General features: G+C 69.9%; 89 protein-coding genes and 7 pseudogenes (1 of these 96 running past the window's edge). 55 read left to right on the top strand and 41 right to left on the bottom strand.

Features of this window, described 5'->3' with window-relative positions; genetic code table 11:
* Nucleotides 1-20 carry the 5' portion of an ABC transporter substrate-binding protein gene (locus IEY79_RS27530; protein WP_189110311.1) on the bottom strand. The gene continues 1,327 nt to the left of window position 1, outside the view, so 20 of the gene's 1,347 nt are visible here — the first part of the coding sequence; it begins with the start codon at nt 18-20; the stop codon falls past the left edge of the window.
* 198 nt (nt 21-218) lie between these two features.
* On the opposite strand from IEY79_RS27530, the gene IEY79_RS27525 reads away from it, so the two are divergent.
* The gene (locus IEY79_RS27525) at nt 219-2,216 is read left to right on the top strand and encodes a carbohydrate-binding protein (RefSeq protein WP_189110310.1); all 1,998 of its coding nucleotides are present in this window, start codon (nt 219-221) and stop codon (nt 2,214-2,216) included.
* Nucleotides 2,217-2,539: 323 nt separating this feature from the next.
* Nucleotides 2,540-2,980: an acyl-CoA thioesterase gene (locus IEY79_RS27520; RefSeq protein ID WP_189110309.1), complete on the top strand. Its 441-nt coding sequence runs from the start codon at nt 2,540-2,542 to the stop codon at nt 2,978-2,980.
* 445 nt (nt 2,981-3,425) lie between these two features.
* Here the strand turns inward: IEY79_RS27520 and IEY79_RS27515 are convergent, their stop codons facing one another.
* Nucleotides 3,426-4,043, bottom strand: coding sequence for a TetR/AcrR family transcriptional regulator (locus IEY79_RS27515; protein WP_189110308.1), 618 nt, complete (start codon nt 4,041-4,043; stop codon nt 3,426-3,428).
* Nucleotides 4,044-4,137: 94 nt separating this feature from the next.
* Between IEY79_RS27515 and IEY79_RS27510 the strand changes: the two genes are divergently transcribed.
* Both IEY79_RS27510 and IEY79_RS27505 read left to right on the top strand, forming a co-directional pair.
* Nucleotides 4,138-4,893 (top strand): SDR family NAD(P)-dependent oxidoreductase, encoded by a 756-nt coding sequence (locus tag IEY79_RS27510; RefSeq protein WP_189110307.1) that lies wholly within the window; start codon nt 4,138-4,140, stop codon nt 4,891-4,893.
* 103 nt (nt 4,894-4,996) lie between these two features.
* Nucleotides 4,997-5,392, top strand: a complete 396-nt coding sequence (locus IEY79_RS27505) for a TraR/DksA family transcriptional regulator (RefSeq protein ID WP_229701175.1) — start codon at nt 4,997-4,999, stop codon at nt 5,390-5,392.
* Between the two features lie 76 nt (nt 5,393-5,468).
* Here the strand turns inward: IEY79_RS27505 and IEY79_RS27500 are convergent, their stop codons facing one another.
* Nucleotides 5,469-5,993: a CGNR zinc finger domain-containing protein gene (locus tag IEY79_RS27500; protein WP_189110306.1), complete on the bottom strand. Its 525-nt coding sequence runs from the start codon at nt 5,991-5,993 to the stop codon at nt 5,469-5,471.
* Nucleotides 5,994-6,019: 26 nt separating this feature from the next.
* On the opposite strand from IEY79_RS27500, the gene IEY79_RS27495 reads away from it, so the two are divergent.
* The gene (locus tag IEY79_RS27495) at nt 6,020-7,267 is read left to right on the top strand and encodes an MFS transporter (protein ID WP_189110305.1); all 1,248 of its coding nucleotides are present in this window, start codon (nt 6,020-6,022) and stop codon (nt 7,265-7,267) included.
* 139 nt (nt 7,268-7,406) lie between these two features.
* On the opposite strand, the gene IEY79_RS27490 is transcribed toward IEY79_RS27495, so the two are convergent.
* The 3 genes from IEY79_RS27490 to IEY79_RS27480 all read right to left on the bottom strand — a co-directional run bounded on the left by IEY79_RS27490 (nt 7,407) and on the right by IEY79_RS27480 (nt 9,948).
* Nucleotides 7,407-8,279 (bottom strand): LLM class flavin-dependent oxidoreductase, encoded by an 873-nt coding sequence (locus IEY79_RS27490; protein WP_189110304.1) that lies wholly within the window; start codon nt 8,277-8,279, stop codon nt 7,407-7,409.
* On the bottom strand, nt 8,279-8,974 hold the full coding sequence (locus tag IEY79_RS27485) for a hemerythrin domain-containing protein (RefSeq protein ID WP_189110303.1): 696 nt from the start codon (nt 8,972-8,974) through the stop codon (nt 8,279-8,281). Before IEY79_RS27485 ends, IEY79_RS27490 begins: the two co-directional genes overlap by 1 nt.
* 98 nt (nt 8,975-9,072) lie before the next feature.
* Complete coding sequence (locus IEY79_RS27480; RefSeq protein ID WP_189110302.1) at nt 9,073-9,948, bottom strand: AraC family transcriptional regulator; 876 nt, start codon at nt 9,946-9,948, stop codon at nt 9,073-9,075.
* A gap of 589 nt (nt 9,949-10,537) precedes the next feature.
* On the opposite strand from IEY79_RS27480, the gene IEY79_RS27475 reads away from it, so the two are divergent.
* Genes IEY79_RS27475 through arfA form a run of 4 tightly spaced genes read left to right on the top strand, consistent with a single transcriptional unit; the run spans nt 10,538 to nt 15,241 of the window.
* Complete coding sequence (locus IEY79_RS27475; RefSeq protein ID WP_189110301.1) at nt 10,538-11,875, top strand: extracellular solute-binding protein; 1,338 nt, start codon at nt 10,538-10,540, stop codon at nt 11,873-11,875.
* Nucleotides 11,872-12,828 (top strand): carbohydrate ABC transporter permease, encoded by a 957-nt coding sequence (locus tag IEY79_RS27470; RefSeq protein WP_189110300.1) that lies wholly within the window; start codon nt 11,872-11,874, stop codon nt 12,826-12,828. The genes IEY79_RS27475 and IEY79_RS27470 overlap by 4 nt, the downstream gene beginning before the upstream one ends.
* Before the next feature lie 50 nt (nt 12,829-12,878).
* Nucleotides 12,879-13,676 (top strand): carbohydrate ABC transporter permease, encoded by a 798-nt coding sequence (locus tag IEY79_RS27465; RefSeq protein WP_189110355.1) that lies wholly within the window; start codon nt 12,879-12,881, stop codon nt 13,674-13,676.
* Between the two features lie 53 nt (nt 13,677-13,729).
* The gene (gene arfA, locus IEY79_RS27460; protein ID WP_189110299.1) at nt 13,730-15,241 is read left to right on the top strand and encodes an arabinosylfuranosidase ArfA; all 1,512 of its coding nucleotides are present in this window, start codon (nt 13,730-13,732) and stop codon (nt 15,239-15,241) included.
* 221 nt (nt 15,242-15,462) lie between these two features.
* Here arfA and IEY79_RS27455 read toward each other — a convergent pair whose 3' ends face one another.
* Nucleotides 15,463-18,987, bottom strand: a complete 3,525-nt coding sequence (locus tag IEY79_RS27455) for a phosphodiester glycosidase family protein (protein ID WP_189110298.1) — start codon at nt 18,985-18,987, stop codon at nt 15,463-15,465.
* Nucleotides 18,988-19,489: 502 nt separating this feature from the next.
* On the opposite strand from IEY79_RS27455, the gene IEY79_RS27450 reads away from it, so the two are divergent.
* The 3 genes from IEY79_RS27450 (at nt 19,490) to IEY79_RS27440 (ending at nt 21,279) form a co-directional block, all read left to right on the top strand.
* Nucleotides 19,490-19,855, top strand: a complete 366-nt coding sequence (locus tag IEY79_RS27450) for a VOC family protein (RefSeq protein WP_229701183.1) — start codon at nt 19,490-19,492, stop codon at nt 19,853-19,855.
* 465 nt (nt 19,856-20,320) lie between these two features.
* Nucleotides 20,321-20,944, top strand: coding sequence for a DUF6000 family protein (locus IEY79_RS27445; protein ID WP_189110297.1), 624 nt, complete (start codon nt 20,321-20,323; stop codon nt 20,942-20,944).
* Between the two features lie 59 nt (nt 20,945-21,003).
* A complete protein-coding gene (locus IEY79_RS27440) occupies nt 21,004-21,279 on the top strand; it encodes a hypothetical protein (protein ID WP_189110296.1) in 276 nt (91 codons plus the stop codon).
* Nucleotides 21,280-21,743: 464 nt separating this feature from the next.
* Here the strand turns inward: IEY79_RS27440 and IEY79_RS27435 are convergent, their stop codons facing one another.
* From IEY79_RS27435 to IEY79_RS27425, 3 genes are all read right to left on the bottom strand, one after another.
* A complete protein-coding gene (locus IEY79_RS27435) occupies nt 21,744-22,247 on the bottom strand; it encodes a hypothetical protein (RefSeq protein ID WP_189110295.1) in 504 nt (167 codons plus the stop codon).
* A gap of 388 nt (nt 22,248-22,635) precedes the next feature.
* The gene (locus tag IEY79_RS27430) at nt 22,636-22,842 is read right to left on the bottom strand and encodes a hypothetical protein (protein ID WP_189110294.1); all 207 of its coding nucleotides are present in this window, start codon (nt 22,840-22,842) and stop codon (nt 22,636-22,638) included.
* A gap of 323 nt (nt 22,843-23,165) precedes the next feature.
* Complete coding sequence (locus IEY79_RS27425) at nt 23,166-23,423, bottom strand: DUF6221 family protein (protein ID WP_189110293.1); 258 nt, start codon at nt 23,421-23,423, stop codon at nt 23,166-23,168.
* A gap of 129 nt (nt 23,424-23,552) precedes the next feature.
* On the opposite strand from IEY79_RS27425, the gene IEY79_RS27420 reads away from it, so the two are divergent.
* Nucleotides 23,553-23,732 (top strand): hypothetical protein, encoded by a 180-nt coding sequence (locus IEY79_RS27420; RefSeq protein WP_189110292.1) that lies wholly within the window; start codon nt 23,553-23,555, stop codon nt 23,730-23,732.
* Nucleotides 23,733-23,830: 98 nt separating this feature from the next.
* On the opposite strand, the gene IEY79_RS27415 is transcribed toward IEY79_RS27420, so the two are convergent.
* The 4 genes from IEY79_RS27415 to IEY79_RS27400 all read right to left on the bottom strand — a co-directional run bounded on the left by IEY79_RS27415 (nt 23,831) and on the right by IEY79_RS27400 (nt 27,755).
* A complete protein-coding gene (locus IEY79_RS27415; RefSeq protein WP_189110353.1) occupies nt 23,831-24,826 on the bottom strand; it encodes an SMP-30/gluconolactonase/LRE family protein in 996 nt (331 codons plus the stop codon).
* 100 nt (nt 24,827-24,926) lie between these two features.
* Nucleotides 24,927-25,838, bottom strand: coding sequence for a helix-turn-helix domain-containing protein (locus IEY79_RS27410; protein ID WP_189110291.1), 912 nt, complete (start codon nt 25,836-25,838; stop codon nt 24,927-24,929).
* A gap of 69 nt (nt 25,839-25,907) precedes the next feature.
* Nucleotides 25,908-26,567, bottom strand: coding sequence for an SMI1/KNR4 family protein (locus IEY79_RS27405; protein WP_229701174.1), 660 nt, complete (start codon nt 26,565-26,567; stop codon nt 25,908-25,910).
* A gap of 417 nt (nt 26,568-26,984) precedes the next feature.
* On the bottom strand, nt 26,985-27,755 hold the full coding sequence (locus IEY79_RS27400; RefSeq protein ID WP_229701173.1) for an aminoglycoside phosphotransferase family protein: 771 nt from the start codon (nt 27,753-27,755) through the stop codon (nt 26,985-26,987).
* Nucleotides 27,756-27,894: 139 nt separating this feature from the next.
* On the opposite strand from IEY79_RS27400, the pseudogene IEY79_RS27395 reads away from it, so the two are divergent.
* Together IEY79_RS27395 and IEY79_RS27390 are read left to right on the top strand one after the other, a co-directional pair.
* Nucleotides 27,895-28,326 (top strand): annotated as a pseudogene (locus tag IEY79_RS27395) (transposase); the annotation flags it as partial.
* A 151-nt stretch (nt 28,327-28,477) separates the two neighbouring features.
* On the top strand, nt 28,478-28,921 hold the full coding sequence (locus IEY79_RS27390) for a hypothetical protein (RefSeq protein WP_189110289.1): 444 nt from the start codon (nt 28,478-28,480) through the stop codon (nt 28,919-28,921).
* 63 nt (nt 28,922-28,984) lie between these two features.
* Here the strand turns inward: IEY79_RS27390 and istB (IEY79_RS27385) are convergent.
* From istB (IEY79_RS27385) to IEY79_RS27365, 5 genes and pseudogenes are all read right to left on the bottom strand, one after another.
* Nucleotides 28,985-29,657 (bottom strand): annotated as a pseudogene (gene istB, locus IEY79_RS27385) (IS21-like element helper ATPase IstB); the annotation flags it as partial.
* A gap of 5 nt (nt 29,658-29,662) precedes the next feature.
* Nucleotides 29,663-30,022: a hypothetical protein gene (locus IEY79_RS27380; protein WP_444544905.1), complete on the bottom strand. Its 360-nt coding sequence runs from the start codon at nt 30,020-30,022 to the stop codon at nt 29,663-29,665.
* Between the two features lie 76 nt (nt 30,023-30,098).
* Nucleotides 30,099-30,881: pseudogene (locus IEY79_RS27375) on the bottom strand (class I SAM-dependent methyltransferase).
* 235 nt (nt 30,882-31,116) lie between these two features.
* The gene (locus IEY79_RS27370; RefSeq protein WP_189110288.1) at nt 31,117-32,067 is read right to left on the bottom strand and encodes a CHAT domain-containing protein; all 951 of its coding nucleotides are present in this window, start codon (nt 32,065-32,067) and stop codon (nt 31,117-31,119) included.
* A gap of 7 nt (nt 32,068-32,074) precedes the next feature.
* Nucleotides 32,075-33,367, bottom strand: coding sequence for a hypothetical protein (locus tag IEY79_RS27365; protein ID WP_189110287.1), 1,293 nt, complete (start codon nt 33,365-33,367; stop codon nt 32,075-32,077).
* 194 nt (nt 33,368-33,561) lie between these two features.
* On the opposite strand from IEY79_RS27365, the gene IEY79_RS27360 reads away from it, so the two are divergent.
* The 3 genes from IEY79_RS27360 to IEY79_RS27350 are packed head-to-tail and all read left to right on the top strand — an operon-like array spanning nt 33,562 to nt 36,815.
* The gene (locus IEY79_RS27360) at nt 33,562-34,209 is read left to right on the top strand and encodes a vWA domain-containing protein (protein WP_189110351.1); all 648 of its coding nucleotides are present in this window, start codon (nt 33,562-33,564) and stop codon (nt 34,207-34,209) included.
* An 11-nt stretch (nt 34,210-34,220) separates the two neighbouring features.
* Nucleotides 34,221-35,306, top strand: coding sequence for a protein phosphatase 2C domain-containing protein (locus IEY79_RS27355; RefSeq protein WP_189110286.1), 1,086 nt, complete (start codon nt 34,221-34,223; stop codon nt 35,304-35,306).
* A 9-nt stretch (nt 35,307-35,315) separates the two neighbouring features.
* Entirely contained in the window at nt 35,316-36,815 is a 1,500-nt protein-coding gene (locus IEY79_RS27350; RefSeq protein WP_189110285.1) for a hypothetical protein, read from the top strand.
* Between the two features lie 41 nt (nt 36,816-36,856).
* Here IEY79_RS27350 and IEY79_RS27345 read toward each other — a convergent pair whose 3' ends face one another.
* The 4 genes from IEY79_RS27345 to istB (IEY79_RS27330) all read right to left on the bottom strand — a co-directional run bounded on the left by IEY79_RS27345 (nt 36,857) and on the right by istB (IEY79_RS27330) (nt 41,231).
* Entirely contained in the window at nt 36,857-37,405 is a 549-nt protein-coding gene (locus IEY79_RS27345) for a hypothetical protein (protein WP_189110284.1), read from the bottom strand.
* Between the two features lie 180 nt (nt 37,406-37,585).
* Complete coding sequence (locus tag IEY79_RS27340; protein ID WP_229701171.1) at nt 37,586-38,713, bottom strand: macro domain-containing protein; 1,128 nt, start codon at nt 38,711-38,713, stop codon at nt 37,586-37,588.
* A gap of 266 nt (nt 38,714-38,979) precedes the next feature.
* A complete protein-coding gene (locus IEY79_RS27335; protein ID WP_229701170.1) occupies nt 38,980-39,804 on the bottom strand; it encodes a S1 RNA-binding domain-containing protein in 825 nt (274 codons plus the stop codon).
* Nucleotides 39,805-39,857: 53 nt separating this feature from the next.
* Nucleotides 39,858-41,231: an IS21-like element helper ATPase IstB gene (gene istB / locus IEY79_RS27330; RefSeq protein ID WP_229701169.1), complete on the bottom strand. Its 1,374-nt coding sequence runs from the start codon at nt 41,229-41,231 to the stop codon at nt 39,858-39,860.
* A 655-nt stretch (nt 41,232-41,886) separates the two neighbouring features.
* Between istB (IEY79_RS27330) and IEY79_RS27325 the strand changes: the two genes are divergently transcribed.
* The 13 genes and pseudogenes from IEY79_RS27325 to IEY79_RS38230 all read left to right on the top strand — a co-directional run.
* Complete coding sequence (locus IEY79_RS27325) at nt 41,887-43,164, top strand: serine hydrolase domain-containing protein (RefSeq protein WP_189110283.1); 1,278 nt, start codon at nt 41,887-41,889, stop codon at nt 43,162-43,164.
* A 263-nt stretch (nt 43,165-43,427) separates the two neighbouring features.
* The gene (locus tag IEY79_RS27320; RefSeq protein WP_229701168.1) at nt 43,428-44,777 is read left to right on the top strand and encodes a hypothetical protein; all 1,350 of its coding nucleotides are present in this window, start codon (nt 43,428-43,430) and stop codon (nt 44,775-44,777) included.
* A gap of 255 nt (nt 44,778-45,032) precedes the next feature.
* Nucleotides 45,033-45,440: a hypothetical protein gene (locus IEY79_RS27315; protein WP_189110282.1), complete on the top strand. Its 408-nt coding sequence runs from the start codon at nt 45,033-45,035 to the stop codon at nt 45,438-45,440.
* Between the two features lie 46 nt (nt 45,441-45,486).
* A complete protein-coding gene (locus tag IEY79_RS27310; protein ID WP_229701184.1) occupies nt 45,487-45,687 on the top strand; it encodes a hypothetical protein in 201 nt (66 codons plus the stop codon).
* Between the two features lie 447 nt (nt 45,688-46,134).
* Nucleotides 46,135-46,950: a polymorphic toxin-type HINT domain-containing protein gene (locus IEY79_RS27305; RefSeq protein WP_189110281.1), complete on the top strand. Its 816-nt coding sequence runs from the start codon at nt 46,135-46,137 to the stop codon at nt 46,948-46,950.
* Nucleotides 46,951-47,025: 75 nt separating this feature from the next.
* Complete coding sequence (locus IEY79_RS27300) at nt 47,026-47,433, top strand: hypothetical protein (protein WP_189110280.1); 408 nt, start codon at nt 47,026-47,028, stop codon at nt 47,431-47,433.
* 464 nt (nt 47,434-47,897) lie between these two features.
* Complete coding sequence (locus IEY79_RS27295) at nt 47,898-48,773, top strand: Dyp-type peroxidase (protein WP_189110279.1); 876 nt, start codon at nt 47,898-47,900, stop codon at nt 48,771-48,773.
* A gap of 22 nt (nt 48,774-48,795) precedes the next feature.
* Nucleotides 48,796-48,948: an RHS repeat-associated core domain-containing protein gene (locus tag IEY79_RS37545; protein WP_229701167.1), complete on the top strand. Its 153-nt coding sequence runs from the start codon at nt 48,796-48,798 to the stop codon at nt 48,946-48,948.
* A pseudogene (locus IEY79_RS38460) lies at nt 48,906-49,202 on the top strand (polymorphic toxin-type HINT domain-containing protein); the annotation flags it as partial. The gene IEY79_RS37545 and the pseudogene IEY79_RS38460, both read left to right, overlap by 43 nt.
* 180 nt (nt 49,203-49,382) lie before the next feature.
* On the top strand, nt 49,383-49,847 hold the full coding sequence (locus tag IEY79_RS27285; protein WP_189110278.1) for a hypothetical protein: 465 nt from the start codon (nt 49,383-49,385) through the stop codon (nt 49,845-49,847).
* Nucleotides 49,835-50,566, top strand: a complete 732-nt coding sequence (locus tag IEY79_RS27280; protein ID WP_189110277.1) for a DUF7873 family protein — start codon at nt 49,835-49,837, stop codon at nt 50,564-50,566. The genes IEY79_RS27285 and IEY79_RS27280 overlap by 13 nt, the downstream gene beginning before the upstream one ends.
* 542 nt (nt 50,567-51,108) lie before the next feature.
* Entirely contained in the window at nt 51,109-51,588 is a 480-nt protein-coding gene (locus IEY79_RS27275) for an SUKH-3 domain-containing protein (protein WP_189110276.1), read from the top strand.
* Nucleotides 51,589-51,597: 9 nt separating this feature from the next.
* Nucleotides 51,598-51,897: pseudogene (locus IEY79_RS38230) on the top strand (hypothetical protein); the annotation flags it as partial.
* Between the two features lie 72 nt (nt 51,898-51,969).
* Here IEY79_RS38230 and IEY79_RS27265 read toward each other — a convergent pair.
* Together IEY79_RS27265 and IEY79_RS27260 are read right to left on the bottom strand one after the other, a co-directional pair.
* Nucleotides 51,970-52,518, bottom strand: a complete 549-nt coding sequence (locus IEY79_RS27265) for a TetR/AcrR family transcriptional regulator (protein ID WP_189110275.1) — start codon at nt 52,516-52,518, stop codon at nt 51,970-51,972.
* Between the two features lie 25 nt (nt 52,519-52,543).
* Entirely contained in the window at nt 52,544-53,017 is a 474-nt protein-coding gene (locus tag IEY79_RS27260; protein WP_189110346.1) for a nuclear transport factor 2 family protein, read from the bottom strand.
* A gap of 851 nt (nt 53,018-53,868) precedes the next feature.
* Here IEY79_RS27260 and IEY79_RS27255 point away from each other — a divergent pair.
* From IEY79_RS27255 to IEY79_RS27245, 3 genes are all read left to right on the top strand, one after another.
* Nucleotides 53,869-54,018, top strand: coding sequence for a hypothetical protein (locus IEY79_RS27255; RefSeq protein ID WP_189110274.1), 150 nt, complete (start codon nt 53,869-53,871; stop codon nt 54,016-54,018).
* Nucleotides 54,019-54,113: 95 nt separating this feature from the next.
* Nucleotides 54,114-54,410, top strand: coding sequence for a hypothetical protein (locus IEY79_RS27250; RefSeq protein ID WP_229701166.1), 297 nt, complete (start codon nt 54,114-54,116; stop codon nt 54,408-54,410).
* Between the two features lie 128 nt (nt 54,411-54,538).
* Entirely contained in the window at nt 54,539-55,513 is a 975-nt protein-coding gene (locus tag IEY79_RS27245; RefSeq protein WP_189110273.1) for an AraC-like ligand-binding domain-containing protein, read from the top strand.
* A gap of 629 nt (nt 55,514-56,142) precedes the next feature.
* Here the strand turns inward: IEY79_RS27245 and IEY79_RS27240 are convergent.
* The 5 genes from IEY79_RS27240 to IEY79_RS27220 form a co-directional block, all read right to left on the bottom strand.
* Nucleotides 56,143-57,153 carry a DUF1963 domain-containing protein gene (locus IEY79_RS27240; protein WP_229701165.1) on the bottom strand — a complete coding sequence of 337 codons (1,011 nt, stop codon included), beginning with the start codon at nt 57,151-57,153 and terminating at the stop codon, nt 56,143-56,145.
* A 234-nt stretch (nt 57,154-57,387) separates the two neighbouring features.
* A complete protein-coding gene (locus IEY79_RS27235; RefSeq protein ID WP_189110272.1) occupies nt 57,388-57,807 on the bottom strand; it encodes a hypothetical protein in 420 nt (139 codons plus the stop codon).
* 155 nt (nt 57,808-57,962) lie between these two features.
* Nucleotides 57,963-58,439 (bottom strand): hypothetical protein, encoded by a 477-nt coding sequence (locus IEY79_RS27230; protein ID WP_189110271.1) that lies wholly within the window; start codon nt 58,437-58,439, stop codon nt 57,963-57,965.
* Between the two features lie 1,355 nt (nt 58,440-59,794).
* A complete protein-coding gene (locus IEY79_RS27225) occupies nt 59,795-61,063 on the bottom strand; it encodes a transcriptional regulator (protein ID WP_189110270.1) in 1,269 nt (422 codons plus the stop codon).
* A gap of 1,048 nt (nt 61,064-62,111) precedes the next feature.
* On the bottom strand, nt 62,112-62,654 hold the full coding sequence (locus IEY79_RS27220; RefSeq protein ID WP_189110269.1) for a hypothetical protein: 543 nt from the start codon (nt 62,652-62,654) through the stop codon (nt 62,112-62,114).
* A gap of 371 nt (nt 62,655-63,025) precedes the next feature.
* On the opposite strand from IEY79_RS27220, the gene IEY79_RS38065 reads away from it, so the two are divergent.
* A complete protein-coding gene (locus IEY79_RS38065) occupies nt 63,026-63,151 on the top strand; it encodes a hypothetical protein (protein WP_268240610.1) in 126 nt (41 codons plus the stop codon).
* Between the two features lie 487 nt (nt 63,152-63,638).
* On the opposite strand, the gene IEY79_RS27215 is transcribed toward IEY79_RS38065, so the two are convergent.
* From IEY79_RS27215 to IEY79_RS27205, 3 genes are all read right to left on the bottom strand, one after another.
* Nucleotides 63,639-64,769 (bottom strand): serine hydrolase domain-containing protein, encoded by a 1,131-nt coding sequence (locus IEY79_RS27215; RefSeq protein ID WP_229701164.1) that lies wholly within the window; start codon nt 64,767-64,769, stop codon nt 63,639-63,641.
* 66 nt (nt 64,770-64,835) lie between these two features.
* Nucleotides 64,836-65,927 carry an alpha/beta hydrolase gene (locus tag IEY79_RS27210; RefSeq protein ID WP_189110267.1) on the bottom strand — a complete coding sequence of 364 codons (1,092 nt, stop codon included), beginning with the start codon at nt 65,925-65,927 and terminating at the stop codon, nt 64,836-64,838.
* A gap of 636 nt (nt 65,928-66,563) precedes the next feature.
* Complete coding sequence (locus tag IEY79_RS27205) at nt 66,564-67,046, bottom strand: MarR family winged helix-turn-helix transcriptional regulator (RefSeq protein ID WP_189110266.1); 483 nt, start codon at nt 67,044-67,046, stop codon at nt 66,564-66,566.
* Nucleotides 67,047-67,189: 143 nt separating this feature from the next.
* On the opposite strand from IEY79_RS27205, the gene IEY79_RS27200 reads away from it, so the two are divergent.
* Nucleotides 67,190-68,296 (top strand): epoxide hydrolase family protein, encoded by a 1,107-nt coding sequence (locus IEY79_RS27200; RefSeq protein WP_189110265.1) that lies wholly within the window; start codon nt 67,190-67,192, stop codon nt 68,294-68,296.
* 180 nt (nt 68,297-68,476) lie between these two features.
* On the opposite strand, the gene IEY79_RS38060 is transcribed toward IEY79_RS27200, so the two are convergent.
* Both IEY79_RS38060 and IEY79_RS27190 read right to left on the bottom strand, forming a co-directional pair.
* On the bottom strand, nt 68,477-68,707 hold the full coding sequence (locus tag IEY79_RS38060; RefSeq protein WP_268240609.1) for a transposase: 231 nt from the start codon (nt 68,705-68,707) through the stop codon (nt 68,477-68,479).
* A 53-nt stretch (nt 68,708-68,760) separates the two neighbouring features.
* On the bottom strand, nt 68,761-69,288 hold the full coding sequence (locus IEY79_RS27190) for a sugar O-acetyltransferase (RefSeq protein WP_189110343.1): 528 nt from the start codon (nt 69,286-69,288) through the stop codon (nt 68,761-68,763).
* Nucleotides 69,289-69,401: 113 nt separating this feature from the next.
* Between IEY79_RS27190 and IEY79_RS27185 the strand changes: the two genes are divergently transcribed.
* Nucleotides 69,402-70,331, top strand: coding sequence for a LysR family transcriptional regulator (locus IEY79_RS27185; RefSeq protein ID WP_189110264.1), 930 nt, complete (start codon nt 69,402-69,404; stop codon nt 70,329-70,331).
* On the opposite strand, the gene IEY79_RS27180 is transcribed toward IEY79_RS27185, so the two are convergent.
* Complete coding sequence (locus IEY79_RS27180; protein WP_189110360.1) at nt 70,332-70,493, bottom strand: hypothetical protein; 162 nt, start codon at nt 70,491-70,493, stop codon at nt 70,332-70,334. It lies immediately after the preceding gene.
* A gap of 685 nt (nt 70,494-71,178) precedes the next feature.
* On the opposite strand from IEY79_RS27180, the gene IEY79_RS27175 reads away from it, so the two are divergent.
* Both IEY79_RS27175 and IEY79_RS27170 read left to right on the top strand, forming a co-directional pair.
* The gene (locus IEY79_RS27175; RefSeq protein WP_189110263.1) at nt 71,179-71,817 is read left to right on the top strand and encodes a YeeE/YedE family protein; all 639 of its coding nucleotides are present in this window, start codon (nt 71,179-71,181) and stop codon (nt 71,815-71,817) included.
* On the top strand, nt 71,817-72,233 hold the full coding sequence (locus tag IEY79_RS27170; protein ID WP_189110262.1) for a YeeE/YedE thiosulfate transporter family protein: 417 nt from the start codon (nt 71,817-71,819) through the stop codon (nt 72,231-72,233). The genes IEY79_RS27175 and IEY79_RS27170 overlap by 1 nt, the downstream gene beginning before the upstream one ends.
* A 433-nt stretch (nt 72,234-72,666) precedes the next feature.
* Here the strand turns inward: IEY79_RS27170 and IEY79_RS27165 are convergent, their stop codons facing one another.
* Nucleotides 72,667-72,831 (bottom strand): hypothetical protein, encoded by a 165-nt coding sequence (locus IEY79_RS27165; protein ID WP_189110261.1) that lies wholly within the window; start codon nt 72,829-72,831, stop codon nt 72,667-72,669.
* A gap of 801 nt (nt 72,832-73,632) precedes the next feature.
* On the opposite strand from IEY79_RS27165, the gene IEY79_RS27160 reads away from it, so the two are divergent.
* The 4 genes from IEY79_RS27160 (at nt 73,633) to IEY79_RS27145 (ending at nt 77,713) form a co-directional block, all read left to right on the top strand.
* A complete protein-coding gene (locus IEY79_RS27160) occupies nt 73,633-73,974 on the top strand; it encodes an ArsR/SmtB family transcription factor (RefSeq protein WP_189110260.1) in 342 nt (113 codons plus the stop codon).
* A 3-nt stretch (nt 73,975-73,977) separates the two neighbouring features.
* Entirely contained in the window at nt 73,978-74,484 is a 507-nt protein-coding gene (locus IEY79_RS27155) for an SRPBCC family protein (protein ID WP_189110259.1), read from the top strand.
* Complete coding sequence (locus IEY79_RS27150) at nt 74,484-75,104, top strand: dihydrofolate reductase family protein (protein WP_189110258.1); 621 nt, start codon at nt 74,484-74,486, stop codon at nt 75,102-75,104. The genes IEY79_RS27155 and IEY79_RS27150 overlap by 1 nt, the downstream gene beginning before the upstream one ends.
* 689 nt (nt 75,105-75,793) lie before the next feature.
* Nucleotides 75,794-77,713, top strand: a complete 1,920-nt coding sequence (locus tag IEY79_RS27145) for a hypothetical protein (RefSeq protein ID WP_189110257.1) — start codon at nt 75,794-75,796, stop codon at nt 77,711-77,713.
* 391 nt (nt 77,714-78,104) lie between these two features.
* Here IEY79_RS27145 and IEY79_RS27140 read toward each other — a convergent pair.
* Nucleotides 78,105-78,209 (bottom strand): annotated as a pseudogene (locus tag IEY79_RS27140) (IS5/IS1182 family transposase); the annotation flags it as partial.
* A gap of 40 nt (nt 78,210-78,249) precedes the next feature.
* Here IEY79_RS27140 and IEY79_RS27135 point away from each other — a divergent pair.
* The 4 genes from IEY79_RS27135 (at nt 78,250) to IEY79_RS27120 (ending at nt 92,909) form a co-directional block, all read left to right on the top strand.
* Nucleotides 78,250-78,414, top strand: a complete 165-nt coding sequence (locus IEY79_RS27135) for a hypothetical protein (protein WP_189110256.1) — start codon at nt 78,250-78,252, stop codon at nt 78,412-78,414.
* 133 nt (nt 78,415-78,547) lie between these two features.
* Nucleotides 78,548-90,175, top strand: coding sequence for a non-ribosomal peptide synthetase (locus tag IEY79_RS27130; RefSeq protein ID WP_189110255.1), 11,628 nt, complete (start codon nt 78,548-78,550; stop codon nt 90,173-90,175).
* A gap of 16 nt (nt 90,176-90,191) precedes the next feature.
* Nucleotides 90,192-90,419: an MbtH family protein gene (locus IEY79_RS27125; protein ID WP_189110254.1), complete on the top strand. Its 228-nt coding sequence runs from the start codon at nt 90,192-90,194 to the stop codon at nt 90,417-90,419.
* 171 nt (nt 90,420-90,590) lie between these two features.
* The gene (locus tag IEY79_RS27120; protein ID WP_229701162.1) at nt 90,591-92,909 is read left to right on the top strand and encodes a lantibiotic dehydratase; all 2,319 of its coding nucleotides are present in this window, start codon (nt 90,591-90,593) and stop codon (nt 92,907-92,909) included.
* Nucleotides 92,910-92,946: 37 nt separating this feature from the next.
* On the opposite strand, the gene IEY79_RS27115 is transcribed toward IEY79_RS27120, so the two are convergent.
* From IEY79_RS27115 to IEY79_RS27105, 3 genes are read right to left on the bottom strand one after another with little or no spacing between them, the layout of a single operon-like run.
* Entirely contained in the window at nt 92,947-98,568 is a 5,622-nt protein-coding gene (locus IEY79_RS27115) for a type I polyketide synthase (RefSeq protein ID WP_189110253.1), read from the bottom strand.
* Between the two features lie 37 nt (nt 98,569-98,605).
* Entirely contained in the window at nt 98,606-102,172 is a 3,567-nt protein-coding gene (locus IEY79_RS27110) for a non-ribosomal peptide synthetase (protein ID WP_189110252.1), read from the bottom strand.
* Nucleotides 102,165-104,555 (bottom strand): lantibiotic dehydratase, encoded by a 2,391-nt coding sequence (locus tag IEY79_RS27105; protein WP_229701161.1) that lies wholly within the window; start codon nt 104,553-104,555, stop codon nt 102,165-102,167. The genes IEY79_RS27110 and IEY79_RS27105 overlap by 8 nt, the downstream gene beginning before the upstream one ends.
* 262 nt (nt 104,556-104,817) lie before the next feature.
* On the opposite strand from IEY79_RS27105, the gene IEY79_RS27100 reads away from it, so the two are divergent.
* From IEY79_RS27100 to IEY79_RS27065, 8 genes and pseudogenes are all read left to right on the top strand, one after another.
* A complete protein-coding gene (locus tag IEY79_RS27100; RefSeq protein WP_189110251.1) occupies nt 104,818-105,918 on the top strand; it encodes a potassium transporter TrkA in 1,101 nt (366 codons plus the stop codon).
* A gap of 98 nt (nt 105,919-106,016) precedes the next feature.
* Complete coding sequence (locus IEY79_RS27095; RefSeq protein WP_189110250.1) at nt 106,017-107,969, top strand: non-ribosomal peptide synthetase; 1,953 nt, start codon at nt 106,017-106,019, stop codon at nt 107,967-107,969.
* On the top strand, nt 107,969-109,741 hold the full coding sequence (locus IEY79_RS27090; RefSeq protein WP_189110249.1) for a beta-ketoacyl synthase N-terminal-like domain-containing protein: 1,773 nt from the start codon (nt 107,969-107,971) through the stop codon (nt 109,739-109,741). The genes IEY79_RS27095 and IEY79_RS27090 overlap by 1 nt, the downstream gene beginning before the upstream one ends.
* The gene (locus tag IEY79_RS27085) at nt 109,738-111,096 is read left to right on the top strand and encodes a DUF6002 family protein (RefSeq protein WP_189110248.1); all 1,359 of its coding nucleotides are present in this window, start codon (nt 109,738-109,740) and stop codon (nt 111,094-111,096) included. The genes IEY79_RS27090 and IEY79_RS27085 overlap by 4 nt, the downstream gene beginning before the upstream one ends.
* A gap of 175 nt (nt 111,097-111,271) precedes the next feature.
* Nucleotides 111,272-111,544 carry a DUF1876 domain-containing protein gene (locus IEY79_RS27080; protein ID WP_189110247.1) on the top strand — a complete coding sequence of 91 codons (273 nt, stop codon included), beginning with the start codon at nt 111,272-111,274 and terminating at the stop codon, nt 111,542-111,544.
* Between the two features lie 262 nt (nt 111,545-111,806).
* Complete coding sequence (locus tag IEY79_RS27075) at nt 111,807-112,190, top strand: hypothetical protein (RefSeq protein WP_229701160.1); 384 nt, start codon at nt 111,807-111,809, stop codon at nt 112,188-112,190.
* 793 nt (nt 112,191-112,983) lie between these two features.
* Nucleotides 112,984-114,201, top strand: a complete 1,218-nt coding sequence (locus IEY79_RS27070) for a hypothetical protein (RefSeq protein WP_189110246.1) — start codon at nt 112,984-112,986, stop codon at nt 114,199-114,201.
* Between the two features lie 168 nt (nt 114,202-114,369).
* Nucleotides 114,370-115,207 (top strand): annotated as a pseudogene (locus IEY79_RS27065) (alpha/beta fold hydrolase).
* Nucleotides 115,208-115,343: the final 136 nt, after the last annotated feature.

Raw genomic sequence — 115,343 nt, 5'->3', positions numbered from 1 at the left:
CTCCGACGTTCCATGTCCATGGCTGACCCACTCCTGCTCACGCACCGTTGACGAACCGACAGGCCGGGACGCTAGCAAGGTGCTTGCTTGACTTGCAATGGTCCGATGAAAACTTTCTGTCGTCCCAAACAACTCATCGCGTCAGATTCATTGCAAGCATTCAGTCGCCATTGCTAGCGTGCCGCCCGCCACGTCAACGAAGCCCGGGAGTACCGCCGATGAGACCTGCCCGACTGTCGCTTCTGTCCGCGCTCGCCCTGCTGGCGTCCCTGACGCCGCTCACCCTGGGACAGGCCTCGGCCACTCCCGCCTCTCCCGACGCCGGCACGCGCCACCCACCGGCTGGGGTCCCGGCTCTGCTGGAGATCGCCGACCCCGGCCTCGAACAGGGCGGCCACGGCTGGAAGTTCAGCACCGGCACGGGCATCGCGACCAACAACCCGCACGGCGGCTCACGGCTCCTCTACCTCGACGCGGGGGCGGGCGGGAAGGCCTCCCAGACGGTGACCGCCAACGGCCGCGGGATGTACGACATATCGGCCTGGATCGCGACGGGCGGGCCCGGCGGCCGGTATGTCGCACGCGTCAACGGCACCGAGGTGGCCGCCAAGGCCCTGCCCAGCACCTCCTCGTACCGCCGCCAGACCCTCGGCCGGATCGCCCTCGACCGGGGTGACAGGCTGGAGATCGCCTTCGAGTCCGGCGACGGCTGGATCAACGCCGACGACCTGATGGTGTCCCCCTCGTCGCCCGCGGACCCGCACGTCAGCTCCTCCGACCCGAAGATCGTCGAAATGTTCGACTGGTCGAAGCGCAAGGCCAACAGCTGGGTCCAACTGCCGGGCACCGAGGGCCCGCTCAACGTGGACGAGAACAACCTGCACGGCACCGGCTCCGGCGTCTACGCCCCGTCCTACTGGGCGGGCTACGCCAACCGCAGCGGCTATTACTCCCGCGACATGGCCCACCAGTTGGCCGGCGCGAGCGTGCTGGGTCTCGGCGCCGAGAACAAGGCGATGCTCCGCGCGTACGCCGAGTCCGCCACCGCCGAGCACAAGTACTACCCGGTGTGGGCGCTCAACTTCGACGCCACGACATACCTGTCCATCGACTACAAGGCGCCCGACGACTTCGTACGTGAGGTGCCCGCCACCTTCGAACTCGTACAGAAGGCCGCCGAGGCCTACCGCTGGAGCGGCGACCGCGCGTACGTCAACGACCCCGTTCTGTGGAACTTCTACCGCCACGCCACGAACGAGTTCGTCGAGCTGCACGACGGTCTGAAGGACAACGGGCCGGTGAAGGTCGCCGAGGGCACGGGCAAGGGCATCTTCGAGGGCGCCGCCAGCTACAACGAGCAGAGCGACGAGCCGCTGGCCGAGGCGGGCGACGCGATCGGCTCCCAGTACCAGGCCTATCTGGCGATGGCGTCGCTCGCCCGTGGCAAGGGCGACCGCGCTCTGGCCGCGGCGTACGACAAGAAGGCGAAAACCCTCAAGGACTACTTCAACTCGACCTGGAGCGGGACGGGTTCGGGCAGAGACATGGTGCGGGGCTACACCACCGACGGAGCGCCGCTCACCGGCTGGGGCAAGGAGAACAGCTGGTTCATGCCGATGAAGAAGATCATCGAGCCGGGGGCCCGCAACGACGCGTATCTCGACTACATCGACGCGCAGGCGTCGGGCGCGGGCAAGCCCGCCAACATCGAGGCGATCTCGTATCTGGCCGACACCTTCTTCCAGAACAACCGTCAGGACACCGCCTGGAACTGGATGTCGTACGTCTACGACCAGAAGGACATCCAGCACGTCAACGCCAAGCAGGGCACCAACGGCGACTATCCCGAGATTTCCTTCACCCTCCTCGGCCAGACGGTGGAGGGGCTGATGGGTATCACGCCCGACGCGCCGGAACGCACCCTCACGACGGTGTCGAGGCTGCCCTCCGGCATGGACTGGCTGAAGATCGACGACCTGGCCGTCGGCGGCAATACCTTCGGTGCCCGGCACGACGGGGCGACGAAGTCCAGCCTCACCAACTCCTCCGGCCCTTCGGCCTATTCGTGGGAGGCGCGCTTCCCCGGCACGTACTCCACGGTCAAGGTGAACGGGCGCGAGCGGAAGGCGAGGACCAAGGTCGTGGACGGGGTGACGTACACCTACGCGACCGTGTCGGTGGGCCGCGGACGGACCGTGACGGTCGAGGTCCGCTGAGCCGCGGTCCGCGCCGCGGGCGGGCCGGTCGTCCGTTGTGATGGCACCGCTGGTTCCGGGCCTCGCGCCGCGAGGCCCGGATTGCGATCGTCGGGGCCACGCCCGAGCCGGTGCCGTCAGGCGCAGCCCGCGGCGTGCTCCCGGTGCCCGCCGGTCCGGACATCGAGTACCTGACGCTCGACATCACCGGCCCCCTCGCAAGTCGCCGATGCCGCCGACGGATCACGCTTCCAGATGGCTCAGATTTGAGGAACAAGCTATCCGCTGCATCTGAAGGTACCGGCGCTACTCGGTTGCCCGGTCGAGTGACTAGACTTTTTACTATGTCCAATATTTTCAGGAAATATTTCGAAGTCCGCTGGGACGATGTCGACCTCAACGGCCATCTGCGCAGCACGAGGTACTTGGAGTACGCGACCACCGCTCGCCTCGGGCTTCTGATGGACGCGGGGTGGGATGTTCATGCCTTGCAGAAGAAGGGCGTTGCCGCTGTTCTGCACGGTGAGGACGTCAGATATCTGCACGAGGTCTTCCTGGCTGAGCAGGTCGCCGTGTCATGTCAGGTCGTGGGACTGAGCACGGACGGTGCGCGGTGGCGGATGGGGCACTCGGTGTCCCGAGAAGGTGGCGAAGAAGTCGCCGTCGTGCGTTCGCTCGGCGCCCGGATCGACATTCGCACCCGGAAGGTCACCCCACCCCCGCCCGGGCCCCGGGCCGCTGTCGAGGCCGCCCGATCGGATGACTGCGAAGTCATCGGCGCCTGACCTGGATGCCCTAAATTCCGGCATCCACTGAATCGGACGCCTACCTCTCCGACGTCGAAGCTGATCAAGCCGTCGGCATAGGGCCGCGAAGAGCGCACACGACGGTTCCACGTGCCGGCTGTCCGGGCCAGAAGCATCTCCGTCGCCACCAGTCCGCTCAGGCCCGCGGCTCCTCCCTTGGGCGGTGCGTACTGCACGTCACCGTCCGCCGTGATGTCCAGTCGCACCTAGGAACTCAGCCGGGCCGTCGAGAGCTCGGACAGCCGATCCCGCTCAGGCTGACCGATCCACCCGTAGAGCGTCGTGTTGACCAGATCTTGAACCAGACGGAGACCTCCCGGCGCGGGAGCTACGCCTGGGCGCACGCATCGAACAGCGCATCACCGGGCCGGCGGCCCGGCCCTCCGGGCACCGTCCACCCGCACAGGTGCCGTCGCCAGGTCGGTCAACCGGTCGGTGTCGGGCGCGCGGGGGTGGCGAGAAGCGCGTCGATGCCCAGGTCGAGGGCAGCTTCGAGGTGTGTGAGTGAGCCCGTGGACATCAGGATCGAGACGCCGCCCTGAATGCCGGCGAGCAGGGCGGCCGCGGCACGGTCTGCGTCGAGGCCGGGGGAGATCTCGCCGCGGTCCTGCATGGCCCGGATGCCGACGGTGAGGTGGGTCTGCCAAGAGGCGAGCAGTTCCCTGGTGACGGCCTGCGCGCCGGGGGTGGCGCGGGTGAGCTGTGCCGTGAGCGTGCCGAGCGGGCACTGCTGCCCCTGTCGGCGGTAGCGGTCGACGACCGCGTCGCGCCAGTTGTACCAGGCCCGCCGGGAGGTGAGTTCGCCGAGGTGGGGCTGCTGGTCGGACAGGACGCGGCCGGCCTCGTGCCGGGCCACGGCGAGCAGGAGCTCTTCCTTGCCGCCGGGGAAGTAGTGGAAGAGCTGGCTCTTGCTGGTGGCCGTGCGGGCGCGTATGTCGTCCAGGGTCGTCTCCGTCACGCCGCGCGCACGGATCTCCTGCGCGGCTCCCTCGATCACGCGTTGCCGGGTGGCCGCGCCCTTGGCGGTCAGTCGCGGTGTCATGCCTCCATCCTGCCATTTTCTGGACTTGCGGGTCCATTTTTAGGGTGGCACGTTTGCCTTCCCCAGCCCGTTCAGCGCGGAAAGGCAGTGCATCATGACCCAACGACTCACCGGGCGGACGGCCCTGGTCACCGGTTCCACCACCGGCCTCGGCGCCGCCATCGCGGAGGCTCTGGCCGCCGAGGGCGCGTTTGTCGTCGTCAGCGGACGCGACGCGCGCCGGGGCGGTGACGTGGTGGCGCGCATCGAGAAGGACGGCGGTGCGGCGGCATTCGTCACGGCGGACCTGTCCGCGGGCGCCGAGGTGATCGGCCGCTTCGCCACCGACACGATCACCGCGGCCGGCGGACGGATCGACGTGCTCGTCAACAACGCGGCGCTCCTGCTCACGCCCACCCCGACCGCCGAGGTGACGCAGGAGACCGTCGACGAGGCGCTGGCCGTGAGCGTGCGATCGCTGTTCCTCCTCACCGGCCTTCTGGCACCGCCCATGGCCGAGCGCGGCCGAGGAGCTGTCGTCAACCTGGGTTCCATCAACGGCATGCGGGGCGCGGCACAGTCGGCGCTCTACAGCATGACCAAAGCGGCCGTGCACTCGCTCACCACATCGTGGGCCGCGGAATACGGTCCGCACGGTGTGCGCGTCAACACCGTCGCTCCGGGCCCCACCCTGACGGAGAAGGTGGCTGCGATGGAGGAGCACCTGGCCCCGATCATCGCGCGCATGCCCTCCCGCCGCGCCGGCACCCCGGCGGAGGTGGCCGCCGCCGTCGTATTCCTCGCGAGCGACGAGGCCTCCCAGATCCACGGCGCGACCCTCGCCATCGACGGCGGCTTCACCGCGGTGTAGGCACACGACGGTACGTACGGCAGGCACGGAGTCGTACCCTTCACCTGACCGCGCACCGGCTGCCCCCAGTCACGATGTGCAGCCCGGCGCCCGGAATGCGTGGGTGGCGTCCGGCGTTTTCATCTACGTGAGTCCTCCGGCCCCGGTTGATCCTGCCTCCGTCCGCGCACGGCTTTCGGCGCGGCGTACGGACACGGCTGCTCGGATCCAAGCGCTCGAACGTGATTTCGACGCGATCGTCGAGGCGAACGCGCTGGTGGCGGTGGACGACGAGCACGACCCGGACGGGTCGAGCACCGCCTTTGAGCGGGCCCATGTCGCCTCCCTGCTCGCCCAGGCGCAACAGCAGCTGCTCGGCGTGGACCAGGCGCTGGAGCGACTGGAGCGGGGTGACTACGGGCGGTGCGAGAGCTGCGGCGAGGCGATCCCCGACGAGCGGCTGGAGGTACGGCCCTCGGCTCGTACCTGTGTGCGCTGCGCCGAGGCCCGGCCCCGCTGAGCAGTCGCTGACGACACCATCTAATCGGCTGAGCCCGTTCTCCGTGCCGGACCTGTGCATGTTCATGGTCCATTGGTCACGTGGCCGCGGTTCGCGCCCGGTGTCTGCGGACGGCATCGCGGTTGGCGCAGCGCTGCGAGCAGTAGCGCTGACGTCCGGTGCGCGAGGTGTCGGCGAAGGCGGTGTCGCACCCGGTCACCTCGCAGCGCCGCAGTCGGTGCATGCCCCGGCCCGTGAGATGCAGTGCGGTGCCGACCGCGAACAGCGTGAACAGGACTGACCCGAGGGGCTGTTCGGCGTCCCGGTAGTGCAGATGCCAGCCGGTGCCGGAGTGGGAGGTCAGCCGTGGGTAGGCGGCGGCTTCGGCCAGCATCCGGTTCAGAAGGCCCGCGCGTTCCTGCTCGTCGGCGGCGTCGACGATCATCTCCCAGATGTCCAGAGCCGCCCGGGCACGGTTCAGGTCGTCCGCTGTGACCGGTCGCTCCAACGTGAGCCCGGCGGTGCGGCAGCTTTCTGCCAGCTCATCCGTGCTCCCGGGCCGGCGGTTGGCCAGGGCCGCGGCGAGGTTCACCGCGTCCTCGCCGTAAGGGTTGAGGTGCATAAGACCATTACAACAGGGTGGTCCGCATGACACACCGTGCCGCCCGACAGCAGGGATCCGCGTCCCGCGATCCGTGGCGCTATCGCTGGACCGTGCTGGCCGTCGCCACCTTCACCCAGGCCGCATCCGGGTTCTTCGTGGGCGGCCTCGGAGCGCTCGGCGTCCACCTTCAGCGCGCACTCGGCCTGAGCACCGCACAGTTGGGGCTGCTGGTCTCGGCCGCCCAGTTCGTACCGCTCGCCGGGCTGCTGGTGGCCGGCGAGCTGCTGGACCGCTACAGCGAGCGCTGGGTTGTCGGGGTCGGGGCGGGTGTGGTCGCGGTGGCTCTGTGCGCGGGGAGCCTGGCGCCGGGATACGCGACGCTGCTGGTCGCGTTGCTGCTGGTGGGCGTTGGCTACAGCACCGTCCAGCCGGGCGGGAGCAAGTCGGTGGCGTCCTGGTTCAGCACGTCACAACGGGGCTTCGCGATGGGTGTCCGGCAGGCCGGGCTGCCGCTGGGGGCGGCGCTCGCCTCCGCCGTACTCCCGTTCGTCGCCGAGGAGTTCGGGTGGCGGGCCACCCTGCTGACCGGCGGCTGCGTCGCACTGCTCGGAGCCGGACTCTTCATGGGCTGCTACCGCCGACCGCCCGCGGTGCCCGCCCCGGCGGACAAGGGACCGTCCGATCCGCTCGCCGCGCAGCTCCGAGCCCGGCTGCGTATGCTCCGCGAACCGGCCATGGTGAAGATCATGCTGTCGGGGACCAGCCTGATCTCGGTCCAGTACGGCGTGAGCATCCTGACGGTGCTCCACCTCCACCGGACGTCATCGGTCGGCGCCGGAGCGGCGGCCCTGATCCTGGTGGCGTCCCAGGGCGCGGGCGTCGCGGGCCGGATCTGCCTGGCCGCCTGGAGCGACCGGAGCAGGTACGGCCGGTATGTCGTCGTGCTGGTCTGCATGGCCGCCGTGATCGCCGCACTGTCGGTGCTGACGACCCCGGCGGGACGGTCACCGGCCGTCGCTTCCGCCGTCTTCATCTGGCTCGGCTTCTTCGGCTTCGGCTGGTACGGCCCCTGGGTCGCCTACGTCACCGAAACGGCCCCGCAGGGCAAGACCGGCTTCGCCCTCGGCCTGGCCATGTCCGTCAACCAGATCGCCATCGTCACGATGCCACCCGTACTCGGACTGCTCGTCGACCTCACCACCAGCTTCACACCGGCCTGGGCACTTCTGTGCCTGCTGACGACCGTCGCCCTGACGATCACGGCCCACACGGAACGCCGCCGCGTCCGCTGACCGCGCTTCGACGGCTGCTCCCAACCTCCCGCGGGTCCGGGTATGCCGAGGTGTCGGTTTAACCCGAGCGGGGAGCGCCGCTCGGAGCAGACGATCCGGAGTGCTCTGCGGACCATCTGCTCACCAGGGCGGGTCGTGGTCAGCCAGTCGAGACGAGTTCGCGGACGGCAGGCGCGACTTCGGCGGCGAAGCGGCGAAGGAAGTCGGGCGACTGAACCCGGTACAGGAAGAACGTGTCGATCTGTCCTGCCAGTACAAGCTCGGCCAGCTGCTGGGCCCATACAGCGGGCGCCCCCTGCAGGAAGCCGGGGCCGGTACCGAACTCGCCCTCGATGTTGTAGCCGCGACGGATGCTCTGGGGTGACTGGCCGGCGGCCTCCGCGGCGTCATCGATGATCTTGTTCGCGCCGGGCAACGCCTCGGGGGGAAGGAAGGGCGAACTGGGGATCCATCCGTCGCCGATGGCACCTACGAGCCGGAGCAGGCGAGGTTGGTAGGCGCCGAACCAGATACCGATGGGGTGCACTGGTACGGGGCCGGGCCGAGCGCCGCCGAGCCTGTAGTGCGTGCCCTGGAATTGGACATCCTCTTTGGATGTCCACAGGGCACGGATGATGTGGGTGGCCTCCTCCAGCGCCTCGATGGACTGCCCGGCGGTGCGCTGGGGGCCACCCTCCGCCACGATGGACTCCCACATCTGCTGCGCTCCGGTACCGAGCCCCAGCTCGAACCGGCCGCCGCTGAGGATGTCCAGGGTGGCGGCGGTACGGGCGATCATCGCGGGCGGCCGAAGCGGCAGATTGAACAGATTGGGCATTACCGTGATCCGCTGTGTCCTGGCCACCATGGCCGACAGCAGCGCGACCGTGTCCAGACGCTCGGGCCAGTACGGGTGGTCGGACAAAGTGACGACGTCGTAGCCGAGTTGGTCCATGAGCTCGGCCCAGCCGACGACATCCTGCGGGCGGTCGGCTGCCGGTTCCAGCAGCGCGCCGAACCTCACCCCTGCCATCACGCCACCGCCCCGCGAGCGCCGATCCGAGCCGGAGCGGCGGTGCCGTACACCCGTCGCGCGTGTGCCGCGTAGGACTCCGAAGCCAGGTCCCCGATCACGCCGCTGATCTCGGGCGGCATCTGGGCGATGATGTCCCGCACTGTTTCGGGATCGGCCTCGTACGCCATCATCCCGAAGATCAGCGGAATCTGCTCCGGCGCGACGTCCCCGGCGCTGTCGGCGATCATCTGGCCCCACTCGGCCGCCGTGATGTGGTTCTCGATCAGGGGAAGCGCGAGGTCCTCCTCGACGGCGAGGTGTTCGACGAGACGCTCGTTCAGGCGGGTCATGGCGGCGGCGACGGTCTCACCTTGCGCCGCATCGGCGGTGCTCCGCCACCGCGCCAGTCCGGCGCGGACCTCGTCCAGCAGCGTGTCGATGGCCCCGTGCTGCTCCTCCATCACCCTGACCACCGCGTCGGCTTCTGTCCCCACCCGCTCGGCCAGCCGTGGCCACAGGTGTTTGTCCTCGGCGACGTGGTGGTGGTGGAGGCTGTTGTCGACGACCTGGAAGTGGTCGGCCACGATCGCGGCGCGCTCGACATCGCCGCCTGGAACCTCACAAATCAGAGTCGGAGCGAGTCCGATCTCACGCCGGAACATGGTGTGCGCCATATACATGTCACGGACGTCTGCCATGGCTGTGTTGGTCATGGTTCGCTTTCCTGGGTCTTCCCTGCACGATTTCTTCAGTCGTAACTCTACGGGCCGCACCGCGGCGCGCAAAAGAAAAGTACGGAATGCGAATTCGATTATCCACGAAGCGTACGCAGCGGCTTTATTCCAAATTTCTCCTCGTGCGCGGCGGCGAATCTGCCCGGGTGCGCGAAGCCCCAACTACGGGCGATCGAGGCCACCGAGTCGACATATGGGTCGGCGCTGCGGAGTTCTTCGTGCGCCCGGCGCAGGCGGACATCGCGCAGGTACTCCATCGGCGACATGCCCAGGTGCTGCCGGAACGCCTTCTGCAGGGTGCGCGCGCTGACGCCGCAGCGCTCGGCGAGAACCGACATCGTCAGCGGCTTCCCCGCGTCCGCCTCGATGACGTCGATCGCGGTGCGGACCGCTGTCGGCCGCGCCGCCGCCACTGGCGCGGTGAGCGCCTCCGTGTGCGAGTGGGTCGCCGCAAGCAGGAAGCCGTTGACCAGGCTCTCCGCCAGCGGGCCCGCGACCAGCGGCTGAGCCAGCAGATCGTCCGGAGCGCTCGCGAGCTGTCGGTTGACCGAGAAGAGCAGGTCGGCCCAGCCGCGACCGTAGCCATCGGCGGTGTCCATGACCGGGCTGAAGCTGGCTCGGCTCGACACGCGGTCGCCGATGAGTCTGGCCAGAGCGGTCTCCAGCGCCGGCGCGTCGATGCGGATACACAACGCTCGGTAACCCGCCGGCCAGCGGCCGAAGAACGACCCGGCACCAGGCTGGTACACCGCCGATGAGGTGCGGCTCACCTGAGTGTGCGCACCGCGATGCCGCGATTCGAACCGTCCCAGAATCGGCAGTTGCACATAGAATCCGGTGCCGATGTCCTCACACTTGAGCCGCAGCTCGTCCTGGAACGTCACCTCGCCGATGTGGACAGGACCGAGATCAGCGGATCGGTACGTCGACACCGTTACCTCGTCCTGCGGCACGGAATCGATCGTCAAAGAGTCCACGAGCATCCGATTCCTCCGAAACCGGTTTCTTCTGACAGGTTGATTTTTAAGCCTACTGCAATACGGACTTGCGGCTTGCGGCAGCGGACCGGAGTATCCGGAAGAAGCCCCTGCGTCACCGCGCGGTGCCGTGTCATAGGCGTTCGGCGTGCCTCAGTGGCTCTTCCCTCCCTCGATCGAGGCAGCGCCGACTCCCTCTCCCGCCGGCTCGACGGCCGGGCCGACGCCCGACTCGCGGATCATGAGGAACCTCGGACGCGCTGAACCACACCACCGCGCTCGACCAGTCGGCCCGGAACACCGGCCGCATCCCAAGCGGGCCCTTGTGCCGCGAACAAGGCTCCTTCGTAAGGAAGTTGTGCCAAAGGAGGTGGTCCGGTGAAGCCGCGTCGGCCACCGTGGGCCGGTTGATCCCAACTCTGCGCGAAGCGTTGACGGCTACGGTGCTCAACCCTATGTTCCCGTTCGAAGTTACGAGCGCTATTCGAAATATCGAACGTCATGCGCAGGGATGACGCATGCCGCTCGATGTCCCGGAACCGTGAAGACACAGAAATGGGCCTCGATGCAACAGACCTCACCGGGCCGCAGAAGCGTCCTCACCGGACTCGGCGCCCTTGCCGCGGCAGGGAGCCTGGGTGTCGGAGCCTTTGGCTGTGCCGCTCCCACAGGTGCCGGAGCCGGGGGCACCCGGCTGCGGTACTGGCACCTCTTCGGCGGTGGCGACGGCGTCAACATGCAGGCGATGCTGGACGCCTACAGCACGTCCCACCCCGGGATCGAACTTGAGGCGTCCACTCTCCAGTGGGGCCCGCCGTACTACACCAAGCTTGGCATGGCGGGCGCCGGCGGGCGCGCGCCCGAGGTGGCCGTACTGCACTTGGCCCGGCTGCCCGGCTTCGCGCCCCGACGGCTGCTCGACCCGTTCGACCTCGGCATGCTCGCCGACCACGGCATCTCGGCCGAGGACTTCCCCGAGGATCTCTGGCGGCGTGGCACGGTCGACGGCAGGCAGTACGCCGTCCCGCTCGACACCCACCCAATGGTGCTCTACCACAACACCGAAATCTGCGAGAAGGCCGGACTCCTCGACAGCGACGGAAAGCTCAAACCCATCCAGGGGGTGAAGGAATTCACCGATGCCCTGCGTGCCGCCAAGAAGGTCACCGGGCAGCCGGGTCTGGTCACCGAGACACTCGGCAGCGACACCATCGGGCCCTGGCGGCTGTTCGCGACCTTCTACTCGCAGACCGGCGGGACGGTTCTGTCTCCCGATGCCGACCGGATCACCATCGACGACACCAAGGCGCTCGAAGTCCTCACCTACATGCGGGCGTTGACGGCCGACGGCCTGGCGGTGCGCCGAGTCAACTACAACGGCGGGATCGGTGTGTTCAGCGCCGGCAGGACCGGTTTCCTCATCAACGGCGAGTGGGAGGTCAGCACATTCAAGACCACCGGGCTCCCCTTCTCCATGAGCCGGATACCCAATCTCTTCGGCCGCGCCAGCGTCTTTGCCGATTCCCACACCTTTGTACTGCCGCACCAGAGCGGTCGTGGGGGAGCGAGCAACGCGGCAGCCCACGCCTTCGTCGCCTGGATGCTCAGACACAGCGTCGACTGGGCAAAGGGCGGACACGTACCCGCCTATCTGCCCGCCCTTGAGGAGCCCGATTATCTGGCGCTCCAGCCGCAGTCCGCGTACCGGTCCGTCATCGACGATGTCGCCCTCGACCCCGAAGCCTGGTTCTCCGGCTCCGCCTCCGCGCTGGAGCTCGAACTCGGGGCCGTCTTCTCCGGGGTGCTCACCGGGTCACGAACGCCCGAGAACGCACTCGCCGAGACCAGGAAACGGCTCCGGAGACTGATCGACACCCCGCCCCCCTTCGGAGCCGCCGTATGACCACGACCGCTCCCGCCGCCGACGCCGCGACGACGCCTGCGGCCGCCTGGCCCGCCCCGGTGAGAACCGTCCGGCGCCGCTGGACCGAGCACGGGCTGATCTTCATCCTGCCGTTCCTGATCGTCTACGCGTTCTTCCTGGTCTGGCCGCTGCTGTGGGGCGTCAAAATGAGCCTCGGCAACGACGACGTCGCCGGCACCCGCTCCGACTTCATCGGCTTCGACAACTATGCCGAGGCGCTGGGAGATCCCGCTGTCTGGTCCTCGCTGTGGAACACCGTCTGGTTCACCCTTCTCAGCACCGTGCCCCTGGTCGTCATCGGCCTGGTGCTCGCCCTCCTCGCCCACCATCTGCGGGTGGTCAGCTGGCTGTGGCGCCTCAGCTGGTTCGCGCCCTTCGTGCTCCCGTCCGGCGTCGTCTGCCTGATGTGGCTGTGGGTCATCTACCCCTCCGACTTCGGATTCGCCGACCAACTGCTCGCCGCTGTGGGCCTCGACCCCGGCATCGGCTGGCTCACCGACACCCGTTACGCGATGATCTCCATCGTCATCACCACCATCTGGTGGACCGTCGGCTTCAACTTCCTGCTTTACCTTGCCGCGCTCCAGTCCATTCCCCAGCACCTCTACGAGGCGGCCGAGATCGACGGCGCCGGAGCACGACACCGCCTGTGGCACATCACCCTGCCTCTGCTGCGCCGCACCACCGGTGTGGTGGTCGTGCTCCAACTGCTCGCCTCGCTGAAGATCTTCGACCAGATCTACATCATGACCGGCGGCGGCCCCGACGACTCCACACGCCCGATCCTCCAGTACGTCTACCAGGCCGGCTTCACCAACTACCGGATCGGCTACGCGTCAGCTGTCTCGTACATCTTCTTCGCCCTGATCGTGACCGTCTCGCTGATCCACCTGCGGCTCACCCGCCGCTCCCGTGAGGAGGCCGCGAAGTGAGTACCGTCTCGGAAAGCCGTCGCCCGCGCTGGACACCCGGCCGGATCACCATGCTTGTCTGCGCACTCGCGCTTGTCCTGCTGTGGGTGCTGCCACTCGCCTGGGCGCTGGCCACCTCGCTCAAGCCGGAGGCCGAGACGGCCCGGACGCCGCTCAGATGGATCGGCTCGGAGATCACCTTCGACGCGTACGAGAAGGTGTGGGAATCGGGCGACCTGGGCCGCTGGCTGTTCAATACGGCCTACATCTCGGTGATGACCACCGTGCTGACCGTGCTGCTGTGCGCCATGGCCGCTTACGGCTTCTCTCGTACCGAGTTCCGTGGCCGCAGGCTGCTGTACGGGCTCGTCCTCGCCGGGATCATGGTGCCGCCGCAGGTGCTGATGGCCCCCCTGTTCGCCGAGATGGTCTCGCTCGGTCTGGTCGACACCTACTGGGGCGTGATCCTGCCTCAGATCGCCGTGCCCGCCATGGTCTTCATTCTGGTCAAGTTCTTCGAGGGGGTGCCTCGCGAACTGGAGGAGGCGGCCTATGTGGACGGCGCGGGCCGCTGGCGGGTGTTCTGGCAGATCGTCATGCCGCTCTCCCGCCCTGTCCTCGCCGCAGTGGCGATCTTCACCTTCATCCAGACCTGGAACAACTTCCTCTGGCCGTTCCTCGTCACCACCGACCCCAACGGCATGACACTCCCCGTCGGACTCGTCAACGTGCAGTCCAGCTACGGCGTCCGCTACGCCCAGATGATGGCCTCGGTCATCCTCGGAGGACTGCCGCTGCTCGTCGTCTTCGCCCTGTTCCAGCGGCAGATCGTGCGCGGTGTCGCCCACACGGGCCTCGCCGGCCAGTGAGCCCGCTTGCCGAGTCTTCTCGCCGCCGGAGCCTCCTCTCCCGAAAGGTACGCATGACAGGCAACGACGCCCCCGCCCGCTTCACCCTCGACCCTGCCTTCGGCGTCGGGAAGGTGGATCCACGCCTGTTCGGATCGTTCGTCGAGCACCTCGGCCGCTGTGTCTACACCGGAATCTTCGAACCGGGACACCCCGCCGCCGATGAGGCCGGACTGCGGCAGGATGTCCTCGGCCTCGTCCGCGAACTGGGGGTCACCGCGATCCGCTACCCCGGCGGCAACTTCGTCTCCGGCTACAAGTGGGAGGACGGCGTCGGCCCGGTGGAGGACCGGCCACGCCGCCTCGATCTCGCCTGGCGGTCGACCGAGACCAACTGCTTCGGCCTCGGCGAGTTCATCGACTTCGTCACGAAGGCCGGCGGCGAACCCATGATGGCGCTCAATCTGGGGACGCGCGGAGTCGCGGAAGCCCTCGAACTGCAGGAGTACGCCAACCACCCCGGCGGCACCGCGCTGTCCGACCGCCGCGTCGCGCACGGTGCCAAGGACCCGTACGGCATCCGGCTGTGGTGCCTGGGCAACGAGCTGGACGGCCCCTGGCAGACCGGCCACAAGACGGCCGAGGAGTACGGGCGGCTGGCCGCCGAGACCGCACGCGCGATGCGGCAGATCGAACCCGGTGCCGAACTCGTCGCCTGCGGCAGCTCCGGCCGGTCCATGCCCACCTTTGCCGAGTGGGAGGCCACCGTCCTGACGCAGACGTACGACCTCGTCGACCACATCTCGCTGCACGCCTATTACCAGGAGCACGACGGCGACCGCGACTCGTTCCTCGCGTCCGCCGTCGACATGGAGTCGTTCATCGAGAGCGTCGTGGCCACCTGCGACCACATCGGCGCCCGGCTCAGGTCGAAGAAGCGGATCGGTCTCTCCTTCGACGAATGGAACGTCTGGTACCAGACCCGCCACCACGAGCAGCCGTCCCCCGACTGGGCCGAGGCGCCCAGGCTGCTGGAGGACAACTACACGGTCACCGACGCCGTCGTCTTCGGCTCGCTGCTCATCGCGCTGCTGCGGCACGCCGACCGGGTGAGAATCGCCTGCCTCGCCCAACTGGTCAATGTGATCGCCCCGATCATGACGGAGCCGGGTGGCCCGGCCTGGAAGCAGACCACGTTCTATCCCTTCGCGCAGGCCTCCCGGTACGGGCGCGGACGGGTGCTCCAGGTCAATGTCACCGGCCCGACGCACGAGACAGCCCGCTACGGCACGGTGCCCCTGCTCCACGCCACGGCGACGGTGGACGAAGAGACCGGCACGGTGACGGTCTTCGCCGTCAACCGGAGCCTGGAGAACACGCTGCCGCTTGAGGTCGGTCTGCGGGGGGTGGCGGCCGGCCGGGTCCTCGGACACAGCGTGCTGGCCGACGCGGACCCGGAGGCAACCAACACGCTGGCCGATCCCGAGCGGGTCGTACCACATGAAGGAAAGGGGACGACACTGTCCGACGGCACGCTCCACGCCATGCTGGAACCGATGTCGTGGAACGTCATCAGGCTTGCCTGACAGGCCCGTTGGCCGGCCCGGAAACGTTCGGAGCCGGAGCCGACACCATTCCCGCGTTCGGCAACGGCACCACCCTGCCCCCCGCCCCTCGGGCGCACCGCGAGCTGGATCACGACGGGGGCGAGCACGTACGTGCTCGCCCCCGTCCGGGCCGCTGTGCGCGGCGGACCGGACCGCTCAGGAACCGATCCGCGACCGCTGCGTGCCCATGGTGGTTACGGTCACCCGGACGAGGCCGGCAGGACCTCGATGGTCTTCGAGGTCGTGATCGGCGCGAGCGAGCTGTCGTCGGTGTAGGCACGCATCGAGTCGTTCGTCACCGACACGGTCACCGTGCCACGGCGCAGCGCGGTGAGCGTCCGGGTCTGCGGGTCGAGGATCGCGACCTTGCCCTTGTCGCGGGCCCGGTCGATGGCCTGCTTCCCGCTGCCGATCACCAGGTTGGACGAGCCGCTCCAGTGGACCGACATCGGGTATCGCAGCGGCACCACACGGCTGCCCGTCCCCACGCCCTGCGGCTGCACGATGCTGCCCGAGAGCTGCGCGGTCCTGCCGGCCTTCACCGAAGCCGGGGTGTTGAGCGTGATGGACTGCGCGAAGGCGCGCACATCGGCCTCGAGCCACTGCTGGTTCGCGCTTCGGTCGGCGTCGACGGACCAGTTGACCCACCCCGTGAAGCCACCGCGGTCCGGCGTGCCATACGGGTCCTTGCCCGACGACGGCAGCACCGTGTACGGGACGCCCTCAAGGCGGTGGACGTCGGCGATCTGGGCGTGGGATCCGGCCATCGCCGCGCCCTTGCCCGTGGAGCCGCGGAAGTCCGTGAGCATCTGCTCGACGAGCGCGGCCTCGTCGCGGTCGCCGAGCTGGCTGGACTTCGTCTCGGCGGGGTCGTCCACCGGGTGGTGGGCGAACACCATGACGTTGTGCACCGAGCGGTCGTTCTTCGCGTCGGCGAGTGCCTTCTGGAACATCGGGAGCTGGTCCCACGCCGTCCCGCGCAGCGACCCGACGGAGCTGGCGAGCAGGATGAACCGCGTGCCCTTGTGGTCGAACGTCCGGTACGGCCGGCCGAACTCCTCGGTGAAGTTCGTCAGGTCCTGCTGGACGTTGTTGAGGCCGTAGGACTCGTGGTTGCCCGGTACGTAATAGCAGGGGACCGAGCCGGACTTCGGGTTCGGCGTGCTGTTCGCCGCCGGCTCCTGGCCGACCGGTACGAGGTCGCACCCGGCGTCGGTGAGTACCTTGCGGGCGAGGGAGAGGTCCTGCGGCAGCCCGCGGTCGGTGATGTCACCGTTGAGGACGACCAAGTCCGGATTGGTCTTGCGGATCCGCTGGATGGCGGCCGTCGCGACCTCGGTCAACGCCGGGTTGTCGGCGGTGAACTGCACGTCCGACAGCGTGGCGAACTTCCACGTGTCGTGGCCCTGGGGCAGCGAGCCGTCGTCGGAGACGAGCGGGTCGGGCCGCGGGCCGGGCTGGTCGGGCTGGTCGGGCTGGTCGATCGACGTCGGGACGTCGGCCTCGACGCGGTCAAGGACGAACGTGCCCGCCTTCTGTTGCGCGGCGCTGGTGTTGATGCCCTGGAAGCCCGAGACCGCGATCGGGAACTTCGTGTTCGCGGGCAGCGTGAACGACGCGTTCTGCCAGTCGTCGCTCGCGATCAGACCGGTGCCGTACGAGCCGTTGCTCTTGCCGTCCGCGTCGACGTAGCTGATGTAGGTGAGACCGTTCGGCACGCTGATGCTCGACTTGAGCCGCACCCGCAGGCGAAGCGGTTGGCCGGGCACGGTGATGCGTCCGGCCGCCGACTTCGCCGCGATGCCCACGTTGCGCATCGCGTTGAAGTCGATCCGCAGACCGTCGGGGTCCGCCGAGAACGTCGTGGCCGCCGTGCTGTTGTTGACCCAGTGGGCGAGCACATCGTCGTCGAAGTCGTAGACCGTCTTCGTCTGCACGCCGACCGTGACCGGGAGCTGGACCGACTTGCCGCCGACCGAGACCTTGAGGACCGTGCCCGCGTCGGTGAGCGGGGTGATCTTCAGCTTGCCGTCCACGGACTTGATGTCGAGGACGCTGTGGTCGTAGTCGAGGACGAGGTCCTGCGGGTCGATCGGAGCCGTGTAGCCCTGGGCGTCGCGGCCGGTCACGGAGACGCTGACAGCGTTGTCGGGCGTCGCGTCGGCGATCGACAGGCGCTGGGACGACATCTCCACGCTGTTGACCGCGCCGAGGACGGAGACCTTCTCCTCCGCCTTGTCGTTACGCACATGCGCACGGACCGTGATCGTGCGATCCGCATGGGCCGGGGCCGTGAGCATGCCGCCCTTGACGGGTGCTCCGCTCGCGGTCCACCGCACGGACTTCGGGTCGACCGACACCGGCGTCTCGTGGTTGTCGACGCCCTCCGCGACAAGGCGGCGGTGCAGTCCCGGAAAGACCTTCACGCCACCGTCGGCCGACGCCGCACCCGGCGCGGGCCTGACGAGGAGCTGGTCCAGCTTGCCGTCCCCCTTCGAGACGAACACCCCCACGCCGTTCGGGTCGTTGCGCTCCTGACCGTCGGACGGGACGTTGCGGACGGTCGCGGCGTCCCCGCCGAGCGCGCGGGCGACCATCGTCGTGGAGCCGCCACCGTCGAGGTTGACCGCGGTCTCCACGCCCATCGCGACGAGGTCACGCGCCTCCTTGTCGATCCCGACGCCGCCCTTGCCGGTGCCGCCCGGGCCGTCCCAGGTGGCCAGAACGAGCGTCTTGCCGCCGTTCTTGAAACCGAGCGCGGTGCGCGGGGCGACCGAGGTGTCCAGACCGCTGACGACCTTGCCACCGGAGACGATGGTGCCGCCGTGGCCGAGCGCGAACTTCAACGTCCTGGCTGCGCTGTCGGCGAGATCGTAGTCGAGCTTCACCGGGTCGCCGGGCTCCAGCGCGCGCAGCGCGGTCGCCGAGGCGCCGCGCCCGACAAGCACGAAGCTGTCGTCCGCGATCGTCCCCGAGCCCGCGGGACCGTTCGGCGTGACCGACACGACCGAGCCGTTCTTGACCAGCACCTCGGCGATCTGGTCGGCGGCCACGCCCGTCAGGCCGCGGTTGCGGCTGTAGTCGCCCCACGCCGAGGTGAACGCGATCAGACCGTCCGCGGGGACCCCGGCGCCGTTCGCGGCGTTGAGGGACAGCACCTTGTGGTCCGCACCCGCGAAGTTGGCGTTCGCGTCGACAGAGAGGTCCACGAGCCGGGCGACGCCGTCCTTGGTGACGCCCACGTGCTGACGGCCGCTGATGTCGGCGGACTTGATCAGCTTTCCGCTCTGGACCTCGCCGCCGAGCGCCGCGTTGGAGTTGCCGATGTCGAAGAACTCGCCGTTGACGCCCGCGACGGCACCGGCCTTGTTGGCGGCCTCGCTCAGTGGCCCGCCGGACGCGACGGGGCCGGAGGTCAGCAGATCCGTGCCGACCGCGCGCTTGGACAGGTCGACGGTCAGGAACTGCGCGTCGTACCAGCCCTTCTGGTCAAGGGCCTTCACGTGCTGGAGGTCGATGCCCGGGCCGATCCTCTCGGACGTGTTGGTCAAGGGGATTCCGCCGGTGACGGGCGCACCGGTGTGCGGCGCACCGGTGACGGGCGCAACGGCGGTCCCAGCACCGGTCACGGGCACACCGGTGACCGGATCGATGTTGGCCGGAGCAACGACGACCGGCCCGACTGGGCCGCTGTCCGCGTACGCCACGGCAGGTGCGGAGGCCATTGCGGTCGCTGTGGCGAGCACGAGCAGCCATGGTCCCGTACGCCGATGGTTCAAGACCATCAATCTCATTGGTACCTCGGGGTCAAGAGAGGAAGCAGGGGAAACCCCCCTGTTGCGCTGATTTCGATCAGGACGCGCACTCGATCACAAAGGTCCACCAATACGTGCGAATGACGCCGTCGCGAGCCTTTGGTGAACACTGACTGCACGTTGCATCTTGCTGCGGGAGCTGTGGCGCACCGATGTGATCGCGGGGTTCGACCTCGTAAACTGTGCCGCTGCACGACGCTGTGCGGCGACGAGTAGCCGCTGGGGGGGTGGTTCGCCTGTCGTACGGGGTGTGCAGCCGGCCGCCGACGGGACGCGTGCCGGGCCCCAGCCGCGCCTCTCACGGCAACGACATCCAGGAGTACGCGTGCAGGACCAGCCGACTCTCAATACCGTGGCCTCAGGGTTTCATAGCAGGGGAGACGATGTGACTCAGGGAACGCTCGGATACGCCTTGGGCGGCCTGCATCACGTGCAGTTGGCGATCCCACCAGGGGCTGAGGAACTCTGCCGCGATTTTTGGGGACGCGTTCTCGGCATGAGAGAGCTCAAGAAGCCGCAGGAGCTTGCGGCTCGCGGTGGGTGCTGGTTCCGGGGTGGCGACCTGGAGGTCCACTTGGGAGTTGAAGAGGACTTTCGTCCGAGCAGGAAAGCGCATCCGGGGATCCTTGTGACCTCGCTCCACGCGCTCGCCGAGCGGTTGCAGGACAACGGACTGAGTGTCACCTGGGATGACAGCTTCCCTGGGCACGATCGGTTCTACACGTTCGACAAGCTTGGCAACCGGCTTGAGTTTCTTGAACCGGTCCGAGGTCGCTGACGTAAGTATCACCGACCGTCGCGCGTGGCGCGCCGGTCGATTGGCCGGGGCCTGCCTGAATCGGCGGGCATCGGTTCAACAGACCGACGGCGCGTCAGGCTGGACCAGCAGATGACGCCTCCCGCGGAGGCCGTAGCCCAGAGTGTTCATGCCCACTCGGTCTCGGTGATGTGATCTCCCGGCGTGCCGGCCGACCGCTTGACGGCGCGGTCGACAACGAGCCCGCCCACCTACCCCGAGGGCCGGATCACAACCGTCGGGCCGACCGCCGCGCTGATCGAGCCCAACTTCAACCAGGCATGCGCAGCTACCGCGCGACCTCCACGACGATGGCGTCATCCAGACGGCCGAACTCTCCGTCGGCCCGTGTGCCCGCGCCTACGGAATTGCCCGAATCCACGAAGACGCCTGCTTCTCTGAACCAAACAGCTGGCAGTTGGGTTTTCGCCGGGATAAAGATGCACCATGCGCTACGCCCACACCGACCCCGAGCTCATGGACCTGGTCCGAAGGTTCGTCACGCCCGGTCGGCGGTACCTGCGGCTGGGTGGAAGCTCGCTGCGGTTGAACGGGCCTGAGCGCGACCTGTTCGTGAGGGAACTGGTCCAGGCTGCCGGGGAGATCACTTCCGCTGAGCTCAGCATCCTTTTCGAAGGTGGTTGGCGAGAGCGTAAGACTGCCTCCTGGCTGGTTGCTGTAGCCGGGAGGACCGAGTTCCGGGGCCGCATCGGCGAACTACTGCTGGCCACCGGAGGCCCCTACGGCGGGGCCCACTGCATCACGCTTGCCACCTTCGGCACGAGCGCGGACGCCGATCTGCTCTGCGGATACCTTGATCGCTACTTGCCTCAACCCGACCTCGCCTACGACCAGACCTTTGCCCTCAGCACGCTGCTCCACCTTGATGCCGTCCTTGGGTCCGAGCGAGCGTCCCCATACCTTGCCGCCGGTGGCCTGTGGCAGCTGTGGACCGATGCCACGCCGAACATGGCGCGGGATCCGCACGAGTACCGGCAGGTCGTGGACCAGCTCTGTTCCTTCGCCGGCGAGTGCGCCGAACTCTTTGCCAGAACGGAGACCAGGCACTGAACTTCCTTGCCAGACCGCTGGACGCCGCCCGCTTCGAACCTCTCGGTAGAGTCCGGGCAATGACAGGAAACCGGGGCCGCTGGCCAAAGATCGACCAGGACGGTGGTATCGAGGACGCGACGCTCCTCATCCTGGAGTGGCTGGGGGAGCAGGGCGTGAATGCCATGATCAGGGTGGATGCCGAGAGGGTGGCTGACAACGCGCCGGCTTGGACGTTCGCCGCCAGTGGGGGTCCCTTGGACCATGCCATGCGTGCTGATGGGAGGACTGTGGGGCAATGCATGTCCACAGCTCTGTCCCAGCTGCGCAAGGCCGGGCTGTCGGTTCCGTTTTGATCTTCGTCTTCGCTCGCCTCCGGCGAGGACGTGTCCGAGGAGATGCCCCTTCTGTGGTGGATGGACTGGGGTACCTGGTGACCACCGTTCCGGGCGTGCCGCCCCCCCTCGCAGACGCCCCTGCGCTACCTCCCGTCCAAGGCGCGCAACGCGAGGTGGGTGCGTTCGCGGAGCAATGTTCTCGCGGGGCAACTGGTGGTTGGGTTTGGGCGGGCGGAGGTCGCCGTGCAGGAAACAGCGTGGAGGGCGGCGAGCGGACGGCGAAGTCGTCCTTGAACTCGTCGCCGCTGCCCTCTAACCGGTAGCGGGCAGCGCTTTCGGCGGATGAGTGAAACGGGTATTCGTCGCAGTCCTTGCCCGCCGCTGGGGCGCCGGGGGCTGACGCTCCGGCAGTGATGCTCCGGTAAATCAGAAGCGTGGGCCGTCCCCATTCGGGGGCGGCCCTGCGGTCCCTTCAACGCGGTTCAAGCGGCGGTGGTCCGCCAGATCTGCACCAGACAAAACTGGTCCTTCCCGCCCAGAGCGGCTTCATGGCCGGCAGGCGTAGGCAGGACGTCGGAACAATCCTGCAGAGGGGAAGCGAAAGGACCAGTTTCCGGGTTGAACACCCACTGCCACCGCATCCGGTGCGTGCCCGGCGACGGCAACACCAGCGGAATCTCGCTGAGCCCGCCGTCGACGGTCTGCAGACCAAGCTCGCCTTCGGGAAGGTCCACCTGGAGCTCCTCATGCCCCGCCCACTGACCGGGCGGCGGAGCCAGTGCGGTGGTCCACGACTCCAGACGTATCGCCGTCGTGGTCACCTGAGAGGGCACCTGTAGATACACCAGGCCCGGCCCCGGAAGCAGCCACTTCGATCTGTCCGCATCATCATCGAACGTCTCAGCCCCCATGGTCGTGTCGACCAGCCCGAACAGGCGATAACTCGGGGAGACCGTCGTCTCGCAAGCATCCAGCAACCTACTCAAGTGGCGCCTCTCTCACCGACACCGACACCGATATCGGGCGCCCATGGTGCCCTACTGATCATTTCGGGGGGCTTGGCCGTGAGGTCAGGCGGCTGCCGGTAGGCAGGCGCGCAGCAGTTCCTCGCATGGCACAACGAGCTGACACCGCGTCGCCTCCCCGGCTGCGACCTCTGACTTCCGTGGCGTTGTCCTCATCGTCATGACAGCCACTTGACAGTCTCGGTCCGCCCCGAATGGCCCGACGCACCATTGCCAGCCCGGACTTCAGCAGGCCGGAGTTCGGAGGCTCGGTACGCCGCTCGAAGTGACACGTTCGTGCCGCCCGGCGGTCCGGTGCTGTCGGGACGGGACGGATATGACTCCGACGCGTCACCAGAGAGCGGTGCGGTCAGCCGTCCTGGTCCGCCTTCATGAGGAGCCTGATCTGCTCGCGTGTCCATCCCGTGATACGGGCGACTTCCGCTTGGTCGCCGCGCTTGGGGTTTTGACGCATCGCGGCGACGGCTTCGGCGCGAAGGTCGGTCCGGGCAGCGTCCAGCGCGGCTTCGGCCTCGCGGTAGCGGTGGGCTGCGAGTTCGAGCTTGGCGGTGTCCATGTCCCCATCCTGTCAGCCTTTTGGCCAAGTCGCTAGGCCAAGCCCAACCTCAAAGGCGTATGGGTGCGGAACTCAGCGGAGACGGTCTTGGCGCAGCAGCGGTGGACCAACCCATCCTCGCCGCCCCCTGGCCCAGTGCGGGCACGACGAGGACCCGGCCGTCGACCCGGTCGGCTGCCCCGGCATGTGCGAACGTTGACCTCAGTCACGCGGTCTCTTACCGCTCTCGTCGCCGTCGTCGCCCACCCCGCCCCCTTCAGCGGCGCCACGGCCGTGAGCGAGGACCGGGTTCGGATCGGCTCGGTGCAGGGCGTGTTCGAAGGCTATGGGCGCCATTCCTGCTGGTAGGCGGGGTGCTTGGCGTATGACTGGCCAAGGACTCGCAGCGCGTATGCCAGACCGTCCGAGCGGGAGTCCGGGGCATCCAGGGCCGTGTAGTCGTTCGCCAGTTGCTCAATCAGGTCGAGCATGGGGAGATGGCTGTCGAGAAGAGCCTCGCCACCCATGGTGCCGGCCACGTAGGCGTAGGCGTGGTTGTCTTCCATGATGCGCGCGACGAGGAACTCCACAAGATCGTCCATGTGGCCATCCTCGCGGGGGAGGTGCTTCGGTGGTCAAGCAGCTGTCCAGATGTGGATGGCGGCGAGGTGGAGTGCGGCCTGTAGGCGGCCCCCCCCGACCCTGACCCGCACGGCAGTTGGTCGAAGCGCGTGACCTGGGACCGGGCGGCGGAGAAGGCCACCCGTATCGCCGTCAACTCGGTCGGCTTCCCATCCTCCGCACAGAACCTGACCACCGCCGGCACCTACATCGCGATGACCTCCCGACTCCTCGAACCCACCCCCCTCGCCCTCGGAGTCCTCGCCATCCGCGGACGCATCAAACGCTGAACCGCCCGCCCCGGCAAGGCACTCATCGTCACTTCTGCCTCCTCCGGTGACCCGTACTCCCGGAGGAGACGGTCAACTCGGCCGAGCCGTCGCCCACATCAGCAGTTGAGACGGGCGAGTACGAGGTTGGGGTCCACGGCAGTGGTGTAGGCGGCGCTCAGGACGTACACGGTGTTGCCGTGGAGCGCGACGGATGTGGGGTTCTGGAGCCCGTCGGCGGCGGTCAGGACCGTGGCGTGGCCGCCACCCGGCTGGACGAGCGCCACCTCGTTGGGACCGTTGAGGGTGGCCAGGACGCGGTCGCCACGGCCGGTGAAGGCGAAGTCGTCGATGCCGGTCAGGCCGGTGGCGCGGGTCTGTACGCGACCGGCGCGTCCGCCGGGGAGGACGGGGATGCGCAGGAGGGTGCCCTTGTCGAGGTTGGTGGCCCAGACCGCGCCGCCGTGGAGCTTGAGGCCGTTGGCGCCGAGGAATCCGCCCGAGGCCAGTTCGGGGGCGGTGGACCACGCGGTGGGGGTGCCGCCGCTGGTGGGAACGCTCCAGATGGTGCCGAGGACGGAGTCCGTCATGTAGAGGGTCCGGGTACGGGGGTCGAGGGCCAGACCGTTGGGGAGGCCGGTGGCGGGCAGCGCGGCGATGCGCTGCGGTTCGCCCCCGGGGCGCAGGCGCCACAGGCCCGTGAGGTCGTCGGTACCGGTGGCGTACAGGACGTACAGGGTGCCGTCGTGGGCCCGGACGATACCGGTGGTCAGGGCGAAGCCCAGGACCGGCGTGTGGACACCGCCGTCGGCCGGCGCGGGCAGTGTGGCCAGGATCCGGGTGGCGCCGCCGGGGGTGACCCGGGCGATCTGGCGGGCGGCGGCGAAGGTGACGTACGCGGTACCGCCGGGGGACAGGGCGATGTTCTCCGGCATCCGGCCCTGGGCGAGGTCGAAGTGTGCGGCGATCCGTGCGTTGTCCAGTGTGGCGGGGGAGTTGGCGGCGGAGGTGGTCGTCGCCGGGGCGGCGAGGGCCGACGTGGGAGCCGGAACGCTCGCCACGAAGGCGAGGGCGATCGAGGTGGTGACCGCGGCGGTGGAGAGGTTCTTCAGCATGATGCCTTCGCTGTTTTCGGGCATGCGGCAGCGGTACGCCGACGCATGAGGGGTGTTGGGCGGCTCCCGCCCCGGACGGGGCGGGGCTTGGGCGATCGGGTCAGCTGTCGCTGACGTGGGTGTTCGGTCGCGAGGGGGTGGCGGGAGCGGTGGCCTCGGCCGTGACCTCGGCGGCCGCCTGCGCGAGCAGGGCCAGGGCCGTAGCTGAGGGGGAGTCGGCCACGGTGGTGGCGACCACGATGTTCGGGCCGGGACCGAGGCCGAGGGTCTGCTGGGTGACAGTCAGTGTTCCCACGAGCGGGTGCCGCAGCTCGTAGTCGGCGACATCGCAGGGCTTGACGCGGTGGTCGGCCCACATCGAGGCGAAGTTCTCGCTCTTCGCGCTCAACTCACCCACCAGCGTGTGCAGCGCGGAGTCCTCCGGGTACCGGCCCGCGACCATCCGCAGATTCCCCACCACCGCCCGCGCCTTGCTCGGCCAGTCCGCGTAGAGCTCACGGGTATGGGCGTCGAGGAAGACGAGCCTGGCCATGTTGGGCCGCCGGTCCGGCAGGCCGGGGGCGCCGGGGTCCAGATGTCCGGCGAACAGCGCGTGGCCGAGCCGGTTCCACGCGAGGACGTCCGAGCGCCGGCCGACCACGATCGCGGGCACGTCGGCCAGTGCGTTCAGCAACTGACCGGTCGCCCCCGTCACTCGCTCCGGCGCGGGCCGCCGGCCCCTGCCGCGAGGCCCGGCCGGCCGGGCCAGGTCGTGCAGGTGCAGACGCTCGGACTCGTCAAGCCGCAGAGCCCGGGCGATCGCGTCCAGCACCTCCGGCGAGGCGTTCATCGAATGCCCCTGTTCCAGCCGGGCATAGTACGAGGCACTCACCCCGGCCAGCAGCGCCAGTTCCTCACGCCGCAACCCCGGCACCCGGCGGCGCTCCCCGTAGGTGGGCACCTCGGCGTCGTCGGGGCTCAGCTGGGAGCGCCGTGTCCGGAGGAACTCCCCGAGCCGCGTTTTTCCGTTCATGGCTCCGAGTATGTTCGGCCCCGGACAACCCAGCCTCTCCCTGCCGGGGAGAGGCACCGCCGGGAGCGGCTACCGGCCTCCTCCTTGGGACGGCGCCGCCATTGACGACCCTGGGGACCGCTCTGGTCGGTGAACCGGGCTCCAGTGCTCGGCGGCATCCGTCAGCCAGGACCCCTCGGGGCGATCCCAGATCAGGCAGCCCCATACGACGCCGGGTACATCGGAGCCCATCAGGTTCGCAGGCCCCACGGTCAGCGTGCGGTGAACGCTCTCCAGATAGACGGCCATCGACGGGTAATCAGGCGTGCCGGCAGGGTTGTCCTGGAAGGACCACGTCCCGACACCATGGGCGCCGATGTAGAAGCCCTGCAGTGGTGCGTCCTCGTCGTCCCCTGTGAGCCAGGGAACCACCTCGGCGCCCCAGAAGTCCTCCGTCCCAGGCGCGGGAAGGCGCGGCCCCAACGCCTTGGCCGGCGAGAGAAGCAGCCCGTCCGGGAAGAACTGCCCGGAGAAGATCTCGCCCTGCTCGTCCGCCTCGATGTCCTGGTGCTCCACACCACCGCACAGTCGCCACAGCGCGCCCAGCTCCACGGGCAGCCCGAACCCGAGGTGCTGCCTGAGCTGGGAGTCGGCGGTGGCGATCTCTTCTTCCGTCGCGGGCGGCAGGAGGGAGGCGTACGAAGTGGGGGCATGCTCGGCAAGCCAGTCGGTGACAGCTCGCCAAGCCACTGCGACGCGCTCGGCTTCCTCTTCCCCATGTGATCGAACAGGCACGCGGTGACCGTACACGAGGCCAACGATGCACGTCCTTGCTTCCCGAAGTTGCGAAGCGCGATCACAGTTGGGGCGCCGGCTGCGGGGAAGCGCCTGGTCACGGGCTTGCGTGCACAGTCTGGCCGAAGGGGAGGAGCGCAAGGAACAGGGGCTCCCCGGCCTTGCCTTGGAGGCTGCGACAGGTTCCGCGTAGCGGCCCGAAGGAGTGTGCCGACTACTGCTTGAGGCCTCTATGGGAGCGCGGCAGCGCCCAACTGAGCTGGCTCACCGGGCTCGTTCGGCATGAAGCCGGTGGACGCGGATGAGGCACAAGGCGGCGGCCGGATCCAACCTGCACCACGGGACGACGGGTAGGCGCCGAATACCTGGTACTTACTCGAACAGGTAACGGTTGGCCCGGCTCCAGGCGACTCGTTGAGCCAGGTCGTCGAGGTAGCCGTCGGCGACCCAGCGGGCCTGTGGTTGAAGTCCCCGCGCGGCGAGCCTGCGGACCTGCTCGATTCCGGTCTCCTGGACGTCGATGACCGCGCCGGCCAGGCCGTCGGTGGAGGTCAGGCCGTAGGCGCCGGCGAACAGCTCCAGGCGGTGGCGTCGGTCGGGTGGCTCGGGATACCGCAGCCAGCGGAGGCACTCGGCGTCATCCCGGAAGGGGGCGACGTACTCCAGCGCGTAGGCGATGTCGTGCAGCCGGTCCGCCGGCCGGGCATAGTCCCAGTCCAGGATGCCGACGGGGTCCTTCCGTTGCCAGACGATGTTCCACGGGCCGAAGTCACCGTGACAGACCACCTCGCCGTCGCGTGGCCCGCTCTTCTCGGTGCACCAGGTCAGCCCTTCACGCAAACGAAAGCCGGCGACCGCGTCGTGATATTGCCGCAGAAGGCGCGCGAAGGTGATCAGGCCGGTGTCGTCGACCACCTGGGCCCAGCCCTGCGGCCCTGACTCACCATCCAGATAGGTGAGGACCTCACGTCCTTGCTCATCGAGCCCCCGCACCCGTGGCGAGTAAGGGAAGCCGACACCCTCCAGATACCGAAGCAGCTCGTGGATCGCCGGAGTCCACGGGTGTACGGGCCGTCGGACCGTGTTGCCGACGCGCACCACCCTGCGATGAGGATCGTCCTGCAACACGCGCTCTTCAGCCACGTGCGCAGTATCCCTCAGGGGTTCAGGAACAGGTACGGGGATTGTTTTTTAGCGTCCGCTCGGGTGGGGGCAGTTGGACCCTGGCGGACTGCTGAAGTCCGGTGCGACAGCGGTGCGGCGTTGGTGTGATCATGTACTCCCCGGGATCCTGGTCGTGCTGGACTCCGGATACGACGCCCTGCGGATCGCTCACCTGCTGGCCGGCCTGCCGGTGCAGATCCTCGGTCGGCTCCGCTCCGACCGCGTGATGCGCCGCCCGACACCGCCACGGTCCTACGATCCCAAGGGCGTCCGACCGCCCAAGCACGGCGGCGAGTTCGTCTTCGGCGAGCGCGTCACCTGGGGGATCGAGCAGCCCGTCACGGTCACCGACACCCGCCTCTACGGGAAGGCGACCGCGCAAGCGTGGGATCGGCCGCACCCCAGGCTGACCCGGCGGGCCGCCTGGCTCGACCACGACGGGCCATGACCCCTCATCGAGGGCACCGTCATCCGCCTGGCCGTCGAGCACCTGCCCTCCGGAGGGATCGACAAGCCGGTCTGGCTGTGGTGGTCGGGCACCGGCGCCACCCGGCCCGGCGGGGGCCAGGACTACACGAACCTGCGGTTCGCTGTCCGCGTACTTGTCCATGTGCTCCAGCGCGTACGGAGCTGCGTGCACCACTGATTGGTGTCAGCAAAGCCGCTCTCATGGACCGTTCCACTCGCCGTAGTCTCGTGTCGTGGCCGACGAGCACGAGGCGACTGATGCCTTCAAGAACCGATGCACGAATGCGGCGCGGACGCTGGAGTCCTGCATCAGCTACTTCATCGAGCGCGTTTCGTTGGACGAGTCCAACGAGGACCGCAAGGACAACACACCGGACATATGGCTGTGCGAGGGGCCGCGGACGCCCGATGTGGTGGTCTCGCTGTCCAATCTCTACTCGGTTCGCCCGTGGGAACCCCGACTGGGTTTCTCCTTCATCGATGGGATCTCCCTCGTCCATCTACCGAAGCTGCCGTTGCCCTGGCCCACCGAGGCGGTCGGCCGACTCGATCGCTCCGAGAACCTGCCCGAACTGGTCTGGCTGAGGATCGCGGGTCCGATCGAAGTCGATGCTGTGGCCGCGACCGTGACCGTTTACCAGGCACAGAGCGATGATGCGGCCTCTGTGCTCCAGTGAGAGCCTGAAGCCGTTCGACGCTCAGGCAACAGCCAAAGTTTGTTGAGACGATTGGTCAAGCGCTCAGGCGACGTCGGTTTCCCGTTCGATGGCGGCGAGGCGGTTTTTGAGCCGGTAGCTGGGGCCGTTGATGGAGATCAGGTCGCAGTGGTGCAGGAGGCGGTCGAGGATGGCCGTGGCCAGGACCTCGTCACCGAACACCTGCCCCCATTCGCTGAAGGTTTTGTTCGAGGTCAGGATGATCGAGCCCTTTCGTAGCGCTTTGAGATCACCTGGAAGACCAGGTTGGCCTCAGCTCGTTCGAGGGGCTGGTAGTCCACTTCGTCGACCACGAGGAGAGCCGGTCGGAGGTAGCTGCCGAGCTTGCTGGTCAGGCGCCCGGCGGCCTCGGTGGTCCTCAGGTTGCGGACCATGTCGTCGACGCTGGTGAAGTAGATCGAGTATCCGGCCCGGCAGGCCGCGACCGCGAGAGCGACGGCGATGTGTGTCTTGCCCACTCCCTGCGGCCCGAGCAGAGCTGCGTTGGCCTTAGCCTCGATGAAGGAGAGAGTGGCGAGGTCCTTGACCTTGCGTGGGTCGAGCTCGGGCTGGAACGAGAAGTCGTAATCGTCCAGCGTTTTGTGGTGCCGAAGCTTCGAGATCCGCAGGCGGCGCGGATGCGGCGATCTTCACGGACCGCGAGCTCTTCGGAGAGAACCCGGTCGATGAAGTCGAGGTAGCCCATTTTGGCCTCGTCATCGCTCAAGACGTTTCCCTCGTGCTCGGCTTGGTGGTGAAGGGGCGGGTGCCGGTCAGCTCGTCATAGACCGACAGAGGCCGGCGGCCGACCTCGACCTGGGGGACCGCGGTCCGGTTCAGCAGGGCCGCCAGCGGCCCGGATTCGGGGCCTGTGTTCTGCCAGCGGGTCTGGGGCAGGCCCCCATCGCCGGCTGTGACGCGGCGGCCGGATCCCGTGGGCAGACCGTCCCAGTGCTTCTCATCCACGATGCGGGCTCCCCGGCCGACCGCCCGCAGATGGGTGGCCAGCAGGGTCTCGCCACTGTGACCGGGGACGGTGGCATGCAGCATGATCTGGGACTTCGTGGCCCTGACCTCGACCATCTGGCGAGGGCGGACCCTGCGGGCCGGCACCGAACGGCAGGTACCAGTTCCTCACCCCGGCGGAGGGAACCATCACCTACTCAGCGCCGGCACGGGCCATGAGCAGCGGCTGGAAGAAGCCTGTCTCCTGCGGCATTCGCCACCCGAGGCCGATGAAGCCGGCCTCGGCCGCGAGGCCGGACAGCCGGTCCCGGCCGAGTGCCCAGTAGGTGGTCCGGCGGACCTCGACGTGCCATTTTCCGTCTACCGGGCGGAGTTGGAAGTGCTCCAGGTCGTAATGCTCGCCGTCGTCATGCCAGTGCCAGAGCTGGAAGGTGACGGTCCGTTCCTCGCCGTCGGTGTCGTCGGCGACCCGGTGGACTTGCGGAGGTGTCGAAGCCGGGCGGTCACGCAGCAGGTCGTCGTAGGGACGTGTACTGACCAGCAGTTGGCCGCCGGGACACAGCACGCGGCGCATCTAGGTCAGGGCGGCGTGTGCGCATCCTGCTCGGTGAGCAGATGAGGCAGCGAGTTGTCGGCGCAGACGACGGTGTCGAACCGGCCATCGGGAAAGGAGAGACGTCGCATGTCGGCGGCGGCCGTACGCAGGCTCAGGCCCCGGCGGGCGGCCTCACGGGCAGCGCGGGCGGCGGCGCGGGGACTGATGTCGGTCCCGGTGACGCGGTGCCCGCGCAGCGCCAGGCCGATGGCCTGCGTGCCGATGCCGCAGGAACAGTCGAGCACTTTCCGCGTGACCCCGGTCGATCAGGGCGTCCAGGGCGTCCCCCTGCCGACGGATGCTCGCGTCCCAGTCCGAGTAGATCAGGTGGTAGTCGTCGGCGAGTTCGTCGTAGAAGCGCGCCACCGATGTCTCGGGCATGGCCAGAGATTACCGCGCCTGTCTCTCCCGGGGCGTCGGTCATCCCCGTGATCGGCGCGAACGACAGCCAGCCGCTCTTGGCACGTCCGGTACCAAGAGGGGAGCACGCAGACGACCGCCCGCGACACCTCCCATGCCCACGCTGAGCTCGAACGGTTGCTGCCGCTGACAGCTTCGGACCGCGAGCCGGCGCTCCCACACGAGGAGCCACCTTCTGCCACTGTTCCGATGCCGGTCAGTGCCCGTGGTGCGTGAACGCCGCCCAGATCTGCGGGGCGTCGAGAGGCAGTCCGGAGTCCGGCTTCACCAGGTGGGTGAGTGCGGGCGGCACGGTGCGGTGCGGGTCGAGCATCCACAGTTGGGCGGCTCGCAGGGCGTCGGCGGGTGATCCGACCGCTTCCGGGTTCGTGGGAAGTCCCCGGCCGATGAGGTAGTGGTGGAACATGTACATCACCAACGACGTCCGGACGTCGTCGGAGATCGCCCAGAGGGAGCCGACCACTGATGCCGCGCCGGCCGTGAGGAACGCGGTGGACAGGGTCAGCGCCTCGTCGTAATCAGCAAGGGCCAGGTCACTGGTGCAGTTCGCGAGGACCAACAGGCCACCCGGAGCGCGGGCGTCGCGGCCATGGGCGAACGACTGGATCTCCGCGAGGGTCAGCGTCTGGGGCGGGCGCGCCGCGGGGTGCAACTCGAGACTCGACCGCGCGGGCGTCGCCCGCGCGACGGCATGGCAGTTGATGTGGCAGACGGCCGCCCCGGCATCGCCCCGGCCCGGCAGGAACGATCTCACCTCGGCGGCTGAAGCCGCCCGGGGCGGCGGCCGGGTGCCGGGGCCGTCGGGCTCGGGCACATCGTCGACCGGACCGACGACAGTGGCCCTCGGATAGAGTGCCGCGATCTGTCGCGCCTCGGCGTGCATCGCCCGGGTACCTCCGGGATCGGCGATGACGACCTGCGTTCTGTCCCAGGGCAGTCGGGAGCGTGCCGCCACGTCCACGAGTTGGCGGGATGTGGAGCAGTGGGAGATCACCGCGTTCTCACAGGCGTACACGGGGCCGGCTGGACCGTCGGACAACCTCGCCGCGTGCCAGGGCACCATCCCCAGTACGCCGACCGGCGACAGCACCAGCCGCGGCAGCCGGTGGGGGCGACCGGACCGGAGGTGGTCGAGCAGCGGGGTCATGGCCACCTCACCGGCCCGACGCACTCTGTACCCGCTTTCTGCTGCGACGGTGCGACTCCCACATCACGGGCGGATCGTGCTCCGCGGGTATGACGACCGGCTCGGCCGTCGCCGCGGTGAACTCCCGGAGCGCCTCGCCGTAGGCGGCCGCCGGGCCGTCGTCCGGGACGGCCAGTCCCGGCAGTCTCAACCGCTCCACCGCGCCGGTCGCCGTCACGATGACGGCGTCGCCCGCGCCGTCGGTGCCCGGGATCAGATGGACGAGGGCGTCGGCGCGCAGGGTCCGCAGAGCCCGTCCGATCTCGGCTGGCACCGGGGCGGACAGGATGCGCCGTTCGGCCGGGCCGCCTTCCAACGCCTGCAGTACGCGCAGCCGTAGACCGTCGGGAACGGTCGCAGGGGCCCCGGACGGTGTTCCCGTCGTTCCCCCGGCGTGGTCCTCCTGCCGCCATTCACGGGCGAGTCGGGCGTGGCCGGCCTGCTCCAGGAGGTCGGGCACGGTGGCAGCCACGGTCGCGGCGTTCAGTACGAGTCCGCGTCCCAGCTCCAGTGCCTCCAGGGCCGCTTCCGTGCAGCCGTCCGCGAGGCACCAGTCGACCAGGCGCATCATGTCGTCACCGGCCGCACGGGCCGAGTCGAGGGCCGCTTCGGTGCCGGTCTGGAGCAGTACCGCCCGTCCGTGCGCGGCCAGGACCGATTTGGCAGCCTCGCGCGACTGCCGACGACGGTCCGTGTCCTGCGGACCGTAAGCCCGCAGAGCCTCGGCCAGCGCACGGGTGAGGAGCACGCTGAACGGGTCCCCCGGCAGGGAGTGCACCGCTGTGCGCGCGTCCTGGAGGAGTCCCACCGACCGGTCGAGGTCGGCCTTGTCGTGGCTCCGCCGGAAGCGGGTGAGCAGCAGACGTCCCAGGCCGTACCGGCAGCGGGCGCGGGCTCCGTGGAAGCTCCGGCCCGCCTCGTTCACGGCCGCGGTCAGCAGGTCGATTCCCTGGTCGAGGGAGGACCCGGCGGAGTTCCCGTGCCCGTCCAGTACGTCGGAGTGCGCGCAGAGCACGGCGGCGGCGCGGAGGAGCAGGGGCGCGTGGTGGGCGCTGCCGGGCGAACAGAGGGCGGCCGCCCGTACGACGTCTTCCACAGCCGCGCGCAGCGCGGTGACATCACCCTCTCGGGCCGCCCGGTCGGCGTGGTAGAGGCCCGACTCGCTGATCACCGCAGGCAGGAGCGGGTGGTCGGCGGGCAACGCGGACGCCGCTTCGGCGAGTTCCCCGACCGCCCGGCCGGCCTCCTCACCGAGCGACACCGGAACCACCCGCCCATCCCGCCGTTCGGCCAGTAGTCCGATCAGCCCGGAGGACGCGAGGAGTTCGGCGGAGTAACCGCCGCGATCCTGCCGGGTGACGGCAGTGACTATCCCTTCACCGCCCCGGTCGGCCGAGTCATCGAGGTCGTCTCACAGCCCGCCCGTCTGAATTCGCCCAATCCGAACGGCCTGCGATTTTTCCCGTCTGCCTTCTGATCGATGTGTCCGGCTCGATGTCCGGGCCCCCGATGGCCGCGATGAACACGGCCCTGCCCACCATGCAGAGAGCGATTCTGGACGACCCGCTGACCGGCGAGATCGCCCGCGTCGCGGTGGTGACGTTCTCCGACTCGGCCTCCTGCGTCCTGACGCTCAGTGATATGGCCCACGCACGGATGCCCGCTCTCTCCCCTCAGGGCGGAACCAACTTCGCCGAGGGATTCAGGGTCGCCCGCGAGGCTCTCGTCGACGGCATCGGCGGCCTGGGACGGGGTGTCCGCTACCACCGGCCGGTGGTCTTCTTCCTCAGCGACGGCCAGCACAACGCCGGCAAGGACTGGAAGGGCGACTTCGACCGGCTGCGCAGCCGGGAGGACAAGTACGGCGCGGAGGTGGTCAGTTTCGGCTTCGGCCAGGCCAACCGGGAGGCCATCGCTCAAGTCTCCACCCAGCACGCCTTCTTCGCCACGGACGTGGATCCGGCGGTGGCGGTCAAGGAGATTCTGAACACCGTGCTCCTGAGCATCAAGACCACCTCCGGTTCGTTCCAGGCAGGTGGCGCGGCGGGCCTGAGCGTGCCGCAATCCACCGGCCTGACACCGCTCCCTGTCCACGAGAACTGACGGGCACGATCATGGTCCGCAAGTGGTGGCCCCGGAGTACCCGGGCCGAGCCGGTGGCCCCCGCCACCACGGACCGGCCGGGCACGTCCCGGCCGGACGCCCCCCGGTCACCGGACGCCCCCCGGTCACCGGACGCGCGACTGCCCGCCCAGGCGGGCGCCGTGCCCGCGGCGCGCGCACCCCAACCGGAGGCGGCGCCCACGCCCGAACAGGGTCTCGGCTACGCGGAGTTGCCCACGGCCGCGCCCCGCGGGGGACAGCTGACCGGCCTGCCCGCGCCCAGACTCACCGACGTGCCCACCAGCCTGCCCGGCCTGCGCGCGGACGGCGGACTGCTGGGTGATTGCTGGATCGCCGCGGCCAGTACGACCGGTACCTCGCACCTGGTGCACGGCACATCGGGCCAGGACGTCTACCGCTACACCACCACCAAGGACGGTTCCGGGCTGATCCTCATCGTCTGCGACGGTCTCGGCTCCCGGCCGGCCACCGCACAGATCGGCGCGAGCCTGCTCGCCTCGTACCTCAGCGAGGCCGCCTCCCACATCACCGGACGTCAGATGGCCCTGGCTCCCCAGGATGTACTGCGCGACGTCCTCGCCACGGGGAGTGCCGCGGTGCAGCGCCATCGTGTCGCGGTTCTGGGGGCCCTGACCGACTCGGATCTCGCGTCCACGGTCGCACTGTGCTGGCTCCCGCTGCCCGGTGGCAGCGGTCCCGGGCACGCCGTACGGGTCGGGGACTGCAACGTCTTCACCCTTTCCGAGCGCACGTATGCCACCGCGTTCCCGGCGGACGAGGGGCCGGCCAACCTGGTCACGGGATACCTGCCGTACGACGACGTGCCCCGGGTGGCCCAGTACGCCCAGGTCGGGCCGGCCGGGGTGGACGCCGTGATCGTCACCACCGACGGGCTGGCCATCGATCTGTTCGACTCACCCTCGACACGGGAATGGCTGGCCTCGCGCTGGTCGGTGCCCTGCGGCGCTGCCCGCATGCTCGACTCGCTGCGCTACCGCCGTCGGGGCTCCCACGACGACCGCACCGCCCTGGTCGCCTGGCCCTCGGCCCCCGCGTACCCCACTGACGAGCCCTGAGGAACGGTCATGCGTCACGTCATAGGCGGCACAGGCCGTCGGTACTCCGTCGAAGACACCGAGTTGAACAGCGGCGGACAGGCCAAGCTCTACCGCTGCCGTGACGACAAGGGCCTGATACGTGTCTACAAGCAGTACCTGAGGCCACTGCACGACACCGGCGACATCGCCCAGCTGGTGCGCGTCCAGCGCATGGGCCACGGCATCGTGGCCCATGCGGAGGGCGCACGCTCGCTGGGCGGGACGGCGCCCTCCTCGGTGAACTGGCCCATCGACCTCATCCGTCCCGGACACGAAGTCGACGGCGTCGTCCTGCCTCTGATCCCGGCTGACTTCATGCGTGACGGCAAGCGCCCCCGGACGCTCGACTTCCTGTCGCTCGCCCGGGCGAACCCGCCGCGGGCAGCGGTGCGGGTGGGGGTGCTGGTCCGGGTCTGCGACATCTTCGCCTACCTCGAATCCGAGCGGCTGCTGCACGGCGATGTCTCCGCGAAGAACGTGGTCTGGCGGCCGTCACCGCCGCACGCGTACCTGATCGACAGCGACGGGATGCGCTCCTTCTCACCCGCGCCGACGAAGGGTGTCTGCACCCCCGGGTGGGAGGACCCTCGCCTCCAGGCCAAGGCCCTCGCCGCCCACGACCGGTACAGCGACCGTTACGCGCTGGCGTTGGCCCTGTACAAGTGCCTCTTCCTCAACCCCGGTGGTCCGTGTTTCGTCAACGGGTCCTGGTCCGGAGTCTCCGGCATTCCGCGCGCTCTCGACCCGCGGCTGCGGAGATTGTTCGCCCGCGCGCTCGACGAACCGCTCGCCACGGTCGAACGGCCCACAGCGGTGGAGTGGCGGCAGGTCCTGACGTCGGTCTTCCTGGACAGCGGCAACAACTACCGGCGCGCGCCACTGGACGTGCTGGAGGCTCACGCCAAGCAGTACCGGGACGCGCACGCCCGGCAGGGCAGGGCAGCGGGCACTGCCACCGCGGGCCGTGCGCCCGCGCTCGTGGCCGCCGCCCGGCCGGCACCCGCACCCACGTCGGCACCCGCACCGGCACCCCGGGTGCCGGCGCGGGCCCGCACAACGCGGAAGCCCGCCCGGCGGCTCCTCGGGGTACTGGCGTTCCTGGCACTGGCCGCCGCGGCACTCGCCGTCCAGCACGAACTCGACGGGCGGTCCCCGGCGCAGCAGCCGAGCGCCGGCACCCCGTGCCCGGCGGAGATCGCGGCGCGCATCCCCGACGGCAGCGGCGCGGTCATGCTCAACCACTACGTCACCGACCTCCACGACATCACCTTGTGCCGTGCGGCGGACAACACCGTGTACTACCACGGAGGACTGCTGGACCGTCCGGACGCGGGCACCATCACCATCCCGGCCACCGAGACGAGCACCGGCTACCGGGCGCCCACAGGTGACTATCTCTACGAGATCGACGGATCACGGGTCCTGGTCACGCTGCCGTCGGGGACGACGAAGTCCTACCGTCTGACAGACGTGACCGATCAGGGCTGAGGTATCGGGGCCGAGACGACCCCGCCCGCGCGCCGGGCCGCTCAGTCGGCCAGGTCCGCCCTCAACCCGGCGCGCAGCTCGCCGAGTTCACTCCAGAGCCCCGCGATGTGGAGTTTGACGTCGTCGACGGTCTCACCCGTGCGGGCCATGCCGTGGTTGATCCGCATCAGCACACCGTAGATGGCGTTCAGCGACCGGTTCGTCGAGCGCACGCTCTCCAGCAGCGGTTCGGGCAGGGTCAGCTGAAGTTGGGAATAGCAGTCACGGTAGGCAGCCCTGGTCTCCTCCAGGTCCGCCGACGCACCGACGCCGGTCTCGGCCCCGGCCCCCCGGCCCAGCGCGTGCGCATGGTCGGAGAGCGCCGTCAGATACTGACGTGCGGAGGTGTTGAGCGCCGCGTACTCGGACCGGCGGGCCCCGAGAAGCTCCTGGCGCTCCTGAAGGCACCGTTCCTCCAACTGCCGCCGTCCCGCCTCGCGCCGTTCCTCCCGGCGGGAGCGGTCGATCCGGCTCTGCGTGAGCAGAGCGGTCACGGTCGTCATCGCGGCTCCGACCACCGTCACCAGAAGTGCCGTCGCCGTCGCGTCCACACTGCCTCCCGCATCCGCACGGTTGTCTCCCCTGCCGGGCGCCGGGCGCCCGCGCGCGCGTGATGCGCACTCTCCTTCATTCAAGCCCGTCGGTCCGTCCGGCGCCGGACGGAAGCCGGCTGCTTTCCGGGCCGGTGCGGGGCAGTTCCGGGGCGGCGCGCAGTATCCGGACCGCCAGGCTCAGCCGGCTACGGCCGGGCGGTGATCCGTGAGTGCATCGAGCACGACGCGCGCCACGTCCGGCCGCCGGATCGCCATATGCACGTCCCAGAAGGGCTGTTCCGCCAGAGCGGAACCGATGGCGGTGAGCATCGCACCCAGACTCGCCACCGGTTCCAGCCCGGCGCGGCCCGCACCCAGCAGGGGCAGGCACAGCGAGCGCAAGGGCGGATCGAAACCGTTCCGCTCCGCCGCCGCCTCCTCGAAGATCTGCCGGACCGCCTTGGTGACGACGGCGGGTGTCGTGTCGTAGCCGCCGTCCGTCCTGGGCAGCGCCACGGCGGCGTGATAGATCCTGCGGACGCCCTGGGAGGTGAGCTCTCCGGCCGAGGTCGCGGCCACGGTGCCGGGGGCGACAGGCAGACCGGGACAGCCGAACCGCACCAGCCAGTCGTGCAGTTCACGGGCCAGTACGTCGTCCAGGATCCCGCCCGCCTCGCTCTGCCGGGCCGCGGCGCGGCGCAGTGCGCCGGACGTGGTCGACCGGTAGGTCCGGGACATCTCCAGGTAGGTGTTCTCGGACGATACGAGGATGTCGACGCCGGTAACGAATTCGATCGGGGTCGTGTGCAGCGTGATGTGCGCGGTCGTACCGGCCACAGCGACGGGCAGGGAGACCGGGCCGAGGGGCAGCGGCCGGGCGGAGGCGACCGACGCCGTATGTCCGGCGGATATCGCGTCGGGCGCGGGGGCGCGTGTCAGACACAGAGCCAGCACAGCTTCCGCCGTCTCCTCGATCACCACCTTCTCGTGATGCTTGCGGAACCGTTCGGTGCCCACCCGGAACGCGTCGGCCGCCCGGCGCCGTCGGTCCTGGGCCGCCCACTCCCTGGCCCCGTGCGCCAACCCGAAGGTGTACTGCGCGGCGATCTGCAGCGCGCCACCGCCCAGCGTCTCGACGGCGTCACGTAACAATGCCTCCACCGAGGCAGGCAGAATCTCACCGTCGTCGCCACCACTGTGTACGGCCGACGCCGCGTGCAGCGCCGGGAGTTCGAGCTTCCGCAGGCCCACGAGCCCATGGGCACGCACCATGCCCAACTCGGCGACGATTTCGGGCAGTGTGGCCGCGGTGGGAGAGAGAACCATGCGCTCAGCATGGTGCCGCCCGGCGCGCACCAGCAACCGGAATGGGCCGATGAATCCGAATGCGCCTGCTTTTTCGGAGAAGGGCCACGGAGAAGGGCCACGGAGGAGCGCCTGACGAGGTGTCGCACGGTGAACGCTATCGGCGCGACACGTTCAGAACGGTCGGAACGACACCCGCTCGGGCTCGGGCGCCCTCACCGCCGGCCCTCCAGACTATCGCCGAGAGCAACCCCAGACACCCGAACGTGAAGTGGCGGGACGCCAGTTCACCAGGTTCTGTTCGCACCGCCGGCTGGGCCCAGGCGCACCCGGTGACGCCGGAGGTCGACCTCGGCGACCTCCACTGGGATCAGCTCGCCTTCATCGACGAGCTGATCCGGGGTCTCGACCGGCTCGTCGGTCAGGTCTGAGAGGTGAAGGAATCCCACAACGTCGGAAGCGAGCCGCACGAACACACCGAAAGGCACGATCTTGGTGATCGGCCCGGTGAGGACCCGGCCGACCTGATCCGCGAAGCGAATGAGTGGATCCTCCCGCAGAGCCTTCAACGAAAGCGTGACCTGTCCGGTGCGCGTCTCGGCGACGATCACCTCGGCGGTGATCCGCCGGCCGGCTTCGACTGCCTCGGAAGGGTGATTGATCCACCCCCACGTCAGGTCCGGCACCCGGATGAAGCCGGTGCACAGGCCGTCCGGTTCGCCATCGACGTGAACGAAGACCCCGAAGTTGTGGACCCCGGAGACTGTCCCAGCGACGACCTGGCCTCGCTCAAACGCCAGTAGAAAGGACCGCAAGGCCGGTATCTCGCACGCCCTGGCGGAGAGGTGAAGCTGACCTTCGCGCCAACGCCCGATCTCCTCGGCATTGACCTCCTGGCCGACCTCGAACAGCTCCGACGGATGCTCCATCCGACGCATCGACGCCTCATGCCGAGGAATCCGACCGACCTCGGCATTCTCCCCTTCAGTATCTGTGGGCCGCACCAAGACGTCCGCTCCGTCGAACCCGATGACCTTCACCGTTCTCACAGCACCCGGCCGGAGTTGGTCGATCAAGAACTGCTTGCGAGGGTCAGGGGCCGGCTCGGACATGGAGGTGACCCTAGTCGGCGCCGACCGCACTGGCTCTCAACATCTAGCGGGCCCTAACGGACCGTCGGGGACGCGAAACCGAAGCTGCCGTGGTCGCGCATCCGGTAGTTGTCTCCCTCGATTCTGATGATCTCGGAATGGTGGACGAGGCGGTCGATTACGGCCGAGGCCACCGCGGTGTTGCCGAGGACAAGGTCCCACCCGCTGAGGGGCTTGTCGCTGGTGACGATCAGCGAGCCGCGTTCGTAGCGGTGCGCGACGAGACAGAAGAAGAGCTGGGCCTCTTCGGCCTGCAGGGGGAAGTAGCCCAGTGCGTCGACGATCAGCAGGGGGTATCGGTCCAGCCCTGCCAGTTCCTCGGTGAGGCGGCCTGCGGCCTTGGCCTCGGCGAGTCGGGCGGCCCATTCGGCAACGGTGGCGAACACCACCTGGTGGCCGGCCTGGCAGGCGCGCGTGCCGAAGGCGACGGCGAGGTGGGTCTTGCCGGTGCCGGGTGGACCGAGGAGGACCACGTTCTCCTTGGCGGTGATGAAGTCCAGCTTGCCGAGCATTGCCACGGCCTCCCGGTCAAGTGACCGGGGGTAGTTGTGGTCGAAGTCCTCCAGCGCCTTGGGGGCGGGGAAGCCTGCCGCCCGGATACGGGACTCGGCGCCCGAACCACCACACGACGCAGCCGAAGCCGAAGCCGACGTCACTGCCGGGGCGGAAGGCGCCGCCCGCCCTGCTGACGTGGCGTCGTCGTGCCACCCGGCGGACTGCTTCGGGATCAGGCGCAGGTTCCCTTCTCCGTGACTGTCCGCATGGCCACCGCACCCGTGACTGCTCTTCCGCGACTCCAGCATGGGTCCCGACATATACGCCAGAATCCCGGCGGACAGGATCAAGGCCATGTGGATCACGGTTCCCCACAGTAGCGCGTGCCGGGAGGTGTGGTGCACGTCGACGAACATCTGCAGCAGATGGACGGACGAAATGCCCACGATGGCGGTGGCCAGCTTGACCTTGAGCACGTTCGAGTTGACGTGCGAGAGCCATTCCGGCTGGTCCCGATGGCCCTGGAGGTTGATGCGCGAGACGAAGGTCTCGTAGCCGCCGACGATCGTCATGATCAGCAGATTGGCGATCATCACGACGTCGACCAGTTTGAGGACGGCGAGCATGACGTACGTCTCGTCGGCGTGACCGTTGATGACATGAACGATTAATTTCCACAGCTCGTTGAAGAACTTGTAGACATAGACTCCCTGCGCGGCGACCAGGCCGAAGTAGAGCGGGGCCTGGAGCCAGCGGGTGGCGAAGAGGGCGTATCCGAGCGCGGCGGGCGCGAAACTCGCGACCTCCTTCGGGTCGCGGAACGAGCCCCGCGCCGGAGCCAGGGACGAACAGCTGTGGTCGTTGGCGGGCGTGTCATGACTGGGCAACGGCATCTCCAAACCATCAGCTGGTTCGCGTAGTTGGCGGACGGCAACGGCTGGGCGAAAGGCCAGGTCCGGCGGTTGCAGCGTCGCCCCGTGGGGCGTCCGCGGTGACGTCGAACTGCTGCCGTAGCCGGCACCAGTGGTCGACATGCCCACGATGGTGACAGGGTCCCAACCAGCCCCACGAGGTCAACTTGCGGTCAGCGACGTGAGAAAACCCTTTCTCCCGGCCCCGACGCGACGTGCGGAGCGCAGGAAACCTGCACACGGGTGGACCGAGGAGCGTCCACCGTCTGCCCCGGTCCGGCGACGGAGCCCTGACTGTTTGCGGGCCATGTCCCATCGGGGATCGGGCCGGCGTGGCAGTGCATCAGCCGGCATTGAATGGATCGTCCTGCCGAGTCAGGGCGAACCGGTTGCCGCGCCGGCCGGTGAGGTCGTAGCCCCGGGCGCCGTTGCGGGAACACAGGAGTTCCCCAGGACGTCCCTCACCCGCTGTGGCTGGTAGGGGGCTAACCCCCTCCTGTGATGGGTGGCTGCCTCATGGTCCTTCCGGGGCGTCAGCGACAGAGTTCTCCTTGTCGGACAGCGACAGGGTGAGAAGCCGGACGGTTCTTCATCATCAGGCCCGTTGGGGCCGACCCTACGTTCGGGAGTTCACATCATGGGTGCACACACGTTGTCGACGCGCGGCGGTCTGCGAGCGGCACTGGCGTTGACGCTTGCCACGGCCATGACCGCGACAGTCGCGGCTACGGCCTCCGCCACCCCAACCGGCGCGGAGCGAGTTGGTCCGGGCGTCGACACGACGCCGCAGGCCAAGCAGCTGGCCGAGCTGTCCCAGCGGGCCGCGGACACCGGTTCCTTGGGTGTGATCGTGCGGGTCGACCAAGGCAAGGGTCCGACCGTGGAGATCGCCCGACAGTCCGCCTGGACCAGGGCCGACCACATACTCAAGGCCAATGACCAGTTCCGGGTGGCTTCCAACACCAAGACCATGACGGCCACCCTGATCCTGCAACTGGTCGCCGAGGGGAAGGTCGACCTCGCCGACCCGGTCGAGGACTGGCTGCCCGGCGTGGTCCCGGGTGGGCGGGCGATCACCATCAAGATGCTTCTCAACCACACCAGTGGCCTGGACGACTTCCTCCTCCACCCCGACTTCCTGCCCTCACTGCTCGGTCTGGACGAACGCCAGTGGACGCCCGAGCAACTGCTGGCTCTGACCACCGCCCAGACCGCCCCGGGTGAGCAGTGGTCCTACAGCAACGCCAACTACCAGGCACTCGCGCTGGTATTGGAGAAGGCCACCGGGCAACACCTCGGCGAACTCGTCGAACAGCGGATCACCCGGCCACTGGGCATGACGCACACGTACCTGGCCACCGACGCCGGCTGGCGACCCGGCCCCGGCCACGCGACCGGATACGAGCCCGACGCCGAGCACCTTGCCCCGATCCTGCCTCCCGGCACACCCGAGGGAATCGGGTTCGCCGGACCGGAGCGGAACGACCACGTCAACACCACCGACCTCGATGCGAGTTCCTGGACCGGCGCTGCCGGCGGCATGGTGTCCACCGCCCGGGACTGGGACCGCTTCCTGGGCGCCCTGATGTCGGGCAAACTGCTGCCTTCTGCCCAGATGAAGCAGATGCGTACCACCGTCGCGGAGGACCCGGCGGACCCGGAGGGCGACCGTTACGGACTGGGCCTGATGGAAGTACGCACCCCCTGCGGGACTGTGTGGGGCCACACCGGCGGCCTCCCCGGCTACTCCAGCGAGATCTACACCGACCGCACCGGCCGCCGCAGCGTTACCGTCCTCAACACCACCAACTTCGGCGTCCAACTGCCCGCAGCCGCGACCGCGAACAAGACCCTGGTCGACGCCGCAGCCTGCGCCATGCTCGGCAAGCCCCTCCCCACCGCGCCAACCCGCTGAGCAGCCCCTCCCACCCCTGCGACAGCCTCGCCACCACCGAGACCACGGATCCCGGGGGAACCGCAGGAGACTCTGGACAAGGAATGAACCGTCAGTCCCAAGAACTGGTTCCGACCGCGGATGGAGTGGGCCAGTTGGACGCCCGGGAACCGTTCCGCAGGATTCGGCGTGAGTCCTGACGTGCTGAGGACCGGTGGCGGGCGACTCAAGGGGGACCGGTGGGACCGGTGAGAGTTCGGATGCGGGCGATGGTGACTGTGGTGGTGTCGGTCTCTGTGGCCCTGGTCGGGTGTGGCCCGGAGAAACCGAAGGAGTACACGGGCGCGGAGCCATCGGAGGCGTCCGCGACCGCCGCCGCCCAGTTCGCGCCGCTGGTACGGCTCCACAAGAAGGAGTCGCTGCTGCCGATGGACGCGACGCGGTTCATCGAGCGGTCGGTGCTGCGCTTCGACCACGACGGCCTGTGCCGTGACGAGGAGCCGGTGGCCGATGCCGTCGACCCACGGCGGTTGGGTCTGCGCACCAGCGCCGAGCAGCGCTACCGGCACCAGGCTGTCGAGCCGGGCGAACCGTCGTCGCAGCCGCTGAGTTGCCCCGGGCACGCGGCCGACAAGGAGCGGGCCGCGACCGAAGTCGGCGCGGGCTTCTATCTCGACCCGCCCGAGGAGGTACGCAAGGGGGAGGGCCCCGGCGCTGCCGCCTACTGGGAGTATCACAAGCACAAGACCGACCCGGCGCGCTCGGCGTACGTGTACTGGTTCTTCTACGGCTACAACAAGCTGACCGTGGGCAACAGGCACGAAGGCGACTGGGAACGCGTCGCGGTCCAGCTGCGCGACGGCAAGCCGCAGGCCGTGACGTTCGCGAAACACGGCAGCGATCCGTGCCGCGTGAAGTGGGCGGATCTGAACCAGAGCGACGGGCATCCGACGGTGTACTCGGCGCTTGGTTCACACGGTTCCTACCCGACCGCCGGGTACCACCGGGTGTCCGTCACGTTCGACCGGACATCGGAGGGCGGCGCCGAGTGGCGCACGTGGGACAAGGTCCGCCCCGTCGAGGGTGAGCCCTGGTGGGGATACGGCGGGTGGTGGGGCGCGCAGGAACACGTGGACGGGTTCAACGGCCCGATGGGCCCGTACCCGAACCGTCAACTGCCCGGCATCTTCACTGACGAACCTTGCGGGGGCGCGGACAAGCCTCCGTCGGACCCGCCCGCCGGTGAGAAGCCTCCGGCGGACCCGCCTGGGGAGCAGCCCGCGCCCAGGACGAAGGAGGGGGCGATCCAGCGGTACGAGGAGTACCTCCATGCTGTGGGCCGCGAGGACATCGACACGGTCTGCGAAGTGGCCGGGCCCGCGGCGAAACAGGCCGAGGACCAGGGGTTCGGCCCGTGCACGGCGACCTTCCTGATCACGTTCCAGATGATCTCGCCCGCGCGGAAGAAGGCCCTGCGGACCGCGACGGTCGACCCGCAGCGCGTCGTCGAGCTGGCCCCCGACAGGTTCGAGATGCCGGCCGCGTCGATCAGGTCCTCCGAGACGTTCTCCGAGAGTGACCTGGGGGACAGCACCATGGGGTACATGAAGGACGAGTGGTACGTCGTCGACTGACGAGTTCTGTTCCGCGCCCGCAACTCGTGTAGCCCCATGAGCGTTCACGCCCTCCATCCGTTCCGAAACGTTGGAGGACTACGGCTGGACGAATCCCGTAGGCCCTGCGGCATGGACCTGTCGGCGTAGGCGATCCCGCTCTGGACGTGTGGCAAGACATCAAGACGCTTGCCCGCACTGACGCCCCGGTAGCGGAGAAGTTACTCGAACGGACTTCCGTGTACCGGGGCGTGCAAAGATTGGTGAATGGTGCGTGTGGGTGAGTTCTTCCTTGCCGGAGACGATGAGTCTGCGGTGCGGGTGGGCCCGCGTAAGAGTCACGATTTTGCTGCCGTGCCATGCGACGGCATCTATCCAGATGACGCGGTTCGGAGGTGGGAGAACCTGCTGACGGGCGCGGAGAGCCCGGTCCGGGACGTGGTGCCGATGGCCAACGACGGTTTCACCGTTTTCGCCGTTCCGGAGCCGCTGGTCACAGCTTTGGTCAGTGCACGCGCGGATCAACTCCGAGCCGCGGCCGCTGCGTGGGCTGAGTTCGACTCCGAGCCGGACGACAAGATCTCACTGGACGGCGCGGTGCACCTTCTTGAGGGGCTATCAGCCCTAGCCAGAAGTCGTGCGGCCAAAAGGCTGAGCCTGTACTGCTGGTACTTCGCGCCCTGACCTACTCGACCGGGCCATTGGCTGCAGTGATCGGCATGATGCGTGGGTGAGCATCACCATGAAGTTCTTGATGGCGCCGGACGACACGTCAGCAGGTCTGGCCCTCCGGACAGGGCCGGGACGGGCATTCGAGTCGCTCTTCTTCGGCCACTTCGATCCCGAAGAGGCCGTGGTCGAGTGGGAATACCGTCTGGCGGGCTGCGGCGCCAGGGAACTCGTCGAAGCCGGAGAGCCTCGCACGGTTTGAACGGGGTGCAGTCCGCCCGCTGACCTGGAGTGACGATCAGGGACAGTGGGCGGCAGCGGCCGTCCGCGCTCAGGTGGAGCTTGCTGGTGAACCCGCCCCGCGAGCGGCCCAAGCCCTCGCCTCCCTCACCACCTCGGCCAGGCGGGCTACGAGACTCTTCCTCCGCGTCTCGTCCTGGTGTTCCATCCCTTCGGCCCTTTTGAACCTGGGGCGGGAGGCGGGGTTGGTGCGGGCGTCGGCAGCATGCTGATGCGCGCGGACGATGGTGGAGGCGACCGAGATGTCCCAGTCAGTCTCACCTGCTGCATCGCCGCGGCCTGGACCTGCTGGAGCAGACGTTCCCTGGTGCCGTCGGCCGACCACAGGCGGTGGCGTTCGTAGACGGCCGGCCGCAAGGTCAGCTGGGGTCAGGTCGGCACCTCCGCGGCACTGGGCTGCCTGGGCGGCATGATCAAACTGCCGGGCTGCCGCAACAGCTTCACGGCGGACACCCCGGTCCTTCTGGCGGACGGCACCCGCAAACCGATCAAGGACATCCAGATCGGCGACCAGGTCCTCGCCACCGACCCGGAGACGGGCGAATCCGGACCCCGCCCGGTAACGGCGCTCACCAAGGGCACGGGCGACAAACAACTGGTCGACATAACCCTCGACACGGGTAGGACCAGCACGGTCACCGCCACCGACGGCCACCCCTTCTGGGTCCCCGCCCTCGGTCGCTGCATCGAAGCCGACAAACTCACCACCGGCCAATGGCTCCAGACCAGCACCGGCACCTGGACCCAAATCACCGCCGTCACTCACCACACCAAGTCAACGACCGTCTACAACCTCACCGTCAACGACCTCCACACATACCATGTGCTGGCGGGTGACACGCCGGTCCTGGTTCACAACTGTGGTGTATACGGAGAGCTCGACGAATATGGTCGGGCCACAGGGGTTTACGCGACACTTACCCGAGACAGTATCGGCGGCACTACCAACCCCAGCTTGAATCCGGTCGGATGGGTTGGCGGAATGGGCTACAACAGATCTCACCTCTGGGGCGCGCAGCTTGGTGGATCGAACAGTGACCGACGGAATTTTGTCACCATGCATCAGTATGCCAACCACCCGGTGATGCGTCGTATAGAGAACCAAGTTCGAACAGATCGTGCAGTATACTGTCACCCCCATTTATGCAGATCATGCAGGACTTGGTCCTGCGAACCCGTATCCACTTGGCGTGACCATTCGGGCCGATGGGTCAGGAGGACTTAACATCTTGCAGATAATTCTGAACAGGCCGAGATCATGAACGCTTTTGTCGAGCGATTGCGGACGAAGGAGGCTGTGATGTCAGACGAGTGGGGGTGGCTGAAGGATCAGCCGCCGTCCAGCCAAGTGCCTGAGCCTCTACGTGCCCCGACGGCCTCGCCTGCCCTCAACCTCGGCATACAGGTGATTGGCAGCAACATCGTTGGTAACGACGTGGTCGAACTCGCCGCTCAATACATGGCCGAGCATGCTCGGCTCGAACTATGGATTGGAGGTCACGAGCCGCCCTTGGGCTTTCGGCAACAGTTTGAGCGAGGTCGGGTCTCTTTTGAGGGAATGCTTGTGGCCTACGGGGCGTGGATCGCGTTCGAAACCGCCTACCAGGCCTCCGGGAGGAAGGTCGACCATGTGCACGACGAGCGGGAGAATCTGAAGATGGCCCTAAGCAGAGCCACTGATGCCCTCATGCGTGCCCGGATCGGATAACTGAGCGGGGCGGGGTTCTTTCCTGTCAGTTCATTCCTTGCGCTTCAACGATCGCATGGGACCTCACTCTGATTGGTCGTCCGATGGCCAAGTCAGAGGGCAGTCTGTCGGCAGGTGGGTAGGTCGTCGGCTTGGATGCGCTGAAGTCCGGCGGCAGATGCGGGTCGTACCTGCTTTGAAGTCGGGGGCTTCCTTTGAGGGCCGGGCAGTTCGCCGACATACGGGAAGCGGAGTGCTCGACGTTGGGTCGCGCACGATCGGGGGGACAGATCATGAGGACGGGATCGTCCGTCAGAACGAGCATTACCTGAGTGGGGAGGTGTTGTGAGGCGGAGGGCGTTGGCGGTTTCCGGGGCAGCGGTTGGGCTGGGGCTGGTAGGTACGGGTGTGGTTGTGATGCGCGGGGCAGGTGGAGGGTTGGAGACCGGAGGGCGCTTCGGTGCGGAAGCCGATACCGCTACGTCGTGGGGTTTGGGCTGGGAGCCTCGTTGTTCGAGGGCGCCGCAGTTCCCGGGCCTCGGCAGTTGAAGCTGATGCCCTCCTTCGCGGGCGACCTGCCCGATCCGATGCATTCACACGAGGACGTCCTCGTGCGGGTGACGGGTGAGGATGTCGTGGCGGTGCGAAACGCCGTGGCTGATGTCAAGGCCATTGCCCTGAAGGCCGGTTGGACGGTTCGTTGGGGGATTGACGGGTTCCGGTCGGAGAATCGCGTCGAGGGTGGCCGTGGGCTTGCCCGTAACCCCTTCCACTTCACGGAGGGGTTCGGGAATCCGGCGTCGGAGCGGGAGGTCGCCGACCGGGCCTTGGTGCGGGAGGGTCAGGGTGAGCCGGACTGGGCTGTTGGCGGGAGTTATCAGGTCGTGAGGGTTGTCCGGTTCGCGACGGAGCTGTGGGACAAGGATTCCGTGGGGGAGCAGGAGCGGATCATGGGCCGTCGGCGTGACGGGAAGTGGCTGGACGGGGCGCCCGTCGGTGAGGAGCCGAACTTCGCCGCCGACCCCAGGGGCCGGCAGACGCCACTCGACTCACACGTACGACTCGCCGCCCCCGACCGCCGCAACCCGCCCCTGCTCGTGCGCCGCAGTTACAGCTACGACCGGGGCAACGGCGATACCGGAATCATTTTCTTCTGCTTGCAGCGTGACTTGGCCAAAGGCTTCGAGGCGGTCCAGAAGCGCTTGGAGGGTGAGGCGTTGGCGAAGTACGTGCTGACCACCGGCGGTGGCTACTTTTCTTGTCCCCCCGCCCGGCGACGGCTGGATCGACGCCCTCAGCTAGAGGTCGTCCGCGAACGCGGATGGCACGGTGGTGCGTTACGACGACAGCAAGGGCTATAACGACCCCGCGTCGGGTCGTTTCATGTCCCAGGACCCGATCGGCTACGCGGGCGGCACCAACCTCTGCCAGTACGCGCTGAGTTCCCCGACGACGTACACGGACCACACGGGCAACTCCCCGATGCCGGCGGGCTGCGTGATCGGTGGCCTGAGCGAGGCGGGCCCCACCCGGTAAACGGCTCTGATCGTGGCGCGGGCGACAAACAACTGCTCGACAACACCCTCGCCACAGGTAAGGCCAGCACCCTCACGGGAACCGACGGCCACCCCTTCTGGGTGCCGGCCCTGGGCCGCTGGATCGAAGCCGACGAACTCACCACTGGTCAATGGATCCAGACCAGCACCGGCACCTGGACCGAGACCTCAACCGTTACCCACCACTCAAAGCGGACGACGGTCTACAACCTCACCGTCGGCGACATCCACACTTACTGTGCACTAGCGGGGGCGACAGAAACGAGACGCCCGCCGTCTCCAGAAGAGCATCGACCAGCGGATGGCCGACCAGCGGATACTCCAGTTGCCGGCCGAGGACGGCTTCAGAGCACGCGGTACGAGGCCTTCGAGAACGACCTCGCCCGGTACGCGGTCTCCGTACTGCGCGCATGGATGTACGCCGGGTACATCTTCTCCATGGCCGTCGGCTGCGGCTTCGGTCTCAACCCCCACGAACTCGACCTGGAACGTCTCACCTCGGGCAGTGACCTGCGGGAGGAGCTCGCCACCATGACCGTCGCACTGGCCATGCCCCGCTTCCGCCGGCGCGCCTTCCTCGAAGGCGGCTGGACCTTCCAAGGCGGCGCGGGCATCACCACGTACTTCATGGGCGCCTGCCTCTACGACTTCCCCAACGAGTTCCGCAGGCACCGCACCCGCGAGGCCAACGACCGCAAAGCCCAGCGGATGCCGACCTTCCACACTGAGGTCACGCCCGGCGTGGAGGACGAGGTGATCGGCAGAGACCGGCTGCGCCGCGCCGTCGCCCCGCCCTCTCGGCCGGAAGGGACGGGGCAGGCTTTTAATCGGATGTGCCTGCGGCGCAGGGTTGTTAGGTTCGTCGTGTGCCGAAGCTGAATCAGATCATCGCAGTGGAAAAGGGCGTCAAGTCCAAGGCCCTCCAGGAGCTCACCCAGGCTCACCAGGACGTGCAGAAGCCCGCCCTGCTGGCCGGCATCTCTCGGACCTACCAGCCCAAGGATGAGGAGGGCGAGCAGTTGCCACCCGAGTCCACGCGCGTGCAGATCAAGGCCGAGGACGCTCTGGGGGCGACCGCCGGGACGCTGACGCGGCTCTTCGACGTGACCGCGACGAAGGACTGGGCGAACCGGTCCGCAGTCGCGGACGTGGTCGTCGACGGTACGGTGCTGTTGCCTCAGGTGCCCGTTCCGTACCTGTTGTTCCTGGAGAAGCAACTCACCGACCTACATACCTTCGTGCGCAAGCTGCCGGTGCTCGACGCCTCCGAGTCGTGGAACCTGGACCCCTCGACGGACTCGTGGAAGACGGACCCGGTGCGGACGATCCGCACGAAGAAGGTTCCGCGCAACCACGTGAAGGCCGAGGCCACGGAGAAGCACCCGGCGCAGGTCGAGGTGTACTACGAGGACGTCCCGGTCGGTTACTGGACCACGGTGAAGTTCTCCGGCGCGCTGCCCGCCCGGCGGGTCAACGAGCTCCTCGACCGCGTCGAGAAGCTCCAGCAGTCCGTCAAGTTCGCCCGCGAGGAGGCGAACAACACCGAGGTCACCGACCAGCGGGTCGGCGATGCGGTATTCGGCTACCTCTTCCGGTAGCCCCCCACATACGCCCTCCGTCGCGAGCGGAGGGTGCGCGATGAGCGCAAGCTGAAACTGATGTTGAAGCTGATCAAGGGGTGTCAGTTGGGGGTTCGAATCCCTCTCCCCGCACCACGTGCGGGGGTGGCCCAAGTCTGGCAGAGGCGGCCCCGTGAAACTCAGATTCTCGCTCCAGTCTCAGTATTCGCCGCCGAACACCGGATCGACCGAGCGTGGGCGAACATCGTCGGATGGGGGTTCAAGTCCCCCCGGCGCCTCTCTCGTGGCGCTGTAGTTCAAAGGCAGAACACGTCGATCTCAACATGACCCGCGGTTCTTAAACGCCGTCGGTGTGCGCAAATGGGTGGCAAGTTGGAGCCCGGGAGCTGGACATGCTTCCGGGCTCCGTCACGTTCCGGCCCGTGGCCTGTGCCCGGGAAGGTTCACCGGGTTGAGTGGTCAGGCCGGGGTGGGTAGATCTTCAATTCGACTACCCCCGACATCCCGCCGTATAGCCGGGAAGTCCTGCCGAAGGAAGTATGCTCGATAAAGGAGGGTCTATGGCACTTGGTAGTAACGCCCTCTGGGGTTCTGAGCCTAAAGTCCGCGACTCTCTGGAAGCTGCAGGCTGGCGTTGTGGGCGTCGGGTCGAAATTTCTCACTGGGTTGACTTACTGGGAGTTCGAGGGTTCAAGCTGAATGCGATGGCCCTCCGGATTTGGGAGGAGTTCGGGGGGCTTGAGATACTGAGTTCACCAGTCCGTGATCCCCAGTCCTCGCTCCATATTGATCCGGTCGATGCCTGTATTGACGCCGGATCTGAATCGCAAAGGTTGGCGGATGCGTACGATGTCGACTTTTCTCCACTCGGGATGTGGTCGATTCAATATCGCACCTGGATCGCGGAATCGGGGAGAGTGCTGGCGGTTGGTCCTGGGATTATTTGGGAGCTGGGCAAGTCTTTTCCGGACGCTTTGCACTTCGTGGTGAACGGGGGACGGCCCGATCGTGTCGTGAGTGGCGGTCGCCGCACCGATTAGAGGCCGCCGGTGCGTGTGTACCGAAAGCGGGTGGATCACGATGGTTCGTCGCTCGTCAGAGCAATCACTACCTGGAGTGGGGATGTGCTGTGCGACGAAGGTCGTTGGTGGTTCCCCAATCGGCGGTCGGGCTGGGGCTCGCTGCCGAATCCGCCCCCGCTGGTGCGGCGTAGTTACAGTTACGACCGCGGCGAAGGGGACACAGGCATCATTTTCTCCTGCTTTCAGCGAGACCTTGCCGAAGGCTTTGGAGCGGTCCAGAAGCGCTTGGAGGGTGAGGCGCTGTCAAAGTACGTGCTGACCACTGACGGTGGCTACTTCGGCCGAGTTGGCCAACGAGGAAGACTCGTGGCCCGTCGGCGCCGAACTGCCAGTGCCGGGTCATCGAGCGGTGAGGACGTGCGCCCACGGCTCATCGATGTCGGCCAGACCCAGCACGGCGACCACGTTGTCGAGCATTCCGGCGCCGAACCAGAGCCGCACGGCCTGGTCGTCGCCCAGCAATTGCCGAACGGTGTCAACCTGCTTGGCATAGCACCGGCGCACGGCCTGCTCCACCAGCGGCTCGCCGACGGCACAGTTCGCGTGCATGAGGAAACGGAGAATGTTTCGGTCCGCGACGAGCGCGGCGTAGGCGCCGCGCGCCGCGTCCAGCGCCGCCTCGGGCGCCGGCCCGGCCCCACCCGACGCCGGCGAGTGAGCGACCAGCGTGTCGGTCATGACCACGGACACGTGGTCGACGACCGCGGCGAACAGTGCTTCCTTGTTCGGGTACAGGCGATAGAGATACGGCTGAGAGACGCCGACCCAGTCTGCGATCTCGTGCGTCGTCGTACCGTAGAAACCCTTTTGCGCAAAGCAGTCGACCGCCGCGGCCACGATGGCCCGACGGCGTTCGTCGCTCTTCGTGCTCGTACCGGCGGCAGGCATGGGCGTCAGTCAAACACGGCTCCCCTCAGCCTCCAAAAGTCACGCCGCGGTCGGAGTCGGACGGAGTGTCGCGGGGCGTGAGCGCCTCGATCGCCACCAGCGGGTTCCAGTAGTCCAGGTAGTGGGTGATGCGCGCGTCGTCATCGGTCCGGACGACGGAGATGCACGTCTGCTCGTATGGCTTGCCGGTCGGCAGCGCCGTGCCCTTCGAGCGGAATTCGGCGATCACCAGACTCGGATCGACCGTCTCGTGGAACACCAGGTCGACGAACTCCACGTCAAAGGTCTCGGGAAAGTTGCTCATGTGCGCGCGCAGTGCGTCTCGCCCCGTTACCCGCTGGGGCACGCCGACCGGCGCGTACGGGAACTCGAGCGCCGCGTCCGGGGCGAACAGCTTCACCCACTCCTCGGTGTCTCCGGCAGCGGTGAGGCGCAGGTGCTCCGCCACGGCGTGCTGGGCTGCGGCGCGGCGGGCGGCGTCGTCTTCCTTGACTGTCATCTTCACTCCTACGTTAGTGGTCGACCTATAACCTACCACCGTGAGCGGATGTGCGTGGTCGAGCAGGAGGTGACGCACGGATGCCGTTCGTCAGGTCCCCGCGCTCTCGTCGGCACGGGAGCCGGCATCGCGCTAGGTCTGACGGGCGAAGAGGCAGCCGCCTCGATGGCCGGCACGACCGTCAGGGTCTCCTGGAAGTAGGAGTACCGGCTCTTGATGTAGCCCGCGGCGTTGTCCGAGTCGTCGGCGTCGGCGATGTATTCATACTGATCCGCAGGCTTCCTGCCTCCGGTGGTGTAACTGCGCTCCCAGGCAGCCCTGGTGTTCTGGGCCGACGGGGGCGGGGGGGGCCGCGGGTCGGCTTCAGACCGAGGGCTTCGAGGCTGCCGTCCCTGGCAAAGATCTCCTGCACCTTGACCGGGTCGGCAATGATCTTACGATCAGTGATCGTGTAGGAATCGCCCGGCTGGAGCGAGGTGGGCTGCCCGGCGGTAGCCGTTTCGACGACGAAACTGGGTCCAGGGTGACCCGTTGAGGTTGTAGTGGTGCCGTCGAAGGCGTTCGTGCGGAAACTGGTAGGTCTTGCCGTCCTGGAGTTGGCCGGCGGGGACAGGGACGCCGGCGGGTTTGCTCGGGTTGGTGAAGGCGGACCGGAGCAGGCCTTCGCCGGAGAGGGCGCCGCGCTGCTGGTCGGTTCCGTCGGAGGGGCGGTAGTTGGAGGTGACGGACGGACACCCTTGGCTGATTGGCCGTGTTGTCCGCGGAGTTGACGCGCTTCCACGCCTTGGTGTCGTCGGTCGCGGCGCGCAGGCCCACGCGGCCTTCGCGGACGCCCAGGTTGTTGGGCGTTCGTGTTCGAGAACGAATATGCGGCAGTCGCCGACGTCATCGATCTGCTGCTGCAAGAGTGGGCGTTCGCTGCGGGAATTGATCTTCATGGCATCGTTCACTTTCAGCAGCAGCGTTTGTCCGCCGGTTTGGGAGGCGATGGGGTGATCTGAGCCTCCGCGGATGTGCACGGGAAAAGACGGCGCTCAGGACGTCCGGGGCATGATCGGGGGACGATCGCGAATCTGCGGAGCGAGGGGGCACTGCGATGGTGATCAGAGGGCTGCACCCGGAGAGGGCGGCCCGGCTTGAGGCGCTTGTGGATGAGTGCCGACCGCTGCTTATGAGTGCTGGTGGGATGGCTGTCGTGCAGAGGCTGCTGAGTGAGCGCCGAGTCGAGGTGCTCGACGCGGTGGTGATCACGCGCGAGCTACTGGGGGCCGGCCCCACGGCACTCGGGGAGGCGAAGACCATCGTCTTGACGAGTCCGGGCAGAGGCCGCGAGCTTCGAGTGCACGGGCAGTTCGTGGATGACCTGGAGCAAAGCGGCGGTCTCGACCGGTGATGAGCGGTGTCTGCGCCTTCTGCCTGAGTGTGCGTCATCCGCCTGCACATGTGTGTATCTGTGGCTGCTCTACCCGTGCTGCGCCCTCATCAGGGAGGCTGGAACTCTTGAGACGGCGAGGGGGCGGCATGCTGATTGAGACGGTATTCCGGAGTGATGACGTATCGGCGGCGGACCGGTTCGACTGCTGGCGTGAACTGATCAGTCAGACGCATGCTCCGCTGGAACTGCACAGTGACCACCGGGCGGATTTCCGGGCTTCTCAGCGCTTGCTGGACCTCGGTGCCGTGTCGGTGTGGCCGACGACGTTCCAGCCGGTGTGTTTTCGGCGGACACCCAAACTGATCCGGCGGTCCGATCCCGAGGGACTTCACCTCTCCCTGCCGTTGAACGGGGCACTGCGCGTTGCCCGGGGTGATGAGGAGGCCGTGTACGGTCCAGACAGTCTGTGCGTCGTCGACACCTCGCGCCCCGTCGACGTGCATGGAGGCGACGGCTCAAGCCTTCACACAGGAATTGGGCTGGAAGTCCCCAAAGCACTGCTGTCACTGCCCCGGACCCAGCTCGACAAGGCAGCCAGCCTGCGGTTGCCAACGCAGGAGGGCTTCGGCGCCCTGCTGGCGCAGTTGCTCACCCAGCTGGCGCGAGGCGCCGATTCTTACCAGCCCGCCGACGCGCCGCGGCTCGGGACAGTGGTTGTTGATCTGCTGTCCGCACTCTTCGCCCACACCCTGGAAGCCGACAACTTACTCCTCCCGGAGACTCGCCGGCGGACCCTCGTGTTACGCATCCGTGCCTTCGTCCAGCAGCACCTGCACGATCCGCACCTGAACCCGCCCATGATCGCTGCGGCGCACCACATCTCCGCCAGTTACTTGCACCGCCTCTTCGAGGGCGAAGAGGAGACGGTCGGGGCCTGGATCCGCCTCCAGCGCCTGCAACGCGCCCGCCGCGACCTCGCGGAGCCCAGCCTGCGCGCCGTCCCCATCCACGCCGTCGCCGCCAGCTGCGGCTTCACCGACGCCGCCGTCTTCTCCCGCGCCTTCCGCTCGGCTTACGGCGTGCCTCCGAGCAGCTTCCGCAGCCAGGTCCACTTCGAGTAGACGCAATGCGAAGCACTTGTCGACTCCCTGCCAACGACGTCTCCGGCCTCGGTTCGCCAGTCTGATGGCATCTCAGATTCGCACCGTCGGCCGAGGGGCGAGGTGGGCGGGCGCTGCCGCTTGTCGAAAAGCGTACGTGCCGCAAGACCCCCCGAACGGCGAACACATGTCACCCGGACCGGCCGGATTCCCGGCGGCCACCACCAGGGGAGATTCACCATGCTGAAGCCGCACATGCCACGCATGTCGGCTACCTCCTGGCGGAGGCCGTCCGAGAAGGCGGAGACGGAGTGCATCGCGATCACGTACGAGCCGAACCGGGCGAACGGCTGACGCCCCATCACCGACGACATGTTCACGATGCGCTGGCTCGCTGCCGGCTCATGACGGGAAGGACGTGCTGTGTCACGGGGATCGTCCCGAAGAGGCTCGCTGGTGGCACTTCGGGAAGTCAGATCGGTCGGTACCGTCAGCGCCTGCGAGCCGAGGGCGCGGACCTTGTCCTCCACCTGGGCGAGCCCGCCCTTCGGGGAAGCGAGCAACACCGCTGCCCGGAGAGCCCGGGTGGGCGGCTGCCGTCACGGGGCAGACTCGCTGTCATATCGCCGGTCCGGAAAGAGCTCGGTGTTCTACTCGCTGAACGTGGTTACGGGAAGCGCCTTGTCCACCCGAGCGGCGGCCAGGTCGTCGTGGCGGATGGTGAAACTCCCGTAGTAATACTCGTCGGCCACGGGAAAGCGGGCGAGCGACATCCATTCGCTCGTCAGCCGGTGCGTCTCCTTCTCCACATGGGAAGACCACTTCGCCATCGGGATGACGATCTCGCCAGCCTTCTCGAGCCCCGCGAGGGTCTGCTCCGCAATGCTCGTGATCACCTCATCTTCGGCGTACCCGCCGATGCGGGCGCTGGCGAGCCCTTCGCCAGGCCAGAGGTCGTAGGCGAGAGCACAGAGTTCGTTCAGATGCGGGACGTCACGCTCCAGGTCACGAACCAACTGCTGATGGAAAGGCGACAAGTCCTCCCAGTCTTCCTCCTCGTCTTCGTCCGTCCCGAACCAACGGGGGAGCTCGGCGAGGAGCGAGGCGCTGACGTCGTACTGCCTGCCGGTGAATCCGGAGTGGGGGGACTCCGCGACCGCGGTATCAGTGCCGTTCGGTACATACACGACTCGCGCGTACTTCCCGGTGTCGTCCAGGTGATCATCCTCGTGGTTCAGGAAGACGAGAAGCGTCCCGTCTGCGGGCACCTCGAAGCCGTCGACTCTCGGCAGCGCCCCGCAGTCGACGGAGAAGACGAACGGCAACGGGCTGTCGTCGGCGGAGGGCCAGCTCATGCCCACCGGCAGCCGGGGCACCCCACCGAACTGCCCGACCGAACCATCACCGGAAACCCCGCTCAACCCGATCGACAGACGGAGGTGCCGGCTGAACCTGCTGATCTCGTCGTCCGGGAAGCCCAGCTCAAGCGCGGCACGACGAAACTGCCCCTGATGATCCATGCCTGACATGATGACCTCCCTCCAACCTGGCCGCCCCGGCGGGGTGTTGGTGGGCAGACGACCTACCCCACAGCCAGCCACCGACGACCAGCACGAGCCCTCCCAAAGCCCGTCCAACCAGCCCTTGACCAGCGGTTCCAAGCTTGGCTTATGTGGTGTTCGCGGGTACTGCGGCGTTTATGGCGACGTTTCTTTCCAGCTGGTTCGGTACGCCGTACACGGCGTCGGTATGCGCGATGGTAGTGACGCTGGTCGCGATCGGTCGCTGTTGTCATCGTCGAGGACGGTGTGATCGCGGTGTCGGTCGCGGTCTGGTGCTCGGGTCGTTGGGACCGTTCGGCCCGCCCGTATTGCTGCGGGCGGGCCGGGAAGGGCTTACTCGTTCTCCTTGAAGACCCGGGAGACTTTGCAGGCGCCGCCGCCATGCCAGCACAGCACCATGTCGTGGGCGGTGTTGCTTCGGACGTCTTGGTTCCCGCCGTCGCAGCCGCTGTCACCGCCATCGTCCCAGCTATCTATCACGACGATCTGGCCAGTGAGGTGGTTAAGGGCCCGCAGGGTTCCGGTGACGCCATGGCCGTCAGCCCGAGTGTCGCATACGGTGAAGATGTCGCCGCTGTCGGTGAATGTCATGGTCCCACGGCTGTTCGGAAGCTGGATGCCGAGGTTGGCAGCCGAAGCTGGAGCCGACGCGAAACCGACCATCATGGCGGCGGCCGCACCGACCACGACTCCACGCTTGAGCATTGTTCTGGCCACCTGATCGGCACTCGTCAGACTCGTCGCTAAACGCATAACGGTCTCTCCTTCTTTCTAGAATTCGGAGGCGAAGCCCCAGCAATGCCGCAGGCCAGAGCATCTCGGTAGCCGAGATGCTCTCGCGGAATCAGAGTGCCCCGGCTCGGGGCAGAAGTCTTTGACGCAGAGTCGCGGAACACTTGACCCTGCGTTCAGAGCCGACCGGGGGCGGACTCGTCGACCAGGGCACCCGTCGAGGCCGCCTGTCGCCTCGTCATCCTCGAAGACCAACAGAACTCCGCAATTCGCCCTCCACGCCACGCAGCAAGGCCGACGCCCGCCGCCGCGCCGTAGCGGACCGGCCGCAGACCGAGCACCCGGAGCAGCAGGACGACGTGGTCGGTCCCGCCGACCGGCAGCTGCGTCATCCAGAGCATCGGCCCGCAGACGTGGCCCGTGGACGGCTCCGCGTCGCGGGCCCCGGGGGTGCGCCCGGACCTGATGGACGGCCGTCGTCTGCTGGCCACGTGCAAGCTGGAGTGCGCGCCCCGGGACGCCGACAACGTCGCCGCCACCAGGGCGGAGGGCATCGAGACGAGTGGAGCGACATCGAGGCCGCCGACCTCGCCGACCGGTTCCTCGCACTGGCCGGCGGGAACGAGGCGGACGAAGCCAAGTCGGGCCCGCACCGCACCCTTTTGGGCACGCGACTGGCGGAGATCATCCTCGCGCGCCTGGAGCGCGAAGCCGCGAGCCACCGCGGCGACCGCCACCCCGGCCCGCTGCGCGCCGCGCGCCTCCGCCCAGGCTGCTGCCCGGCGAGGCGATGAGTTGTCTGCCCGCCCGGCTCCGACCGCCCGCCCGCCCGCCCGGCTCCGCCCGCCCGCCTGACGGGGCCGGGCGGCCGACGTGTGCCGTGCGCACCGGCGGCCAACAGGTACTGGTTCTCAGGGCGTTGACCGGTCTCCCGCTCCCGTGGCCTCGGCGACGGACAAAGCCGTCGGCCCACCCTGATTTGTGCGCGGAGTGACAAGGAGTGTGCGTGCTACGACAAGGGCTCCCGGAGGCGAGTTAGGGAGGCTTCTCACGTGGAGGTTGGGCTCGGTCTTCGAGACCTGACCTAGATCCGCAGGAGAACAACCGGAGGAAACATGCGACGTTTCACCGCCGTCACGGTTGCCGGAGCCGCCGCTACGATCGTGATCGGCCTCGCGGCCGCTCCGGCGTCGGCACAGGCGCCCAGCAGTCATTCCCAGGGCCAGGTCGGGACCCTCGGTTTCAGTGAGTGCACGGATATCCTCAGCTCGGTCGGCTACACCGTGACCAAGGCCAGGGCGGGGTGGTGCGCCGTTGGGACGATTGGCACCCCGACCGCGTGGGCCTCTTGCAGCGCTGGACTCGCCACGACGTGGGTGATCCCGGCGATCGCTGGAGCGGCCTGTACAGGGGCTCTCGTTCCCTGAGAACGGCGGAGATGAGCCCTGTACGGCCCGGGTGTCGGCGGCCGGGGCGCCGGAGGCCATCGACGGGGGATCGGAGGCGGAGGGTGCCCGGTCGGTGGTGAAGGAGCGGACGGCTGCCGTCTCCGACACCCGTACCCGACGTTCGTAGGCCGCCGGTCTGTTGAGGCCGTACTCACGGGGTGCCGGTGTCTCCATGCGACTCTGCGGTCGAGGTCTTGCACGGGGTGCCAGATGGGGGCGGCCGGCCCGTGGTGGAGGAGGTCGGTGAGTGGTGTGGCCAGGGCCGGGACGTGGCTCGGGAAGAAGCCGACGGCGCGGTCGGTGGTGGGGGCGTGCAGGGCTCTGATGCGGTTGTTCATGCCGGTGGGGCCGGTGGCGTGACGGGACGAACAGGAGCCGGGGGAAGAGCGGGTAGCGTCGGCGCCACGTCTCCGGTTCCTCGGAGGTGAGGAGCCGACACCGTCCCGGTGCGGACTCCGGGCTGCACATCCGCCGGCCGGAGTGCAACGCTTCCCCAGGTAAACGCGTTCGGGAGGTTTGCTCACAGCCTTACGCGCAGCGGCATGAGGTGAGCACGTCGCTCACGCTGAAGCGTTGTTGGGCGGCGCGAGGAGCATCTCCTGGTGCTGCAGCGCCAGTCGTAGGAGTCCTGCAGCGGGTGACGACAGTTTCCATGCGCGGAGACCGGAGACATTGGCCTCGGTGAATGGCAGCCCTACGACCTTGCCGGGTGTCCGGTGCCCACTGATCACGTGGCCTTCGTCGCTCTCCTCCACGGCCCCGGCGAAGATTGTGTCGAAGGCATCGGCCTCGAAGACTGCCACGGTCAGTACGCATACGGCGAGGTGTAGGGGTTCGAGTGCCATGCCAAAGCACCAGATTCGCAGAGAACCGTCATTCAGCGCGTCGTCAAGCAGGCTGTAAGGAGGCTGGGTGTAGTCGACCTCGGTGCCGCTGTCGCCCTTCGCTTCCGGGGCGCCGAGCAGTTCCTCGTTGTATTCGCGCATGATCACACGCCACAGGGACAGGTCCCGCCGATGCGCGAGAGGTGACAGCGAGGCTGGCTGGATCATCCCGCCGGGCACCGGCCCGTACGTGTCTTCCACTGTGGCGACCTTGCCTGTGCCTCGCTTCAGCAGGAAGAAGGACGCATGTCCGTCAGGGGTACGACGCAGAGTCAGGGTGCCGACGGAGGGGAGCACCTTTCGCTTCTCCAGCCGCAATGGGTCGTCAGCGAGGAAGTTGCGCATGGGCAGTCGCCGCCAGTGCGGCAGCCGTCCTGGTTCCCGTTGAGTTGTCGCGGCTAGTTCGTGGGCGACAGCCTCGTTCTGATCGATGAGTTCGAAGTACTGGCTGGCGCCGAAGCCCAGGTGTGGCCCGTCGGGGTGCGACCAGTCGGCCTGGACCAGCCGGAAGCACTGGTTGTCCTCGTAGAGAGCCGGCCGGGCAAGATCGCCCATGGCCGAGGAGTATCGCTCGTACGAACGTGATCTGGTTTCTTTCGGCAGGTAGCGTCGTGCCGCTCGGAGCAGTGCGGGGTCGGTCGGTGGCAAGTTCTCCCGCCAGGTGAGTGTGACTTCCTGTAGCCGAACCGGCTGCGGCGGGCGCATCACTGGTTCCCACAGCAGAGTTGAGCTCCCGATCCGTTCCAGGGTGGGGCGCGCGCGGACGTGAATGTCGGCAGCTAGCTCGGAGAGTTCGCTGTAGCGTGCGCGCATGTCCTTCCGCTCATTGACGAACGACCGTCGTGACTCGCTCGCGCTTTCGGGATCGAGCGCCCTCCGTGCGTAGTGAAGGCCAACGCCGGCGAGTACCAACCCCGCCAACCCTTGCCACAGCTCAAGATCCATGCGCTTCCCCCAACCAACTCACGCTATCGGACGTGGCTTACCCCACCGTCCGGCCCCCGTACCGCTCACTCACAACTCAATAGGAGGCCGGGTTCCGGGACCGACACCGGTGGATTCGGCATCGAACTCACCCCCTGGAGCGCCACCGAGAGCTACCTCGCCCGCTGACGACACCCGGGCGCGCCCTCCACAGGGTCTCCGGCACCGGGGACAGGAGTACGCGAAGACGAAGGGCAGGGCGTCAGCCGGTGGCGGAGCCACGACCACCGGGACCTGAGTGCAAGCAGCAATGTCAGTGGTGGCTGCTACGGTCCGGCGACCTGATGTCGTTGGAATGCGGCGGTATGACCCCCGATCCTGAACCCATGGCTGATCCATCGTCTTTTCCCTCCCGCTCGGGGACCGGACAGCACCGACGGCGCAACCTGCCCCCGCTCCGCCGTGGTGGCACCGCTCAGCCGTCGTCTGGATGGCCGTCGGCTCGATTGCTGCTGTGGTCGTTGCGGTCGGCGCCATCCTCGAGATGACCTGAGCCCTCCGCGCGCGGGATACGCCGTCTACGTCATGGACGTCCGCGGCCTTCGGCCGCTCCGACCTGCCACCCGCGATGACCCAGGACCCCGCTGCCCATCCGCCCCAGGTGAGGTCCAACGAGGCGGTCGCCGACATCGACGCCGCCGTCGCGGTGACCAGGACTTCTGGTCCCGCCCGGAGGACAGCGAGCGGCTGGCGCTGCATCTGACCGGGGCGGGCGCCGTACGCGTACGGACCCTGCGCGGGGCGTCGCACTACCCGCACCTGGAACGGGAACGGTACGGGCGGGGCCAACTGCTCGCCGAGGTCAGGGACTTCCTCGGCCCGTGAGACACGGCCGCCTGGGCGACCTGGGGCGAGGCCGGGCGAAGGCCGGGTAGGTGTGCACACGGTCACTCAGGCGACTGCGACGGGCGGCTTCGAGTGTGGCAGCCGCGGAGGCGAAGCGACGGGGATCCAGGCCGGTTCGCTCACGGTGTCATCCGGTGATCTGGTTCGGTGACGGGTTCGGCGCTCAAGGCGCGAATGGGTCTGAGGCGTAGTCGAGCGGATCTGAGTCGGGGAAGACGATTTCCGCACGGACAGGCCAGTCGCTCTCGTGCGGCTTGGACCGTGCAAGGCGCGGGTTGAGTGGCTGGAAGTGGTGGACGCCGCTATTCCGGCGGGCGAGCGTCACGCCGTCCTCGCCGAGGAGTGCACCGATCGACAAAATCATTACAAATGATATAAGACTGGCGGACAGGACGGTGAGAGGTCTATTTCCCTCTTCACCGATCGTCACCGTAAGCACGATAAGCATGGCAACCACTGCTGGCGCGATAAGCGCGGTAGCGAGCAACCACCGCTGGCGTGCCTTCGCGCGGCTCTCACTTTGTAACCGGAACCCGACCATGTCACCGCAGCTGGCGCACCGCAGGTACCCGAGCCGGGCCCCCTCGGGTGGTCGGTCGACCCAAGCGGTTTGAATCCGGTAGTGGTGGTAGGTGGCTGAACTGGTGTGCTCACTATGGGTGATGTGGATCAGCCGCATGCCGACCCTGGGTCCGATCTGCTGCACTCGGTCCTCCGTCCGCGCTGACTTGGCCTGACTAAGCCGATGGTAGTGACTGAACTTGGCGCGAGTCGCGAAGATCGAGGACCGACAGATGCCGCGTCCACCGACAGCACCGCGATGTCCGCGATCGCCAGGAACAACAGCGTCTTCAGCCGGAGTGCAACGTTTTCCAAGGCCTTGGACCGACATTTGCGCGCGACTTCGTACGACGTCCGGAGACACTCAGCCGTCACTCACCGTGGCCACTGCACGAAAGCTGAGCCAGAAGCCCGAGATATGACGGCGCTTAGAACTCCAGCTGTAGATCGCGATCTTGGTGTGCTGAATCTCGTCCGAGCTCAGGTGCGGCTTCGGGCGATCGTAATGTCGATGGCGTGGGCGTTTGCGCCTGGGGAGTCCACCGCGACCTGGACTCGGTGCTCGCCGCGGTCTCCCACCCGGTGTACGAAGCGGGTCAGTTGCTCGACGTCGCCGATTGCGAGGCGGCCGTCCGGCAGTAGTAGTGAACCATCGAAGACCGTGTCGAACGTCGGGTCGGCTCCATCGGCGTCCTCAGGTTGCGGCTGGACGAAGAGACGCACCTTGATGAGTCCCCTCTGCGGCCGGACTCGCACCGCTACGTGGGTGTCGCAGCTGGCCGCCGGTGCGTCCGCCAGGGCAAGGGAGAGCGGCACCCGAGCTTCGCCATCAAGCCGGAGGTGGCCCCCCGCATGATCGCCCGGTTCTCGGACGCCGGCCACCAGGCCGCGTGGGTTGCTGGCGATGAGGTCTACGGCGGTAACCGGATGCCGCCTATGACACTGGAGCAGCGCGGCGTCGGGGGTCGGGCAAGCGGGAGAGTTGGAGGGCTCAATTCGCAGCCCGCCCACACGAACACATCGGCCCCGGCTTGTGATGGCCGGGACCGAGGTTCTCAACGGTGATTCATCGGTGGTCGTGATCTGTGGGCGGTGGCCGCCACCCTGTGCTGCCAGGGCGGACGCGGGGTCAGGAGCGCTCTGACACGTCCTCGCACAGTGCTGTGTCCAGGAGTTCGAGAAGCTGGCTGTCCGGCCTGTTGAGCTGGAACAGTACGTTGGTCACGACGGATGCGTGCCGGCCGTCCTTCGTGACCAGGGTCTGCGAGAAGTAGCCGGGTACCGCGCCGTTGTGGCCCCAGGCCACGGTGTCGCAGGACAGCTTGTACTTGCCGAGACCAAGGCCGACGCCACCGCCGGTGCCGGGCTCGGCTTCCCACACCTTCTCCATCTCGGCCAGGCTCGCGGCTGAGACGACCCTGCCCGCGGTCAGTGCCTGGTAGAAGGAGGTGAGGTCCTCGAGCGTCGAGATCATCGCCCCCATGCTGCTGTAAAGGGACGGGTCGTAGGTGAGGGCCGGGGTCCAGAGGTAGAAGGTTCCGACCCGTACGCCGTGGTAGCCGTTGGCTGCCGGAGTGGGCAGGGTGCGGTTGCCGGGGGCGGGGAAGACGGTTCGGCTCAGGCCGAGCGGTTCGATGACGCGGCTGGTGATGGCCTCGTGAACCGGTTTCCCTGTCATCCTCTCGATGAGCATGCCGAGGACAAGATAGTTGTTGTTGGAGTACGTGAAGCCGGCGCCGGGAGCGGAGACGGGAGCACGGCTCAGCCCCTTGCGCACCGACTCAGCCAGGTCGTATGTACCGTCCGGATTGGGTATGGGCGCCACGATGGCGGGATCCGGGTTGTATACCGCGAGGCCGCTGGTGTGTTGGAGTAGATGGCGCACGGTGATACGGGTGCCGTCGTAGCCGTTGCCTGTGACGACACCCGGCAGGTAGTCAGCGATGGGCGCGTCCAGCGAGACCGTGCCCTCGTCGACCAGTTGCAGCACCACCGCGGCGGTGAAGGTCTTGGTCTGGCTGCCGATGCGGAAGTGCTCATCTGACTTGATGGGCCGGTCGGTATTGATGGTGCCCGTGCCGGCGGACAGCGTCCAGGATTCGTCGCCGTCTCCGGCGTGGATCGCCGCACCCGGGCCTGCGGCCGCGTGGAATGCCGTAAGCGCCGCGAGCGTGGCGGGGTGGTCTTCCTCGGCTGTCCGAGCGTGCGCCGCCGGGCTCCACAGCGTCAGCATCGTCGCGCATGCGGCGCCGATGGCCACGGTGTGTTTCGTCCTGTTGCGTTGAACCGTCATGCTGTTTTCTCCTCGGTGATGGTCGCTGAGGTGTCAGTTGGTTGTTGCTGCTTCGAAGGCGGCTTCCAGGCGTGGGATGTAGTCGGCGAACGCAGGGGCCCAGCAGGCGTAGTTGTGGCCGCCGTCGCAACTGGGGGAGAGGGATGCCCCGTTGCCGTAGTTGACGAGGCGGCTGGGAATGCCGAGCTGGTCCAGACGAGCCTCGACGGTGTCGGCGGCCGTGGCGGTGTTGGTGTCGATCACGCCCTGGTCGCCGGTATAGAGCGTGACCTTCGTGTCGGCGAGCTTGGACAGGCTGGCCGAAGCCGCGGGATCGTAGGCGTTCCAGATGCGGTCGGCGCCCAGGATGGGATACGGGGAGCCGAAGATGGCGTCGCTGTCGACGTACGGGCCGTAGCCGGTGCACGTACCGGTGCCGGAGGAGCTGGAGGAGTTGCCCACCGCGCACCAGGCGCCCGTCAGGTTGAGCTCCGTTGCCAGGACGGCCGCGCGGATCTCCGCCATGCCGAAGTCGATCCCGCCGGACAGCGAGGCGGTGTGGCCGAACAGGTCGGGACGGGCTTGGGCGTAGTGCAGCGCGCCGGATCCGCCCATGGACAGACCGGCGACTGCCCGGTGAGCGCGGTCGGGAACGGTGCGCAGGTTGGCATCGATGAAGGGGACGACCTGCTTGAGGTGGAAGGTCTCCCAATTGGCGCTTCCCACCGCGGTGTTCTGCACCAGCCAGTTCGCGTACCAGCCCTTGAGGCCCCCGTCCGGGACGACGGTGATCATGTCGTCGGAGCGCAGGGCAGGGGCGGCGGCCGCGTCGTCCACGCTGCCGCCTCCCCCGTGCAAGAAGTACGTCACGGGCCAGCGCTTGTCCGGGTCAGCAGCGTATTCGCCGGGCAGGAAGATGCGGATCTTGTGCGGGCCAGACACCTGCGGTGTGGTCACGGTGATCGTGAAGTCGCTGGTGGAGCGCACCTCGGTCGCGTCGGGGACCTGTGTCAGGCCGAAACCGTCGGTGAAATCGGGGATCACGGGTGTGTCGGCCCGGGCGACCGGTCCGGTGAGACCGGCAAGCGCCAAGGCCGCGAGTATCGAGCCTGTGGAGCGAAGGCAGCGAGGCAGTGTGGATCCCATCCGGGCGTCTCCTTCGTGTGACGTGCCCGGCGAGGGCGCCGGCTCGGCAACGATGCTGTTTTCACGGCTGAGGGAACAGGCCAGGAGACCGGTCATATATGACCGGTCGTCACGCTGGGCTCTGGGCCCCTGTACTCGCGCGGTCCGAGACGGCCGAAGCGCGGATGCCCTCCCGGCGGGAGGGGCGATGCCGGTGCGGCCCAGGCGAGTAAGAGCGCGAGCAGTGGATCGTGCGCTCGCGCGTCGGCCTACCGGTGCTCGCTGAGGGGTGGCGTCGAGGTATGTGCCCTCGCGCGTGGGGCCGTCCGTCAGCTCAGGGTCCACCGGACCCGGTGCCGTGGGCCGGCTCCATGTTGATGCCGCCGACCCCGGCCAGGGGCTGGGCCCCCGCGCTACAGCCGTTGGGTCAGCGGTTGGGGGGCCGGACAAATGCCGGGCCGCTGACCGGTGCCGTACCCCGAACGTGAGCCCGCGCGCCTGGGCCGGAGCGATGCGGGCGGTGCGGGCGCACCGCCCCCACGCCGGTGGAGGGTGCGGATGCGGTGTACGGATGGGTGTACGCAGCTGCGTACGCATGGAAGCGCGCAGCGATGCGTACGTGCGCTGCCTCGATCCGGGTGAGAGGGCGCGGCTTGCTCACATGTTCTGGCCGTGGCGATCCACGAGGGCGGTGAGGAGTCGGGCCAACTGCTCGCGTTCCGGCGGGGTCAGTGGCGCGAGCACCTCGTTTTCCACCCCGGCAAGCAGTTTGTCCAGCTTCAGTAGATGCCGGTGCCCCTGCTTGGTGACAGCGATGACGTTCTGCCGGCGATCGGCGGGGTTGGGGGAGCGTTCCACCAGTCCGCGATCGGCCAGCTCGTTGATCACCGAAACCATGTCGCTGCGGTAGATCCCCGTACGGCGACTCAGCTCCGCCTGGCTCGCGGGTCCGAACTCGTCCAGCGTGGCGAGCACCGCGTAATGCCACTTGCGGGCGCCCGCGCGCACCAACTCCTCGTTCACCAGACGATCCGACTGGATCGCGGCCAGTGACAGAAGCCGGGTCCCCAGATTCCGCAGCCGCGCGGCCGTGGCCAGGCGGTCGGTCGAGCTCGCCATGTCGGGCGTGCTGTTGCTCATGCCGCGATCGTACGTTGCGTTAGTCCCACGAACAAACTATCGTCGCCGACAAGAGGAACGTTAGTGTGACAAACGATTTGGTGTGCCGAAACGTCGGCCGTCCGAACGCTTGGACGCCAAATGAAGCCCCTGGAGTTGAGATCATGATCAAGCCGTTCCGCATCGACATCCCCCAGGCCGACCTCGACGACCTGACCGATCGACTCTCCCGCACCCGCTGGCCCAACGAGGTCGCAGACGCCGGATGGGACTACGGCTTCCCGCTGGCGCGGCTCAAGGAGCTGGCCGAGTACTGGCGCACCGGCTACGACTGGCGGAAGCACGAGGCCAAGCTCAACGAGCTTGCGCACTTCACCACCGAGATCGACGGCCAGAACATCCACTTCGTCCATGTCCGGTCTTCGAAACCGGACGCACTCGCGCTGATCCTCACTCACGGCTGGCCCGGTTCGTTCCTGGAGTTCCTCGACGTGATCGAACCACTGTCGCGCGACTTCCACCTGGTGATCCCGTCCATCCCCGGTTACGGCTTCTCCGGACCGACACACGAGCGCGGCTGGGATATGGTCCGGGTCGCGCGGGCCTGGGCCGAGCTCATGCGCCGTCTCGGGTACGAGCGCTACGGAGCGCAGGGCGGCGACTTCGGCTCGGGCATCTCGACGGCGCTCGGCGCGGTGGCACCCGAGCAAGTCGTCGGGGTGCACGTCAACTACCTGCCGACCCGGCCGGCCCCGGACACCGACATCGAACTGTCCGAAACGGATGAAGCCCGGCTGGACAAGGTCAGGCAGCTGATGGCGAACCGTCCGCCGTACCAGGCTCTGCAGGCCCTCACCCCGCAGACCATCGGCTACGCGCTGACCGACTCGCCGGTCGGCCAGCTGGCCTGGATCGCCGAGCGCTTCGCACAGTGGACCGACCCCCGCTCGCCAATCAGTGACGAGCGCATGCTCACCGACATCTCGCTCTACTGGCTGACAGCCACCGCGGCTTCCTCGGCGCGGCTGCACCACGAGGCTCCGCGGCGGATCGAGCCGTGCCCGGTACCAGTTGGCGTGGCGGTGTTCGCGCACGACATCACGCAGTCGGTGCGACCGCTGGCCGAGCGACTGTACGACATCAGGCATTGGTCGGAGTTCGAGCGAGGCGGCCACTTCGCCGCCATGGAGGTGCCGGACCTGCTCGCGGAGGACGTCAGGGACTTCTTCCTCCCCTATGTCAAGGACGACCACCGGGTCGCCACCCGCTAGGAGACACTGCTGGCCGCGAACTCCCGGACACTCGGAGCTCACGGCCAACAGGCCGTTCGCCTCCGATGTCTGGCCCGGCGCGCTCGGCGAGCAGGCATCGCAACTCGCCGTTGCCCGGCGGTGGAACAGCACGCTCGCTACCGCTGGGGGCCGACCGAGGTCGCAGATCGGATCGAAAGGTCACCGAGGCACTGGACCCTGCCCGGGTGTCACGACGAGGGCCAGAGGGCGGCCCTGGCCGGACGCTGTCGGGAGGTTTCGCCACGGGATACCGGTGCGGTATCGGTAGGCGAACGCCTCCGCGATACGGCGGTGGTCGGCCCACGTTCGGCCTCGCCGGCCGGCTCCGCTCGGTGACAACGGGTGGATGAGGTCCCGCTGCTGGTCGGTCAGCCGTGCGTGACGGGGCATCGAGATCAGACCGAGGATGTGCCGCCTACCTCGGGCTGGTGGACCGGACTGGCTCAGTCGATCGTCTTGATCACCCGGGCGGGGACTCCCGCGACCAGGGTGCGGGCAGGAACATCACGACTGACCACCGCTCCGGCAGCGACCACCGCTCCGGCACCGATGGTCACTCCCTGCAAGATCACCGCAGACGTCCCGATCCAGACGTCGTCCTCGATGACGATCGGGGCGAAGGAGAGATACTCGCGACGCTCGGCGAGCGGCAGAGGGTGCCCCCCGCTGATCAGGCTGACCTTCGGGGCGATCATGACACCGTCGCCGATGCGGATCCCGCCCTTGTCCATGAAGGTGCATCCCTGGTTGACGAAGACGTTCTCTCCGAACGTCGTGTTCAGCCCGTACTCGGTGAAGAACGGCGGGTAGATCGTCACCGACTCCGGGAGCGGGCCACCGAACACAACAGAAAGTAGTTCTGCTCGGCCTTTGCTGTCGCTGAATGGCAGCACGTTCAGCCGGGACGTCGCGTCGGTCACCTCTACGATTCGCTCCGCGTGCCGCGCGAACTCGGGCGTCTGGACATACATGATCTGCTCTGTGTGGGTTGACATGCGACGATCCCACCACCTGAAGAGCGAGTGATCAAACAACCGCCCGACCCACCGGACACAACTGTTCGTTGTGGAAGTAGGTTGAAGACGTGGATGTTGAAGCTCTGCGGACGTTCGTGGCCGTCGCCGAGACCGGCCAGTTCCAGATAGCGGCGGACGAACTCGGGATCAGCCAGCAGGCGGTCTCCAAGCGGATCGCGACCCTTGAGAGGCACGTCAAGGTCACGCTCCTGGTACGAACCTCGCGAGGCTCCCGGCTGAACCTGGACGGGCAGCTCTTCCTGCCGCACGCCAAGAAGGTCCTCGCAGCCTTCGAGGAGGCCGAGCAGGCCGTACGGCCGGGGAGCCGGCCCCTGCGCGTCGACGTCCTCAACCGGCGCATCGCTCCGGCCCAGGCCGTCTACCAGTTCTACCGCTCCCACCCCGAGATGAGCCTGGACGCGGTCACACTGAACAACGAGAACGCCGCCCAGGCCGCCCAAGCGGTGCTCGAAGGAACCGTCGACGCGTCGTTCCGTGCCCTGCCGGTGGATCAGGTTCCAGCCGGGATCAGCGCCGAACGACTCCTGGACGCACCCCTGGAGCTCTTGGTCGGGCCCGGCCACCCCTTGGCGAACGCGCCTTGGGCCAGGCCTGCGGACCTGGCCGGCCACCGCATCTGGATCCCCGGGATCAGGCCAGGCACGGAGTGGGCGGAGTTCTACCAGGCGCTGTCCGAGGCCTTTGGTCTGAGCATCGACGCGCTCGGCCCCAACTTCGGTGACGAGGCACTGATGGACGCGCTGGCCGACTCGGCCTCGCTGGCCACCCTCGTCGGCAGTGGTGACCGGTACCTGTGGCCCCAGACCCACGACCTGAGGCGCATCCCGTTGCGCGAACCGACCCCGGTGTACACGCACGTGCTGTTGTCCCGGGCCGGGGACCAGCACCCCGTGCTGTCCGCGCTACGCGACCATCTGCGTACTTCGGGGCCGCGCACCCCGGACGACGTATGGGTGCCGGACTGGATAAACCGCTGATCAGGCGAGCTCGCCTGTGCAGTGTTCCGCCGCTGCCTCCAGTGCGGCGGTCAGCATCCGCCGAGCACTCTGGCGGACGATCTCGTCGACCAGGAAACCGGCCTCGGTGGTGCCGTCTTCGTTGACTGCGCTGACCACGAGCACGCCGTGACGCCTCGTCATAACGCGGTCTTACGCGGTGACTTGACGATCACTCACTCGGGAAGGTAGGCCTTTCGCCGTGTCCTCCGGAGGAGCTGATCCACAAAGCCGTGAGCATTGCTTCATCCCCCGCTAGGGTGAAGCGCACCCCCGATCGCAGCCGCGTGTCCGTGCTGCGTCCCCCCTCAGAATCCTTCCCCCCAACCGTCGAACCCGAGCCTCTTCCCCGATCGCGGGCGCCCATTGCCTGTGCCGTTGCACCAACGCTTGGCTTCACAAGCTTGGTGACGATGCAACAGGCACGAACAGCTGCATCCGACGACAACTGCCCCCCACGCGCGGGCGGTTCACGTCGGAAAGGAGAAAGCGTGAGTTGCTTACACGCGACCATATGCCCCCTTTTCCCCCACCTCAGGTCGAGTCTGCAGGGCTGGCGGGACTCCTATTGCGACAGCGAACACGAGTGGCGCAACTGTGCGCGCTACAAGGTGTCGCTCACCGCTGAACACGTGCCGATTGCCCTGCTGCCCAACGGAAAAACGGCACGCTACATCGACTTCACGGATTCCGCCGCGTCCCCCTCCAATCCGTCCATGTCGACCACCTCCGTTCGACAGTCGCCCGACCTCGCGGGCCGGCCCGGCTCACGGGAGCACGGCTCCGAAGGCGCCTGGAGCCGGTTCGTCAAGTGGATGAAAGGCTCCGCATGAATGCCTACTGGCCCTGGTGGGCGGGGGCCCTTGGGCTTGCCGCTCTGACCATCGGTTACACCCTCGCCACCGATCGGTCCTTCGGCGTCTCGGGCGCGTGGGACCGCGTGCTGCACTGGCGGCGCGAACGCGAACACGAGAAGGCGGAGGAGAAGTTCACCGACGAACGCGCTCTCACCGCGGCACTCGTCGAGGCCAGCGCTGACCATTTCGCCGCCCTCCCGGCCGAACCAGCCCCACGGCATCAGTCACCTGTGGCACCTGTGGAACCGTCGGCGGCTGCGGACCCGGTGGTCACGCGTCGGCGCCCGGCCCCGCTGGTCACTCAGGCCGCCCTGCTGATATCGATTTTCCTCGGTGGTCTGATCGCTTCCCTCGCCTCCGGACGGTTCGAACTCCGCCTCGACATGGGGCCGGGCTTCCGGGACCTGGTCACGGCCAGCCCGGTCGGCATGATCGCCCTGCTGTTCACGGGAGGCGTGCTGGTCGGCTTCGGCACCCGACTTGCCGGTGGTTGCAGTTCCGGCCACGGGCTCAACGGCTGTGGCCGGCGCGACCCCGTCAGCATTGTGGCGACGGCGACGTTCTTCGGCACCGCCGTCGCCGTGTCCTTCCTCCTGTGGAAGGTGATCTGATGCGTACCCGGGGCGGAATCCTGCTGGCCAACATCGTCACCGGGTTGGCGCTCGGCTTCACCGTCACCAGCATCGGCTTCGGTGACTACATCGAGCTGAGCCGCATGTTCACTTTCCAGGACCTGCGGATGCTCCTGTCGTTCGGCGGAGCAGTCGTGATCATCGTCTGCGTGTTCGCTCTGCTCAAGGTCCGTCGCACCCCAGGGCGCATACACGCCGGAGTGATCCCCGGCGCAGTACTGTTCGGAACGGGCTGGGCGATCTCCGGTGGCTGCCCGGCGATCCCGATCATCCAGGTGGCCAGCGGTTATCTGCCCGCACTGGTCACGATCGTCGGCATCGTTGTCGGCGTCCGGCTGTGCCGCTGGGTCAGGGGCCGTTACCTTCACATCGACAGCGGCTCGTGCGAACTGTGAGACCCGGCCGGGGCGTAGCCGCCCGGACATGACCGAACTGGGCAGTTCGGGCGGCACGCCAGCGCGTGGTCATCGTTGTCGACAGCAGGTCCACCCCTTCAACGTCCGATCAGAGCTGGACAACGAAAAACCTGGGTGCGGCAGGGCGTGATGCCCTGAGCATGGACAGTCACGCTGAACGGGGACCCGTCGGGCACCTTCTCCGTGTTTGCCCTGCGTAGCCCGTCATCGCGGTGGTGGGCAGGTCGGTTGTGCGGGTTGGTGTGCGGCGCGTCTACCGCATCGCTGGTGTCCTGGTCAGCGGTGCGCTGGCGAGCGGCGCGACGGTGCCGGCCGCAGCCCCCGGCCAGTTCCGTCCAGCTGACAGCCTGCTCCACCGGCGCGGGGGAGTCCCTGCGGAAGGCCGTGCCTGGTGCGGCCGCCCGGCCCGTGGTTACGAGGCCTGGTGGACCCGTTCGGCGCTGCCCTTCTTGATGGTCACCTCGACGTTCAGGTTGCCGTTCTTCGCGGCGGCGTCGAGGTCGTCCGGGGTGCACTTCTCGGCTTCCGGCGTTTCGGGATCTCCGCAGATGTCGCCGCCGATGATCTCGGTGTCCACGGCGACCCAGAAGGCACGTTCGCCGACCAGCAGCTTGCCGGGCGCCAGGAAGGTCAGTAGGCCGCTGAACGTGCCGTCGGCACCGGGGGCATCGGGATCGTCGACGGGACCGTTGTCGGTACCACTGCCGGCGGCGGCATTGGCGTCGTCACCCGAACCCGAACCGGAGCTGGCACTCGTGTCGGGGCTGGAGCTGCTGCTCCCGGAACCGTCGGCGGCGGTGTCGGAGTCGCATGTGGGGTGCCCTTTCGGCGGTGTTCCTTGTTGATCTCAGCTGATCAAACGCCATACACAGCAGGCTGGTTCGGCCGCCCCCACCTCGTGACACAGTCAAGATGAATCGCCGGTATCCCTTACGAGGCGGTGCGGCGGTGCGGTCGCCGCCCGGTACCGAGATCGGGCTGGCGTTGTCCATAGGGCTGCGGTCGCGGGAGTTCACAAATCTGACACCGCCTGTGCCTTCGCTGCCGGGCAACAACTCGGCCTACGCCTCCAACGGCTGCCGCGTCTGCGGCGAGAGGGCCGTGGTGCGGGTTCGTTGCATCCGCTACGTGCCGGCCTCCGGGCGTTACTGCCGAGGGCGGACGCTCCCGCGGGCAGAACCTGTCGCCGGGGGCTTTGTGCGGGAGCAGACCGGACACGGTTCGCCACGTTTCCGCCTGGCCGGGTCGGTCGCGCGGATCGCCGGGACCTGTCATCGCTCGGCTTCCGCGGCCTCGGACAGGGTCACGCCCGTCACTCGACAGGCCCGCTTGATTCCTCCTGCTTGACGCATGCCGATATCGGAATACGATAGGAGCCATGGCACGAGCAGCGACGACTTCGGACGTCTTCAACGCGATCGCCGAGCCGCAGCGCCGGGAGATCCTGGTACTGCTGCGGGCAGGTGAGCGGCCGGTGACCGAGTTGGCCCAGGAGCTGGGGATGACCCAGCCGGGGGCGTCGAAACACCTGCGGGTGCTCCGGGAGGTCGGGCTGGTGCGGGATCGCAGGGTGGGCAAGCAGCGCCTGTACGGCCTTGACGCCCGAGGGCTGAGGCCGGTCCACGAGTGGGCCGGCGGGTTCGAGCGGTTCTGGAGCGAGAGCTTCGACCGGCTGGACGCGTACGTGCAGGACCTGAAGCAGACAGGGAAAGCGGAGTAGCTGATGAGCACGACAGAACGAGGAACGCCGGGGCAGTCGGCGACAGCCGACCGTGAGATCGTCATCTCCCGGAACATCGACGCCCCGCGGGAGCTGGTGTTCGAGGCGTTCACCGAGGTGCGGCACCTGTCGCAGTGGTGGGGGCCGGAGGGGTTCACCACCACCACGCGGGCGTTCGAGTTCCGCGTCGGCGGGGAGTGGGACTTTGTGATGCACGGACCGGACGGGACGGACTACCAGGAGTGGATCACCTGGACCGAGCTCGCCCCGCCGGAGCGGATCGCGCTGCTCCACGGTGAGACCCGCGACGACCCGAACGCTTTCGAGTCGGTCCTGACGTTCGAGGCCGACGGTGCGGCGACCCGGATCGAGATGCGCACGGTGTTCCCCACCAAGGAGTCGCGCGACGAGGCGGTCGAGAAGTACCACGCGATCGAGGGCGGTCGGCAGACCCTTGGCAACCTGGATGCGTACGTCATCGGGATCGTCCGGAAGGGAGCGGAGGGCTGATGGCAGGGAAGGTGTTCTTCAGCGTGTCGATGTCACTGGACGGTTTCATCGCGCCGGGGTCCCCCGAGGAATTGATGGGGCGGCAGTGGATGGAACTGCAGCGGTGGATCTTCCCGTTGCGGTTCTTCCGGCAGAATCTGAAGCTCGGCGAGGGCGGCGAGGAGGGGCGCGACAACGACATCGTGCGGGAGACGTTCGAGCGCACCGGCGCGAGCGTGATGGGCAAGCGCATGTTCGACGCCGGCGAGCAGATGTGGCCGGAGGAGGCGCCGTTCCACACGCCTGTCTTTGTCGTGACGCACGAGAAGCGAGACCCCTGGGAGCGGCCGGGCGGGACCACGTTCCATTTCGTCAACGACGGCATCGGGACCGCGCTCGACCGGGCCCGTGAGGCCGCCGGCGACCGGGACGTCCGTATCGCGGGCGGCGGCGCGACGCTTTTGGAGTACGTGAACGCCGGCCTGATCGACGAGTTCTCGATCGCGCTGTCACCCGTGCTGTTCGGCGCCGGGATCCGCCTGTTCGAGGGCGTGGACGCCAGCCGCGTGGCCCTGGAGCAGGTCCGCGCGGAGCGCTCCCCGAGGGTGACGCATGTGACCTACGCCGTCCGGCAGCGGTGACCGCCCCGAACCCGGCGCTCTCCCGACGAGGGCAGCTCCCCGTGGACAATCCGGTCCAGCGCGGCCACCGACCGGTTCCGCGTGCCCACCGACACGGCATTCGGCCCCGCGGCCCACAACCGCAACGCTGTTCGTCCGATCTGCCTGCCTACAAGCGGGCGCGGTCGCGGATGGTCTCGGACCGGGGCGGAGGCTATGACCTGATCGCCGATCCGCGTACGACGAACCGAGCACACCTGGAGGGCGGCGCGCTGCTGAGCCGGGTCGGTGCAGGCGAGGGGCAGCCGTTCATCACAGTGATCACCCTGCGCCACTGCTGAGACGTAGGGGGGCAGCTCGTACAAGTGGGGAGCTGTTGGCGTGGAACGGGAGGGAGTTGTCGTTCGCGGCGCTGCCCGCGTACGACGCCGCGTTCGATGTCCGCGAGTCTGACGGAGACAGGTCGCTGATGGCCCGTCCATACATCGAGCGCAGAGCGGTCCCGGCGCGTGATGCAGGGCCTCGACGACGTTTTTGCAGCTCAGTGGCTCGGATATGGAATGTGGCGGCTGCGACAGGTGTGGTGCGGGCGTGCCCGCATGCGCAGGACTCGGCCGGAGTCTGCGAAAGCTGCCGATGCTCAGGTGAGGGCCGGTTGGGCCTGGGCTGAGGGCCTTGTTCCACCGCGGGTCGGCGGGGATCATGGCCGCGTGCAGCGTCAAGAGGAACTCTCTGAACTACTCGCACGCGCCGGCCTCACGGTCGTCGAGGACGTGCGCCCGGGTGGCCTGTTTCCGCCGGAGGCCGGCTGGCGGATCGCGCGGGGGATCGCGGCGCCGGACGGAGTGGTCTGTGACGCACTCGATGCCGCGTGGTGGCACCGTCTTTGCGATCTCGACGGTGAGTTCCTGGTGGCGGTCCTCGGACAGCGGATCGGCGGCAACGACTCCTGGTGGACCCGGGTCCGGCACACCGGGAGCGGCGTGCCGGAATTGACCGGCGGCTCGGGGTTCCTGGCGCTCTCCCTCGACGGGCAGGTGCTGCTGGCGGAGGTGCCCGTCGAGGGCGGGCCTCGGGTGACGGCCCTCGACCGACTGCCGGAGCAGCTGGAGGAGGCCGCCGCGGCCGCCGGGCACGAGACGGAGGTCGAGCGCGGCATGGTGTGGGCGGCGGTGCCCGGCCGACGTGCGTGGCCTCTGCACTGGGCGGAGGGGATCGGGGCAAACCCGGCCGCGCCGGACGAACTGCTGATCCGGCTGCTGGATGTGGAGGAGGGCTTCCTGCACGGATGCGACCGGCCCGCCGTCCTCGAAGCCGCCGTGGCACACCCCGATCCGCGGGTGCGGTCAAGGCCCGCCGACACCTTCCGGCCCAAGCTCACGTCCGATCAGTGGGTACGCCTGGTCCGCGCCGAGCCATCGCCGGACCGACGCGTCCTCTGGGCGGAGCACGCCCGCATCTGGGGCGCCGAACTTCCAGAGGACCTGTACGACGACCTCCTCGCCAGCCCGTCCCGCGCGCGAGCCGCCGAACTCCCGGGGCTCCCCGCACAGCACCTCCCTGGCCTCGCGGCCGACGCCGACCCCCGGGTGCGGGCGGCGGCCTGTGCCCGGTGGGAGGACCTCGCTGCGCCGCTGCGGGAGCGATTGTTGGCCGACACCGACAACGCGGTGCGAACGGTCGCGCTGCTCGCCCACCACACCGGCGTACCCATGCCTCGCGAGGTTTTCGCCGCCCTGCCCGACCCGCGGCCGGCGCTCGAACGGTGCCGCCTCGCGCCCGAGCTCGAGGCGGAGCTGGTCGGGGACGGGGACGCGGAAGTACGTCGGGCGCTGGCCGCCAACCCGGTCCTGGGCACACACGGCGTCGCCGTGCTGGCGCAGGACCCGCGGGACGACATCCGCTCCGCGGTGGCGCTGCGCCCCGACCTCACCGAGGAGCAACGTGCCGCGGTTCGCCACGACTTCGACCGGACGTCGATGTCGCACACTCTGCCCTGGGTCGAAGACCTGCACGGTGACGCCGACGCGATGCGTCATCTCGCCGCGTCGTCCCACCCGCTGGTCCGCCGCAGTGTGGCCAGAGCCCGGCACCTCCCGCTGGACGTCGTGGCGCGCCTGGCGCGGGACGATGACCGGGTGGTCCGCCTGTTCCTCGCCGAATCGTGCGAGGAGGCTCCGGCCGACATGCTGCTGGAGGTCTGGCGCTGGTGGGACGGCAGCCTCAGCCGGCCCGACCGGCCCCGCAGTCACCCCAACTTCCCCCGTACGGGCCTGCTGCGCTATATCGCCGACCCCAGTGGGAGGATGCGCCGCCTGGCCCTGGACGATCCGGAGTCGACACCGGTCGACGTCGCACGTCTGGCCCGGGATCCCGAAGCCGAGGTGCGCCGGCGCGCGGCTGAGGACCCCCGGCTGTCACCGGCCGACGCGGTGCGGCTGCTGAACGACCCGGAGGCCAACGTACGCGGCACCGCGATGCGCAATCCGCGGCTGCCGGCCCGCGTCCTGGCCGGACTGCTCCACGACCGCGACACGGCACGCACAGCGGTCACCAACCCGGCGATCCCGGTCCCTGTCCTGCACCGCATCCTCACCGTGGCCGCGGCAGCAGTGGCGGCCCCGCGCTGAACGCCGACACCTGCATGGAGTCTGTGCCGGTTCGACGCTGAACTCCGGCACACCTGGAGCGTGTCTCCTCGGTACCAGAGCGGTGGGGTGTCGTGCGAGGGTGATGGCATGGGGAACCCTGCCAGTCGCTTCCGCTCTGTCGGGGTCTGGCTCGCGCTGAAGCCATCTGCCTTTGCCGCGTGTCGTGAGGCGGACGCGCCGGCCGTGGAGCACGCCTTGGCGAAGAGGGCCACGCTCTGCGGCATCCGCAAGGAACAGGTGACGGTGTATCGGCACCTGTTTGTCGCCAGAGGGGCCAAGCAGTGTTCGGAGTGCAAGGCAAAGGCTAGGGCGGCTGACGCGGCTGCCTCGATGTGAGCCATGGCCGCCCGCTTGTGGGCGTATCCAGCTCAAGACGGAGTGCGGCTCGGTAGGCGATGGCCAGCTCGTCGGTTCGCACGGAGCCTCGCCACTGCTTGAGCCGGTTGATGCACCGTTCAACGGTGTGGCGCTGCTTGTTCAGCGGCCCCACCCGGGCGGCTGGAATCGGCCCTCACTTGAGCGTCGGCAGCTTTCTCACGCTCTGGCAAGACCCTGCCCACGCCAGCACGGTTGACAGGTCGAGCGGCGTCGAGCTCTTGCTGGCCATCGCAGAGCAGTTCGCCGAGCTCGTTCTCCAGTTGGTGAATCCCGGCAACAGCCATGATCTTGCCCGTTATTGAAACGCAGCAAGCGTCAACCCCGCTCGTACGTGGGGTTTTCCGTCGTTGTCAAGATCTTGTCGGAGCTCTTCGGGACGTGGAACCATGTGCCACCGCGGCGGGGAAGGCAAGCGGGGACCGGGGGGTGGCGGCCATGACGGGTTGGAGTACTCCTGCCTCCTTCGACCAGGAGCGCGTGTGGCTCGCGAGCCAGCTGGACCCTGAATCCCCGGCGTTCAATGTCCCCACCGTCGTGCCACTGTCCGGCCTCGCCCTCGGCGCCGGGGGCGTGGCGGCGGCCCTGCACACCGTCGTACGGCGCCACGAGGCCCTGCGCACATCCCTGGCGGAGGCGGAGGACGGCACGCTCCACCAGACCGTCCACGAGCGCGTCGACCTGACCGTGGACGAGGAGGACCTGCGGTCCCTGGACCGGACGGCGGCCGGCCGCCGGAGCGAGGAACTTCTCACCGAACTGGCCTCGGCCCCCTTCGACCTGACACGGGCCCCGCTGTTCCGCACCCGGCTGGTCCGCCTCTCAGAGGTGGAACGGTCGCTGCTGGTGGTCGTCCACCACAGCGCGTTCGACGCCGCGTCGGTGGCCCTGCTGGACCAGGAAGTCATCGAGCTGTGCCGGGCCGCCTCGGAAGGCCGGCCCGCCGAGCTCCCGCCGCTGCCGGTGCAGTACGCCGACTACGCCGCCTGGCAGCGCTCCCGTTACGACAACGGTGAGTTCGAGCCCGACCTCGCCTACTGGCGGGAGCGGCTGGCCGGGCTCCCGCCGGTGCACGCCCTGCGGCTGGACCGGCGGCGCCCCCCGGTCCAGAGCACCACCGGTGACACCGTGCGGTTCGCCGTGCCCGAGGAGGTCGGTGACGCGGTGACCGCGCTCGCGCGGGCCGGCGGCACCACGCCGTTCACCGTGCTGCTCGCGGCGTTCACGGCCCTGCTGGCGCGTACCTCGGGCAGCGCGGACGTGGTGGTGGGCGTTCCCGTGTCCGGACGCGTCCTGCCCGAAGTGGTGCCGCTGATCGGCATGTTCGTCAACACCGTGGTGCTGCGCACCGACGCGTCCGGGAACCCGACCTTCGGCGAGCTGCTGGCCCGTACCCGCGACGCGGTGGCCGACGCGCTGGAACACTCCCAGTTGCCGTTCCAGAAGCTGGTCGAGGAGCTGTCACCGCCACGAGACCCCGGTGTCTCCCCGCTCGCCCAGATCGGGTTCAACTACCTGCCCGACTCCGGGAACGAACTGGTCGACACCGGCACCGCCAAGGACGAGATCGCCCTGGAACTGGGCCCCAGGGACGGGCGGCTGAGCTTCCGCACCGACCTCTTCGACCGCCGCACGGCCCAGGCCCTGGCCGAGCGCTACGTCAAGATCCTGGCCACCGCATCGCCCGAGACCAGGCTGGCGGACCTGCCGCCGGCCGACGCGGCCGAACGTACGGCGTTGCTCGCCCTGGCGACCGGCCCGGTACGGCCCGTCGGCCCCATCGAGGGGCCCGCCGAACTGGTGACCCGGTGGGCCGCCAACGCGGGCGACCGCACCGCCGTGACCGACGGCGTCACGGACCTCGGCTACGCCGAACTCGACCGGCGGGCCGACCGCCTCGCCCGGCTCCTCGTCGCACGCGGCGCCGGTCCGGACACTGTCGTCGCGCTGGCGCTGCCCCGGTCGGCCGGGCTGATCGTGGCGGCGTTGGGCGTGGCCAGGGCGGGGGCCGCGTTCCTCTGGGTGGATCCCGGTCTGCCGCCGGTCCGGCAGACCCGGCTGGTGACCGGCGCGGAGGCGCTGCTCGCCGTCACGGGAGCGGGGTACGGCGAGGCACTGCCGCCCGGCCTGCCGGTGCTGGACCTCGAACTCGACCCGGACGCTCCGGACGACGGGGGCCGCGGCACGGTCCTGGGTCCGCCGCACCCCGACGACCCGGACGGCGCGCTCCCCGCCCCGCCGCACCCCGACCACCTCTCCTACGTGCTCCACACCTCGGGCTCCACCGGAACCCCCAAGCCGGTCGCCGTCACCCGGCGCGGCACACACACCACCGTCCGCGCCCAACTGGACCGCTTCGCCCTCGACACCGAGAGCCGGATGGCACAGCTCGCCCCCTGGAGCTTCGACGCCGCGATGTCCGAATGGCTCACCGCCATGGCGGCCGGCGCCACCCTCGTACTGCCGCCCCCGGGGGAGCCCCTGGTCGGCGAGGAACTGGCGCGCTGGATCGACACGGCCAGGCTGACACACGTACAGCTCACGCCCGCCGTCCTCGCCACCGTGCCGGAAGGCACCCTGACCGGGGTGCGCACCCTGGTCGTCGGCGGCGAGTCCTGCCCGCCGGAACTCGTGACCCGCTGGTCGCCCGGCCGGCTGATGATCAACGCGTACGGGCCCACCGAGGCCGGCGACACGGTGACGCTCGCCGACTGCCGGCCGGACGGCTCCGGCGCGCGGGTGCCGATCGGCACCCCGGTCGTGAACGCGGCGGTCCATGTGCTCGACGCCGCGCTGCGGCCGGTCCCGCCCGCTACGCCCGGCGAGTTGTACGCCGCCGGCCCCGGCGTCGCACGGGGCTACCTCGGCCGCCCGGCGGACACCGCGGAGCGTTTCGTGGCCTGCCCGTTCGGACCGCCGGGCGCCCGCATGTACCGCACCGGCGACCTGGCGCGCTGGACCGCCGACGGAGAGCTGGAATTCCTCGGCCGGGTCGACCGGCAGGTGCAGGTGCACGGCGTCCGGATCGAACCGGCCGAGGTCGAGGCCGCGCTGGCCGACTGCCCCGGCGTCGGCCAGGTCGCCGTGCTCGCGGTGGGCGAACCGCCGCGGCTGGTGGCCTACGCCGCACCGGGAGCGGGCCGTGAACTGCCGTCGCCGGCCGACATGATCGACTGGCTCGGCGGAGTGCTGCCCCGGACCCTCGTCCCCTCGGCCGTCGTCCCGCTGGCCGCGCTGCCGCTCAACCGGCACGGGAAGGTCGACCGGCAGGCACTGCCCGACCCGGGAGCGCCGCGCCGGGCCGCGCCCCGGAAACCGGGCACCGCACGCGAACGGATACTCTGCGCCGCCGTCGCCGAGACCCTGCGCCTGGACTCCGTGGGCCCGGACGACGACTTCTTCGGCATCGGCGGCGACAGCATCTCCTCGATCCAACTGGTGGCCCGCGCACGGGCCGCGGGGCTACGGCTCACCGCCCGGCAGATCTTCGAGCACCGGACGGCGGCGGCACTGGCGGTGGTCGCCTCCGCCCCGCGCACCGAGGACGAGGCGGAGGCGCCGGACGGCCCGCTGGAGATCTGGCCCATCGCCGCCTGGCTGCGCGAACGCGTGGCGCCCCTGGACGGCTTCGCCCAGTCGACCGTGCTCGGCACCCCCGCCGGCACCACCGCCGAACAGTTGCTCACGGCGATCGGCGCGCTGCTCGACCGGCACGAGGCACTGCGGCTCCGGTTGCTGGGGCCCGACTGGACACTGGAGATCGCCCCGCGCGGCGCCGTGTCCCCGGCCGACTGCTGGCGCCGCGTCGACGCGCGAGGGCTGGCCCCGGAGGCCCTGCGTACCGCCATCCACACCGAACGCGCCCACGACGGGGGCGGATTCGACCTCGCGGCCGGTGTGGTGCTGCGCGCGGTGTGGTTCGACGCCGGGCCACGGGAGCCCGGCCATCTGCTGCTGACCGTCCACCATCTGGCCGTCGACGGATACTCCTGGCAGGTGCTGGTAACCGACCTGACAGCCGCCGTCGGCTCCGCGGCGGCCGGGGAACCGGTACGGCTGCCCGCGGTCGGCACGTCGCCGCGCCGGTGGGCGCGGCTCCTCCATGAGCAGGCCGGCGGAGCGCGACGCCGGGCCGAACTGCCGTACTGGCTGGGAGTCACGGCCCCGACCTCGGCCCCCGCGCTCGCCCGGCGGCCGCTGGATCCGGCCCGTGACACCTACGGCCGGGCCCGGGTCAGTACCACCCTCGTACCGGCGGAGTTGACGGCCGAACTGCTGACGACGGTCCCGGCCGCGTTCGGCGGCACCGTCCAGGACCTGCTGCTGACCGCGCTGGCCATGGCCGTCGCCGAGCACCGCCGGGATCACGGAGAAAACGGCGAACACGACGACGGCACCTTGCTGGTCGATGTCGAGGGCCACGGCCGCGAGGAGATCGCCGAAGGCGTCGATCTCACCCGCACCGTTGGCTGGTTCACCAGCATGTATCCGGTGCGGCTACGGCTCGGCGAGCAGGACCCGGCCGAGCTGTACGACGGCGGTCCCGCGACCGGCCGCGCCGTGAAGCGAGTCAAGGAGCAACTGCGCTCGGCGCCCGACGGCGGTCTCGGCTACGGCATGCTGCGCCATCTCCACCCCGACACGGCCGCCTCCCTCGCGGACCGTGCCGCCGCCGAGATTCTCTTCAACTACCTGGGCCGGTTCGACGGGCCGGCGGGCAACGGGGCCTGGAACCCGACGGTGGAGTCGGGAGAACTCGCCGGCGGGACCCACCCGGACATGGCCATGCCGCATGTCATGGAGCTCAACGCCATGGTGGTCGGCGGCCCTTCAGGGCCCGTCCTGGCGGCGACCTGGTCCTGGGCCCCCGGCGCGCTCGACGACGCGACCGCCGCCGAACTGGCCGACGGCTGGCAGCGGGCGCTCCACGCGCTGAGCACACACGTGCGCGCCCACGGCGGCGGGCGAACCCCGTCCGACTTCCCGCTCGCCCGGCTGGACCAGGACGAGGTCGACCTGGTGACACGTGAGCAGCCGGGCGTTCGGGACATTCTGCCGCTCAGCCCGCTCCAGGAGGGCCTGCTCTTCCACAGCGGTTACGACGACGGCCCCGACCTCTACACGATGCAGCTCTACGTCGACCTGGTGGGCCCGGTGGACCCCGCCGCCGTCCGCCGGGCCGGCCGGCTTATGCTGCGGCGGCACCCGAACCTGCGGGCCGCGTTCCGCTGGGGAGGACTGCGCCGCCCCGTCCAGGTGATCACGGACCAGGACGACTTCGCCTGGCGGGAGACCGATCTCAGCGCCCTGGACGAGAGCGACCGCCGGGCGGCGTTGGCCCGGCTCCAGGCCGCCGACCGCGACCAGCGGTTCGACCTCACCCGGGCACCGCTGATACGGATGGCCCTCGTCCGGCTCGAACCGGACCGGCACCGGCTGCTGGTGACACACCACCACACGCTGATCGACGGCTGGTCCACCCCGATGTTCGTACGGGAACTCCTCACGCTGGCCGCCGACGGGGGCGACGCGGGCGCACTCCCGCCGGTACGCCCGTACCGCGACTTCCTCGACTGGCTCGACCGCCAGGACACGACGGCCTCCCTCGCGGTCTGGGGCCGGGCGCTGGCGGAGCTGGACGGCCCCACCCTGGTGGCCGGCGACCCCGGCACCCGGCATCTGGCGGTCCGCCCACGGGAGTTGACGGCCGAACTGGACACGGCCACCACCGCCGCCCTCACGGCGGCGCTCCGCGAGCACGGACTGACCCTGCACACCGTCGTGCTCGGCGTCTGGGCCACGGTGCTGGCCCGCCTGACCGGCCGCGACGACGTGGTGTTCGGCGCCACTGTGTCGGGCCGGCCCGGCGAACTCGACGGATCCGCGGACATGCTCGGTCTGTTCATCAACACAGTGCCGGTCCGGATCCGGCTCCGCCCGGCCGACACCGTCGCCCGGCTCCTCCAGGACATCGCCGCCGGCCAGGCGGAACTGCTCGCCCACCACCACGTACCGCTCAGCGAGATCCAGCGGACAACCGGGCACGACGCGCTCTTCGACACCGCCGTTGTGGTGGAGAACTACCCGGCAGGCGCGGACGAGGACACCGGGCCGGCCGGCGCCCCGCGGATCGCCGGGACGGGCGGCTACGACGCCACGCACTACACGCTCGACCTGACCGTGGTGCCGAACGAACGGCTCTGGATCGTGCTGCGCCACCGCCCCGACACCTTCGGGCAGGACGCGGCGGCGGCCGTCCTCGACCAGGTGGCGGAACTGCTGCGCACCGTCGTGGCCGAACCGGAGGCTCCGGTCGGTCGGTTGCGGGCGCCGGCCGGTGCCGAGCGGTCCCGCCGGCTCGCCGTGGACGCGGCCCGGCCGTGGCCCGGCACTCCTCCGTTGCCCGCGGAGGGCCTGCTGCCGGGTCTGTTCGAGGCGCGGGCCGCCGCCTGCGCCGAGCGCACCGCCGTCGCCGACGGCGACCGCTCCTACAGCTACGCCGAACTCAACGCGCGGGCCAACCGGCTGGCCCGGCTGCTGGTCGCCCGCGGAGCCGGGCCCGAGCAGGTGGTGGCCGTGGCGGTGCCGCGCTCCGTGGACGCGGTCGTCGCGGTGCTGGCGGTGGCGAAGACCGGCGCCGCGTTCCTCCCCGTCGACCTGGACTATCCGGCCCGGCGGGTGGCGGTCATGTTCGCCGACGCGCGGCCGTGCCTGGCGGTGGCCACCGCCGCGACGGCCGGGGCGCTGCCCGACGGGGTCGCGCCGCTGCTGCTCGACGAGGCGTTCACCGAACCGGGCGGCGCCGGCCTGGCGGACGCGGACCTCGACGGCCTCACCGACGGCGACGTCGCTCACACCGGCACCGGCACCGGCACCGGCACGGACACCGGCGTCGACACCGACCTCACCGACCTCACCGACGCCGACCGTCTCGGCCCGCTGCGGCCGGATCATCCGGCCTACGTGCTGTTCACCTCCGGCTCGACCGGAAGGCCCAAGGCGGTCGCCGTCACCCACGCGGGGGTGGCCAACATGGCCGCCGTCCAGATCGACCGGTTCGGCGTGGACGCCGGCTGCCGGATGGCGCAGCTCGCGTCCTGGAGCTTCGACGCGGCCATGTCCGAGCTGTGCACCGCCCTGCTCTCCGGAGCCACACTGGTCCTGCCCCCGCCCGGCACCGTGCCGGCCGGTGAACCCCTCGCGCGCTGGATCGAGCGGAGCAAGCTCAGCCACGTCCAGTTGACGCCCACCGTCCTCGGCACCCTGCCCGACGACGCGCTGGACGGCGTCGGCACGCTGGTGGTTGGCGGCGAGGCGTGCCCCGGGGAGCTGGCGGAGCGCTGGTCCGCCGGGCGCCGGATGATCAACACGTACGGGCCGACCGAGGCGGCCGACACGGTCACCCTCGCCGACGGCGGCCCCGCCGAGGGCGCCGCCGTCGCCCCCATCGGCCGCCCCGTGCCGCGCGTCGGGGCGTATGTGCTCGACGCCACCCTGGAGCCGGTCGCCGACGGCGCCACCGGGGAGCTGTACGTCACCGGCGCCGGGCTGGCCCGTGGTTACCTCGGCCGGCCCGCGCTCACGGCGGAACGGTTCCTCGCCTGCCCGTTCGGGGAGCCCGGCGAGCGTATGTACCGCACCGGTGACCTGGTCCGCCGCCGGGCCGACGGCCAACTGGAGTTCCTGGGGCGCGCGGACCATCAGGTGAAGATTCGTGGCGTGCGCGTGGAGCTCGCCGAGATCGAGGCCGCCGTCACCGCGCTCTCCGCGGTGGCACGGGCGGCCGTGGTCGTCCGCGAGGACCGGCCCGGTGACGCCCGCCTGGTGGCCTACGCGGTACCGGCGCCCGGCGCCCGGCTGGACGGGGCGGCAGCGCGGCGGAGCCTGGCCCTGACGCTGCCCCGGGCCTTCGTGCCGGCCGTCGTGGTGGCGCTCCCCGAGCTGCCCGTCACCCCCAACGGCAAACTCGATCGCAAGGCGCTGCCCGCGCCACCACCCGCCGTGGCCGGTACCCGGGCCGCCCGCACCCCGGCCGAACAGGTGCTGTGCGAACTCTTCGCCGATGTGCTGGGCGCCCAAGTGGTCGGCGCCGACGACGACTTCTTCGACCTCGGCGGTCACTCCCTGCTGGCCACCCTGCTGACCGGCCGGGTACGGGACGCCCTCGGGGCGGACGTCGAAACCCGGACGCTCTTCGAGCACCCCACTCCGGCCGCCCTGGCGGCGGAGTTGGCCGGCCGCGAGGGCGGGCCGGTGCGCCCCCGGCCGGAGCCCGCCGCCCGGCCGGAGCGGCTGCCGCTCTCGTACGGGCAGCAACGGTTCTGGTTCTTCAACGAGTTGGCCGGCGGCGCCGTCAACAACAGCATGCCGCTGGCCCTGAGGCTGCCCGGCGACGCGGACGCCACGGCCCTGCGGCGCGCCCTCGACGACGTCGTGGCCCGGCACGAAAGCCTGCGCACGGTGTTCCCCACCGGGCCCGACGGCATCCCGTACCAGCACGTGTCGGCCGACGGCCGTGCACCGCTCACCACCGTCGAATGCGCCCCGGAGGAGATTCCCGCCGCGATGGCGGCGGCGCTCGGCCGTGGCTTCGACCTGGCGGCGGAGACCCCGCTGCGCGCCCACCTGTTCACCGCAGGCCCCGGCGAATCCGTTGTGCTGCTCGTCCTGCACCACATCGCCGGCGACGGCTGGTCGCTGGGTGTCCTCGCCGACGACCTGCGCACCGCGTACGAAGCCCGGCGGGCGGGCGGCGCCCCCGCCTGGCAGCCGCTGCCGGTCCAGTACGCCGACGTCACCCTGTGGCAGCGTGCCCTGCTCGGCGCGCCGGACCGGCCCGACAGCCGGCACTCCCGCCAACTGGAGTACTGGCGCCGTACGCTCGCCGGCCTGCCCGACCACACCCCGATCCCGACCGACCGGCCACGCACCGCCGCGACCGGCGACCACGGCGGCACCGTCACCCTCAGCCTCGACGCAGACCTGCACGCGCGCCTGCTGGGTGTCGCCCGGCGCACCGGGACCACCCTGTTCATGATGGCGCAGACGGCGCTGAGCGCCCTGCTGACCCGGCTCGGCGCGGGCACCGACATCCCGATCGGAACACCCGTGTCCGGCCGCGGCGACCCGTCCCTGGACCGGCTCGTCGGCTGCTTCGTCAACTTCCTGGTGCTGCGGACCGACACCGGCGGCGATCCGACGTTCCGCCGGCTGCTGGAGCTGGTGCGGGAGGCGGACCTGACCGCCTACGCGCACGCGGACCTGCCGTTCGAGTCCCTGGTCGAAGCGCTCAATCCGGCCCGGACACCGGGCCGCCACCCGCTCTTCCAGGTGGTGCTTTCACTCCAGACGGCCACGGCGACAGCCACAGCGACGGCTGCGACCGGCGGCTTCGAGGAGCTGCCGGTCGAACCGCCCACCGCCCAGTTCGACCTCTTCTTCGAGATCACCGAGCGGCGCGGACCCGACGGGGCACCCCAGGGCCTGGACTGCCACCTCGGTTACCGGGGCGATCTGTACGACCGGGACACCGCGCGGGCGTTCCACCGCTGGTTCGGGACGCTGCTGAGCGCCATGGGCGCCGACATCGACCAGCCCGTCAGCCGACCGCGACTGCTCGCCGCCGCCGAGCGCCGGCGTCTGCTCCACGACTGGAACGCGACCGGGGCTCCGGCCGCCCCGGACGTGGTGACCGCGTTCCAGCGGCAGGTCCGGCGTACCCCGGAGGCCGACGCCGTCATCGGCGAGACCGGCACGCTCAGCTACACCGCCCTCGACCGGCGGTCCAACCGGCTCGCGCACCATCTGATCGGCCGGGGCGCCGGACCGGGCGCGCTGGTCGCCCTGCCGCTGCCGAGGACCGAGGAGTTCCTGGTCGCCGTGCTCGCGGTGCTCAAGGCCGGAGCGGCGTACCTGCCGCTGGACCCCGACCACCCCGCCGACCGCCTGCGCCACGTACTGGCCGACGCCGCACCCGATCTGGTGCTGGAGGCTGTCCCGGACGACGGCGCCCTGGCCGGGTCCGGCTGTCCGGACACCACCCCCGGTGGTACGGCCCGGCCGCCGTCCGCGTCCGACCCGGCGTACGTCATCTACACCTCGGCGACCACCGGTCCGCCCAAGGGCGTCGTCATCGGCCGGGGGGCCCTCGCCAATCTGCTGGCCGCTCTGCGCGGCATCCTGCGGCTGGCACCCGGCGACCGGATGCTGTCGGTGACCACCGCGGCCTTCGACATGTCGGTGCCTGAGCTCTACGGTCCGCTGCTGAGCGGCGCCGCCGTCGTCATCGCGAGTCCCTCGACGGTCCGCGACCCGGTGGCCCTGGCCCGGCGGTGCGCGCAGACCTCGGTCACCGTCGTACACGCCACGCCCTCGCTCTGGCAGTCCCTGGCCGAAGCCGCCCCGGAACTCCTGCCCGTGGTGCGGAAGTTCACCGGCGCCGAGGCGCTGCCCGCCGGGCTGGCCGGCCGGCTCTGCGGCCCCGGCGGCGAACTCACCAACCTGTACGGCCCGACGGAGACCACCGTCTGGTCCACCGCGGCCGGCCTCTCCGGCCCGGTGGACGGCCAGCCGATCGGCACGCCGCTGGCCAACACCCGGGCCTACGTGCTCGACGAACGGCTGCGGCCGGTCCCGCCCGGGGTGACCGGGGAGCTGTACCTCGCCGGCGCCGGGCTCGCGAACGGCTATCTGCGCCGGCCCGCACCGACCGCCGAACGGTTCACGGCCTGCCCGTGGGGACCGCCCGGCGAACGCATGTACCGCACCGGCGACCTGGCCCGCTGGACGTCCGGGGGGCAACTGGAGTACTTCGGCCGGGCCGACCAGCAGATCAAGCTCCGCGGGTTCCGGATCGAGCCGGGCGAGGTCGAAGCGGCCCTGGTCTCCCATCCGGCTGTGGCACGGGCGGCGGTCGTCGCACGCGAGGACCGGCCCGGCGACCGGCGGCTGGTGGCCTACGTCGTGACGGAGGCGGGCGGTGACATCGCCCCGGCGGCGCTGCGCGCGCACGCGGGCCGCACCCTGCCCCCCTACATGCTGCCGAACGCGATCGTCACGCTCCCGGCGCTGCCGCTCACACCGAACGGCAAGCTCGACCGCCGGGCGCTCCCCGCACCGTCGTCCGCCCGCGCGGGCCTCGCCGCCCGCAGCCACCGCGAGGAGCTGCTGTGCCAGCTCTTCGCCGAGGTTCTCGGCGTGCCACGCGTCGGCGTCGACGACAACTTCTTCGACCTCGGCGGCCATTCGCTGCTGGCCGCCGCGCTGGCCGGCCGGATCCGGTCCGAACTGGGCGCCGAACTCGGCCTCGGCCTGCTCTTCGAGAACCCGACGGCGGGCGGTCTCGCCGCGCGGCTGGACAGCGGCGGCGGACGCGGGCTGGGTGTGCTGCTGCCGATCCGCACCACGGGAAGCCTGGCGCCACTGTTCTGCGTGGCGCCGGTCGCCGGTCTCGCCTGGTGCTACACGGGCCTGCTGCGGCATCTGGACCCCGAACGGCCGATCTACGGGCTCCAGTCCCGGCTCGCGACTGACGGCTGCCCGTTGCCCGGCTCGCTCGCCGAGGCGGCAACCGACCACTTGGAGCAGATCCGTTCCGTACAGCCCACCGGCCCCTACCATCTGCTCGGCTGGTCGTACGGCGGTCTGGTGGCGCACGAGCTGGCCGTGCGGCTGCGGCAGGAGGGGACGCCGGTCGGGCTGCTCGCCCTGCTCGACGCCTATCCGCCGGACGACGGCGAACTGGGGGTCTGCGTCGACCCGGTGGCCGCGCTGCACCGCCTGCTGGGCCCGGAGACCGGCGCCGACCTGGCCGCCGAGCTGGCCGGGGTGGTGGCCAACAACGCCCGGCTGGTCGGCGCGCACCGCCCCGGACTCTTCGACGGGGACATCGACCTGTTCCACGCGACGGAAGAAGCCGGCACGGCCCGGCCGGCGGACTGGGCCGCTCACACCACCGGTGAGCTGCGGGTGCACCGGGTCGCCTGCGCGCACGACGACATGACCCGGCCCGAGCACCTGGCCCGGATCGGCGCCGAACTCGACACCCGGCTGAGACCACGGCCCTGAAGGAGTGCGGAACACCATGACCAATCCGTTCGACGACGCCGAGGGCCGCTTCCTGGTCCTGGTCAACGACGAGGGCCAGCACTCGCTCTGGCCCTCCTTCGCCGAGGTGCCCGCGGGCTGGACGGTGGCGCACCCGGAGGACAGCCGCCAGGCGTGCCTGGACTACGTCGAGACGCACTGGACCGACATGCGGCCCCGGAGCCTGGTCCGGTCGATGGAGGAGGCCGCCGGGCCGACGCCGTGATCCACGCCCGGGGTCCGCGTCAGCCCGCGCGTCGCCGCGGGCGCGTGCTCCCGGAATCCCGTCCGGTGCGGCACGCGGTGGTCGGCTCCCGGGCGGCGCGGTCGCAGGGGATTCGCCGGCCGCCGGGGACGCCCGTCGTCCCACCCGCAGCATCCACTGACACAGGAGCCGGTGACCACCTTGTCCGACCATCTCGTCCCTCTGCCCGGCACCTCGTGGAGCGTGTGGCGGCACAGCCTGCTGCGCTCCGCCGGGTTCCCCGCCGACGGCATCGCCGCGTTCAGCGCTCCGGAGCTGGCCCGGACCGTGGACCGGTACCTGGAAGGTGCCGATGAGGCCGCCCGGGTCGACACCGAGTTCGACGCCGCGATGACGGGGCTTGGCAGGGCCGTGCACGACGTGTGCGCCGACCCGCTGTTCCGCCAGGCGGTCACCTGGCAGAACCCCGGAGCGCTCAGCTCCGTGGCTGGGGTCCTTCGCGACGGGCCCGGCGCGCGGCGGAACGAACGGCGCCGCCGCCGGGAGGAGATCGTCGCCAAGTACTGGCAGCGGTACTGCACCAAGAACGACACGATCGGCTTCTTCGGCCCCATGAGCTGGTCGACGGTGGACAACGGCGGTCCACGGCTGGAGATCCGGCACGGGCCCGCGCTCGTCCGGAAGAGCGCGGTGCACTTCGAGTGGTGGGCGCTGGACGCGCTGGCGGCGCACCTCGCCACCGACGAACGTCTCCGTCCCTGGCTGCCCGTCGCCAGACAGCCGCAGCTACGGCTCGACGGCCGCCGGCTGGTATGGCCGAACCGGCCCACGCAGGATCTGCCGGCCGGCGCCGCCGAACTGGTGGCCCGCTGCGACGGGCGGCAGCGGGCCGGCGAACTGGCGGCCGGGCTGATCGCGTCCGGCGTCTTCCGCCGCCCCGCCGACGTGTACGCCCAGCTCGACGAACTCACCGCCGCCGGGGTGCTGCGGCTCGGTTTCGACCTGCCGATGGACCTCGGCGCCGAACGGCTGCTGCGCGAGCTGCTGGACGGCATCGGCGACGCGGGGGCCCGCGCGTGGGCGCTGAGGACGATGTACCGGCTGTGCGACGCCCGCGACGCGGTGGCCGCCGCCGACGGACCGGACGAACTCGCCGCCGCCATGGCCGCGTTGGAGGACACCTTCACCGCCATCACCGGCCAGGACTCCCGGCGGCGGCCCGGCGAGACGTACGCCGGCCGCACACTGTGCCACCTGGACAGCGTCCGCGACCTGGACGTCGCCGTCGGCGGGGACGTACTGGCCCGGCTGGCCGGCCTCGCCCCGCTGCTCCAGTCGGCGCGCTGGCTGTCGGCCCGGATCGCGGCGGTGTACGCGGCGGCGCTCACCGAGCTGTACCGGGAGCTGGCCGCCGACGCGGGCGGTACGGAGGTGCCGCTGCGGGAGCTGTGGTTCATGGCCCAGGCGCTGGTCTTCGGCGACGAGCGGCCCGCCGACCCGGTGGTCGCCGACTTCCTGAGCCGCTGGACGGCGGTGCTCGGGCTGGACGACGTACGCCCCGATACCCCCGAACTCCGTTTCACGGCGGAGGAGTTGGGTGCCCGGATCGCCGAGGCGTTCCCCGCCGACCGGCCGGGCTGGTCCGAGGCACGGGTGCACAGCCCGGACGTGCATCTGTGTGCCACCGACGCCGACGCGCTGGCCCGTGGCGACTACACCCTGGTGCTCGGCGAACTGCACATCGCCTCAGCCGCGTTCGACACACAGTTCTTCGCGCTCGGGCACCCCGAACCGGAAGCGCTGCGCGAGGCCCTGGCCACCGACCTGCCGGACAGCCGGGTCCGTCTGCTGCTGCCGCACGACTGGCCGAGGCACTGCTCCCGCAACGCGTACTGGATGCACGGACCGCACGATGTGGAACTGGGCTTCGTCCCGGCCCCTGGCGCGGACCCCGACCGGCTCGTACCGGTCACGGCCCTGACGGTCGCGGATACCCCGGACGGGCTCGTGGCCCGCGCGGAGGACGGTCGGCGGTGGCCGATCCTGGAGGTCTTCGCGAACATGCTGGGCCTCCAGGCGTTCGACACCTGGAAACTGGCCGGCGCCGGCGGCCACACACCGCGGATCACGGTGGACGACCTGGTGCTCGTCCGCCGCACCTGGCGGTCCACGGTCGGCGCCGGCGGGCTGGCCGACGTCACCGGAGAGCAACAGCGGTACGTGGCGGCCCGCCGCTGGCGACAGGCGGCGGACATGCCCGAGCAGGTCTACGTACGGGTCGCCACCGACATCAAGCCGCAGTTCGTCGACTTCACCAGCCCGGTGTACGTGCGCCTGCTCTGCACCATGCTGCGCGGGGCGCGCGCCAAGGGCGGTGACGACGTCGAGGTGATCGTCACCGAGGCGCTGCCCACGGCGGAGCACGCCTGGCTGGCGGACGGGCAGGGCCGGCGGTACTCCTCCGAGCTGCGGCTCCAGATCATCGATCCGGAGCCGCCCGGCCGGGCTTGACCGACCGCCCGGCCCGCCCCGCCCCGCCCGCCCCCGATCAGCTCGGGCGCGGGCGCGGGAGGACCGGGATCGTCGTGGCCTCCTGAGCGGAGGGCGCGGTCGTCGGCTCCGGCCGCGCCGCCCGCAGTTCGGCGATGCGCGTGGCCATGCCCGCGACCGTGGGGGAGTCGAACAGCGTCCTCATCGGCAGCCGTACCCCGGTGGCCTTGCGGATCTGCGCGACCAGTTGCACGGCCACCAGTGAATTCCCGCCCAGCTCGAAGAAGTCGTCGTCCTCGGCGATGTCCTCCTCGCCGAGGACCGCCGACCACACCCGGCCGACGGTGGCCGCCAGGTCGTCACCGCCGGCCGGGGCCCGGCCGGACGGTTCGGCGACGAGCGGTTCGGGCGTCTCGCCGCGTAGCACGGCCAGGGCCCGTTCGGCCCGTGCCGCGCTGCCGCGCAGCATGGCGTCGTACCGCCCCGGGGTGATCAGCACGTGTGCGGCCGGCGCCGCGGCCACCACCCGGTGGAGCGCCGCCAGACCGTCGGCGGGCATGATCGCCCAGGGGTCGACGGTCCCGGCGTCCGGTGCGGCGGCGGCTTCCCGTACCGCGTTTTCCCCCGTCGTGGTTCGCGGCAACGTGGTTCCCGGCCCCGTGGCGACCGCCGCGCGTATCGCGTCCTGTTCGACGGCGCGCAGCATGAAGTCGGCCACCGTGACGAGCGGCCGCCCGTCGTCGTCGGTGACGGTGAAGTCCCAGGAGACGAGTGCGGCGGTGTCGTCGTGCGCGCCGTCGCGCCACCGGTGCACCCACACCGCGGAGTTCAGCGGGGCGTGGACGCGCACCCGGCCGTAGCCGATCGGCAGCCGGGCGCCCTCGCCGCCCGGCCCGACCGGCATGGTCGCCACGTCCAGCAGTGCGGGATGCAGCGGCCACTCGGCGCCGTCCGCCCCGGCCGGGACCAGGCGGACCAGTTCCTCGTCGGTGCCGATCCACGCCTCGCGCAGGCAGTGCCAGCGCGGCCCGAACGTCAGGACCCGGCTGCCGCCGAGCTGCTTGTCGAAGCGCTCGACCTCCGCCGCCGACTCGTCGCACCGCCGGCGGACCGCCGCGAGGTCGACCCGTGCGGCACCGTCCGGCCGGACCCACGCGGCGTGTCCGCGGGTGTGGGAGCGCACGGCGCCGTCGCGCACGCTGGAGACGGTGAACTCCACCCCGTCGGCGTCCGGCCGCAGGGCGACACGGATCTCCGTCCGCGTACCGTCGGGGGCGGTGATCGGCTCGGTGAACGCGACGTCGGTCAGCTCCAGTTCGCTCTCCCCGTCCGGCGCGGGCCGCCAGGCCGTCACTGCCGCGCGGATCAGTTCGAGCTGGCCGGTCCCGGGCACCACGGGCACCCCGCCGATGCGGTGCTCGTCGAGCAGCCAGTGCTGTTCGGCCGAGACGGTGCCGTGGCAGTAGGCGGGGGCGCCGCCGGATGCCGGCACCAGCTCCGTCAGCACCGGGTGGGTGATCGGCACGGCGCCGGTCCGGCCGGGCGACGCGGCGGGCGCGGCCGAGAGGCCGGGCAGATCGCGTGCGGTGGAGCGGGCGGCCATCCCGATCCGGGCCCAGGCCCCCCAGCCGAGCGACAGCACCGGGGCCGACCAGCCGTGCGCCGAGGCGGCGTAGGCGTCCAGGAAGGCGTTGGCGCCGGTGTAGTCCGTGTCGCCGATGCCGCCGACGACGGAGGACACCGAGGAGAACAGCACCACCGTGTCCAGCGGAAGGTCCCCGAACACGGCCCGCAGTGCCAGTGTTCCGGCCACCTTCGGCGCGAGCACCGCACGGGCGGCGTCGAGCGTCTTGACCTCCAGCATGCCGTCACCCGGCAGCCCCGCCGAGTGGATGATGCCGTCCAGCCGCCCGAACCGGGCGAGCACCTCTTCGCGGACCCGCCGCAGCGCGGCCGGATCGCACACGTCGGCGGCCACCGTCAGCACCTCGCCACCCGCCGCCTCCATCCGTTCCACGGCGGCGACCGCCGTGGAGCCACGGCCCGGGGTGCCGCGCAGCGCGGTCCACCCGTCCCGTGGCGGCAGTCCGGAGCGGCCGAGCAGGACCAGCCGGGCCCGGAAGCGGCGGGCCAGATCCTCGGCGACCGCCAGTCCGAGGCCGTCGTAGCCTCCGGTGATCAGATAGACGCCGCCCGTACGCCAGGGGCCCGTCCCGCCGCCCGGCAGCTGCACCTGCTCGAAGCCGCGAACCCAGAGGCGGCCGCCGCGCAGTGCCAGCGGCCGGTCCCGGTCGCTTCCGGGGTCCCGCCACAGCGCGGCGACCAGCCGGTCCGCGGTCCCGCTACCGGGCTGCCCGCGGTCGAGGTCGAGGTGGCGGGCGGTGACGGCGGGCAGTTCCCGGTTGACGGCGAGCACGGCCCCGGCCACGGTCGCGTGCTCGGGGCGGTGCGCGTCGTCCCCGACGACGTCGTGCACCCCGGCGGTGACCACATCGAGGTGTACGGGGAGGTCGGCGGCCTCGGCGGCGAGGGCCCGTGCCAGGCAGACCAGGCTGAGGTAGCCGTGCCGCTGGGCCGACCAGGCAGCCGTGACGGGGTCCTCATCGATCTCGGAGGCCGTCGACCAGGCGTGTACGATCCGGGCGCCCTCGGTGAGGATCCCGTCGGCCAGCAGGGCCCGTACCAGGGCGAGGTAGTCGTCCGGCTCGTCGGGGCGCACGGTGTGCCCGTCGGCGCCGTCGCGGGCGTAGCCGCTGCCGGGGCGCACCCGTGTCACCGCCGTCCCGGCTCGCGTCAGCGCGGCGGCCAGGCCGTCGGTGCTGTCCTCCGACGCGTCGAAGAGTACGCAGGAGGGAGCCGGCCGGGCCCCGGGCGTGGGGGCCAGTCGCCGCCAGACCGGTACCTGGAACCACTTGTCCGGCTCGGCAGGGACCCGGTCCTCGGCAGCCGTACCGGTGGTGACCTCGGCCTTCGCGGGCGCGGTCGGCGCCGGATCAGGCTCGACCCAGCAGCGGACCCGTTCGTACGGGTAGGCCGGCAGCGGCACCCGCGCCGCCCGCTGCCCGAACGCCCCGGGGTCCAGCGAGAATCCACGGGTCCAGAGAGTGCCGGCGGCGGTGTAGCAGACGGTCGCGTCGTCGGCTGACTCGGTCGGTCCGGGCAGGCTGGGCAGCACCAGCGCGTCACGGCCGGTCTGCATCCGCACCAGTCCGGCGAGCTGCCGGCCCGGTCCGCACTCCACGAACGCCCACTCGCCGTCGGCCAGCAGAGTGCCGACGCAGTCGCCGAAGCGGACGGTGCCGCGCAGGTGCCGCGCCCAGTACGCCGGGTCGGCGGCGTCCTCGGCCGTGAACCACGTACCGGTGACGTTGGACAGGAAGGGCAGCCGAGGGGCCCGCCGCTCCACGGCGGCCACGGCGGCGGTGAACTCGGCGACGATCGGGTCCATCATCGGGGAGTGGAAGGCGTGCGAGGTGCGCAGCTCGCGGCTGCGGATCCCGTCGGCCTTCAGCTTGGCGGCGAACTCCGCCACCGCGTCGGCCGGACCGGCCACCACGCACACGGCCGGCCCGTTCACGGTGGCCACCGACAGCCCGGCGGGCAGCCCCGGCGCGACCTGCTCGGCCGGCTGCTGCACGGCGAGCATCGCGCCGGCCGGCAGACTGTCCATCAGCCGTCCGCGCAGCGCCACCAGGCGGAGCGCGTCCGGGAGTTCGAACACCCCGGCGAGGGTGGCGGCGGCGTACTCGCCGATGGAGTGGCCGACCATCGCGTCCGGCGAGTGGCCCCACGAGCGCCAGAGCATGGCGAGCGCGAACTCCACCGTGAAAAGCGCCGGCTGGGTGTGGACGGTACGGCGCAACTGCCGCTCGGCGGCCTCCCGTTCGGCCCGCGCGGCCTCGGTGTCCGGGCCGCTGCCGTCGGCGAGCAGCAACTGCCTCAGGTCCAGGCCCAGTTCGGGGGCGAGAAGTTCGGCGCAGGTGTCGACGGCGTCGCGGAAGACGGGCTCGGTGCGGTAGAGCGCCGCGCCCATGCCGGCGTACTGGGCGCCCTGCCCGGGGAAGAGCCAGGCCAGCCGTGGGCGCTCCTGCGCGGCCTCACCCGCCGGGCGGCGCTTGCCCGCCCTGAGCGCGGCCACCGCGGACGCGCTGTCGGCGGCGACGACCGCCGTACGGTGCCGGTGCTCGGGCCGGCCGACCCGCAGCGTGTGTGCCACGTCGGCGACGGCCAGTTCGGGCCGGTCGGCCAGGTGCGCGGCGAGCTCTTCCACCGCGGTGGTCAGGGCCTCGGGGGTGCGCGCGGACACCTGCAGCAGGTGCGCGGACCGGTCGGAGGGGGTGCCCGCGGAGCTCGGGGCCTCCTCCAGGACGACGTGCGCGTTGGTGCCGCCGATACCGAACGAGCTGACCCCGGCCCGGAGCGGCGTGCCGTCGCTCTCCCAGGTGGCCAGCGTGGCGTTGACGTAGAACGGGCTGGTCCGGAAGTCGATGGCGGGGTTGGGTGATTCGTAGCCGACGCTGGGCGGGATCATCCGGTGGCGCAGGGCCAGCGCCGTCTTGATCAGTCCGGCGGCCCCGGCGGCCTGGCTCAGATGGCCCATGTTGGACTTGAGCGAGCTGAGACCGCACCAGCCCCGCTCGTCGGTCCCCCTGCCGTACGCCTGCGACAGCGCGCTCACCTCGATCGGGTCGCCGAGGCGGGTGGCCGTGCCGTGCGCCTCGACGTGGCTCACCGTTCGGGGGTCGACCCCCGCCACGGACAGGGCCGTCGACACCACGGCGGCCTGTCCCGGCACGCTGGGCGCGGTGAAGCCCACCTTGCCGGCGCCGTCGTTGTTGACCGCGCTGCCCCGGATCACCGCGTGCACGTGATCGCCGTCGGCCAGCGCGTCGGACAGCCGCTTGAGCAGCACCATGGCGCCCCCGGAGGCCCATACGGTGCCCGTCGCGGCGGCGTCGAAGGGGCGGCAGCGGCCGTCGGCCGAGTCGACCCCGCCCTCGGTGTGGAGGTAGCCGTGGTTGAGCGGCAGCTCGATGGACGCGCCGCCGGCCAGGGCCAGATCGCATTCGCCGCCGCGCAGCGACTCACAGGCGGTGTGCACGGCGACCAGCGAGGTGGAGCAGGCCGTGTGCACGCTGACGCTCGGTCCGCGCAGGTCGAGGTGGTACGAGGTGGTGGTCGTGACGTAGTCGGCCAGGTTGGCGTTGGACAGGGCCATCGAGCCGTCCAGGGCTTCGGACACGGCGCGGTTGGCGCCGAGGTGCCGCCAGTAGTACCGGGTCGGTCCGACCCCGCCGTAGACGCCGATGTCCCCGTCGAAGCGCCTCGGGTCGTAACCGCCGTCCTGCAGCGCGGTGTTCGCCAGCTCCAGGAAGAGCCGGATCTGCGGATCGGCCAGCTCCGCCTCACGGCGGGTCATGCCGAAGTAGCCGTAGTCGAACGACTCGAGGTGGTCCAGGGAGGACACCACCGGCACGTACGACGCGTCGTCCGCCAACGCGGGCGACACTCCCGCGGCGAGCAGTTCGGCGCGCGGCACGGTGCGGGTCGACACCACACCGTCGACCAGGTTGCGCCACAGGGTGTCGACGTCGGGCGCGCCGGGGAGGCGGCACGCCATACCCACGATCGCGATCGGTTCGACGTCGTCGCCGCCGGGGGTGTCCTGCGGGGTCGTCATTTCTGCCTCTCCGAGTACGGAAGCCGGGCGGTGCTGATCAGTTGGGCCCGCGCCGACGGGCGGCGCGGGACAGGGCGCGGCCGCGGCGCGCCCGGCCCCGGTCCGCGCCCCGGTCCGCACCGGCCGCCGGTGCGGCACCGTCGAGATGGGCGGCGAGCGCGCGGGCGTTCGGGTGGTGGAACAGGTCCACGACCCTCAGCTGTCGGCCGAGTACCTCCTCCAGCCGCTGCCGCACGGTGACGAGCAGGAGTGACGTGCCACCGGCATCGAAGAAGTTGTCGGTGGCCGCGATGTCGTCGCGCTCCAGGACCTGCCGCCAGACGGCCAGCAGGGCCGCCTCGGTGGCTCCGCCCGGTGCGGGGAGCGCCGGGAGGGCCGGTGGCCCGGCCGGCGCGGGCCCCGCGGTCGCGTCCTCGAACAGATCGGCGTACGGGGCGAGACCGGTCTCCCCGGCCGGGCGGTCCGGCGCTTCGAGGAAACGTTCCAGCAGATGGACGTAGGCGGCGAGCAGCCGCTCCGCGCGGGTGGTGGTGAAACGGTCGGTGTTGTGGACGAGTTCGATCCGGTAGCGCCCGTCGGCCTCGGCGGCGTAGACGGTCAGGTCGAACGGCGCCCCGGGCACCGGTACGGGCTCCGCCGTGACATCGAGTCCGGGCAGTTCGAGCTGTGGCTGCGGGAAGTTGTAGGCGTTGAACAGGACCTGGACCAGCGGCTGGCGCGACGCGTCGCGGGGCAGCCGCAATGCCTCCACCAGCCGCTCGACCGGTGCCTCGGGGTGGGCCAACGCGTCGAGCAACTCCTCCCGGGTGCCTCGCACCTCGTCCCGGAAGCTCCGGTCGCCGGCCGGGCGCAACCGAAGCGGCACCACCTCGATGAAGAAGCCCACCAGATCAAGGAACGCGGGGTGCCGGCGGTCCACCGCGGGTGTGCCGACGACCAGGTCGTCGCGCCCGGCGAGCCGACCGGCGAGCTGGCCGAGGACGGCCAGCAGTACCGCAGAAGGCGTGGCCCCGCAGTCACGGGCCAGCGCGTGCACCGCCGCGGTGGTCCCGGCCCCGAGAAGCGTCTCCACGCGCCCGCCCCGGAAGGTCTGTTCGGAAGGACGGGGCCGGTCGCCGGGGAGTTCCAGCACGGGCGGTACGCCCTCCAGATGCTCCAGCCACCAGCCCAGATCGCTCTCCGCGCGACGGTCCGCCCGGTCCGCCCGCCAGGCCACGTAGTCGGCGAACGAGGCCGCCGCCGGTGGCAGCGGCGCCGCGCCCCGGGCGTACGCCGCGCCCAGGTCGTGCAGGAACAGCCCCTGCGACCAGCCGTCGAAGACGGCGTGGTGGGCGGTGAAGGCCAGCACGTGCTCGTCCTCGCCCACCAGGAACAGACGGGCCCGCCAGAGCCGGTCGGCGGCCAGGTCGAAGCGGGCCCCGGCAACCTCCGTGAGCGACGCCGCCAGGGCGTCGGCCCGCTCCGCCGGCTGCAGCGCCGTCAGATCGGTGACGGGCAGGGGGACATCACCGGCGGGGTCGATCACCACGGCCGGAGCCCCGTCGACGGTGGGTATCCGCCAGCGCAGCACCTCGTGCCGCCGGGCCACCTCGGCCAGGGCGGACGCGAGCACCGCAGGGTCCAGCGGGCCACGCAGCCGCTGTGCCAGCGCGATGTTGTACGCCCCGCTCTCCACCGTGAGCTGGTCGAGGAACCAGAGCCGTCGTTGCGCGGCCGACAGCGCCGGCGGGTTGCCGCGCGTCAGCTCCGGACCGGTCGGCGCGGCGGTGACCAGGGCGGCGGCGAGACCGTCGACCGTACGGGCGCGCAGGACGTCCTCGATCCGTACGTCCCGGTCCAGGTCGGCCCGCAACCGGGCGACCAGTCGCATCGCGCCGAGGGAGTGGCCGCCGGCGTCGAAGAAGGTGTCCTCACCGGAGCGCACCGGTACGCCCAGCACGTCGGCCCAGGCACGGGCGACCACGGCCGCCTCCTCGCTCTCCGGCTGCCAGCCGCCGCCGGGTTCCGCCGTGGCCGGTGACATCAGTTCGTGCAGCGCCGCCCGGTCCGTCTTGCCGGACGTGTTGCGCGGCAGCGCGTCGAGCCGGACGAAACGCGCGGGCACCATGGCTGCCGGCAGCAACTGGGCGCAGTGCTCGCGCAGGGCCGCGTCGGACGGAGCGCGCGCGGGCGTCAGGAACGCGGTCAGCACCGGGCCGGCCGTGGTCGGGACCAGGTCGACGAACGCCTGACGGACCCCGGGGTGGCCGGCCAGGGTAGCCTCCACCTCCCCGGGCTCGACGCGGTGACCGCGGACCTTGAGCTGCCGGTCGGCGCGGCAGAGGTAGCGCAGGGCTCCATCCGGTTCCCAGGCCGCCAGGTCGCCCGTCCGGTAGAGCCGCCCGCCCGACCCCGAGAAGGGGTCGGCGACGAACCGCTGCGCGGTCAGCCCCGGCCGTCCGAGATAGCCACGGGCGAGACCGGCGCCGCCGACCAGCAGCTCGCCCGCCGTGCCGACCGGCACCGGGCGCAGCGCCTCGTCCACCACGTACACCCGCAGGTTCGGCAGCGGGCGGCCCATCGGGACCGGCCGGGTCCAGTCGCCGACGGCGTCCTGGGCGGTGGCCTCGACGGTGGTCTCGGTCGGGCCGTAGGCGTTGACGAAGCGCAGCCTCGGCGCCTCGGCGGTGCCCGCCCAGCGCCGTACCTGATCGGGCGCCACCGGTTCGGCGGTGGCCACGAGCACCCGCAGTTCGGGGAAATCGGCCGGGTCCAGCAGGGGCAGCATCGACACCGGTGGGGCGGCCCAGGTGACCCGGTGAGCGGCGGCGAAGCGGCCGAGCCGGTCCGGGGAGCGGCGGTCGGCCTCCGGCACCAGGGCGACGGTGCCGCCGACGGCCAGCGTGGTGAAGATCTCCAGGACGCTCACGTCGAAGCCGAAGGAGGCGGTGGCCAGGGCTGTCGTGTCCCTACCGATCCCGAGTCGGTGTGCGGAGGCCGTCAAAAACGCCGTCACGCTGCGATGGGTGACCACCACGCCCTTCGGGGCGCCGGTCGACCCGGAGGTGTACATCACGTACGCCGGGTTGTCCGGCGACAGCGTTTTCAAGGACGGGTGGTCCGGTGGGACCGGGCCGTCGGCCGGGGACGCCTGGTCCGGTCCCGGTTCGGCCGGGGCGTCCGCGCCGAGGGCCGGCGCGTTCACGAACAGCCGGTCCGGCGCGGCGTCGGCGAGCAACGCGCGGCCCTCGGCGTCGACGACCGTCAGCTCCACACCGGCGTCGTCGAGTACGGCCCGCAGCCGGTCGCGCGGGTGCGTCGGGTCCAGCGGCACATAGGCACCGCCCGCGAGCATGACGCCCAGCATCGCCGCGACGGTGTGCGGCCGGCGCCGCCCGCACACCCCGACCGTGGCCTCGGGGCCGACGCCGAGGCCACGCAGCGTCCGGGCGAGTCCGCCGGCCGAGGCGACCAGTTCGGCGTAGGTCACCGTACGGCGGCCCTGCCGCACCGCGATCGCGCCGGGGCGCCGCTGTGCCGCCGCCAGGACTGCCGCCGGCACGGTCGGCGCTTCCGCCGCGAGCGATTCCCCCCTGCCCCAGTCTTCGGGCACGGCCTCAGTCATCGGTGCCCCCCTTGGTGTGCGGTGGCACGAGCGGATCAAGGATCTGCATGCGCAGCTCCGAGTAGTAGGTGCGGCCCGCGGCGTCCGGCACCCAGGTGTCCTCGGGGAGCGGCAGCGCCTCCGTGACCACCACCTCGACGTCGGCTCCGCCGTCCAGCCAGGCGCCGCGCATCATGGAGACGAGCGAGAGCACCAGCGGCGGGCTGGTCAGATCCGCGTAGGTGGGCTTGAGTTCGGTGCCGAGGCGGATGAACACCCGGTCCGGCAGACCGAGTTCCGCCGCCCAGCGCCGGGCCGCGAGATACCGCTGTGCGTAGCCCTTGGCGGTGGCCAAACCGGTCGACCCGACCGTGCACCGCCAGGTCTCGCGCTCCACGACAAGCCGGTCGATCGTCACCCGAGGGGTGTGCGCGCCGGCCGCGACCAGCTTGAACGCGTCGGCCGTGTGCATGGACAGGAAGTCGGCGAACACCTCCAGCAGCGGCCACTCCTGTCCGTCGGTGTGCCGGGCCACCAGGTCGCCGTCCCGCTCGGTCACCGTCAGCGCGGTGACCGGTAGCAGCCGGGAGTGCTCGGCGCCGGGTGCCGGAACGAAGCCGAGCTGCCAGTTGTCCGGCGACCACAGCAGGTCGGCGACCCGGGCGGTCATCCGGGGGAAGTCGTCGGGCAGCAGCAGTTGCACCCGGTTCGTCCCGAGATCCCGGTCGATCGCGGCCCGCAGGGCGCCCGGCCGGGGGTGGGCACGGCTGAACACACCGGTGCAGAGCGTCAGATAGGCCGCGTGCAGCTCGCCGAGTACCACCGTGTAGTCACCGGCGGCCAGCTTCTTCACGCTGGGTGCGACGATCTGCAGGTCGGGGCTGTGGATACGGGCGGTGGACCAGCCGGGCCCCGGCGCGTCGAACAGGTCGGCGGCGCGGGCGGACAGCTCCTCCGAGCGCAGTCGCACCCGGTGGGTGCCCGGTGCCGGCTCCGTACCGCCCGTCAGCTCGGCCCACCGGTCGGCGAAGGCGGCCACCACGTCGTCGACCGGCCGTCGGGCGGTGCCGAAGAAGAGGCCGTGGGCGAGATAGCGCAGATCGCCCAGCGGCACGTCCCGGGTGCCGAGGTCGGCGCACAGCTCGGCGTAGACCTCCCGCAGCGCCTGCCGGTACGCGGACGCCAGGGTGTGGCTGAGCCAGCGCGCCGCCGTGAGAAGTACGTGGAGTGCGGGCGCCAGCTCCGCCAGCAGCGGCCGGCCGAACGAGAGCTCCAGGTCGCGGTCGGTGTCCTCGTGGCACAGCGTGCGTCCCGCGTACGTCTGCCCGGCCCTGCGACGGCTGTCCAGCCCGGTCAGCTCGGTGAAGACCTCGTCCAGCCGGACCGTCGCGGCGTGCACGGCGGCGGAGTCGCCCGCCGCGACGGCCAGTTCGGCGCGGGCGGCGTCCAGCCGGCCGAACTCCTCGCGGGCGGCCTCGCGGGCGGCCGGATCGCCGATCGCTTCGATGGCCGCGGCCAGGATCGGTTCGGCGGTGAGATTCAGCGGCAGGTCGATGCCCCAGCGCAGCACGCCGCGCTCGCTGAGCCGCTCCAGCAGCATGAACCCGTCCGCGTCGCGGCGGACGGGATTGCCGTCGTCCGCGACGAGTTCGGCCACCAGGGCGGCCGCCGGGCGCGGCATGGACAGCCGGGAGAGCAGCGCCGCCTCGGCGCGGGTGAGCTCCGTGGCCGGGGCCACCGGGCGGTGCAGCATCCCTTCTCGTACGGAGAGTTGGGGCTGCAGCGCCACCGGCAGATGCGGCCGGAAGCGCGGGTCGGAGGCCAGCCGGTCGGCGAACGCCGCCAGCGCCCACCACTCGAAGTACACCTGACGCCCGGTCATCAGGGCGGGGCCCGGTCGGGCCGTCACCACGGCGTCGTCGTCGGTCAGCCGGCCCCAGCACACCGGGCCGAAGAAGCCGATGCTGTCGTTCTTGGCGCAGTAGCGCTGCCAGTAGCGGGCCACCACCACCTGTCGGCGGCGGGTCTTGCGGTCCGGCGGGGCGTTGGGGCCGGACGCGCGCAGCCCGTCCAGGGACGCCAGCAGGCCGGGGTTCTGCCAGGTGATCGCCTCGCGGAAGAGCGGATCGCCCGCTATCTCGTACAGCCGGGCGCCGACGGCGGAGGCGGCCTTCCCGAAGGCCGCGCGGTAGGCGTCCTCGTCGATGTCTCCCGCGAGGCGGGCCTCGGCGGCGGAGGCGGCCGAGGCGGAGGCGAACAGGTTCAGTCCCTCGGCGGGGAACCCGGTGGAGCGCAGGACGGTGTCGCGCCACACCCGCCAGGGGGTTCCGGGCAGTTCGGCCAGCTCGACCGGCTCCTCGCCACTGCCGTACACGGCCGGCGCGGACAACGGCGAAACCCTCAAGCCAAGCTCCCCCCGGAAAACGCCCCACCGGTGCACGGTAGTTGGCCGCCGACACCACACCGCCGCAGGAACACCGGCCGGAAAGGGCTTAGTTGATCTCGTACTGAGTGGGCATGCTAGCCACGGCGTCGGTGCTTGGGAAGGGTTCGAATACCTTGTCGCGGAGCCCTCTCACCCGGGCGATCAGGCGTTACTATCCAGCGGTGCCGATACCGAAGATCACTTTTGTGACCGCGAGACCGCACGCGCCGGCCCGGACGCGATGACGGTGCCCAGGGTCGTGGTGGTCGGCAGCGGGTCTCTGGCCGCCTCCGTCTGCGCCGCCCTGGCGACAACCGCCGGCCCGCCGCTGCGGGTGGTCGTGGCCGCCCGCGGGGACAGCGCCGGAGAATTGTGCCAACTGGCGTCCACACGAGCCGCGTTGGCCGGTCGCGACGTGCGCTTCCGGGCCTTGACGACCGGGCCGGACATGCGGGCCGCGCTGCCCGAGCTGATCCGTCAGGAGGCGCCGGACGGCGTGCTGCTGTGCGCTTCCCACCAGTCGCCGTGGGAGCGCCGTGCGGCGCCCTCAGCCTGGACCGCGCTCGTCGGACGCGCCGGCTTCGGGGTGACGCTCCCGCTTCAGGCGGATCTCGCCGTGGTGGCCGGCCGCGCGGCGGCCGAGTGCGGCTCCTGGTTCGTCAACGCCTGTTTCCCGGACGCGGTCAACCCGGTGCTGGCCGCCCTGAGGGTGCCGGTGCTGTGCGGCATCGGCAACGTCGCGCTGCTGGCCGCGAGTCTGCAGGCCCGGCTCGGGCTGCCCGACCAGCGCCGGCTGCGGCTGGTCGGCCACCATCTGCATCTGAACCCGCCCGGCCCGGCGGGCGAGGCGCTCGGCTGGCTGGACGACGAGCCGCTGAACGGGGTCACCGAGGCGCTGGCCGGTCAGCGGGCCTGCGACCGCTCGGCCCTCAACCAGGTGACCGGACAGGCGGGGGCCATGCTGATCGACGCGCTGGCGAACCGCACCGAACTGGACACCAGCCTGCCGGGCGTGGCCGGGCTGCCCGGCGGCTACCCCGTGAGGATCAGCGACGGCCGCGTCACCCTGCGGCTGCCGGCCGGACTGAGCCGGGCCGAGGCGGTCGCCGCCAACCAGCGGTGGTCGTACGCCGACGGGATCGTCGTCGAGGGCGGGCGGGTCAGCTTCGCCCCGCCCGCGGCGGCGGCGCTCAGGGAGGCCGAACCGGGGTGGGAGAACGCGGACTTCCCGGCCGACCGGACCCCGGAGGTCTGCCGCAGACTGCTCGCGCTGCGCGAGCGCCTGCGCCGTACACCGGCGGGGGTCTCCGCCGGACCGGAAGGGAACGGTGGGGCCAGGTGACCGCGACGACTCCGCACGACCGGCGGCCGGATCCGGAACCGGAGGGGACATCGTCTCTTCCGGGATCGGACGCGGTACCGCCTCCTCCGTACCCCGCCGTGGCACCGCCGGTACCCTTCGCCGACCTGCACCGCCCGGGGAACGGGTACCGGCCGCTCGGCGACCATGGGACGATCCCGGCCGCGTTCGCCGCACAGGCCGCCCGGCGGCCCGACGCCGTGGCGGTGGTCGGCGAGGGCGAACCGTGGACGTACCGCATGCTCGCGGACGCCGCCAACCGGACGGCCGCCGCACTCCGCGCCGCCGGCCTCCGGCACGGTGACCGCGTCGGCATCCTGCTGGACCACTCGCCCGAGACCGTGGCCGCGATCCTCGGCGTTCTGTTCGCCGGCGGCTGCTACGTACCGCTGAACCCGGCCCATCCCGTACCCCGCCTGGCGCAGCTCGTCGCGCTCGCCGGCATCGACATCGTGATAGCGGACGGCGCCTGCCCGGCGGACCGGCTCCGGGCCGAATCGCTGCGCGTGGTGCCGCCGCCGGCGCCGACCCGCACCGCCGGACCGCAGGCCCTCCCCGACGAGCAGCCGACCGGCCCCGCCGACCGCTCGGTCCAGCCCGACGACCTGGCCTATCTGCTCTGCACCTCCGGGTCCACGGGTCGGCCCAAGGGCGTGCCGCAGACGCACCGCAACGTGCTGCACGGAGTCGCCAACCACCTCGCGAACTTCCGCATCACACCCGCGGACGGGCTGAGCGTGGTGTCCTCCTTCAGTTTCGACATGGCGGTGACCGACACCTTCGCGGCGCTGCTCGCCGGGGCGACCGCCGTCGTCGTGGATGTGCGGCGGCACGGCCCGGCCCATCTCGCACAGGCCCTGGCCGACCGGGGCGTGACCGTCTTCCACTCCACACCGACGGTGTACCGCTACCTGGTCGACGCGCTCGGGGGACGACGCCTGGACACGGTCCGCGCGGTGGTGCTCGGCGGCGAAACCGTGACCCGGCACGACGCGTTGCTCTGCCGCGCGCACTTCGCGCCGGACTGCGTGTTCGTCAACGGGTACGGGGCCACCGAGGCCAGCTTCGCCGTTCAGGACCACCTACCGCCGGACGCCGTGCTGGAGCACGACGTCCTGCCCATCGGCTACCCGCTGGCCGGCTACGTCGTCTCGCTCCTCGGCCCCGCGGGCGAACCCTCCTCCGACGAAGGGGAGATCGTCATCCACAGCCCGTACGTCGCACCCGGCTACTGGCAGGCGCCCGAGCTGACCGCCGACCGGTTCGGCCGCGACGGAGGCACCGGAGGCACCGGAGGCGGCATGTCGAGCTACCGCACCGGCGATCTGGGCCGCCGGCTGCCGGACGGCAGGCTGGCATATCTGGGCAGGCTGGACCGCCAGGTGAAGATCCGCGGCATCCGCGTCGAACTCGGCGAGGTCGAGTACCACCTCGCGGCACTGCCCGGCGTGCTGCGAGCGGTGGCCGTCGCCCGGACCGACGGCTCCGGCCGCACCGAACTGCTGGGTCATGTGCAGCCCGTCGCGGGCACCACGCTCGACCCCGGGGAACTGCGCCGCCGGCTGTCGGCCCGGGTGCCCGAGCATCTGGTGCCCCGCCTGCTGACCGTCCTCGACGCTCTCCCGCTGACCAGCACCGGCAAGGTGGACACCCGGGCACTTCCCGCCCCGCGGGCACCCCGGCCAGCGGCACAGGGCCCGGCGCCGCGTACCGCCACCGAGGAGGCGATAGCCCGGGCGTGGTGCACGGCCCTCGAAACACCGGCAGTCGTCACCGACGCCAACTTCTTCGACCTGGGCGGCAATTCGCTCCTGCTCGCCGATGTGCATCGGCTGCTGCGGGACAGCCTCGGTGTACCAGTGCCGCTGCTGGACATGTTCCGCCATCCGACCGTCGCCGCGCTGGCCCGCCACCTCGACGGCGACGCCACTCCCGACTCCCTTCCCGACGCCGTTCGCCCCACTGCGCCCGCCCTGCGCCGGGTCTCCGAACGGGCCGCGCGCCGGACCCGCCGTGAAGGGAAGGGGCGGTAGTGAGCGAGTACGACGACCGCATCGCCGTCGTCGGCCTCGCCGGCCGGTTCCCCGGCGCGGACAGCGTGCCGGAACTCTGGCGGCTGCTGCGCGACGGCGTCGACGCCGTCCACGACTACACCGAGGCCGAACTGCGGCAACTCGGCATCGGCCCAGGGCTACTGGAGGACCCGGCGCTGGTGCGCTCGGGCGGGGTGCTGCCCGGCGGGGCGCTCGACGGCATCGCCGGGTTCGACGCGGAACTGTTCGGCTTCGACGCCCGTGACGCCGCGCTGCTCGACCCGCAGCACCGGTTGTTCCTCGAGTCGGCCTGGGAGGCGCTGGAGGACGCCGGCTGCGATCCGTCGCGGCACGACGGCGATGTCGGGGTCTTCACCGGCATCTCCACCAACCGGTACTTCCTCTTCCACCTGCTCGGCAACCCCGCGGCCTCGGAGGGCGGCCCGGACGACTGGGAGGCGCAGCTCGCCACCCGGCCCGGCGCCGACTACCTGCCCGCGCAGGTGGCGTACCGCCTCGGCCTGCGCGGGCCGGCCATGGCCGTCCAGACCGCGTGCTCCAGCTCGCTCACGGCCGTCTGCGTCGCGGCGCAGAGCCTCGTCGACTACGGCTGCGACCTCGCCGTCGCCGGCGGTGCGAGCGTCTCGCTGCCGCGCCACCGGCACACGCCCGAGGGGCTGGTCTCACCGGACGGGCGCTGCCGGGCCTTCGACGCGGCGGCCGCCGGCACCGGGTACGGCACCGGTGCCGCCGCGGTGGTCCTCAAGCGCTACGCCGATGTCGACCCGGACCGCGACCGCGTGCACGCCGTGCTGTGCGGCTGGGCGGTGAACAACGACGGCGCCCACCGCGCCGGTTTCGCGGCGCCGGGGGAGGACGGGCAGGCCGCGGTGGTCGCCGAGGCACTCGCCCGCGCCGAGGTGAGCCCGCACGAGCTCGGCTATCTGGAGGCGCACGGCAGCGCCACGGTCCTCGGCGACGCCATAGAACTCGCCGCCCTGCACCAGGTCTGGCGGGCGGCCGGCGCGTCCCCCGCCGGGTCCTGCGCGCTCGGCACCGTCAAGGCCAACATCGGCAACCTCGACGCGGCGTCGGGCATCGCCGGACTGGTGGCCGCCGTCCGCGCCGTCGGCGAGGGCAGCGTCCCCGCCCATGTGCAGTTCCGCGAGCCCCACCCGGAACTCGGGCTCGAAACCGGGCCGTTCACCGTGCCGCGGACGCTGCGGCCCTGGCCGCACGGAGGCAGCCGACTGGCCGGGGTGAGCTCGTTCGGGCTGGGCGGCAGTAACGCACACGTGGTGCTGGAGCAGGCCGACCCGCCCGCTCCGGCACCGGCGGCCGGCTGGCAGCTGCTGCCGCTCTCCGCGCACACCCCGGCGGCCCTCTCCGAGGCCTGCCGACGGCTGGCCGGGCACCTGGAGACCGCCGGCCCCGGCCTGCGCCTGGCAGATGTCGCCTACACCCTGGCCGCGGGCCGCCGGGTCCTGCCGTACCGGGCGGCGATCGCCGCCCGCGAGCCCGCCGAGGCGGCCGCGACGCTGCGCCGGGCCGCGGCGGGACCGCAGGCCGGGCCACCGCTGCCGGACGAGGCCGGACCGGAGCTGCACGCGGTCGCCGACTCCTGGCTGCGCGGTGAGGACACCGACTGGACGAGTTACCTCAAGGACCGCCCGGGACGGGTCTGCACGCTGCCCGCCTACCCGTTCCGGCGCCGGCGGCACTGGATCGATCCGCCGGCCCGTCGGGCAGCAGACCGGGGAGGACCCGCATGACCACCGCACTCGTCGCCGAGCGCAACCTGATCCTCGACTACTACGAACGGTTGCCGCAGGCCGTCGCGGCCCTGGTCGACGACCCGGCGCCGGTCACCGGACCCGGCGCGTTCTCCCCCGGCTTCGCGCTGCCGGAACCGGACGCCGCCGTCCGCGGCTTCTTCGAGCCGGCCCGCGCACAGTGGCGGGAACTGGGCACGTACGCCGGCCACCGGCTGGTCCTGCTGGACCTGGCCGGCAACCCCGGCACACACACCACCAAGACCTTCCCCTCCCTGCTGATCGTCGCCCGCGCCGTGGAGTACATCCGCCGTACGGGCGAAACGGTCATGATCTTCACGCCCACCTCGGCGAACAAGGGGACAGCGCTGCGCGACGCCGTCGCGCGGGCACTGGCCGCCGGGCTGGCCACACCCGACCAGCTGCGGATCGCCACGCTGGCCCCGGCCTCCGGCCGGTCCAAGCTACGGGCCGGAAGCCTGACCGACGACGCTGAACTGCGGGCCCGCAACCCGTTGATGGTGTACGACGGCGAGCGAGCCGAGGACGTCAAGGCGCTGGCCCGGCAGTTCACCGACGCGTACGCGGCGGACCTCAAACGGCGCCATGGCGTGAACCTCTGGTTCTCGCTGGACCTGCGCAACTACCTCGTGGCCGACACCGCACGGGCCTTTTTCGAGCAGGACGTGGATCCGACCGACGCCGCCGGGCCGCGGCTGCACGCACACGCCGTGTCGAGCGCGTTCGGACTGCTCGGGTACCACGCGGGCCGGGACGTGCTGGAGGCCGCCGGCGCGGCACGTGCGGCGAGCCGCCCGGCGAGCCTCCTCGTCCAGCACCTGGGGACCCCGGACATGGTGCTCAGCCTGCGCAGGGGCAGCTTCGACCGGACCGGACTGCCGGGCTACGACCGCGACGGCGACGGACTGTGGCGGCAGAAGGCCGACCCGCACTTCCCGGGCGTCGCCGACGAGGTGGACGAGATCCTCGACCCGACCTTCTACACCCACCGCCCGGCCACCTCACCGGCGATGAACGCCATCATCGCGAGGCACGGCGGCGACGGCATCGTGGTATCGCGCCGCGAGTGCCTCGAACGCTACCCGGAGCTGCGAGAACTGCTCGCGGACCACCCCCGTCCGCTGCCGGACGATCCACGGGCGCTCCGCGAGTGGTCGCTGGTCATGGCGCTGACCGGCGTATGCAACGCCGTCGACCGCGGGCTGGTCGACCCGGGCCGCGACGTGGTGGTCCACGGTTCCGGCTGGTACACCGACGACGACGTGCGGACACCGGCGGAATCGGCGCTCGTGCCGGTGTCGACGGTGGAGGACATCACGGCCGCGCTGATGTGAGGACGACCAGCCGGGGGCGGTGCCACGTTCCGGCGACCTCGTCATGCTCGGCGTCGGGTCGCGCTCGTTCGCCGGGGCCCGCTTCGGCTGGCTCCGGGGCCGGGTCGGGCGCAGGCTGGAGATGGAGGGTGTCATGCGGTGCACGGCACAGGGGGCGACTTGGAGGTGGTTCATCATGTCCACGCTCGTGGGATGGCACGTCGAACTGCAATTCACCGAGGAGGGCAACCGCACCACCGCTGCGGCACTGGTCAGACTCGCCGACGGCTCTGAGCTGAGGGGCCGCGGCTACGCGTTGCGTCACCCGACCGACCCGGAGCAACTGCGGGTGGGCGAGGAGATCGCGGGCTCGCGTGCCCTGGCAGACCTGGCCTCGCAGCTTCTGCAGAAGGCGCACGCGGAGATCGACGAGACGACGGGCCGCCACTCGCACCCGATCAACCACTGAGGACCGGCCCGCCGCGAGGGCCCGTCTCCGGTGCCCGATCCTGGGGACCGTGCCTGGTGGAGAACCTCCTCGTCCCGCATCCCCTACGTCCTTGGCGCCGTGCGACCGGCCGCATCGGCGACCTGATTCGGCGTCGCGATCAGCGGGGGAGTGGATTCCGGGGAGGAAGACCAGCCGGACGGGTCGGCACACGGCACGGGCCGCCTCGTTCTCCGACGCTGACGGCTGGGAACTGTCTCTTGGCTCCGACCGTGAGATCGTCGTGCTCGTGATCGAGTCCTGGGTGATCAATGACGACAGCCCTGTGCCTGTGTCGTCCGCGGTGGTGCTGGAGGCTCTGCGGTCGAGGGTCGACAGCGGCCGCCTCGAGACCTGGCTGACCAGTTCGTCCGGGCGGTCGATGATCTTCGTGACAAATACCGAGCGCGCGATGGTGATGCTGCTCGAAGAAGAGGGCGATCCCGGCGAACATGCCGTGGATCCCGGGGCTCCGGGATCGAGTGACGGATTCGTCCTGTCCAACGGGCAGGACGACGAGTACCCGGATGAGGACACCGTCCCCATCCATGAGGCGCTGAGGCTCGTGGAGCAGATCGTCGGCACGGGATCCTGGCCGACGGACGCGCGTTGGGTGGTCGATCGCTGAGGCGGCGATGAGATCGCCACCGGTTTCGGGGCCCCGCAGGGTCGCGGGCTGGTGTACGCGCAGCAGTCCGCCCGGGTGTTCAAGCCATCTTTCGCCGCCGCCCAGGAAGGCGAAGGCCACGGAAACGGCGTCGGCGACCGGCGTGGACAGCGGACGACGCCGCCAACGAATGCAAGTACACGGGCCGAAGCCGGCGCCGCGAACGGGAGACCACGGGGCGAGCGCTTGGCTCCGCCCAGACAGCCGGCGAGACGGCGAGCGAGAAGCGCATAGCCGCCGAGTCCGCCGAGCGCCGCAAGGACTCGATCGCTTCGCGCAGCCAAAGCCCTTGAGGCCGCGGACTGGGCCAGACAGGCGGCGACGGAGGCCCGTACCGCTGCCAAAGCCGAGGCCCGTACCCGCGGTGAACGCACGCGCCGCCTCGGCCAACGCCAGAACCGCCGAAGCGCCGAAGCGGCGAAGGAGGCTCAGCCGCCCTCTCTGAAGGCACATCAGGAAGCATTGGACGCGAAGGACGAGGCGACCAAGACAGCCTCCTTATCGGCAAAGACCGCGGGATTCGCGGTCGCCGCCACCAAGTCGGCGACCGCCGCGCGTGACTCCGTGGCCAGATCGCCAAGCCGATCGCCGAACAGCAGGCGGCGGCAGCCACCTCCAAGTGGGCCGAAGCCGCCACGGCCGCACCTGCGGCGAGCTCCGCCGCGGCGGCGAAGAAGGAAGCCGCTGGAAACGGAGCGTCGACAACCGCGCCGGCCCCCTTCTACTGAGGCAACTGCCTGGGAATGATGGGCTCATGGTCTTACGGGTGCGGTGGAGCGACGTGGGGATCATCGGCGGAGCGATCACGGTGTACTGGATCCCCGACGAGACAGACTTCGACTGGCGCGACGGCTACAACCACGTGACGAGAGCGCTGGGCCATCACCTGACCATCGACCGGAACGTGCACCTTCCGCGCACATCGGAGGAGACCGCGAACTGGGCAGCGGCCGCGGCGGCTTTCGTGGACGAGGCCGCCGCGGCGGGACACGAACTTGACCGCTACCGGCAACTGGTACAGCGATGGCGGCGCTGGCCCCTGCTGGTGCGTCGGCGTGCACAGGCCCGTTACGACCGAGCCGAGGAGCGATACCTAGATCGGGTGGGCGCGGCGGCAGCGGTCTACCAGCCGGTCCATGACCTGATCGAACTGCGGCTTGAGCAGGAGCGCGGTGCCCGGCAGGAGAAACAGCGGCGGGCCGCCGACGAACAGCAGCGGGCCCACCGGACTGCTCTGGCCCGGTTCCTGGCGTGGCGGTGGCGTCAGGAGCTGGCCAACCGCCCGCTGAACGGTGGCTCGACGCTGCGTCAGCGGGCCGCCGACGGTGACGACCCGCCCGTACTCCCGCCGCAGACGGCCGCTGCCGTCGGAGACGTCGGCGCCTGGTGGGCGCGGCTGCGCGCGGCCGCCGACAACGAGCGGGCCCTCGCCGACGCCGTACGAGAGGTGTTCGAGGCGGTCACCGCCACGGCCCAAGCGCTGGAGAGGAGAGGCACGCCGGGTATGACAGCCGTGGCAGGGTCCGGCGTGGTGCTCAACGGCTGGTGGGTCGACTTCTCCTGGCCGGCGCTGCCCGGCCCCGCGGTCATGGGCACACCGCGGGGCGTTCCCGTGGGCCACCTCGGAGCCGGTGAGTGGGACTGCCCGTGGTTTCTGCCCGACCGGGTGTTCCTGGCACGGTCGTGGTCCGGCGATTACCAGCTCGCGGAACTGGGCACCCAGAGGTTCTACGACCACTGGACCCGGGAGAAGTGGTCCACCTCGGACATCGAAGAGTTCGCCGCAGAGCTGATGCCCACCCAGTGGTGGTACGAGGGGCCCGGGCTCTGGCGGACTGGCACCCTTCTGAGTATCCCCTTCACCGAGTATGCCGACCCAGGCGCCTACGCGCGCTGCGTTCACGCCGTGGCCTCTCACGCCGTGGCCGCGTTCCGGGCTCTGGTGCCCGCGGCGGACGCTACGGGGGGATGACGACGAGAAGACCCGATGGGTGGGAGCGGACCGCCACGATGACGGAGGCCACGGCCGCTCTGTGCACGAGGTTGAATTCGATGCTGCGGGACCGATGATTTTTCCGCCGAGCCGCTGTCCCATCTGCATCAGAAGTACGGCACCTCCACGTGAAGCGGAGAGAAAAGCATGGCACCAACTCGCCAGTCGGCGGCCACCGTGAAGTCGACGGTCGTCTCGAGCGACGGCACCCCCACTGCGTTTGAGCGGTCTGGCAGCGGGCCTACGGTAATCCTGGTGTCCTCGGCGCTGGCCGACCGCTCCGACACCAAGAACTCGCCGGCCTCCTCGCCCCGCACTTCACCGTCGTCAACTATGACCGTCGCGGCCGGGGTGCCAGCGGCAACAACACCGACTACACGGTGCGGCGCGAGATCGATGACATCGCGGCGCTGATCGAGCATTCAGGCGGTTCTGCCTCGGTGTTCGGCAGTTCGTCCGGTGCGGTACTCGCCCTGCGCGCCGCCGCTACCGGCCTGAACATCGAGCGGCTCGCGCTCTACGAGCCGCCCTTCGCCGTAGCCCCCTGCGACTTCGGACCACCGCAGGACTCTTCGCACGGCATATCGCTGGTCTGATCGCCGAGAACCGGCGCAGCGAGGCGGTCAAGACCTTCATGACCAAGGCCCAAGGTATGCCCGCGTTCATGGTCGGATCGATGCGGCTGATGCCCGGAGTGTGGTCGAACCTCAAAGAAATGGCCCATACCCTGCCCTACGACATCGCGGTCATGGGCGACACCCAGCAGGGCAAACCCCTCACCGCCGAGATGTGGTCGCCCGCGACTGCACCGACCCTCGTCATGACCGGCTCCAAGAGCCCGGACGGCTTCCAGAGCGCCGCGCGAGCGGTCACGGAGGTGCTGCCCGACGCCGACCATCACACGCTCCAGGGGCTCAATCACGGGGCGGTGGTCATGGCACCAAAGAAACTCGCGCCGATGCTCATCGAGTTCCTTCAAGGCTGAGCTTGTTCTTGATCTTCTGGCTTCGAACGGCGTCCAGAACTTGATCACTCAGGCGGGGGGCGCCGGACCTAGGGCCTGTCCGCAAAGTCATGGGAGCCAGAGTTGTAGGCAGGCGAGGGTGACCATGGCTTGGTAG

The sequence above is a fragment of the Streptomyces camponoticapitis genome, assembly GCF_014646115.1.
Taxonomy (GTDB): Bacteria; Actinomycetota; Actinomycetes; order Streptomycetales; family Streptomycetaceae; genus Streptomyces; species Streptomyces camponoticapitis.
The sequence above is the reverse complement of the archived record's forward strand: the minus strand, read 5'-3'. Positions and strand labels throughout refer to the sequence as shown.

Bases quoted from the DNA above. Each gene is read 5' to 3' on its own strand.
- IEY79_RS27525 (WP_189110310.1), top strand. From the start codon at position 219: ATGAGACCTGCCCGACTGTCGCTTCTGTCCGCGCTCGCCCTGCTGGCG.
- IEY79_RS27520 (WP_189110309.1), top strand. From the start codon at position 2,540: ATGTCCAATATTTTCAGGAAATATTTCGAAGTCCGCTGGGACGATGTC.
- IEY79_RS27515 (WP_189110308.1), bottom strand. From the start codon at position 4,043: ATGACACCGCGACTGACCGCCAAGGGCGCGGCCACCCGGCAACGCGTG.
- IEY79_RS27510 (WP_189110307.1), top strand. From the start codon at position 4,138: ATGACCCAACGACTCACCGGGCGGACGGCCCTGGTCACCGGTTCCACC.
- IEY79_RS27500 (WP_189110306.1), bottom strand. From the start codon at position 5,993: ATGCACCTCAACCCTTACGGCGAGGACGCGGTGAACCTCGCCGCGGCC.
- IEY79_RS27495 (WP_189110305.1), top strand. From the start codon at position 6,020: ATGACACACCGTGCCGCCCGACAGCAGGGATCCGCGTCCCGCGATCCG.
- IEY79_RS27490 (WP_189110304.1), bottom strand. From the start codon at position 8,279: ATGGCAGGGGTGAGGTTCGGCGCGCTGCTGGAACCGGCAGCCGACCGC.
- IEY79_RS27485 (WP_189110303.1), bottom strand. From the start codon at position 8,974: ATGACCAACACAGCCATGGCAGACGTCCGTGACATGTATATGGCGCAC.
- IEY79_RS27475 (WP_189110301.1), top strand. From the start codon at position 10,538: ATGCAACAGACCTCACCGGGCCGCAGAAGCGTCCTCACCGGACTCGGC.
- IEY79_RS27470 (WP_189110300.1), top strand. From the start codon at position 11,872: ATGACCACGACCGCTCCCGCCGCCGACGCCGCGACGACGCCTGCGGCC.
- IEY79_RS27465 (WP_189110355.1), top strand. From the start codon at position 12,879: ATGCTTGTCTGCGCACTCGCGCTTGTCCTGCTGTGGGTGCTGCCACTC.
- arfA (WP_189110299.1), top strand. From the start codon at position 13,730: ATGACAGGCAACGACGCCCCCGCCCGCTTCACCCTCGACCCTGCCTTC.
- IEY79_RS27455 (WP_189110298.1), bottom strand. From the start codon at position 18,987: ATGGCCTCCGCACCTGCCGTGGCGTACGCGGACAGCGGCCCAGTCGGG.
- IEY79_RS27445 (WP_189110297.1), top strand. From the start codon at position 20,321: ATGCGCTACGCCCACACCGACCCCGAGCTCATGGACCTGGTCCGAAGG.
- IEY79_RS27440 (WP_189110296.1), top strand. From the start codon at position 21,004: ATGACAGGAAACCGGGGCCGCTGGCCAAAGATCGACCAGGACGGTGGT.
- IEY79_RS27430 (WP_189110294.1), bottom strand. From the start codon at position 22,842: ATGGACACCGCCAAGCTCGAACTCGCAGCCCACCGCTACCGCGAGGCC.
- IEY79_RS27425 (WP_189110293.1), bottom strand. From the start codon at position 23,423: ATGGACGATCTTGTGGAGTTCCTCGTCGCGCGCATCATGGAAGACAAC.
- IEY79_RS27415 (WP_189110353.1), bottom strand. From the start codon at position 24,826: ATGCTGAAGAACCTCTCCACCGCCGCGGTCACCACCTCGATCGCCCTC.
- IEY79_RS27410 (WP_189110291.1), bottom strand. From the start codon at position 25,838: ATGAACGGAAAAACGCGGCTCGGGGAGTTCCTCCGGACACGGCGCTCC.
- IEY79_RS27380 (WP_444544905.1), bottom strand. From the start codon at position 30,022: ATGGTCGAGGTCAGGGCCACGAAGTCCCAGATCATGCTGCATGCCACC.
- IEY79_RS27370 (WP_189110288.1), bottom strand. From the start codon at position 32,067: ATGACCCCGCTGCTCGACCACCTCCGGTCCGGTCGCCCCCACCGGCTG.
- IEY79_RS27355 (WP_189110286.1), top strand. From the start codon at position 34,221: ATGGTCCGCAAGTGGTGGCCCCGGAGTACCCGGGCCGAGCCGGTGGCC.
- IEY79_RS27350 (WP_189110285.1), top strand. From the start codon at position 35,316: ATGCGTCACGTCATAGGCGGCACAGGCCGTCGGTACTCCGTCGAAGAC.
- IEY79_RS27340 (WP_229701171.1), bottom strand. From the start codon at position 38,713: ATGGTTCTCTCTCCCACCGCGGCCACACTGCCCGAAATCGTCGCCGAG.
- IEY79_RS27335 (WP_229701170.1), bottom strand. From the start codon at position 39,804: ATGTCCGAGCCGGCCCCTGACCCTCGCAAGCAGTTCTTGATCGACCAA.
- istB (WP_229701169.1), bottom strand. From the start codon at position 41,231: ATGCCGTTGCCCAGTCATGACACGCCCGCCAACGACCACAGCTGTTCG.
- IEY79_RS27325 (WP_189110283.1), top strand. From the start codon at position 41,887: ATGGGTGCACACACGTTGTCGACGCGCGGCGGTCTGCGAGCGGCACTG.
- IEY79_RS27305 (WP_189110281.1), top strand. From the start codon at position 46,135: ATGATCAAACTGCCGGGCTGCCGCAACAGCTTCACGGCGGACACCCCG.
- IEY79_RS27300 (WP_189110280.1), top strand. From the start codon at position 47,026: ATGTCAGACGAGTGGGGGTGGCTGAAGGATCAGCCGCCGTCCAGCCAA.
- IEY79_RS37545 (WP_229701167.1), top strand. From the start codon at position 48,796: ATGTCCCAGGACCCGATCGGCTACGCGGGCGGCACCAACCTCTGCCAG.
- IEY79_RS27285 (WP_189110278.1), top strand. From the start codon at position 49,383: ATGTACGCCGGGTACATCTTCTCCATGGCCGTCGGCTGCGGCTTCGGT.
- IEY79_RS27275 (WP_189110276.1), top strand. From the start codon at position 51,109: ATGGCACTTGGTAGTAACGCCCTCTGGGGTTCTGAGCCTAAAGTCCGC.
- IEY79_RS27265 (WP_189110275.1), bottom strand. From the start codon at position 52,518: ATGCCTGCCGCCGGTACGAGCACGAAGAGCGACGAACGCCGTCGGGCC.
- IEY79_RS27260 (WP_189110346.1), bottom strand. From the start codon at position 53,017: ATGACAGTCAAGGAAGACGACGCCGCCCGCCGCGCCGCAGCCCAGCAC.
- IEY79_RS27250 (WP_229701166.1), top strand. From the start codon at position 54,114: ATGGTGATCAGAGGGCTGCACCCGGAGAGGGCGGCCCGGCTTGAGGCG.
- IEY79_RS27245 (WP_189110273.1), top strand. From the start codon at position 54,539: ATGCTGATTGAGACGGTATTCCGGAGTGATGACGTATCGGCGGCGGAC.
- IEY79_RS27235 (WP_189110272.1), bottom strand. From the start codon at position 57,807: ATGCGTTTAGCGACGAGTCTGACGAGTGCCGATCAGGTGGCCAGAACA.
- IEY79_RS27225 (WP_189110270.1), bottom strand. From the start codon at position 61,063: ATGGATCTTGAGCTGTGGCAAGGGTTGGCGGGGTTGGTACTCGCCGGC.
- IEY79_RS27210 (WP_189110267.1), bottom strand. From the start codon at position 65,927: ATGGGATCCACACTGCCTCGCTGCCTTCGCTCCACAGGCTCGATACTC.
- IEY79_RS27205 (WP_189110266.1), bottom strand. From the start codon at position 67,046: ATGAGCAACAGCACGCCCGACATGGCGAGCTCGACCGACCGCCTGGCC.
- IEY79_RS27200 (WP_189110265.1), top strand. From the start codon at position 67,190: ATGATCAAGCCGTTCCGCATCGACATCCCCCAGGCCGACCTCGACGAC.
- IEY79_RS38060 (WP_268240609.1), bottom strand. From the start codon at position 68,707: ATGCCCCGTCACGCACGGCTGACCGACCAGCAGCGGGACCTCATCCAC.
- IEY79_RS27190 (WP_189110343.1), bottom strand. From the start codon at position 69,288: ATGTATGTCCAGACGCCCGAGTTCGCGCGGCACGCGGAGCGAATCGTA.
- IEY79_RS27180 (WP_189110360.1), bottom strand. From the start codon at position 70,493: ATGACGAGGCGTCACGGCGTGCTCGTGGTCAGCGCAGTCAACGAAGAC.
- IEY79_RS27175 (WP_189110263.1), top strand. From the start codon at position 71,179: ATGAATGCCTACTGGCCCTGGTGGGCGGGGGCCCTTGGGCTTGCCGCT.
- IEY79_RS27170 (WP_189110262.1), top strand. From the start codon at position 71,817: ATGCGTACCCGGGGCGGAATCCTGCTGGCCAACATCGTCACCGGGTTG.
- IEY79_RS27160 (WP_189110260.1), top strand. From the start codon at position 73,633: ATGGCACGAGCAGCGACGACTTCGGACGTCTTCAACGCGATCGCCGAG.
- IEY79_RS27155 (WP_189110259.1), top strand. From the start codon at position 73,978: ATGAGCACGACAGAACGAGGAACGCCGGGGCAGTCGGCGACAGCCGAC.
- IEY79_RS27150 (WP_189110258.1), top strand. From the start codon at position 74,484: ATGGCAGGGAAGGTGTTCTTCAGCGTGTCGATGTCACTGGACGGTTTC.
- IEY79_RS27130 (WP_189110255.1), top strand. From the start codon at position 78,548: ATGACGGGTTGGAGTACTCCTGCCTCCTTCGACCAGGAGCGCGTGTGG.
- IEY79_RS27125 (WP_189110254.1), top strand. From the start codon at position 90,192: ATGACCAATCCGTTCGACGACGCCGAGGGCCGCTTCCTGGTCCTGGTC.
- IEY79_RS27115 (WP_189110253.1), bottom strand. From the start codon at position 98,568: ATGACGACCCCGCAGGACACCCCCGGCGGCGACGACGTCGAACCGATC.
- IEY79_RS27110 (WP_189110252.1), bottom strand. From the start codon at position 102,172: ATGACTGAGGCCGTGCCCGAAGACTGGGGCAGGGGGGAATCGCTCGCG.
- IEY79_RS27100 (WP_189110251.1), top strand. From the start codon at position 104,818: ATGACGGTGCCCAGGGTCGTGGTGGTCGGCAGCGGGTCTCTGGCCGCC.
- IEY79_RS27085 (WP_189110248.1), top strand. From the start codon at position 109,738: ATGACCACCGCACTCGTCGCCGAGCGCAACCTGATCCTCGACTACTAC.
- IEY79_RS27080 (WP_189110247.1), top strand. From the start codon at position 111,272: ATGTCCACGCTCGTGGGATGGCACGTCGAACTGCAATTCACCGAGGAG.
- IEY79_RS27070 (WP_189110246.1), top strand. From the start codon at position 112,984: ATGGTCTTACGGGTGCGGTGGAGCGACGTGGGGATCATCGGCGGAGCG.